82 protein-coding genes and 1 pseudogene are annotated in these 94913 nt (G+C 57.7%); 56 read left to right on the top strand and 27 right to left on the bottom strand.

Translation table 11 applies throughout. From position 1 onward, the window contains the following. The first annotated feature begins 262 nt into the window (after positions 1-262). Positions 263-580: a hypothetical protein gene (locus ACYUCQ_RS14200; RefSeq protein WP_460255208.1), complete on the top strand. Its 318-nt coding sequence runs from the start codon at positions 263-265 to the stop codon at positions 578-580. 44 nt (positions 581-624) lie between these two features. Here ACYUCQ_RS14200 and ACYUCQ_RS14195 read toward each other — a convergent pair whose 3' ends face one another. The 5 genes from ACYUCQ_RS14195 to ACYUCQ_RS14175 form a co-directional block, all read right to left on the bottom strand. Then, positions 625-951, bottom strand: coding sequence for a P-II family nitrogen regulator (locus ACYUCQ_RS14195; protein WP_460255207.1), 327 nt, complete (start codon positions 949-951; stop codon positions 625-627). Then, a complete protein-coding gene (locus tag ACYUCQ_RS14190) occupies positions 948-4073 on the bottom strand; it encodes a DUF2309 domain-containing protein (RefSeq protein WP_460255206.1) in 3126 nt (1041 codons plus the stop codon). Before ACYUCQ_RS14190 ends, ACYUCQ_RS14195 begins: the two co-directional genes overlap by 4 nt. Before the next feature lie 22 nt (positions 4074-4095). Further along, a complete protein-coding gene (locus ACYUCQ_RS14185; protein WP_460255205.1) occupies positions 4096-4836 on the bottom strand; it encodes a hypothetical protein in 741 nt (246 codons plus the stop codon). 1 nt (position 4837) lies between these two features. Beyond that, positions 4838-6511, bottom strand: coding sequence for an NADH-quinone oxidoreductase subunit 5 family protein (locus ACYUCQ_RS14180; protein WP_460255204.1), 1674 nt, complete (start codon positions 6509-6511; stop codon positions 4838-4840). A gap of 160 nt (positions 6512-6671) precedes the next feature. Next, the gene (locus ACYUCQ_RS14175; RefSeq protein ID WP_460255203.1) at positions 6672-7685 is read right to left on the bottom strand and encodes a LysR family transcriptional regulator; all 1014 of its coding nucleotides are present in this window, start codon (positions 7683-7685) and stop codon (positions 6672-6674) included. Between the two features lie 240 nt (positions 7686-7925). Between ACYUCQ_RS14175 and ACYUCQ_RS14170 the strand changes: the two genes are divergently transcribed. The 35 genes from ACYUCQ_RS14170 (at position 7926) to ACYUCQ_RS14000 (ending at position 44369) form a co-directional block, all read left to right on the top strand. Then, positions 7926-9347 (top strand): form I ribulose bisphosphate carboxylase large subunit, encoded by a 1422-nt coding sequence (locus ACYUCQ_RS14170; protein WP_460255202.1) that lies wholly within the window; start codon positions 7926-7928, stop codon positions 9345-9347. 46 nt (positions 9348-9393) lie between these two features. Next, entirely contained in the window at positions 9394-9720 is a 327-nt protein-coding gene (locus tag ACYUCQ_RS14165) for a ribulose bisphosphate carboxylase small subunit (RefSeq protein WP_460255201.1), read from the top strand. Positions 9721-9776: 56 nt separating this feature from the next. Further along, positions 9777-12185 carry a CsoS2 family carboxysome shell protein gene (locus ACYUCQ_RS14160; RefSeq protein ID WP_460255200.1) on the top strand — a complete coding sequence of 803 codons (2409 nt, stop codon included), beginning with the start codon at positions 9777-9779 and terminating at the stop codon, positions 12183-12185. Positions 12186-12192: 7 nt separating this feature from the next. Then, a complete protein-coding gene (locus tag ACYUCQ_RS14155) occupies positions 12193-13755 on the top strand; it encodes a carboxysome shell carbonic anhydrase (protein WP_460255199.1) in 1563 nt (520 codons plus the stop codon). Continuing rightward, positions 13752-14006, top strand: a complete 255-nt coding sequence (locus ACYUCQ_RS14150; protein WP_460255198.1) for a carboxysome peptide A — start codon at positions 13752-13754, stop codon at positions 14004-14006. Before ACYUCQ_RS14155 ends, ACYUCQ_RS14150 begins: the two co-directional genes overlap by 4 nt. Position 14007: 1 nt before the next feature. Next, on the top strand, positions 14008-14253 hold the full coding sequence (locus ACYUCQ_RS14145; protein ID WP_460255197.1) for a carboxysome peptide B: 246 nt from the start codon (positions 14008-14010) through the stop codon (positions 14251-14253). Positions 14254-14367: 114 nt separating this feature from the next. Further along, complete coding sequence (locus ACYUCQ_RS14140) at positions 14368-14664, top strand: BMC domain-containing protein (RefSeq protein ID WP_460255196.1); 297 nt, start codon at positions 14368-14370, stop codon at positions 14662-14664. Between the two features lie 39 nt (positions 14665-14703). Next, a complete protein-coding gene (locus tag ACYUCQ_RS14135; protein WP_460255195.1) occupies positions 14704-15000 on the top strand; it encodes a BMC domain-containing protein in 297 nt (98 codons plus the stop codon). A 39-nt stretch (positions 15001-15039) separates the two neighbouring features. Further along, entirely contained in the window at positions 15040-15378 is a 339-nt protein-coding gene (locus ACYUCQ_RS14130) for a BMC domain-containing protein (RefSeq protein ID WP_460255194.1), read from the top strand. A 12-nt stretch (positions 15379-15390) separates the two neighbouring features. Continuing rightward, positions 15391-15813, top strand: a complete 423-nt coding sequence (locus ACYUCQ_RS14125) for a ferritin-like domain-containing protein (protein ID WP_460255193.1) — start codon at positions 15391-15393, stop codon at positions 15811-15813. Next, on the top strand, positions 15810-16082 hold the full coding sequence (locus tag ACYUCQ_RS14120) for a hypothetical protein (RefSeq protein ID WP_460255192.1): 273 nt from the start codon (positions 15810-15812) through the stop codon (positions 16080-16082). Before ACYUCQ_RS14125 ends, ACYUCQ_RS14120 begins: the two co-directional genes overlap by 4 nt. After that, positions 16082-16717, top strand: a complete 636-nt coding sequence (gene parA, locus ACYUCQ_RS14115) for a ParA family partition ATPase (protein ID WP_460255191.1) — start codon at positions 16082-16084, stop codon at positions 16715-16717. The genes ACYUCQ_RS14120 and parA overlap by 1 nt, the downstream gene beginning before the upstream one ends. Continuing rightward, complete coding sequence (locus tag ACYUCQ_RS14110; RefSeq protein ID WP_460255190.1) at positions 16705-16980, top strand: hypothetical protein; 276 nt, start codon at positions 16705-16707, stop codon at positions 16978-16980. Before parA ends, ACYUCQ_RS14110 begins: the two co-directional genes overlap by 13 nt. Before the next feature lie 53 nt (positions 16981-17033). Next, complete coding sequence (locus ACYUCQ_RS14105; protein ID WP_460255189.1) at positions 17034-17984, top strand: CbbQ/NirQ/NorQ domain-containing protein; 951 nt, start codon at positions 17034-17036, stop codon at positions 17982-17984. 21 nt (positions 17985-18005) lie between these two features. Further along, positions 18006-20363, top strand: coding sequence for a nitric oxide reductase activation protein NorD (locus ACYUCQ_RS14100; protein WP_460255188.1), 2358 nt, complete (start codon positions 18006-18008; stop codon positions 20361-20363). Next, complete coding sequence (locus ACYUCQ_RS14095; RefSeq protein WP_460255187.1) at positions 20363-21016, top strand: BMC domain-containing protein; 654 nt, start codon at positions 20363-20365, stop codon at positions 21014-21016. Before ACYUCQ_RS14100 ends, ACYUCQ_RS14095 begins: the two co-directional genes overlap by 1 nt. Then, positions 21013-21843, top strand: coding sequence for a S1 family peptidase (locus ACYUCQ_RS14090; protein WP_460255186.1), 831 nt, complete (start codon positions 21013-21015; stop codon positions 21841-21843). The genes ACYUCQ_RS14095 and ACYUCQ_RS14090 overlap by 4 nt, the downstream gene beginning before the upstream one ends. A 639-nt stretch (positions 21844-22482) precedes the next feature. Further along, positions 22483-23553, top strand: coding sequence for a class 1 fructose-bisphosphatase (locus ACYUCQ_RS14085; RefSeq protein WP_460255185.1), 1071 nt, complete (start codon positions 22483-22485; stop codon positions 23551-23553). Beyond that, positions 23550-24425: a phosphoribulokinase gene (locus ACYUCQ_RS14080; RefSeq protein ID WP_460255184.1), complete on the top strand. Its 876-nt coding sequence runs from the start codon at positions 23550-23552 to the stop codon at positions 24423-24425. The genes ACYUCQ_RS14085 and ACYUCQ_RS14080 overlap by 4 nt, the downstream gene beginning before the upstream one ends. A 64-nt stretch (positions 24426-24489) precedes the next feature. After that, positions 24490-25569, top strand: a complete 1080-nt coding sequence (gene fba / locus ACYUCQ_RS14075; RefSeq protein WP_460255211.1) for a class II fructose-bisphosphate aldolase — start codon at positions 24490-24492, stop codon at positions 25567-25569. Between the two features lie 274 nt (positions 25570-25843). Then, a complete protein-coding gene (gene rpe, locus ACYUCQ_RS14070) occupies positions 25844-26512 on the top strand; it encodes a ribulose-phosphate 3-epimerase (RefSeq protein ID WP_460255183.1) in 669 nt (222 codons plus the stop codon). Continuing rightward, on the top strand, positions 26509-26916 hold the full coding sequence (locus tag ACYUCQ_RS14065) for an NADH-quinone oxidoreductase subunit A (RefSeq protein ID WP_460255182.1): 408 nt from the start codon (positions 26509-26511) through the stop codon (positions 26914-26916). Before rpe ends, ACYUCQ_RS14065 begins: the two co-directional genes overlap by 4 nt. Then, positions 26916-27509 carry an NADH-quinone oxidoreductase subunit B gene (locus tag ACYUCQ_RS14060; protein ID WP_460255181.1) on the top strand — a complete coding sequence of 198 codons (594 nt, stop codon included), beginning with the start codon at positions 26916-26918 and terminating at the stop codon, positions 27507-27509. Before ACYUCQ_RS14065 ends, ACYUCQ_RS14060 begins: the two co-directional genes overlap by 1 nt. Then, complete coding sequence (gene nuoC / locus ACYUCQ_RS14055) at positions 27509-29251, top strand: NADH-quinone oxidoreductase subunit C/D (protein ID WP_460255180.1); 1743 nt, start codon at positions 27509-27511, stop codon at positions 29249-29251. The genes ACYUCQ_RS14060 and nuoC overlap by 1 nt, the downstream gene beginning before the upstream one ends. Beyond that, positions 29238-29753: an NADH-quinone oxidoreductase subunit NuoE gene (nuoE, locus tag ACYUCQ_RS14050; protein WP_460255179.1), complete on the top strand. Its 516-nt coding sequence runs from the start codon at positions 29238-29240 to the stop codon at positions 29751-29753. The genes nuoC and nuoE overlap by 14 nt, the downstream gene beginning before the upstream one ends. After that, a complete protein-coding gene (nuoF, locus tag ACYUCQ_RS14045) occupies positions 29738-31012 on the top strand; it encodes an NADH-quinone oxidoreductase subunit NuoF (RefSeq protein WP_460255178.1) in 1275 nt (424 codons plus the stop codon). The genes nuoE and nuoF overlap by 16 nt, the downstream gene beginning before the upstream one ends. Further along, positions 30997-33702 carry an NADH-quinone oxidoreductase subunit NuoG gene (gene nuoG, locus ACYUCQ_RS14040; protein ID WP_460255177.1) on the top strand — a complete coding sequence of 902 codons (2706 nt, stop codon included), beginning with the start codon at positions 30997-30999 and terminating at the stop codon, positions 33700-33702. Before nuoF ends, nuoG begins: the two co-directional genes overlap by 16 nt. Continuing rightward, positions 33699-34655, top strand: a complete 957-nt coding sequence (gene nuoH, locus ACYUCQ_RS14035) for an NADH-quinone oxidoreductase subunit NuoH (RefSeq protein WP_460255176.1) — start codon at positions 33699-33701, stop codon at positions 34653-34655. Before nuoG ends, nuoH begins: the two co-directional genes overlap by 4 nt. Positions 34656-34659: 4 nt before the next feature. Next, complete coding sequence (nuoI, locus tag ACYUCQ_RS14030; RefSeq protein ID WP_460255175.1) at positions 34660-35178, top strand: NADH-quinone oxidoreductase subunit NuoI; 519 nt, start codon at positions 34660-34662, stop codon at positions 35176-35178. 8 nt (positions 35179-35186) lie between these two features. Further along, positions 35187-35696, top strand: coding sequence for an NADH-quinone oxidoreductase subunit J family protein (locus ACYUCQ_RS14025; protein ID WP_460255174.1), 510 nt, complete (start codon positions 35187-35189; stop codon positions 35694-35696). After that, the gene (gene nuoK / locus ACYUCQ_RS14020; protein ID WP_460255173.1) at positions 35693-36004 is read left to right on the top strand and encodes an NADH-quinone oxidoreductase subunit NuoK; all 312 of its coding nucleotides are present in this window, start codon (positions 35693-35695) and stop codon (positions 36002-36004) included. The genes ACYUCQ_RS14025 and nuoK overlap by 4 nt, the downstream gene beginning before the upstream one ends. 41 nt (positions 36005-36045) lie before the next feature. Continuing rightward, positions 36046-37920: an NADH-quinone oxidoreductase subunit L gene (nuoL, locus tag ACYUCQ_RS14015; RefSeq protein WP_460255172.1), complete on the top strand. Its 1875-nt coding sequence runs from the start codon at positions 36046-36048 to the stop codon at positions 37918-37920. Next, positions 37917-39407: a complex I subunit 4 family protein gene (locus ACYUCQ_RS14010; RefSeq protein WP_460255171.1), complete on the top strand. Its 1491-nt coding sequence runs from the start codon at positions 37917-37919 to the stop codon at positions 39405-39407. The genes nuoL and ACYUCQ_RS14010 overlap by 4 nt, the downstream gene beginning before the upstream one ends. Next, a complete protein-coding gene (locus tag ACYUCQ_RS14005; protein ID WP_460255170.1) occupies positions 39404-40828 on the top strand; it encodes an NADH-quinone oxidoreductase subunit N in 1425 nt (474 codons plus the stop codon). Before ACYUCQ_RS14010 ends, ACYUCQ_RS14005 begins: the two co-directional genes overlap by 4 nt. 355 nt (positions 40829-41183) lie before the next feature. After that, a complete protein-coding gene (locus tag ACYUCQ_RS14000; protein ID WP_460255169.1) occupies positions 41184-44369 on the top strand; it encodes an AAA family ATPase in 3186 nt (1061 codons plus the stop codon). A 79-nt stretch (positions 44370-44448) separates the two neighbouring features. Here the strand turns inward: ACYUCQ_RS14000 and ACYUCQ_RS13995 are convergent, their stop codons facing one another. From ACYUCQ_RS13995 to ACYUCQ_RS13960, 8 genes are all read right to left on the bottom strand, one after another. Further along, positions 44449-45444, bottom strand: a complete 996-nt coding sequence (locus tag ACYUCQ_RS13995; protein ID WP_460255168.1) for an alcohol dehydrogenase catalytic domain-containing protein — start codon at positions 45442-45444, stop codon at positions 44449-44451. An 8-nt stretch (positions 45445-45452) separates the two neighbouring features. Further along, on the bottom strand, positions 45453-46217 hold the full coding sequence (locus tag ACYUCQ_RS13990; RefSeq protein ID WP_460255167.1) for an SDR family NAD(P)-dependent oxidoreductase: 765 nt from the start codon (positions 46215-46217) through the stop codon (positions 45453-45455). A gap of 3 nt (positions 46218-46220) precedes the next feature. After that, positions 46221-47609 carry a histidinol dehydrogenase gene (gene hisD / locus ACYUCQ_RS13985; RefSeq protein ID WP_460255166.1) on the bottom strand — a complete coding sequence of 463 codons (1389 nt, stop codon included), beginning with the start codon at positions 47607-47609 and terminating at the stop codon, positions 46221-46223. Next, complete coding sequence (locus ACYUCQ_RS13980) at positions 47560-48951, bottom strand: MFS transporter (RefSeq protein WP_460255165.1); 1392 nt, start codon at positions 48949-48951, stop codon at positions 47560-47562. Before ACYUCQ_RS13980 ends, hisD begins: the two co-directional genes overlap by 50 nt. Before the next feature lie 407 nt (positions 48952-49358). Beyond that, positions 49359-50102, bottom strand: coding sequence for a GntR family transcriptional regulator (locus ACYUCQ_RS13975; protein WP_460255164.1), 744 nt, complete (start codon positions 50100-50102; stop codon positions 49359-49361). Positions 50103-50242: 140 nt separating this feature from the next. Then, on the bottom strand, positions 50243-51412 hold the full coding sequence (locus ACYUCQ_RS13970; protein ID WP_460255163.1) for a UxaA family hydrolase: 1170 nt from the start codon (positions 51410-51412) through the stop codon (positions 50243-50245). 16 nt (positions 51413-51428) lie between these two features. After that, positions 51429-51716 carry a UxaA family hydrolase gene (locus tag ACYUCQ_RS13965; RefSeq protein WP_460255210.1) on the bottom strand — a complete coding sequence of 96 codons (288 nt, stop codon included), beginning with the start codon at positions 51714-51716 and terminating at the stop codon, positions 51429-51431. A gap of 129 nt (positions 51717-51845) precedes the next feature. Next, positions 51846-52325, bottom strand: coding sequence for an Lrp/AsnC family transcriptional regulator (locus ACYUCQ_RS13960; RefSeq protein WP_460255162.1), 480 nt, complete (start codon positions 52323-52325; stop codon positions 51846-51848). Positions 52326-52550: 225 nt separating this feature from the next. Here ACYUCQ_RS13960 and putA point away from each other — a divergent pair, with 225 nt between their 5' ends. Next, positions 52551-56156 carry a bifunctional proline dehydrogenase/L-glutamate gamma-semialdehyde dehydrogenase PutA gene (gene putA, locus ACYUCQ_RS13955; protein WP_460255161.1) on the top strand — a complete coding sequence of 1202 codons (3606 nt, stop codon included), beginning with the start codon at positions 52551-52553 and terminating at the stop codon, positions 56154-56156. Positions 56157-56203: 47 nt separating this feature from the next. Here putA and hutU read toward each other — a convergent pair. From hutU to hutI, 4 genes and pseudogenes are all read right to left on the bottom strand, one after another. After that, positions 56204-57874, bottom strand: a pseudogene (gene hutU / locus ACYUCQ_RS13950) (urocanate hydratase). Continuing rightward, on the bottom strand, positions 57871-58707 hold the full coding sequence (gene hutG, locus ACYUCQ_RS13945; RefSeq protein ID WP_460255160.1) for an N-formylglutamate deformylase: 837 nt from the start codon (positions 58705-58707) through the stop codon (positions 57871-57873). Before hutG ends, hutU begins: the two are co-directional and overlap by 4 nt. Beyond that, entirely contained in the window at positions 58700-60247 is a 1548-nt protein-coding gene (gene hutH / locus ACYUCQ_RS13940; RefSeq protein ID WP_460255159.1) for a histidine ammonia-lyase, read from the bottom strand. Before hutH ends, hutG begins: the two co-directional genes overlap by 8 nt. Further along, positions 60229-61386, bottom strand: a complete 1158-nt coding sequence (gene hutI / locus ACYUCQ_RS13935) for an imidazolonepropionase (protein WP_460255209.1) — start codon at positions 61384-61386, stop codon at positions 60229-60231. Before hutI ends, hutH begins: the two co-directional genes overlap by 19 nt. 169 nt (positions 61387-61555) lie before the next feature. Between hutI and ACYUCQ_RS13930 the strand changes: the two genes are divergently transcribed. The 6 genes from ACYUCQ_RS13930 (at position 61556) to ACYUCQ_RS13905 (ending at position 68495) form a co-directional block, all read left to right on the top strand. Beyond that, the gene (locus ACYUCQ_RS13930; RefSeq protein ID WP_460255158.1) at positions 61556-62926 is read left to right on the top strand and encodes a formimidoylglutamate deiminase; all 1371 of its coding nucleotides are present in this window, start codon (positions 61556-61558) and stop codon (positions 62924-62926) included. Continuing rightward, on the top strand, positions 62923-63627 hold the full coding sequence (gene hutC, locus ACYUCQ_RS13925) for a histidine utilization repressor (RefSeq protein WP_460255157.1): 705 nt from the start codon (positions 62923-62925) through the stop codon (positions 63625-63627). Before ACYUCQ_RS13930 ends, hutC begins: the two co-directional genes overlap by 4 nt. Before the next feature lie 216 nt (positions 63628-63843). Beyond that, the gene (gene xsc, locus ACYUCQ_RS13920; RefSeq protein ID WP_460255156.1) at positions 63844-65619 is read left to right on the top strand and encodes a sulfoacetaldehyde acetyltransferase; all 1776 of its coding nucleotides are present in this window, start codon (positions 63844-63846) and stop codon (positions 65617-65619) included. A 173-nt stretch (positions 65620-65792) separates the two neighbouring features. Then, complete coding sequence (locus tag ACYUCQ_RS13915) at positions 65793-66656, top strand: ABC transporter permease (protein WP_460255155.1); 864 nt, start codon at positions 65793-65795, stop codon at positions 66654-66656. A 49-nt stretch (positions 66657-66705) separates the two neighbouring features. Continuing rightward, positions 66706-67746: a taurine ABC transporter substrate-binding protein gene (locus tag ACYUCQ_RS13910; protein ID WP_460255154.1), complete on the top strand. Its 1041-nt coding sequence runs from the start codon at positions 66706-66708 to the stop codon at positions 67744-67746. Positions 67747-67757: 11 nt separating this feature from the next. Then, positions 67758-68495 carry an ABC transporter ATP-binding protein gene (locus tag ACYUCQ_RS13905; protein ID WP_460255153.1) on the top strand — a complete coding sequence of 246 codons (738 nt, stop codon included), beginning with the start codon at positions 67758-67760 and terminating at the stop codon, positions 68493-68495. Here the strand turns inward: ACYUCQ_RS13905 and ACYUCQ_RS13900 are convergent. From ACYUCQ_RS13900 to ACYUCQ_RS13890, 3 genes are read right to left on the bottom strand one after another with little or no spacing between them, the layout of a single operon-like run. Then, entirely contained in the window at positions 68485-69666 is a 1182-nt protein-coding gene (locus tag ACYUCQ_RS13900; protein WP_460255152.1) for an amidase, read from the bottom strand. The two genes, ACYUCQ_RS13905 and ACYUCQ_RS13900, sit on opposite strands and share 11 nt — an antisense overlap. A gap of 58 nt (positions 69667-69724) precedes the next feature. Continuing rightward, a complete protein-coding gene (locus ACYUCQ_RS13895) occupies positions 69725-71374 on the bottom strand; it encodes a GMC family oxidoreductase (protein ID WP_460255151.1) in 1650 nt (549 codons plus the stop codon). Next, on the bottom strand, positions 71371-72693 hold the full coding sequence (locus ACYUCQ_RS13890; RefSeq protein WP_460255150.1) for an MFS transporter: 1323 nt from the start codon (positions 72691-72693) through the stop codon (positions 71371-71373). The genes ACYUCQ_RS13895 and ACYUCQ_RS13890 overlap by 4 nt, the downstream gene beginning before the upstream one ends. 218 nt (positions 72694-72911) lie before the next feature. On the opposite strand from ACYUCQ_RS13890, the gene ACYUCQ_RS13885 reads away from it, so the two are divergent. The 7 genes from ACYUCQ_RS13885 to ACYUCQ_RS13855 all read left to right on the top strand — a co-directional run bounded on the left by ACYUCQ_RS13885 (position 72912) and on the right by ACYUCQ_RS13855 (position 80716). Next, positions 72912-73835 (top strand): IclR family transcriptional regulator, encoded by a 924-nt coding sequence (locus tag ACYUCQ_RS13885; protein ID WP_460255149.1) that lies wholly within the window; start codon positions 72912-72914, stop codon positions 73833-73835. 18 nt (positions 73836-73853) lie between these two features. Then, positions 73854-74852 carry a phosphate acyltransferase gene (locus tag ACYUCQ_RS13880; RefSeq protein WP_460255148.1) on the top strand — a complete coding sequence of 333 codons (999 nt, stop codon included), beginning with the start codon at positions 73854-73856 and terminating at the stop codon, positions 74850-74852. Between the two features lie 39 nt (positions 74853-74891). Then, on the top strand, positions 74892-76316 hold the full coding sequence (gene sauS, locus ACYUCQ_RS13875) for an acylating sulfoacetaldehyde dehydrogenase (RefSeq protein ID WP_460255147.1): 1425 nt from the start codon (positions 74892-74894) through the stop codon (positions 76314-76316). A gap of 10 nt (positions 76317-76326) precedes the next feature. Next, positions 76327-77454 (top strand): succinate--CoA ligase subunit beta, encoded by a 1128-nt coding sequence (locus tag ACYUCQ_RS13870; RefSeq protein WP_460255146.1) that lies wholly within the window; start codon positions 76327-76329, stop codon positions 77452-77454. Next, the gene (locus ACYUCQ_RS13865) at positions 77451-78353 is read left to right on the top strand and encodes a succinate--CoA ligase subunit alpha (RefSeq protein ID WP_460255145.1); all 903 of its coding nucleotides are present in this window, start codon (positions 77451-77453) and stop codon (positions 78351-78353) included. Before ACYUCQ_RS13870 ends, ACYUCQ_RS13865 begins: the two co-directional genes overlap by 4 nt. A gap of 75 nt (positions 78354-78428) precedes the next feature. After that, positions 78429-79880, top strand: a complete 1452-nt coding sequence (locus tag ACYUCQ_RS13860) for an MFS transporter (protein ID WP_460255144.1) — start codon at positions 78429-78431, stop codon at positions 79878-79880. Between the two features lie 98 nt (positions 79881-79978). Continuing rightward, positions 79979-80716 (top strand): TSUP family transporter, encoded by a 738-nt coding sequence (locus tag ACYUCQ_RS13855; protein WP_460255143.1) that lies wholly within the window; start codon positions 79979-79981, stop codon positions 80714-80716. An 11-nt stretch (positions 80717-80727) separates the two neighbouring features. Here the strand turns inward: ACYUCQ_RS13855 and accB are convergent, their stop codons facing one another. Continuing rightward, on the bottom strand, positions 80728-81189 hold the full coding sequence (gene accB / locus ACYUCQ_RS13850) for an acetyl-CoA carboxylase biotin carboxyl carrier protein (protein WP_460255142.1): 462 nt from the start codon (positions 81187-81189) through the stop codon (positions 80728-80730). 109 nt (positions 81190-81298) lie between these two features. On the opposite strand from accB, the gene ACYUCQ_RS13845 reads away from it, so the two are divergent. The 5 genes from ACYUCQ_RS13845 (at position 81299) to mrdA (ending at position 87564) form a co-directional block, all read left to right on the top strand. Then, complete coding sequence (locus ACYUCQ_RS13845) at positions 81299-82639, top strand: acetyl-CoA carboxylase biotin carboxylase subunit (RefSeq protein WP_460255141.1); 1341 nt, start codon at positions 81299-81301, stop codon at positions 82637-82639. Beyond that, positions 82636-84084, top strand: a complete 1449-nt coding sequence (locus ACYUCQ_RS13840) for a pyruvate carboxylase subunit B (protein WP_460255140.1) — start codon at positions 82636-82638, stop codon at positions 84082-84084. The genes ACYUCQ_RS13845 and ACYUCQ_RS13840 overlap by 4 nt, the downstream gene beginning before the upstream one ends. Before the next feature lie 19 nt (positions 84085-84103). Then, complete coding sequence (locus tag ACYUCQ_RS13835) at positions 84104-84934, top strand: beta-keto acid cleavage family enzyme (RefSeq protein WP_460255139.1); 831 nt, start codon at positions 84104-84106, stop codon at positions 84932-84934. Position 84935: 1 nt separating this feature from the next. Further along, entirely contained in the window at positions 84936-85679 is a 744-nt protein-coding gene (locus ACYUCQ_RS13830; protein WP_460255138.1) for an SDR family NAD(P)-dependent oxidoreductase, read from the top strand. A gap of 88 nt (positions 85680-85767) precedes the next feature. Further along, the gene (mrdA, locus tag ACYUCQ_RS13825) at positions 85768-87564 is read left to right on the top strand and encodes a penicillin-binding protein 2 (protein WP_460255137.1); all 1797 of its coding nucleotides are present in this window, start codon (positions 85768-85770) and stop codon (positions 87562-87564) included. A 33-nt stretch (positions 87565-87597) separates the two neighbouring features. Here mrdA and ACYUCQ_RS13820 read toward each other — a convergent pair whose 3' ends face one another. The 4 genes from ACYUCQ_RS13820 to ACYUCQ_RS13805 all read right to left on the bottom strand — a co-directional run bounded on the left by ACYUCQ_RS13820 (position 87598) and on the right by ACYUCQ_RS13805 (position 92967). Continuing rightward, positions 87598-89463, bottom strand: a complete 1866-nt coding sequence (locus tag ACYUCQ_RS13820; RefSeq protein ID WP_460255136.1) for a DUF3857 domain-containing protein — start codon at positions 89461-89463, stop codon at positions 87598-87600. A gap of 2 nt (positions 89464-89465) precedes the next feature. Further along, the gene (locus ACYUCQ_RS13815; protein ID WP_460255135.1) at positions 89466-91424 is read right to left on the bottom strand and encodes a DUF3857 domain-containing protein; all 1959 of its coding nucleotides are present in this window, start codon (positions 91422-91424) and stop codon (positions 89466-89468) included. 204 nt (positions 91425-91628) lie between these two features. Further along, the gene (locus tag ACYUCQ_RS13810; protein ID WP_460255134.1) at positions 91629-92087 is read right to left on the bottom strand and encodes a nuclear transport factor 2 family protein; all 459 of its coding nucleotides are present in this window, start codon (positions 92085-92087) and stop codon (positions 91629-91631) included. A 1-nt stretch (position 92088) separates the two neighbouring features. After that, on the bottom strand, positions 92089-92967 hold the full coding sequence (locus ACYUCQ_RS13805; RefSeq protein WP_460255133.1) for an alpha/beta fold hydrolase: 879 nt from the start codon (positions 92965-92967) through the stop codon (positions 92089-92091). Positions 92968-93075: 108 nt separating this feature from the next. Between ACYUCQ_RS13805 and ACYUCQ_RS13800 the strand changes: the two genes are divergently transcribed. Further along, entirely contained in the window at positions 93076-93327 is a 252-nt protein-coding gene (locus ACYUCQ_RS13800; protein ID WP_460255132.1) for a hypothetical protein, read from the top strand. A 25-nt stretch (positions 93328-93352) separates the two neighbouring features. On the opposite strand, the gene yghU is transcribed toward ACYUCQ_RS13800, so the two are convergent. Both yghU and ACYUCQ_RS13790 read right to left on the bottom strand, forming a co-directional pair. Next, a complete protein-coding gene (gene yghU / locus ACYUCQ_RS13795) occupies positions 93353-94231 on the bottom strand; it encodes a glutathione-dependent disulfide-bond oxidoreductase (RefSeq protein ID WP_460255131.1) in 879 nt (292 codons plus the stop codon). A 133-nt stretch (positions 94232-94364) separates the two neighbouring features. After that, a complete protein-coding gene (locus tag ACYUCQ_RS13790) occupies positions 94365-94694 on the bottom strand; it encodes a hypothetical protein (RefSeq protein ID WP_460255130.1) in 330 nt (109 codons plus the stop codon). Between the last annotated feature and the right edge of the window lie 219 nt (positions 94695-94913).

Here is a 94913-nt window from a genome sequence, read left to right as displayed (position 1 = left end):
TTGCAACGTCAGCTCTTGACCTCACCGGGCCGTCCACACATGGGCCGTCTGGCACCGTATTTCGCTCCTCTCCCGCCGTTTTCGTTCTCTCTCCTGCAATCCCCGCCCCATCCGCGAGGGGAAACCCGGCGCGAAAGCTCAAACCGCGCCCGAACCCGCAGAAGCACCAGCGCCACCCCCTCCAACCGGAGCAAAAAGGCGCGAAATTCCGGGGCAAAAGGGCTGGCTGCTGCAAACCTTCCCCGGCCACCACATCCCCTATGTGCGCGGCCATCTGATCCGCTTCCTCGAAGACCCCGACACACTGTCGCTCCACGGAGAAAATCCCCGAATCGGTCGCGTGCTACGCCCAATCTGCCACATGCTCGCAATCCCGCTCCCCGATTACCTCAAATTGCCGCGCACACCGCGCACACCTCGCCCAAAATCAGCTCCCAAACCGGCGCGGCGGAGCAAAAAACCAGAGCCAACGCTCTACGAGTATTTTCTGCAAAAATACCCGCCCGCTCCGCCACGTCCCACCTTGCCCGGCCACATCTACGCGCCCAGCCCCAGCCCAAAAATCAACTTCGAGCGCTAGGCGGAGAATTGTGCTCTAATCGTTCCGGATCAAAAACAAAAAAATTAATCCGTGAACTTGACCAATCGGCTCACCTGGATATCCGAGACAAAAATAACGCCGGAATGTTGGTTGAAGAACGGCTGGAAACCTTCAACCAGGGGCCGGACCAAGTCTTCGGGAACGGCGGTGATCAGCATCACCAGAACCGAATCTTCATTGAACATCACGTGGCCTTCGTGAAACCCGTGGCTGCCTTTGCCCGAAAGATGGTTCACGATCGTGTAGCCTTTAACATTGGCCCGGTCGAGCAGGTCGGTGGCGAAAGCGAGATGTTCGCCTTCGAGGATGATTTCGAGTTTTTTCAGCGGGCTGAGTTGGAAATTATTCATGCGGTCATCCGTTCCCCGGTTGCGAGAGGTTGCAGGTTTATCGTGTCGAGCGTCTGGTCACGCCATTCGCCACCTTCGAGATAAAGGCTCAGCAAGCGGTCGTCAGTATCAATAATCAGCAAACGAAGCCAGCCATTTTGCACCAGCCGCCGAACCGCGACCACGCCTTCCACCGCCGCGCGGGCATGCGCCAATGGGGCCTCAATCACCGTAATCAGCCGCAACGGCTCATGATAGGGGCGGCCATCGCGCAGCACCGTCTGCGATGGCAAGCCGGTGCGCAGATCGCCAAGATTGCCGCTCATCACGCCAAACCGCCCCGCGACATTATGGTAAACCTTGCTGCCGCTGCCATAGGTTTCGTTATCAACCGCAGAGAAATAATGCTCCATATTGATCCATTGCCCCACCACCAGCGGCCCGGTGATAATCGACTCTAACAAACGTCGCTTCGGGTCAATTCGCCAATCATAGGAATGCAGAAAGGCACGCCCCTCAAGTTCGAGCTTCTGGGTAAGATGCCGCCGGCCGATAACAAAATAACTATTGCGCGACAGGCCCCATTCAGGGCGAACCTGGGACCAGTCAACCGCGTTGCGCAGCGCAATCCGTCGGGCCGCGCCCGTGCTCGGTCGCTTCGCCGTCTCGGGCAACAGGGTGGCGATGCGTTCTTGCGCACATAAACGGCTAGCGGCGATCAGCCCCTTATGGAGCCGATCAAGATAAAGCAAATGCGCAGGCGGGATCAGTTCAGGATCAGTCAGGGTAATATCATCGGTCACCGTGTTGTGTAGAGCGCCGAGAAACACAACGTCTTCGGGAATGTCGATCCCTTGTTCGCGTAACCGGCGGCGCACATCAACCTTGTTCGCCATCTGCGCCAGGACCCGCGCATTATGGCTGCCGCTGGCACCCCCGCAGGCCCCGCAATCAAGAGCCGATTCATAGGGATTATTATCTGACACGCTGGCATGACCCACGAGCAGCACGAACCGCGAAAACCCCTCGGTCAGACCAATCGAGCGCAGCGCCTGGCCAACAAAATGCGCCTGTTCACCGAGCGAGAACCCAATCCTGCCCAGACGTTCAAGTTGGATTCGGCTAAATTGCCGATTGATCCGGTAGGCGCGGCGCAGCCGCTCGATAAAAGCATCAAGCCCGTCGCGGTTCAGCCCGAGGGCCTGCGCCAGGGCCTCACTAGGCTCAAGCCGGCGCAGAGCAACTTCGCGCAGATCGCGCACAATCTCATCAGAAATGCGCTCGGTGGGCAGGCCGCGCTCATGCTGGATCGCCTTGACGATCAATTCGCGCTGCACGGCACGCAAAATCGAATCGGCCTGTTCGCGGCTCAATTTATCAAGCAAGAGCCTTGTCGGCGGCGGGTCGCTGAATAATTTTCCGCGCCAACGCTGATAGGCGATGGGCGCGATGGTCTTGCCGATCAAATCAAAGCCAAACAGCAACCCAATCGCTTCGACCGTGGCGAATGGCGTCAGAATCGAGTTCTTGAGTTCGTGCAGCGCCTCAACCAAGACCCCCGCGACAGTTTCATCCATCGGCGCTGAGACATGCATTTCCAACACCAGATTGCGCGGCGTGACGATGGCCGGGCAGAGATGCGCCTCGTTGCCTTTGCCCAGCTCCAGCAGGCTGATGGGCACCCCAAAAAATCCAGCGATCCCGAAGGTCTGGTAATCGCCGATGGATTCGAAATGGCGGCGAATGCGTTCGGAGCGTGTATCGATGCAGAACAGCGCCTGCGCAAATGGCCGCTTGTCACGCGGCTTTGGCGGCGCGGTGTCGATACCGCGAACGAACAAATCGATGGCATGCGCCTCCATCGCGCGCAGCCAAATCATGCCCTCTTCGGCTTCGAACGCGCGCAAGGCGGTGAGCACGCTCTCGAACGCGGCCTCATCGAGACCCTGAAGAGCTTGGGTGATCCCAGCGGCGTCACCCCAGTCTTTCAGGGCAGCGGCGGATCGCTGCGCCTCATCTGCGGCCACAAACTTGGTGTAGCGATCAAACAAAAGCTGAATGTCAGACGCCCTGCCGCGCAGGATCGTATCATGAATCCGATGCGCCCAGGCGGGCAGCACCTTGCCCGCGTGATAGTGCAAGCGCAGAAACACCTCGTGCGGGCGCTGATCCAGCATCGTCATCAGGTCCGGCACCGACGCCGGCATGCCCGGCTGGTGCTGTTCCTGCAGCAGGGCCAGCACCAGCGCTTCACGCACCGCCAAAAAATCGACCAGATCGGCCGGGTATTGCTGCGCCCAATAATAGTTTTTGGCGTTCTGACGCCAGCGAATGAACCCCGCCCAGCCATGCAGCCGCGCGAGTTCGCGGGTGAAATTACCAACCCAATATTCCTCCGGCACGCCCTGGAGACGCATCGCCCGCGCGATCATGGCTTCGGGCGTTTCGATGCCGTGCAGCACCTTGTCGATCGAAAGGCCGCGGAGGAACATTTTGAAATTATGCCGCACAAGGCGGCTCCAGGCGCGGAAAAACCCCTGCTCGCGGCCCGGCATCGCCATGGTCGACTGGCCTTCATCGAAAAAATCAAGGCAGGTTTTAATCAGCAGATCATCAAGCGTCTCACTAATCTTGGTACCATAGAGCGCATCGATCACGTCGCACAGCGGCGTGTCGCCACCGAGTTGCGCCTGCATCCTTGTGATCAGAATTGTCTCATCAACCCGCATCTCGGTGATCGGTTCACCGCGCAGCGCGGACCGGATGGATGCGGGGGTGCAAATTTCAACCGGCAGGGCGACGGGATCAGCGATGCTCACCAGGAGGTGGTGGAATGCCCGGTCCCAGTCGATTTCAGTCGGCAGATCGTGGCGCGCGATGAAACGGTTAACCCCGGCGCGGAGTTCCGCCTCGTTGATCGTGCCCTCGGCCCGATAGCGCTGATAGTCTTGGCGCTTGAGAAAGCCGCGCGCCCGAAACAAAGTTTCGCCGCGTTTGACAGCATCCTCGAATGCGAGGCCCTCAAGACCGTGTAGCGGATTGTGATGAATGAAATTGCGCATCGGCCAGAAATAGGCGATCGGCTCGCCGGCGACGTAGATCATGGCGCGCAGCTTGAGCGTGTCGGCCAGAGGCAGGGTCATGGTGCGTGTCCCGTATCAGTCATCATCGCCAACTCATCTCCAGCGCCAGCCCGCAGATCATGGCCAGACCAAGCACGATGACGAGACTGGATGTGCGGTCGAGATCGGTGATGCGGCGGGGCAGTTTCCAGCTTTTGGTGATGAACCCTTCAAGGAGCCGCAGCGCGGTCCAGGACCAGAGCAGCCAGACGGCGCAGATACCTGCCGCCATGCCGAGGTCAGCTTGCTGCAGAATACCGAGAATTGCGAAGAATGATGGGAATGGCGGCGTGGCGACGGCCGCGAGAACACTGACCACCAGAAATCCGGCGAGGCGCGGTGCGATGTCGGGCAGGCCGTGGGTCAATCCGGCATAGGCGATTCCAACCCGGCGCTGGAGCAGGGCGCTAATCATTATGGGGGCGAGGAGGCTGATCGAGAAGCCGAGGGCCAGCACACGCAGGCTGGTCAAATCATGGAGCGGACCCCAGCCGATCCACAGGAGCGACCATGAGGAGACCGCAATAAAGGCGATCCATCGGTCGAGTTCCTGCACGCTCAGTGCGCGCCAAGCGTAAAGCAAAGCGGTGAGCAGCGCCCAGATCCGCAAGGCGCGCGATGGCACCGCGACGCTCGCCAGCATCAGGCCAATTTGCGGCCAGATCAGGACCAGCAGGGCGCGCGCGCGGAAATCGTTGATCCGGCAGAATAACAGCACGAACAGCGCGCTGAGCGGGAACAGCGGCAGGAAGATTGCGGTCGGCACATCGGCAATCAACTTCATGTCACACCCACCGCAGCCATAGATTGACCTGCCGGGATGCCGTGATCAGCCCGCGCGACGCGGCGGCGTAGAGGTCTGCGATGTAGAACTCCCGCGAAATCAGGGCGTAATAAATCAGCCAAAAGCGCGTGTCGCGCTCACGCATGGTCTTGTCCTGATGGGTTGCGCGATAGGTGAGAATCCACCCGGCAACGATGACGAGCGTCACCAGAACAACCACAGCATCGAACGCGATGGGGCTGATCGCGGCGGCGCTGAAAATGGCGCGGCGGAATGCGACGTTCGGGTAGAGGAATAGGTTGAATGCGTGGCTGATGACCGTATAGCCGAGCACAATGATAACGAGCGAAACGATGGCGAGGCTGACCATGCGCCATGGATCTTCGGTATCCATCCGGTGGATCGCGAAGAGGAGTTGCGCGCCGGTAATCCAACCAAAGAACAACAGCACAATCGCCCCTTGCTCGACCAGGGTATTGGCGCCGATCAGCCAATGCGCGATGAAAAGGATGATGGCGGGGACACCAAGAGTGACTAGCGCCATCAGTTGCCAGGGCTGGCGGTAGGCGGTGGCGCGGCGCTCGACGACGAAGGTGTAGAGTTCGCTTTTGGGCACGCCATCATCCGCGCGGGCCTGGTTGATGGCGCTGCCGGAGCTGAGAAAAAGTGTTGCTTTGAACAGACCGTGCGCGATGAGGTGGAAGATTGCCAACGAAAAGGCACCAACGCCACACTCCATGATCATAAAGCCCATCTGGCCCATGGTGGAATAGCCGAGTGATTTCTTGATGTCGTTTTGTGCGAGCATCAGCAATGAGCCGGTGACCGCCGTAATCAGCCCGACCACGAACACCCAGTGCAGAACGACATTCGTGGCAACGAACACCGGCGCGAATCGGTTGATAATGAAGGCGCCGGCATTGACGATGCCGGCATGCATCAGCGCCGAGACCGGGGTGGGGCCGTCCATCGTGTAGGGCAGCCAGGTATGGAGCAAAAACTGCGCGGAGCGCGCGAAAGCGGATACGGAGATCAATGTTGCAACCGTTCCGGCGACCGGCCAGCCGCCGGCGAAGGTTATGCCCGGATTTGCCGTGATTTTCGCGAAGACCACGGCCATTGACCATGAACCGCAAAGCCGATGGAGGATCAGGGCGGCGAGCACCAGGGGCAGATCGCCAAAGCGGTAGGTGATGAAGGTCCAGAATCCGTAGCGATAGGCGGAGGGGCTGGCCAGGCGATGGTCAAGTAGCCAGAACAACACAAGGCCGATCAGGTTCCAGGCGATAACCAACGTCAAAAGATCGGCGGCACAGACCATCAGCAACAGGCACGCAGTCATTAGGTCGAGCAGGGCGAAGAACCGCCCGTAGCCCGGCTCCTCGATCATATAGCGACGCGAATAAATATGGACGATGAGGCTGATTCCGGAGATCACTGCCGACAGCAACGCCGCCAGCGGATCAAACTGGACGCTGCCCCATACTGGATTCAATTGCAGCACGCCGTTTGGCGCGCCCCCGAGTTTGGCGGCCAGTAAAGCAATGGCAACGACGAAGATGGCGACATTGAAGCCGATGCTGATCGCAGCCGCACGGCGTCCGAACCGGCCAAAGCCGATCAGGGCGGCTGGAATCAGGGCCAGGATAATCAAGAGAAAGACAAGACGTTCCATAATTATTATTTGCCCGTGACCTTATTGATTTCAGTACAAGCGATTCGTTATATGAGCCTTCTGCCAAGCGGGTTTTGGCGTGCAAGCAAGTGCCAGACTGAAAGCCGCGCAACCTATATGCGAGAAATTAAAAAAACAAAATTAATAATTTTTTGCATTATCATTCAGTGATGTGAATGGACCCGCCATTTTTTGGCTTCGTCTTCGCACCAACCTGGCGGCGTGGCAGGGTCGGCAGCACGACATAAGCGGCTTCGGTCAAAATGAAGTTCTTGAGGGCTTGGGCGGCGACGCTGAACCGTTTGCCTTGCCGGTGGACCAGATACCATTGGCGTTCGAGCGGAAAATCGACCAAATCGATGATCGCGAGACGACCGAGTTTCAGCTCCATCTCCAAGGTATGGAGCGAAACCACGCCGAGCCCTAATCCCGCCATCACCGCGTGCTTGATCGCTTCGTTGCTGCTCATTTCCATGGAATTCTGCAGGCGACCGCCATTTCTATGCAGGAAGCGTTCAAAAGCGTCGCGCGTGCCAGAGCCAGGTTCGCGAATGATGAACCGCTCCTTGACCACGCGCTTGATCGGCACGTTACGCATCGCGCAGAGCGGATGATCGGGGCTTGCTATGACCACCAGAGGGTTGGGCATGAATGACTGAGAGACCAGATTCGCCCCTTCGGGGGGGACGCCCATAATCGCCATGTCCGGCGCGTTGTCCGCCAATTGTTTCAGCACCGCGTCGCGATTGGTCACGTCGAGATTGACGGTGATGCCGGGGTGATGGGCGCAGAACCGCGCGAGCAGGTAGGGCGAGAAATACTCCGCCGTGCTGACCACGGAAACATTGAGCACGCCGTGGTGCAGGCCCTTGATATCATCGAGCATATTTTCGAATTCATCGATCCGCTGCGCGATGTCACGACAGAACGCCGCCAACTCGCGCCCGATTTCGGTGGGCGAAATTCTGCGACCAATATGCTCGAAGAGCGGGCTGCCAATCTGGTCTTCGAGCTGTTTGATTTGGTTGGAGACGGCTGGTTGCGTCAGATGCAATTCTTCGGCGGTGCGCGTGAAGCTGCCGGTGCGGGCGACGGCCTCGAACAGCGCCAGTTGGCGCAGGGTGAAGTTGCGCCGCCGTGGTGCTTTGGGGCGCGGTTTGATTTCAGTATTCATAAACCGTGATCGCTCGCATAAGAATTATATATTTTCCATGATCGTCTTAGCCCTGTATGACGTATCGTGGTTGGTCAAGAGAAAAAAGTCTACCCCACCCAGGTTGAGAGAAAACGGTCCGTTCAGTGTTGATCATCCCTTTGTCTGAAGGCTCGTGCCTGGAACGTTTGCCATGGTCTGCCAACGCCGACAGGATCACTGTCGCGTTTAACAACATTATTGCTGACAAGGACGTATGAGATGAGTGGAAAAAAATATAGTGCCGGGGTCAAGGAATACCGACACACCTACTGGACACCGGATTACACGCCACTCGACACCGATATTTTGGCCTGCTTCAAAATCACGCCGCAGGCCGGGGTTGATCGTGAAGAAGCCGCCGCCGCCGTCGCAGCCGAATCCTCAACCGGCACATGGACCACCGTGTGGACCGACCTGCTGACCGACCTTGATTACTATAAAGGCCGCGCCTACCGAATCGAGGACGTGCCGGGTGATGACACCTGTTTTTATGCCTTCATCGCCTATCCGATCGACCTGTTCGAGGAAGGTTCCGTTGTTAACGTGTTCACATCGTTGGTGGGCAACGTGTTTGGCTTTAAGGCCGTGCGCGCGCTTCGCCTTGAGGATGTGCGTTTCCCCATCGCTTATGTGAAAACCTGCGGCGGCCCGCCTTGCGGCATCCAGGTTGAACGCGACAAACTCAATAAATATGGCCGACCGCTGCTCGGCTGCACGATCAAGCCGAAGCTCGGTCTATCGGCAAAAAACTATGGTCGCGCGGTCTATGAGGCCTTGCGCGGTGGTCTTGATTTCACCAAGGACGATGAAAACGTCAACAGCCAACCTTTCATGCGCTGGCGTGAGCGTTTCGACTTCGTTATGGAAGCGATCCATAAATCCGAAGCCGAAACCGGCGAGCGTAAGGGCCATTATTTGAACGTCACGGCGCCGACGCCTGAGGAGATGTATAAGCGCGCTGAATACGCCAAGGAGATCGGTTCGCCGATCATCATGCACGACTTCATCACTGGCGGCTTCACCGCTAACACCGGCCTTGCTAATTGGTGCCGCAATAATGGCATGATGCTGCATATCCATCGCGCGATGCATGCGGTGATCGACCGCAATCCGCATCACGGGATTCATTTCCGGGTGCTGACCAAGATATTGCGTCTGTCCGGCGGCGATCATCTGCATACTGGCACTGTGGTTGGCAAACTCGAAGGCGATCGGGCTTCGACATTGGGATGGATCGATCTGTTGCGCGAATCTTTTATCCCGGAAGATCGGTCGCGGGGCATTTTCTTTGATCAGGATTGGGGCTCCATGCCAGGGGCATTCGCGGTCGCTTCGGGCGGCATCCATGTTTGGCACATGCCCTCCCTGGTCACGATATTTGGTGATGATTCGGTTCTGCAATTTGGCGGGGGCACTCTTGGCCATCCTTGGGGCAACGCCGGTGGAGCGCATGCGAATCGCGTGGCGGTGGAGGCCTGCGTGCAGGCGCGCAACGAAGGGCGCGACCTCGAACGCGAAGGCAAGGATATTCTCACGGCTGCCGCCGCCCACTCGCCTGAGCTGAAAATCGCCATGGAAACCTGGAAAGAAATTAAATTCGAGTTCGATACGGTGGATAAGCTCGACATCTCCAACCGGTAAGCGGCGCCAGCCCATTCGCTTTTCATGCCCTATAAGGATTATCGCCATGCCCGTCGAAGCCTATAATTCTTCACTGAAATACGAGACTTTTTCGTATCTACCGCCGATGACGCCCGACCAGGTGCGCCGTCAGGTGGCCTACACCATTGCGCAGGGCTGGAACCCGGCGGTTGAACACACCGAACGCGGCACGCCGGCCCATGTGAGTTTCTGGTATATGTGGAAATTGCCGCTGTTCGGCGAGCAATCGGTCGATGCAGTGATGGCCGAAGTCGAAGCCTGCCATCGCGCTTTCCCGGATCATCTGGTCCGCTACGTTGCCTATGATAACTACGCCCAAAGCCAAGGTCTGTCGTTTGTCGTGTATCGCTAATCAGGCGCTGCGCAGACGATTTTGGAATGAGGGCATGAATCTTAGAGGTGTTTGCCATGACCGCCGCCGATAACCCTGCAGCCGCGACCCTTTCGGGACGAGAAATCGCTTTGCTGCGCCGTCAAGCTATGGCGCAGCACGGCAAGGCAGGGGTGGTCAAGGCAAGCCCGACCAAGATCGGCCAGACGGTCTACGGGGCTGCTCGGCAGTCGCCGATCCTGACGAACGCGTCGAGCGGCATTGGGCGGGCGACGGTGCCATCGGCAAACGCATCCCATGATGGCGCGGCTTGCGCGCCCTCCACCGCGCCCAAACGTGCGGCGCTTGAGCGGCGGCAGGCGCTGAGCCAGATGGGCAAGGCCGCACTCTCTGGTGCTGGCGTGCGGTCGTATCGCGCCGCCTCGCCGGACGATAAAACCGCCTGCGCATGCCAGACCGCGCCGGCACGCGCGCCCGATCATCACCCCGATCATCACCCCGGTCATAACACGACATCGGTCATGTCGGTGGCGGCGGATCAGGCGGGGCGCGCGATCCAGCCGGTTGGCAAGGCGCTGGCCCGCGCCCGACGCACGGCCCTGTCGCAGGGCGGCAAATCCGGCATCAAGCGCGCCGAACAGGCGATCCGGATCGCACCCTCCCTGCCCAGCCAGGATGGGCAGACCGCCATCGTCCCGGGGACAGGCGGACGGCAAGCCGCGATGCAGCATCGCAAGGTCCGCGCCTTGATTGGCACGGACACCGCAAACCACGCGGCGACGCGTCCGAGTGCTCACGTGCGCACCCGTCCCGCGCTCACCGAAGCCCCGCCAAAAATTGAGGCCGGTCCTACGCTGGCGGGCAATGCGGTCACCGGAACCATGATCGAACGGAGCCGCAAGGTGACTGGGAGCGAACTAGGCTCCTGCCGTGCGGTGACCGGCACTGAATATCTGCCCGCGAATATGTATGATAAATTCTGTCCAACCCGCCCGGCTGCCGCACCGGCCAAAGTGGTCAGTGAAGCGACGCCGAAAGGCAAGACGATCAGTGGCACCCTCGTTGGCCGCCCGTCGCGGGTCACGGGCGGCGAGATGGGCGCGGATCGGGTGATCACCGGCACCTCGTATAGCCGCCCGTCCGCCGATACCGCGCCGCCCAAGACCGGCGTGACCCACACCTATGGGGCCATGAAGCTCACCGGCACCATGGTCGGGTCGGCGCCGAAGGTGACGGGTGATGAGCCAGGGGCCTGCCGCAGCGTAACCGGCAGCCAATATCTTTCCGCCGAACATTTCAAGGAATTGTGCCGCAGCGAGGTTCCCGCGCCGGTGCGGCGGGTGAGCGTGATGTCCACCCCCGCAGGTCAGACGCTGACGGGCAGTGCGGTCGGGCGATCACGCCAGGTGACGGGGGATGAGGCCGGCGCATGCCGTGCGGTTACCGGCAGCCAGTATTTCAATGCCAAGGATTTTGGTGTTCTGTGCGATGATGGCGGCCCGCGCAAAGTGGCAATGATCGAAACCGGCGGGCGTGCGTCGGTCCCTCAGGACCAACATGTTAGTAAGGTTGGGATCGACCGGACGATCAGCGGCCAGCGTGTGACCGGCAGCGCCTTTGGGCGCTCCAAGCAAGTGACGGGTGATGAGCGCGGTGCCTGCGTGCCGGTGAGTGGTGCGTCTTATATCGGTCAGGATCAGTATCAATCATTTTGCGGCCCTGATGATGTGCAGGCGCAAACGGCGCGGGTGCGGGACCGGGCGAGCATTTCTGCCGCCATGGTCAGTGGCGATCGTCCTGGTGCGGGCGGGATGACCATGACCGGCGATGAGCGCGGCGCCTGCATTGCGGTCACGGGCGTGCCCTATATCGGGTTTGATAATCGGGCGCCCAACTGCCTGATTCAGCCTGAGACCTCCAACCGGTTTTTGCTCCGGCAACGCCCCGCCGCGCCGGATAAGCCGGCGGCCCCTGCCGATTTTAGCATCCGATCGCCCGCGCGCGTCGCCTGGGATGCTGATCGTGAGACCCGTGCGGCCATTGGTGCCGTCACCGGCACGGCGTATGGCGCCGCTGACCGGATTACCGGGCCGGGCAACAAGGCGAGAGGTCTGATCACCGGCACGCCTGAGTTTCGCCATCACGAGTCGGCGTCGGCACAGCCACGCAGCGATGCGCGCGGTGATCGGGCCGCAAACAATGTCGCCACGGTGGCGAAAACCCAGCGCCTCAGCGGTGAAGCCCAGATCCACGAGCGTGTTACCGGCGATGCCTGGCAGGCACAGAGCCGGGTATCCGGCACGGAGGGCCGCTCCAGCACGGTGCGTAACCCCTCCCAGCGCGGCAATGCGCGCGGCGCGCTGATGGATGCGCGCAGGCCATCCGATGTTGAGAAGCCACCGGCAGCGGCGAATTTGGTGACGGGTTCGTCTGGCAATACGGGTCGTGGTCCGCTGGTGACCGTCTCCGGTGGAGCGCGGGCGTGAGAGCGCGATGAACACGCGTCAACGCCGCACGGCCCAGGAGCATACGGCTCAGCAACGCACGCTCCAGCAGCGCCCCATTGAGCGACCCATCGAGCGGCCCGCCTTGCGGATTGCGTCCGCGCTGCCCAACCCGGTCTGCGTGCCGGGCAGCGGGCAGAGTTGCGAGCATGCGTTGGTCGATCAGGCGTTGAACGCGGCGTTATATGATTACGAAAGCCGGATGACTGCCCGGTTCGGCGCGGTCATCGACACGCTCAAGGCGATATCGGCCATTCAATATGCCCCCGATTTCGTGCCGCGCGCGCAGGCTCTGGCGGAGCGGAATTTGGGTTATAAGCTGCCAGAATCACAGCTAACACAGACCTGGATCTCCGGCCTCGATATACGCGGGTTGCATGCTCACTGTATGCTGCATACCTTCAAATTCTGCGTCGATCAGGCGGTTGTTGATAAAGCGCTCTGGCTGGCCGATGAGGCGATTGACGGTGAATTTCTGCGTGATTGCGGCTTTCATACCGTTGATATTACGCCCTGCGCCGATGGCCGACTGCAAGGGCTGGTGCCGTTTGTGTTGCGGATGGCGCCGGGGCCGGAAATCACCGTGAAAGCCTATGCGGGATCATTATTTGATATCGAAGGCGATATTAATGACTGGTCGCATCGCGAAATCCTCCGCCTTAGCGGGGGCCTGCCCGCAGGGTCTGAGAGTGGCAATTATCTCAAGATTGCGGTGTATCATTTCAGCTCGGCGTCGCCCCAGCATCAGGGCTGCGCCGCCCATGGCAGCAACGATGCGCTGGCCTGTGAAGCCGCGCTGGAACGGCTTGATGCGCTGCGCACCGCGATTGAGTCGACCTATGGCCATGGTGCCGCCCCCGACACGTTGCTGATTGGTCTTGATACCGATCTGGATGCGATCCGAATCCATACACCGGATGGTGCGGGACGGATTGATGCGGCTCGGTTCATTGATGCGGGTGCGGTCTATCGCGCGACGATCGGCATTGCCCCGCAGGCTGCGCGCGCGGCCTTGCAGCGCGAGGTCGCGGCGCAGGCTGAGGGCGGCATGTCCGCGGGCATGCGGGCGCTGGTGGAACGGTTGCTTGAGGCCAATCTGTCGCAGATCGAATATGTGATCCAGCATCATGCCGGACGCTACGCGGAACTTGGCCATGACGAGCATTTTATCTGTGCGGGCGAAGCGCCGACGAAAGTGCATATCCGCAACATGTATTATTTCGCTCATCTCGATACGGTTGAGGAAGGTGCCGCTGATCTTGACGTGGGGATCAAGATATTTACCGGCCTGAACCTCGCGCATGGCCTCGCGATCCCGGTGTTGGTGCATTTTAGTCATGATTCGAATGTGCCCGGCGGGCGTGAGCGCGCGGTATTGCGTTGTTGCCGGGTCAAGGCCGCGATCGAGGAGCGTTACGCGGCACTTGCGGCGCATGGCCAGTTGCATTGCCAGATGGCGGTGAGTGACCGCAACGGCACTGAGCTTTGCTGCTTCATCGACGAACCATCGGCCCATGCAGCCCTTGGCCAGAAGGCAGGACATTTTTCATGAGGATCATGCGGGTTGAGAAAACGCTGGTCTCCACCAACCGGCTCGATGCTTTCGGACATCGGCCGCTGCTGGTGGTGCAGGAACGGGTTGGCGGCACGCGGAGCGTCGCGGTGGATGCGGTGGGCTGCATTCCGGGCGATTGGGTGGTGTGTGTTGGCTCCTCCGCCGCGCGCGAAGCGGCAGGCTCGAAGGATTATCCGTCTGATCTGACCATCGTTGGGATTATCGACCATTGGAAAGTGGAGGAGTGAGATGGAGATCATGCGCGTTATTGATGATCTCGTTTGCACCCGTCGGGTTCCGGGGTTGAGTGTCGCATCGCTGCGGGTGCTGGAAAACATGCAGGGTGTCGTTGCTGTCGCGACGGACCCGGTTGGTGTGCCGTTCGGCAAATGGGTTTTCACCACCAGCGGCAGCGCGGCGCGCTTTGCGATGCCGGACATCGCGGTGACGACCGATCTGACGATCTGCGGCATCATCGATGATTGGTCGCCATGAAACCTGCAGGCAACCAATGCGTAGGGCGTCTGACCGACGCTAACACAGGGCTTATCCCGTGCGCCGCCCATCATCGCGCGGATTCTTCGGCACTATTTTTTGAGGAGTGGAAACATGGCTGAATATAACGGGATTGCCCTTGGCATGATCGAAACACGGGGTCTGGTGCCCGCCATCGAGGCGGCGGACGCGATGACCAAGGCGGCGGAAGTGCGGCTGATTGGCCGTGAGTTCGTCGGCGGCGGCTACGTCACCGTGCTGGTGCGCGGCGAAACCGGCGCGGTTAACGCCGCCGTGCGCGCTGGGGCGGATGCCTGCGAGCGGGTTGGTGATGGTTTGGTCGCGGCGCACATCATCGCCCGCGTTCACAACGAGGTTGAGGGCATCCTGCCCAAGGTGCCGACGGCCTGAGCCGGCGTCATGCAACAAAAATTCCAGAGGAGATAACACATGGCTGACTATGTCGGGATTGCACTCGGTATGATCGAAACCCGCGGTTTGGTGCCCGCGATCGAAGCGGCGGACGCGATGACCAAGGCGGCGGAAGTGCGGCTTATTGGTCGTCAGTTCGTCGGCGGCGGTTATGTGACCGTGCTGGTGCGCGGCGAAACCGGCGCGGTGAACGCCGCTGTGCGCGCCGGGGCGGATGCTTGCGAGCGCGTCGGTGATGGTTTGGTCGCGGCGCACATCATCGCCCGCGTGCATAACGAGGTTGAGGGGATCCTGCCCAAGGCCGCGACGAGCTAAACGATCGCGATTTTTTCACGTAAACCAGAGGAACAAGAGATGGCTGACTATACGGGGATTGCCCTTGGCATGATCGAGACGCGCGGTTTGGTGCCCGCGATTGAAGCGGCGGACGCGATGACCAAGGCGGCGGAAGTGCGCCTCATCGGCCGTCAGTTCGTCGGCGGCGGCTATGTGACCGTGCTGGTGCGTGGTGAAACGGGCGCGGTCAATGCCGCTGTGCGCGCCGGGGCGGATGCTTGCGAGCGGGTTGGTGATGGTTTGGTCGCCGCGCACATTATTGCCCGTGTGCATAACGAGGTCGAAGGCATTCTGCCGAAGAAACCGGACGCGACCGGGGGTGGCCGCGACGCTGAGATCGCGACGGTGCGCAGCTGAGGGCATGCCAGGGTGATCCGCCCCGATCCGCGCACCTTGGGCTGGCTGAACCGCGCACTCAACCATGAACTGAGCGCGGCGCAGAATTATATGGCCCAGCGCGTGCTCGCCCGGCTCTGGGGCGATGATGCGTTGGCCGAGCGCCTCGGCGCGGATGCGCTGGAAGAACTCGATCACGCTGAACATCTGATGCAGGCCTTGATCGAGCAGGGGGTTACCCCGTCCGCCGGGGTGCTCAGGCCGCCGCGGCTGGGGCCGGATGCAGCGACGCTGATGATTGCGAACCGGCAAATCGAGGCGGATGCGGTGCAGCTTTACCGCGAGGCGGCAGCCCATGCGCGGCGGGTTAAGGATCAGGCCCATGAAGCCCTGTTTACGGATTTGCTGGAGGCAGAAATGCGACATCTTATCGGCATTGAGGAGCACAGGTCATGACGATGCCGCCTGACGGCTGGGAAGCGCGTGGCCGCCCCGCGAGCTGGTTTCGCCGCTTCACTTTCGCCAAATATGCGGAGACAAGGCAATTCCTTGACGATTTGGCCGCGCTGAGCGCGGAAACCGGTCTGCATCCACAAAACCTGAATTTCGCAACAACCCATGCCAATATCACCCTTGAAGGGGTTGATCAGCAGGAGCCGGGGGAGGCGGAACGCGCGTTTGCGCTGAAAATCAACGCGCTGGCAGCAACCCGCGCGGGGCCGTGATGGGCGCCCGGATCATCGCGGTTATCAACCAGAAGGGCGGTGCCGGGAAAACCACCTTGGCCATGAATGTCGCCGCCGGGTTGGTGCAGCGCGGATCGACCTTGGTTATTGATCTTGATCTGCAAGGCTCGGCGCGGCAATGGGCGAGCCTGGGTAGCAAGCCGTTCCCGGCGCCGGTGAAGCAGATTGTCGGGCCATGGACACCGCGCAGCCTGCAGCAAACCTATCGGGATTGGGAATTCGTGGTGCTCGATTGTCCGCCCGCGCTTGAGAGCCATGCCGCCCAGCAAGCGCTGCGCGTGAGCGAGGTCGCGCTGATCCCCACTTTGCCATCGCCGATTGACCTCTGGGCCAGCCTGCGCCTGCCGCAGGAGATTGCCGAGGCCCGCAAAACCAACCCGAAGCTGCGCGCCTTCGTGGTGCTCAATCAGATCGAGCCCAAAAGCGCATTATCGGCGGCGATGCGCGACGGTCTGGCCGAATTCGGTCTGCCGGTGCTCAAGGCGACCCTGCGGCGGCGCGTTGCGTACAAAACCTGCGCGCTTGAAGGGATCTCGGTTTACCAGATGGGACATCGGGGGCAGGATGCTGCCGCAGAAATCCAGGCGATTATCGAGGAGGTATGGCCATCATGACCAGCGTGAAGTCGAAGCTAAAAACCAGCGTGCAGGCGGCGAAATCGCAGATCGGCACCAAATCCGCGCCGGATGGCGCCCCCGAACCGCAAGCCAAGCCGAAAGCTGCCAACCGCGAGCCGAAACCGCCCGTGGCTGCACCCGCAGCTAAAAACGTCACCAAGCCGAAAGCGGGCCACCGGCTGGACGCCGTTCTGGAGCCGACTGGCGCGCCCGCCGCCAGCGCGGGCGAGCTGTTTCCCGCCCGCGTCTGGCCAGACTAAACCCCGTTATCACGCAGCATGATTATTGCGACACCGATAGGACCAAGCTTGCCATGAGCCCCGATCAATTTTACCGCACCTACGCCCCGCGCCAATCGGCTTCGGCGCGGCATGCCAACCCGCGATCGATGCCGCAGCGCGCTGCTAGCCAGGCGCCTGCCTCTGCGCCCGCACCCACACCCGCACCGACGCTTGATGGATCGAATGACATGCTGTCCGCTTATCGGATCAACGAACAACCTTATTACCGTCCCGTCGCTGACGAGGTCGAACTCTACGAGGCGGCTTATCTCGCCCGCATGCCGATGATGTTGAAGGGCCCGACGGGCTGCGGCAAGACGCGCTTTGTTGAATATATGGCCTGGAAACTTGGCAAGCCGCTGATTACGGTGGCGTGCAATGAGGACATGACTGCCTCTGATCTTGTCGGGCGGTTTCTGCTCGATGCCAATGGCACACGTTGGCAGGACGGGCCGCTCGCGCTCGCGGCGCGGCATGGGGGCATTTGCTATCTCGATGAGATCGTTGAGGCGCGGCAGGATACCACCGTTGTGATCCATCCGCTGACCGATGCGCGGCGGATTCTGCCGCTCGACAAGAAGGGCGAGGTGATCCACGCGCATCCTGATTTCCAGGTCGTGATTTCGTATAACCCCGGCTATCAGTCGTTGATGAAGGACCTTAAGCAATCGACGAAGCAGCGTTTCGGCGGGCTTGATTTCGATTACCCAACGCATGAGGTTGAAGCCGAGATCGTTGCGCATGAATCCGGCATTGGGCGTGATCTCGCCAAAAAACTGGTGCAGATTGCTGAGCGCGCCCGTAATCTGAAAGGCCATGGGCTGGATGAAGGGATTTCCACGCGCATGCTGATCTATGCCGGTTCGCTGATCCAGCGTGGCGTTGACCCGCTCGCTGCGTGCCGGGTGGCGTTGGTTCGCCCGATCACCGACGACCCGGATATGCGCAACGCCCTCGATTCTGCCGTCACCACCTATCTCTGATCACGGACGGACCCTCGCGGCATGGTCATCGCGCTCGACGATTATCAGGAGATCATCGCCGATTTGCCAGAGGCGGCGGCGCACGCTCTGCGGTCCGGCTGGGCTGAGGCCGCGCGGGTTTTTTCATCACGCGGGCTTGAGAGCTATTTGCGCGGTGCCATCGCGCTGCACCAGCTTGGTCGTGGCGAGGCCCTGGTGGTGGCGTATTTGGGGGCCATGCCTTCGATTATCCGCAGCCTGGGTGAGGAGGTGCTGGGCGACATGACCAGCTTTCTGCTCAGCATGGCGTCGAAAACCTCAGGACAAGTTCTCGCTCTGATTTGCGATACCTCATCGCTCGCCGCCGACCGGCTCGCGGATGCCGAGCTGTTTCGCGGCTATCTCGCGGTGCTTGGCGTGGTGCTGGCGCAGGCACCGCGCGGGTTGCGGCCGATGCTGGAAAATCTCGACCGGCTGTTTGGTCAACTCACATTAGGCGGGCTGCGCCGCTGGGTGAATTGGGGCGCGCAGGCCTACAAAGCCGATTTTGAGGGCCAAGTGCGCTATTTCGGACTGAAGAGCCCCGACGCGCTGGCCGTGTTGCAGCAGGAACGCAAAGGCACCCTGTTTGTCGATATTCAGCGGCGGCTCAATATCTATTTGCGCGCCATGTGGGGGCGCGATTTTTTTCTGCGCCCGACCGCGGGCGATTACGAAAATCGCGAGGGGCTGCGCGCCTATATCGAGCGCCACGTGATCCATATCGCCGATGCTTATGACGATCAGCCGATCCTTGAGGCCTCCGGTGATTTGATCGCCACGGTTCCAGCACTTGAGGTCTATCGCGCGGTTGCTAATCATTGTGCTGCGCATCTCGTTTTCACCAAGACGCCCCTATCACGGCAAGAGCTGGCGCCGGTGCATGTGGCGGTGATCGAGATCATTGAGGATGCAAGGATCGAGGAACTCGCCATCAGGCAGTTTCCGAACATGCGCACCACCTGGCTTGCGCTGCACCCGCGCCCGGATGTCAGCACCCCGCCTGCGCGGATGGGCGCGCTGTTCGCGCGACTTGCCTATGCCCTGCTCGATCCTGATTGGCACGATCCGCACCCCTGGGTACAGCAGGGTGTGGCCGAGTTCCGCGCCGCCTCATCGCTTGAGGATAATCAGGTGAGCTGGAATATCGGGGTGTCTCTGGTGCATGGCCTGCTCTCGGTGCCGGTGCCTGAATATGATCCGCGCCGCGACGGCCAAAGCGTGATCTATCGTGATGATAATAGCTTTGTCTGGCGGGGCGAGGCCTATGATACCGACGAGGCGTTGGCTGCAACCTGGGATACGGTGCAGGTCCGCAAGAAATCGTCATTGATGGAGATGATCAACAATCTCGATGTCGAGTTTGCCGGTGATGATGCTCAGGAAATCTGGACGCTACCCACTGAATATATCCTGGATCAGGAAGGCGTCAGCATCAATCAGCTTGAAGGCAAGCCGCCGATTGCCGAGCCGGTTTATTATCCCGAATGGGATTATCAGATCCAACTCGAACGCCCGACCTGGGCTGCGGTGCTGGAGCGTTACCCGCCGACCGGCGATCTCGCGGTGATTGACCGGATCATTGAGGATAACAAGCCGGTGCAAGCGCGGCTGCGCTTTCTGATCGAGGCGATGGCGCCGCAGGGGATGCAGCGCATTCGCCATATCGAGGATGGTGATGAGCTCGACATTAACGCGGCGATCCGGGCGATGATTGATATTCGCACCGGCCATCAGCCCGATCCACGGGTGATGATCAAATCCAAGCGCCATGTTCGCGACCTCGCGGTGACGGTGCTGCTGGATATGTCCGAATCGAGCAACGACAAAGTGCGTGGGCAGGATTACACCGTGCTCGACCTGACCCGCACCGCGACCGTGATGCTGGCTGGCGCGCTTGATCGGATCGGTGATGCTTTCGCCTTGCATGGATTTTGTTCCGATGGCCGGCACGATGTGCATTACTACCGGTTCAAAGATTTTGACCAACCCTATGATGATTTGGTCAAGGCCCGGCTTGCTGGCATGACGGGTGCCTATTCCACCCGCATGGGGGCGGCCTTGCGCCACGCTGGCCATCTGCTCGGCCAGCAGCGGCACGCCAAGAAAATCATCTTCATGATTACCGATGGTGAACCAGCGGATAACGACATGCGCGACCCGCAATATCTGCGGCATGACACCAAGCACGCGGTCGAGGCACTGCGCCGTCAGGGCATTATCACTTACGCGATCTCGCTCGATCCGCATGCCGATCAATATGTCTCGCGGATTTTCGGCGCGAAATATTATACGGTGGTCGATCATATCGAGCGGCTGCCCGAACGGTTGCCCGCGCTCTATATGGGGCTGACGCAATAATGTCTGGGACCAGTAACGCGGAGATTACGCTGCGGGCCTTCGTCTTTATCGACGCGCTGCAACCCCAACTCGCCTCGTATCTCGCGACCTCCTCGCAAGGGTTCCTGCCGGTTCCCGGCGATGCTTGCTTATGGATTGAAGTTGCGCCCGGTATGGCGGTTCACCGTTTGTCGGACATCGCGCTGAAGGCGACCAATGTGCATATGGGCGAACAAGTTGTCGAGCGCGCCTTTGGGTCGATGGAAATTCACTACCGCAATCAGAGCGAAGTGCTCGAAGCCGGGCGTGTGGTGCTGCGTGAATTGCGCACCACCGAAGATGCGCGCATGCCGTGCCGGATTGCCTGGAAAGAGGTGATTTGTGCGATTACGCCCGACCATGCCACGCTGATTAACCGCCAACTGCGCAAAGGTTCGATGCTTCTGCCTGGCAAATCTATGTTCATTATGGAGACCGAGCCGGCGGGCTATATTGTCTATGCCGCCAATGAGGCGGAAAAAGCGGCGAATATCACGCTCGTTGATGTTCGTCCGTTTGGCACGTTCGGGCGCCTGACCATGATGGGCAACGAGGCCGAAGCCTATGCGGCGATGAAGGCGGCTGAGAACGCTGTCGCGGCGATCAACAAAGCCGCCGGCCGTGCTGTTCGATGATGGAGATCGATTCGCAGATCAAGCGGTTGCTGTTCAACACAGTGCGGGTTGATATTGTGCTGGACGACGGCACGAACGGAACGGGCACCGCCTTCATCGTCGATCATCTTCACCGAACCGGCATGCGCCAATTCATCGTTACCAACCGCCATCTGGTCGAGACCGTGCGCCGGGGCGGGTTGGTGTTCACCCAGAAGCGAGACGGCAAACCGCTGATCGGCCAGCGTTTCCAGCTCGATATTGAGGATTTTGCGGCGGCGTGGTTCGTGCATCCTGACCCGGCGGTTGATCTCGCGATCGTGCCGCTCGCGCCGCTGGAAACGGCTGCGCATGCGCAGGGGGTGGAGCTTTATTATCATGGGATTGACTCCCGCCTGATATTGGGGGCGCGGGGTCTGGACCAGTTCGATGCGCTTGAAGACGTGCTATTCATTGGCTACCCAAGCGGTATCTGGGATCATGTGAACCTGATGCCGATCTTGCGCCGGGGCACAACGGCGACGCCGCTTGCCCTTAATTTCGAAGGGCGGGACGAGTTTCTGATCGATGCTGCGGTGTTTCCAGGGTCCAGCGGTAGTCCGGTCTTCGTGGTTGAACATTCAAAGAGCGCTTCGTTGCGGCCAACCAAGCCGAATTATCGGTTTGCCGGCGTGGTTGCCGCCGTTTTTTTCCGCGAGGAAACCAATGAGATTGTGCCCGCGCCGGTTCCCGCCTCGGCAACGGTGGCGACATTCACCGGTGCGGAGATGGTCGATCTCGGCCTTGTTATCAAGGCGAGGGCGGTGCTCGCGATTCTTGACGCGTATTGCGCGCGTTTTGTTGAGTGATTCCTTGGGCGGACGATATGAATGCCATGATCAAGGTCAGAATCTCCGCACCGCTCATATCGCATCGGCGATCAATCCGCAGCAACGCATGATCATCGGCAACGCGCCGAATGGGGGTTCCTTGATTTGAATTGTCGGCGCTGTGTGGGTGATAACGGCATGCGATACGGCATTCAGCTTCGCCGACCGATTTTCGTGGTTTGGCTGCGACTGTGGGCAACCGATCCGATGCCAATAACGATCAGAGATGAGGTCGATTTCTCCGCGTGAATCTGCAATTAAGCCGAGGGCTGAGCGTGGATTTGCAAGCCAAACAACGTCGAGTAACATTAATATTGTTCAATTTTCGTAAAACATAAATTTTGATTATTCCGATCTATTCAAACCAATAGCTGCAGCGACCCTATCCGTTTTGCTATTCGACTAGTCTCAATTCGGTGAGTTCCATCAAAAGGTCATTTTGATCGCTCTTAATACAGGGAGGCTGACCCAACCTACCACACGGCCTCATGCATTATACAGCATGTGAAAGATTTTTCTTTACTTATATTATCAACATCTGTCACAAAGGCGTCAGGCGAGATTTTGCATCGTCTGAACGACGGCACGAGCCAGAAGGTGGTGCACGTAAAGGAGGAAATGTTGCCCGACCATCAGAGACTCGAACTCTATCTTGAGACGATCATCGCCCGGTCACCCCATTTGCGTGACGCCAGTGAGGCGGTGCGAGCGGTTGCCGAGGCGGGTAAGCGCATCGCAAAACTATTGGCCTGTGGGCCGCTTGCTGGAAATCTAGCGGCGATCGTTGGTGATTCGATCGACGGTGATGGTCAAAAAGCATTGGATGTGCTGACGCACGATATTGTTCGCGAGGCGCTTCGTGCTGCGCCGGTCGCGGTGTTTGCCTCCGAGGAAGCGGACCAGCCCGAAATTTTGAACCCGACCGCGCATCTGGCCGTGGCGGTTGACCCGCTGGATGGCTCATCGAACGTGGACACGCTGGCGCCTGTTGGAACGATATTCTCAATTTTGCCGATCACTGATTTTGATCCTGCGGTGCCCGAATTGGCGTTTTATCAACCAGGCAGAAATCAATTGGCTGCCGGCTTTCTGATTTATGGCCCCCATACCGCCCTGGTGCTGACGATTGGCGCGGGCACGACCATCTTCACGCTCGATCCGGCAAGCGGGCAGTTTCTCGCGACGATCAAGGACGTTGCGGTTTCGCCCAAAACCCGTGAATATGCCATCAACGGCTCGAATATGCGCCATTGGGACCCGGAGATCCGCTCTTATATTGTGGATTTGAAAAAGGGTCATAGCGGGCCGCGCGGCGTTGATTTCAATATGCGCTGGCTCGCCTCAATGGTTGCGGAGGCTTATCGAATTTTGCAACGCGGCGGCATATATCTTTATCCGGTCGATCAACGTCCGAACTACCGTGCGGGCCGCTTACGTTTGATCTATGAGGCCAATCCGATTGCGATGATCATGGAGCAGGCAGGTGCTGCTGCGACTGATGGTCACACCGCTATCCTAGATCTCTGTCCTCAAACTCTCCATCAACGGTGCGCATTGGTGTTTGGTTCGGCTGATGAGGTGGCGCGGGTGCGCGAGGCCTATTTGGGCAATGATCCGGCGCCATCGCCGTTATTCAAGTCAAGGTCGTTATTTCGTCAGGCTGGGTCTGATCACGAGTTACTGACGTGAGCCGCAAGCATCCGATTATTTCCGTCACCGGCTCTTCCGGTGCCGGCACCACGTCGGTTCGGCGGGTGTTTGAGCAGATTTTTCGCCGGGAAAAAATCACCGCAGCCTATCTGGAAGGTGATGCGTTTCATCGCTATGACCGGATGGAGATGAAACAGAAAATGGCTGAGGCCGAGGCGGCGGGCAATCGTCATTTCAGCCATTTCAGCCCGGAGACTAATATTCTTGCCGAGTTGCAAGATATTTTCAGAACCTATGCCGAAACGGGCACCGGTCAATGCCGTCATTATATCCATGATGAGCGTGAAGCTGAGGAATATGGCGGCGAGCCTGGCACCTTTACTGATTGGGAGCCGTTACCGAGCAATACGGATATTCTGCTCTATGAAGGTCTGCATGGCGCGCTGAAGCATGGCGATATTGATACTGGCAAGCACGCGGACATCAAAATTGGTGTGGTGCCGGTGATCAATCTTGAATGGATTCAAAAAATCCATCGTGATCGCGCGGCGCGCCGTTATTCTACCGAGGCGGTCACTGATACGATTCTGCGCCGGATGCCCGACTATGTGCATTATATCTGCCCGCAATTTACCGAAACCGATATCAATTTTCAGCGTGTGCCACTGGTTGATACTTCGAACCCGTTCGTCGCGCGTTGGATCCCCACCGCCGACGAATCGATGGTGATCATTCGGTTTCGTGATCCTCATGGCATCGATTTTCCTTATCTGCTATCGATGCTGCATGGGAGTGCCATGTCCCGCGCCAATTCAATCGCCGTTCCGGGCAACAAGTTTGATTTGGCAATGCAACTAATTCTAACGCCGGTGATCATGCAATTGATTGACCGGAAGCGGCGGGCGCAGTGATGGTCGCTCATATGGAAATTCACCGCGCCAGTCTGGCGCTCATGATGTCGAAAGGTGCTGCCTCGTGGCCAAAATAACGTTACGACAATTGCTCGATCATGCGGCTGAACGCGGCTATGGCGTTCCGGCGTTCAACATTAACAGCATGGAGCAGGTTCAAGCGATTATGCAGGCGGCGGCGCATACCGATTCGCCGGTGATTCTGCAGGCGTCTCGTGGTGCCCGCTCTTACGCCGGCGATATCATGCTGGCGAAAATGATCGAAGCGGCTGAGGCGATGTTTCCGGCTATTCCCATTTGCTTGCATCAAGATCATGGCAACGACGAGGGAACGTGTCTCTCTGCGATCCAGCACGGCTATACCAGTGTGATGATGGACGGTTCGTTGCGGGCTGATGCCAAAACGCCTGCTGATTATGCCTATAATGTTGATATTACTGCCCGCGTCACCGACATGGCGCATCGGGTAGGTGTATCCGTTGAAGGCGAGCTTGGTGTGTTGGGCAGTCTTGAAACCGGCACGGGTGAGGCTGAAGATGGCCATGGCGCGGAAGGGGCATTGTCGCATGATCAACTTCTAACCGATCCCGATCAGGCTGTTGATTTCGTAAAGGCAACTAAGGTGGACGCGCTTGCGGTCGCGATGGGAACGTCCCATGGCGCATATAAATTTTCGCGCAAGCCTGACGGCGCCATTCTCGCGATGAATGTCATCCGGGCGATCAATGAACGCATGCCGTCCTTGCATATGGTGATGCATGGTTCGTCGTCTGTGCCACAGGATTTGCAGGAAGAATTTAATCGTTACGGTGGCGAGATGCCGCAAACATGGGGTGTGCCGATCGAGGAAATTTTGGTTGGTATCAAATACGGGGTGCGCAAGGTCAATATCGATACTGATTGCCGCCTCGCGATGGCTGCGGCGATCCGCAAGGTTGCCGTTGAGAAAAAATCCGAGTTTGACCCGCGCAATTTCATGAAACCCGCCATCAAGGCGTTGCGCGAGCTATGTCAGCTTCGTTTCGAGGCGTTTGGCTCAGCCGGACAAGCGTCGAAAATCAAGTGTGAACCGCTTGCCGCCATGAGCCATCGATACGCGACAGGCGCACTTGACCCTGTCTTTTCAACCCGTCGAGCAGCTTGACGCAGGAGTTACGCAATGGATATCGCAGCCCGCGCTTCGAAGAGCGGCTCATTTACTCATCTGAGTGCCGACCGTTCTGCCTTTTTGATCATGATGGCTGCTGGTTTGGTCATTGGCTGCCGTGCCGTGCGCGGTCACGTGAAGCGATTCGCCTGTTGCCCCCTTACCAACCGATAAGCGTGAATATGATTATTCTTTTTGACGATTTTGCTCTGCTCGCCAACAACGTGTTCCACGGCATGCCTGCCTTAACTTCCGGCGCTGAGGGGGCCCGATGACTGATCGACCGCTCTTGATCGCGCCATCAATTTTGGCTGCCGATTTCTCCAAGCTCGGTGAGGAGACGCGCGCAGTCCGCGCCGCGGGGGCCGATTGGATTCATATTGATGTCATGGATGGGCATTTCGTGCCGAATATCAGCTTCGGTGCTGTTGTCATGAAATCAATCCGCAAGCAATGCGATGCGGTTTTTGATGTGCATCTGATGATTTCGCCGGTCGATGCTTATCTCGAAGATTTTGCGGCGGCTGGCGCCAATATTATTTCAGTTCACGCAGAAGCAACAACCCATCTTGATCGGTCGATCCAGGCGATTAAACGGCTTGGTTGCAAAGCCGGTGTTGCGCTGTGCCCGGCAACGCCTGAGCACGTGCTCCGCTATGTGCTTGATGAAATCGATTTGGTTCTGGTGATGACAGTCAATCCGGGATTTGGCGGCCAGCAATTCCTACCAAGTCAACTTCCGAAAATCGCCCGTATTCGCGAGATGATCGGTGATCGGCCCATTCACATCGAAGTGGATGGCGGCGTGACTGCGGCGAATGCCGGCGCCTGCCGTGCTGCCGGTGCTGACGTGCTGGTTGCTGGTTCCTCGGTATTTCGTGGGGATGCATCGACCTACGCAACCAATATCAGGGCGCTGAGAGACGCAGCAGCGCCATGAATCATCACGATCCGGTAAATTACCTCACGTTCGGCATGTATGCCCTCGGTGTTACGGTGATGATGGTCGTTATGGTTGGCCTATCGGCACTATTGGGAACGCGCCGCAAGGGGGCGTCTGATCCGTATCCCTTCGAATCCGGGATTATGCCGGTTCATGATATGAATATCCGGTTTCCAAGTCAGTTTTATATTATCGCGATGCTTTTCGTTATTTTCGATCTTGAGCTTATTTTTGTTTTTGCTTGGGCTGTCGTTGCCAGAGAGGTTGGTTGGCGGGGCTATGGGGCGATTATGTCGTTTCTATTTCTGCTTATTATTGCTCTTGCGTATCTGTGGCGGTCGGGTGCGCTGGTGTGGAGCACGCCCGTTGAGCGTGCGCGCTTGCGGAGGGGGACCCAGTGATGGTTGGTGGCGAACGAGGTTCACCGGAGAATCAGACTTTTTTGTTAGGTAAATTACAGGATTTAGTGTCCTGGGGTCAGAAAAATTCCCTTTGGCCGTTTAACTTCGGCTTGTCTTGCTGTTACGTCGAGATGGCGACCTCTTTCACATCGAAGTTTGATATTGCCCGCTACGGATCGGAAGTGCTTCGGGCCACACCACGACAAGCGGATGTTATTGTGATTGCGGGCACTGTGTTTCTAAAAATGGCGCCAGTGGTCAAGCATCTTTATGACCAGATGCTGGAGCCACGTTGGGTTATTTCGATGGGTTCCTGTGCCAATTCGGGTGGGATGTATGATGTCTATAGTGTGGTGCAGGGGGTTGATTCCATCTTGCCGGTGGATGTGTATGTGCCTGGCTGTCCGCCTCGCCCGGAGGCCTTGTTCGAGGGATTGATGCTGCTGCAGAAATCAATTGGGTCCACAAGACGCCCGTTGAGCTGGATGATCGGCGATAGCGGACCGGTGCCCTATGAGAAGCCTAGCCAGCGCGACTTAAAAAATACAGAACGAATGGCGATGACCACTCTTACACCGCCGGATCGCGTGTAATGAATTACCCGGTTCTGGAGGTCGCATCCAATATTGCTCGCCCTTCGTTTTGCGAAGAGCAGACTGTTGACGGAATCGAGACATTTTGGGTGGACGCATCGAATATCATCGATGAACTGTCCAAGAGTAAGCTTAATGGCCAGAATGGCTATCCAATCTTACTCGATGTAACGGCACTTGATGAGCGGACCAGAGTTGGTCCCCGCCACGGCATGCGGCGCGACTTCACTGTCGTTTATCATCTATTGCGGCCATTGGATGGCGGCCAACGGCGCTACAAAGTTCCTTTATCGATCGATTGTCTGAGTATACCAACAGCGTCAAATCTTTGGCCAAATGCCAATTGGTATGAGCGAGAGATATGGGACATGTTTGGCATTGAATTTTCTGGCCACCCCAATATGACGCGAATATTAATGCCGGAAAGCTGGGTTGGTCACCCGCTCCGGAAAGACCATTATTGTCGAGCAACCGAGAAACCACGCTATACTCTCCCTGAAAGCGTGGCGTTAGAAGAGCAAATTTCGCTGCGCGATCTGCCCACTCGGCGCGCTCTGTTTGACGCGGGCGACTCTGATCCAGAAACGATGGTCATTAACCTGGGCCCAAATCATCCGAGCTTGCATGGGGTGTTGCGGCTTGTTGTTGAGCTGAAGGGCGAGCTGATTGTTGATATCATACCCGAGATTGGGTTTCATCATCGGGGTGCTGAGAAAATCGCAGAACGTCAATCGTGGCATAGTTTTATACCCTATACTGATCGAATTGATTACGTTGCTGGTGTAATGAATAACTTTCCTTATGTCATGGGGGTGGAGCGTTTAGCGGGTATCGTTGTTCCTCAGCGCGCGCAAATTATTCGCATCATGCTCGCGGAGTTTTTCCGAATTATCAGTCATCTCGTGTTTTTCGGCACGATGGTGCAGGATGTGGGCCAATTATCGCCGGTATTTTATGCGTTCATTGACCGGGAAAAGGCGCTCGAAGTCATCGAAGCCATTTGTGGCTTTCGGATGCACCCGGCATGGTTTCGTATCGGTGGCGTCGCGGCCGATCTTCCGACTGGATGGGAAAATTTGGTGCGGGCATTTCTCGAGTACTTACCAAAACGATTAGATGAATACGAACAAATGGTGATGAAGAACCGGATTTTTAAAGCGCGGACGGTTGGCATCGGGGAAGTTTCAGCCATCGAAGCGCAGGACTGGGGTATAACGGGTCCGTGTTTGCGGGCGGCTGGTATTGATTTCGACTATCGGAAATCAGCACCCTACTCCGGGTATGATCAACTGGAGTTTGATGTGCCGATCGCTGATCGCAGTGATTGTTATAATCGGGTGCGGTTAAGACTTGACGAAATACGGGAAAGTCTTCGAATTATTCGTCAATGTGCTGACAACATGCCGGCTGGCTCTGTTCGTGCCGCGCACCCCTTGGCAACACCGATGCCACGGGCGGCGATGTTGCAGGACATCGACAGTTTAATTCCCCATTTTCTTAACGTCTCTTGGGGCGCTGTTGTGCCGGCTGGTGAAGTATCTGTTACAATTGAGGCGACGAAAGGGTTGAATACCTATTACCTCGTTAGTGATGGTGCGACTGTGCCATACCGCACCCGGATTCGAACGCCGTCATTTGCCCATTTACAAACAATACCTTTGATGAGCAGAGGCACTTATCTTGCTGACCTCATCGCGATTATTGGCAGTATTGATTTTGTGATGGCCGATGTCGATCGATAAGAAACACTCACCGCTTGATGAAGCGGAGCAACGAGAGATACGCGCACTCGTCGCTACTTATCCACACCCGAAAGCGGCAGCGCTTGATGCTTTGTTGCTGATGCAGGCGAAACATCGCTACATAAATGATGATGTGTTAGCGGCAGTTGCCGATTTGATTGGCGTTTCAATCGCCGAGCTTGATGAGTTAGCAAGTGTGTATAATCTAATTTACCGTAAACCCGTTGGCCAGAATGTTATTCTGCTTTGTGATAGTATTAGCTGTTGGATCATGGGCCGTGATGCTGTGGAGTGCGCAATTAAACAGCAGCTTCAGATTGATGTCGGCGAAACCGATCAACAGGGGCAATTCACGTTATTGCCCATTGTGTGTCTTGGTCATTGCGATCACGCACCAGCTATGCTGATTAATGAGCAACTATACGGCGATGTCACGCCCGATGCAGTCAAATCATTGATCGAAGCGAAGCAACAGGGAGGGGCAGAATGCAGCACCCTCTGACCATGAATTGTCGGCCTGAACCATCAAATTCGTTGGGGCTGGTTAAGTCCCGTTCGCGGGATTTTGAGATTGCTCGCAATATTATCGGAAAAGTTGATCGGGGCTATCTGCTCGATGTTATCGAACAATCGGGTCTTGCCGGGTGCGGCGGGGGGAGTTTCCCGACGGGACGAAAATGGAAGCTCTATCCATCACAGAGCGAAAGGCCTGGACCGCGCTATTTTATTGTTAACGCAGACGAAATGGAGCCGGGCACGTTCAAAGATCGTTTATTGCTGGAAGAAGAGACGGATTTACTGATCGAAGGTATTATTCTAAGCGCGTATATTTTGGATGCAAATGAATGTTATGTATTTGTGCGCGGGGAGTATCATTTAGCTATTGAGCGTGTGATCGCCGGTATCGAGCAGGCAAAAGAGGCGGGTCTATTAGGGATTGACATTCTAGGCACCGGGTTTTGCTTGGATATTCACGTCCATCGTGGCGCGGGGCGCTATATTTGTGGCGAGGAGACTGCTCTGCTGAACGCATTGGAGGGACGGCGACCGGTGCCGCGGGCAAAGCCACCTTACCCGCAGGTCAGTGGTCTGTGGGGCGCGCCAACCATTGTTAATAATGTCGAGACGGTCGCGAATATTCCGAATATCGTTAAAAAAGGTGCGGAGTGGTATCGTTGTCTGGGACGAAACGGCGGTGTAGGCACGAAAATTTTTGGCGTGAGTGGCAGGGTCATGCGTCCGGGGACATACGAACTGCCAATGGGCACGACAATGCGTGAGCTTATCGAGGAACATGCAGGGGGGATGCAGCCGGGCTACCGATTGCGCGCGGTTTTGCCGGGTGGAGCTTCGACGGCATTTTTGAGTGCCGAGCAGATTGATACACCGATGACGCCAGCAGCCATGATGAAAGCTGGAACGCGCCTTGGAACCGGCACGGCGATTGTGCTCGATGATCGGACCTGTCCCGTTGGGTTTATCGCCAATTTACAGCGTTTCTTCGCGCGTGAATCATGCGGGTTTTGCACACCATGTCGTGATGGGCTTCCATGGGTATCGCAGATTCTGGATCGTATTGAGGCTGGCAAAGGTCGGCATGACGATCTTGACCAGTTATTGGACCTTCAGAATACGCTCTCTGCTGGCAGCACATTTTGCGCATTGGCGCCTGGCGCTATGGCGTCCCTGCAGAGTGGATTGTCACTTTTCCGGGAGGATTTTGTTCGGCATATCGAACAAGGGACATGTCCATGGAAATGAGAAGAGCCCAAATAATCGTTGATGGTGTTCCCGTCGACATCGATGGTTCCAATAATTTGCTCGCGGCTTGTCTGTCCGCTCGATTGGATCTGCCCTATTTCTGCTGGCACCCAGCGCTCGGATCGGTCGGGGCGTGTCGCCAATGTGCGGTGACTGTTTACAAGGATGATCAGGATACGGTTGGGCAGACCGTGATGGCATGTATGACTGCTGCCACGCCGGGCATGATTGTCTCGCTCACGGATAAAAAAAGCCATGCGATTCGCAAATCTGTAATAGAGCTGGCATTAACCAATCATCCCCATGATTGCCCAGTTTGTGAGGTTGGCGGTGATTGCCATCTTCAAGATATGACGGTGATGACTGGGCATAGCGTTCGGCATTATGAGTTCCCGAAGCGGACGCATCTGAATCAGGAGCTTGGTCCGTTCATTAAGCATGAAATGAATCGGTGTATTAGTTGTTATCGGTGCGTGCGCTTCTATCGCGATTATGCTGGTGGAACTGACTTCGGGGTATTCGGCGCGTCACGCAATGTTTATTTTGGACGGCCGGAGGATGGTGCGTTAGAAAGTGAATTTGCCGGCAATTTGGTCGAGGTTTGTCCGACCGGCGTGTTTGTGGATAAACCCTACGCTACGCGGTTCGTGCGTAAATGGGATATGCGGGCGATGCCCTCGGTTTGTCCTCATTGTGCTATCGGCTGCAATGTAACGATCCAGGAACGCGAGGGGGAATTTCGCCGCGCATCGAATCGGTTTAATGCCGCGGTGAATGGCTATTTTCTGTGTGATCGTGGCCGGTTCGGTATCGAATTCGTTAATGGGCCGAAACTCACGAGTGCGGTTCGTCGTGGTGGGCCGTTAGTGGTCACAAATGACATTGAGGCCCGTGCGCATTTGCGAGCTATACTGAAATCCGACATGCTCATTGGCATTGGATCGCCACGGGCGTCGCTTGAGTCGAATTTTATGCTCAGGACGCTAGTGGGGCCTGATCGATTTTATGCTGGCATATCGGAACATCAATGGCAGATCGCGGCGATGGCCGCGAAAATCATCGCGGAGCATGGCGTTCCCACGGCCTCGATTGCTGATGTTGAAGCGTCGGATTGCGTTATGATCATCGGCGATGATCCATCGGACGTGGCGCCTCGGTTGGCTCTCGCCGTGCGGCAGGTCGCCAAGGTGGGCGCAAACGGGAATTCTGCTGTCGTGGACATACCGGACTGGCATGCTGATGCCCGGAAGACGGCGCAGACATTCGATAAGTCGGCATTATTTATCGCGACTTCTCTTCCAACGCGGTTAGATGAATTGGCCTCCGATGTCATGCGTGGCACTGCGGAGCAATTGACTGAGGTGTGTTTGCAGATCGAGAGGTTGCTCGTTGGTGATGGCGATGGTGATTATGCACCGCAATCGTTGAGTGGCAGGGCGGGAGTGGCGTTGCGCGGCGCGCGCAAGCCGGTGATTATTGTGGGCGGGCGAGCGGGTGGCGCAGATCTGTTAGGGTTAGCCGCTAATATTGTCATCGCTTCGCGCGATCGTGGGGCCGACGCTCGACTTGTCATGCTTCTGCCGGAGGTCAACAGCCTTGGGCTCGCATTATTGCGGCCCAGATCGCTCCACGGACTCATTGATCAGTTGGCGAGCGTTCAGCAGCCTGGCTGTATTGCCTTGGAAAATGACTTTTTGCGTCATCTTTCAGAGGAGGCGCTGGGAGACGTTCGCCGATGTGGGGTTAAAATCGCTGTGTTGGATCACGTCGAGACCCGCACGGCGCAGGCAGCCGACGTCACGATTCGTTGTGCGAATTTCATTGAGGCTGGCGGCACGGTTGTTAATGCGGAGGGGCGTGCCCAGCTATGGCATCAAGCGATATTCAGCGACGAGCCCGTTGCGCCAGCATGGGAAATACTCCGCGATTGTGGGGTGGCCGCCGAATTGATCGCATCCTCAGAGTGCGGAAATCGGGAGGCCATTCTTGACCATCTGATCGAAAAGTTTGCTATCTTCCAAAATAGCGCTGATCTGATCACTAAGTTCAATGGTGAGGCGCAACCAACGCCGAGCTTGCCGTTCCGCTACAGCGGGCGAACGGCGGTAAACGCGCATATCGATGTGCGTGAAGCACCGCCACCATCATCGGGCCATCCATCCTGGAGCACCAGCATGGAAGGCGCGCGGTTGCATCCGGACGCGGAGATTGTGCCGCAGTTCTGGGCGCCGGGTTGGAACTCTGGCCAGGCTGTCAACCAATTCCAGACCGGTATTGGTTTGTCTTTGCGGACGGGTGATGAAGGGGCTTTATTGTTTCCGCAGGATTGCAAACCGGGACCGATTGAGCGCTTGTCGGCAAAAGTGAACAGCGATCACACACTAATTTTCTGTGAGATAGCTCCGGTATTCGGCGGTGAGGCATTGAGTGCGCGGTCGGCGCCGATTCGTGAGCGGATGGGCGATGCTGTGGTTTTAATCGGCGTTGGGCTTGCCGATTCACTCGCCATTCAGGACGGTGCTTGGGTTCGATGCGATATTGGCGGGTTGAGCGTTGTCAGAAGGGTGATGATCACGCAATCAATTGCAGAAAACTACTGCGGTATTACCGCAAACGCTTTCGATCAACCGGATTTATTGCTACCTCAGACGGGACGCATCGCTCGGATCTCCGATGAGGGGCAATCATGAGCGTATTATTCGCCTTTCTGCATGCGCTTGTCTTGCTGTTGGCTGTGGTAACGTTGGCGGCCCTGCTGACGTGGGTTGAGCGGCGTGTCCTCGGTTTTTGGCAAGATCGGTTGGGTCCTAATCGCGTCGGCTGGCAAGGTATTTTGCAGGTTGCCGCGGACATGATCAAAATTTTCTTCAAGCAGGACTGGATACCTAGTTTTGCTGATAAACCAACCTTCATTGCGGCGCCAATCATTGTATTAGCATCCGTATTGCTCGCTTTTGCTGTCATCCCATTTGGCAGTGGTGTCGATATTCTCGGCGACTTGAATGTGGGGTTGTTATTTTTCCTGGGAATGACCTCCCTGTCCGTTTACGGGGTGGTGCTCGCCGGATGGTCGTCGCGGAGTAAATTTTCACTCCTTGGTGGTATGCGTGCGGCCGCGCAAATGATCAGCTATGAAGTATTTATGGGCATCGCTGTGATTGGTGTTGTCATGCAGGCGGGTTCATTTAATCTTGATAAGATTGTCGCTGCACAATCGCATGTCTGGTTTATCATTCCACAGTTTTTCGGTTTTTTGGCGTTTTTTATTGCCGGAATTGCGGAGGCGCATCGCCTGCCTTTCGATCTGCCCGAGGGTGAAAATGAGCTCGGCGCGGGCTTTCATACTGAGTATTCAAGTATGAAATTTGGGATGTTCTTTGTTGGTGAATATGCAGGTATTGTTCTGCTGTCGGCATTGACAGTCGCGTTGTATTTTGGTGGGGGACATGGACCAATTTTGCCGCCGATCATTTGGTTTGCGTTGAAAAGTAGCTTCTTTGTTATGTTCCTTATTCTATTGCGTGCAGCATTGCCGCGGCCTCGATATGATCAACTCATGTCCTATGGTTGGAAACTAATGTTTCCACTAGCAATTGGCAACTTAGCGGTGACGGGTGGTGTGATGATCGCCCTTGGACAGTAATCATATGTATATTCTCACATCGCTTCGGTCAGCGTGGTTGACGTTCAAACATTTGTTTCACCCAACAGAAACCGTGCGATATCCCGAGCAGATGCCTTATTTGGCGCCGCGCACACGGGGGCGGATTGTTTTGACCCGTGATCCGGATGGGCACGAGCGTTGCGTTTCCTGCTATTTATGTTCGGCGGTCTGCCCGTGTGATTGCATTAGCTTGCAAAGAACCAGCGTGCCTAATCAGTGGCAGCCGGAGTTTTTTCGGATCAATTTTTCGCGTTGTATTTTCTGCGGGCTTTGCGAAGAAGCATGCCCAACGTCGGCGATTCAATTAATTCCTGATTTCGAAATGAGCGAGTATAATCGTCAAAATTTGGTTTACGAGAAGGAGAACTTGCTCATCGCCGGCACGGGGAAAGTTCCTGACTATAATTATTATCGAGTGGCTGGGATTGATGCATTTGGCAAACACAAAGGGCAGGGGGCAGCAGAACGTCCCCCGGTTGATCCTCGGGGGTTGATGCCATGAGCTATTCAATGTTTGATATCGTGTTCTACGGTGCTGGGGCTTTTTCGGTAATCACTACAACGCTCGCGATCACACGAGAAAGCCCGGTATACGCCTTATTGAACTTCGTTATGTCGATCCTCGGTATTGCGCTTGTCATCTATGTGCTGGGCGCGCCGTTTGCGGCTTCGTTGGAAGTCATTGTTTACGCAGGCGCTGTGGTGGTGTTATTCCTTTTTGTTGTTATGATGCTTAACTTGGAGCATCTGAGAACTGGTTTTGTAAATAATCGGAGTTGGATAGCCAAGTCAGCGGTGCCGGTTGTTCTGGCGATATCAATTATGATCGAAATTGGTGTCGCATTGAGTGGTGGACGTGGTAAAGAAATGCCATACCATATTATCGGACCTGCTGCAGTTGGGCGCCGACTCCTCGTGGTCGATATTATTCCGATCGAATTGGGGTCAATGCTGCTGCTAGCCGCTCTATTGGGAGCCTTTCATCTTGCGCGATCGTCGCCGGAAAAGGTGCGGCAATGATCGATCTGTCATGGCAAGCGCCTGCTTCGCTGGCGATTATTCTCTTTGCTCTGGGTTTAATCGGCTTGATAACGCGCCGAAATCTGATTTTCGTGATTTTGTCTATCGAGGTGATGCTCAATGCCGTCGCGTTGTTGTTTATTGTCGCGGGAATGCGGTGGGGGCATCCTGATGGGCAAGTGATGTTCATTTTTATTCTCAACCTGGCCGGGGGTGAGCTGGCTTTGGGTTTGGTGCTGTTGCTGCGTCTGCGCGCCCGAATCACGACGCTTGATGGTGATTCGGCGAATATTTTGCGAGATTCATGACAATGCTGGAGTTCATCTGGATTGTCCCCGCGGCGCCCCTGATGGGTTCAGTCGTGCTGGGCCTGTTGGGTGCGACTTGGTCGGACCGTTGGAGTGGCTTCATTGGGACGTTGAGTGTCGCAATATCGGCGTTTATATCGATCGTGGTCGCGGTCCATTGGTTCCAAGCCCCTCCGGTCGATGAGCATATGCAGATTATGCTTTGGCGGTGGATCAGTTTGCCCGGTTATTCCAGCCACCTGACATTCTACCTTGATCCTGTGTCGTTGGTCATGATGCTGGTGATTACGGTGATTGGCTTGCTGATCCATATTTTCTCAACGGAATATATGGCTGGGGAGGAGGGATATAGCCGGTTTTTTGCCTATTTGAATTTATTTGTAGCTTCTATGCTGCTGCTGGTTTTGGCCAATGATCTTCTTGTGATGTTTGTCGGATGGGAAGGTGTCGGGGTTTGTAGCTATTTGCTTGTTGGATTCTGGTTCCATAATCCGGCGAACGGTTATGCAGCGCGGAAATCATTTGTGGTAACTCGCATTGCTGACGTCGCGATGTTGGTTGGTATATTGCTGTTGTCCAATGCGCTCGGAACCCTCTCGATCCAACCGATGTTGCTGAAAGCTGTCGCACTCTGGCCTCACGGCGGTGCGATGGCGGCAACGGGGGCGGCATTATTGTTGGTTGGCGGCCTTGGTAAATCAGCCCAATTTCCATTCCAAACTTGGCTTCCGGATGCAATGGCGGGGCCAACACCCGTCAGTGCGCTGATCCACGCCGCCACGATGGTCACTGCGGGGATGTATTTGGTGGTTCGGTTGCATCCTTTATTTGCACTGGTGCCTTCCGTTTTGACGATGATTGCTGTCGGCGCAGTGATAACAATTTTGACGGCGTCATTAACGGCCCTTGTGCAGCGCGATATCAAGCGGGTATTGGCTTATTCAACGGTTGCGCAAATTGGATACATGTTTCTGGCACTTGGTGTTGGTGCATGGTCGGCCGCGATGTTTCATTTTCTGACCCATGCCGTGTTTAAGGCATTATTATTTCTCTCCGCCGGTGCGATTGCGATGCGGCTCCATCATGAGCAGGATATTTTCCGGATGGGGGGCTTGCGCCGAAAATTATCCGTTGTGTTCTGGGCGTTTCTAATTGGCAGTGCGTCGCTTGCGGCATTGCCTGTGGTGAGTGCCGGGGCTTTTAGTAAGGAGATGATCCTAGCATCGCTCTGGGAAGCGCCTGGGTTGGGTCAATGGCTCTGGTTGGCAGCGTTGCTCGGTGCTGTTTTAACGGCGACCTATATTTTCCGCGTGGTATTCTTGGTGTTCTTTGGTGAGGTCAAAACCGAGCCAACAGGGCAGTATGGGGCGCGCATCGTTGTGCCGTTGGTGCTCCTTGCGGTCGCGGCCAGCACGATCGGGTGGCTGGAGATGCCGAAATTTATGGCGTCATCGTCGGTATTTTCAGGTTTTCTGGCGCCTGTGCTCGGGCATCCGGCAACGGAATCGGCTTTGCCGCATTTGGTGACCGCTGCCGGGTATATTGCTCCCCTTTTAGGGGTGATGATTGGATTTGGCTTGTATCGCAACGGTTATTGGGTACGCACGGCGGGGCCGGTCGGGCAGGGGAATGACGGGACGCCGACTGAAACATCAATCGGTGCGGGCGTGAGGCGTTTCTTGCGTGCAGGGTTTGGTTTTGACGTTTTGTATGATCGAGTGTTGGTGCAGCCATTTTTGTGGCTCGTAAAGATCCTGCGCGATGATCCAATTGATACGATATTCATGAGTGCCGCTGGGGCTGCGATGAAATTTCACGCCACGCTCCGCCGCTCGCAAATCGGCCAGTTGCGCCGCTACGCGGGTATGCTTGCCCTCGGCTCGATGGCGGTCATTGTTATCATGGTGTTCGCATGATTTTAGTTTGGATCGCTCTTATCCCGATCATTGGTGGCTTCGTCGCTTGGCCCGCGGCACGGCTGCATTCATCGGCACCCCGGGTGATAAGTTTGGCGGTATTGGTGGCTGATTTATTGTTAACCCTAAAGCTGATCGGGGCAGGCAATTCGAGCACCTGGCTTGCGTCATTCTACGCGCCTTGGGTTCCGAGCCTCGGCATTGGGTTTCAGTTTGATATGGATGGGTTGGGTTGGATTCTTGTTGTGCTGACCCAAATATTAGGTATCATCGCGGTTATTGTCTCATGGACTGACGTCAAGGATAGAGTTGGTTTTTATCATGCCAATTTATTATGGTCGTTGGCCGGTTCGATCGGCGTTTTTATGGCGCTTGATCTATTCTTATTCTTCTTCTTTTGGGAATTGATGCTGGTGCCGATGGTTTTTGTGATTGCAATTTGGGGCAATGAGAACCGCCGGCGCGCCGCGATCAAGTTTTTTCTGTTTACCCAAGGCAGTGGCTTATTGATGCTGGTGGCCATTTTGGCGCTGGTTTTCCTGCATCAGCAGCAGAGTGGCGTTCTGACCTTCAATGATTCGGCACTGCTGACAACCCAACCCACTGGCTTTTTTGGGATTTTGGCGATGCTTGGGTTTTTCGTTGCGTTTATAGTGAAACTGCCCGCCTTTCCTGTGCATAGTTGGCTACCGGAAACGCACACCGAAGCACCCACCGCCGGCTCGGTGATTTTGGCGAGTATTATGCTCAAGACCGCTGGCTATGGCTTACTGCGCTTTGCTGTGCCGTTGTTCCTGGTTGCCGCGCACCATATTGCGCCACTCGCGATGTGGCTCGGTGTTGTCAGTATTTTTTACGGAGCAATCCTCGCGTATGGGCAAGCGGATCTGAAGAAACTGATCGCTTATTCCAGTATCAGCCATATGGGATTTGTGCTCGTTGGTATCTACACGTTCAACGCGATTGCTTGGCAAGGGGTGGTGATCCTGATGGTCGCGCACGGTGTCAGCACCGGCGCGTTGTTCATCGCGGTGGGAGCAATCCAGAAGCGGCTGCATACGCGGGATCTGGCGCGAATGGGCGGCCTATGGACCGATCTGCCGCGTTTATCATCATTCGGCACCTTCTTCGTTCTGGCATCAATGGGTCTGCCCGGCCTCGGAAATTTTGTCGGTGAGTTTTTGATTTTGCGAGGGACCTATCCGGTCGCGCCGCTGGTCGCGGTATTTGCGTCCATCGGGTTAATCCCTGCGGCATTATATTCGCTGATTGCCATTCAACGGGCTTTTCACGGCGAGGCCTCGGCACCCCGGCGTGTTGCAGATTTTGGTACGCGCGATGTTAGTGTGATGATGGCATTGGCGCTGGGGATTATCGTGATTGGCGTGTATCCGCAACCGCTGCTCAATATCGCAGCACCCGCTTTGGCCAATTTGGTTCCAGCCAAGCAGGTTTCGGCTTTGGTGCTGAAGGGGCATGGCCGATGAGCGGTTTGCTGAGTTTGATTCAACCGATCGCCCCGCTGTTTGTGATGACGGTCGCGACGGCGGTGGCGCTGACCGCAATCGCCATTCGCCGTTCCTTTCTGGTCACCTTATTGATCAGTTTCGCTGGGTTGATCGGCGCCTTATTGGTGCTGCCATGGATGGCTCATAGCTCAGCCGCAGCGGCGATGTTTGCTGATGATGCCTTATCGGTCGGCTTTGCCGGGATTATTTTGTTGACGAGTGTTTTGGTTCTGGTTGTGGCGGCGTCGTATTGGCTCGATGTCGCAGCGGAACCGCGAGAGGAATACCCGCTATTGCTCCTGGTGGGCACGATTGGTGCGGTGACTGTCGCGTTGGGGATCAATTTCATCCCGCTGTTTATTGGGTTGGAAACATTAACCCTGGCGATGATTGGGATGATCGCCTATCCCCGTTGGCGGCCGGAAGCCTTGGAAGCGGCGTTGAAATATCTGGTGCTGTCGGGGATGTCCTCGGCCCTGCTGCTGCTCGGCCTTGGCTTGGTCGATCTGGCCACTGGGCATCTCAGCCTTGCGGCGGTCCAAAACGCGTCAGGTGCGGCGATGCTGCTACTCCCGGCCTTGGCCCTGATTATTGTAAGCGCCGGGTTCAAGCTTTCGGTGGTGCCGTTTCATATCTGGGTGCCGGATGTCTATGCGGGCGCTCCGGCGCCGAGTGCCGCCTTTCTCGCGACGGTTCCGAAAATCGCGGTTATTGCCGTGGTGGCTCGCCTGCTATTCGCCGATGCAACCATCCCGCCGACGCTCGGATTGGCGATGACGATCGCAGGCGTGGCCTCGATGCTGATCGGTAATTTGCTGGCGCTGCTGCAACAAAATCTCAAACGCATCTTGGGTTATTCATCGATCGCGCAGCTCGGTTACGTCCTGGTCGCCTTACTGGCCGCCGGAGCATTAGGCCGGTCTGCCTTGTTGTTTTTCGTCGCGATGTATAGCGTTACGGTGATCGGCGCCTTCGGCGTTCTGAGTGCTCTCTCCGTGGCGGAGTCGGAGCGGGACATGGATCGCGTTTCGGATATTCGCGGTCTATTCTGGCGTCATCCGCTGATCGCGGGGATTCTGACGCTCGCTTTGTTGTCGCTCGCGGGTATTCCGCCGGCCTTAGGCTTCATGGCTAAAATGTATGTGATGGCGGCGGGTGTTCATAGCCATTTGCGCATATTGATTGCGACAATGGTGGTCAGCAGCGTGATTGGCTTGTTCTATTATTTGCGGGTGATCATCGCGATGACACAAGCGCCGGATAGCGCGGATGCGCCAGCCGAGGGCAGGCTATCCTTGCCTGTGAACGCGGCAATCGGGCTAATCGGCGCGGTGATCCTCGGGTTCGGCATCATGCCGCAGCCACTTTTGTCACTGCTTAAGGCTGTTTTTCATAGCTGAGCGATAAGTCGCCGGCATGTATTCGAGTGATGGCATATTAATTTACTTTGGTGCCAGCGAAGCGGGCGATGGACAGGCCTGACCTTGCGATAACTCTGAAAAAATGTCGCGAGGTCTGATTTTAGTGCCATTCCGGTGACGATCATTGCGATCTTTACATTGAGAAGAAAAAGTCTTATTTTTCAGACTTGCGTTGTCGTTTTTGGCGATGCCGGGTCTTGATCATCGGCGGATTCGGGACCAGTTCAACTCGTGAATCTGGTTTGAATGCCAGCGCGGTGCAAGTTGTGCTGATCGGGTTGGGTTGAGTGGAGCGCGCGATGGCGCGGATTTAAATCATAACAGCAGGGGACCAATGGGCCTGATCGAGCCAGCAAGAGGACGGGGAGCGGAGCGGCGTCAGTTGACGGTGCTGTTTTGCGATCTGGTCGATTCAACGCGGATCGCAACAACACTAGATCCGGAAGATATGAGCGACTTGCTCGACCGGTTTTTTGCCGCGTGCGCAAAAGAGGTCGAGAATTTTGGCGGCGTTGTGGGTAATTATATGGGCGATGGATTGCTCGCCTATTTTGGTTATCCCATCGCGCATGAGGACGATGCCGAACGCAGCGTTCGGGCCGCACGTTCGATTGTTGAAGCGGTTGGGCGGTTATGCACCCCGGCAGGTGAAGCGCTGCAAGTTCGTATTGGTATCGCGACTGGCCTCGTGTTGATCAACGAGGCGAAGGGTTTGAACCGGCCCGAACGCGGTGTGGTTGGTGAGACCCTTAACCTCGCTTCTCGCTTGCAGGCCGCCGGAGCGCCCGGTGAGATCATTGTGTCTGATGCGACCCGGCGATTGCTCAGTAAGATTTTCGGCGTGCGCGCTTTGGCGGCACAATCGCTGAGAGGTTTTGCCGTGCCGGTGCCGGCCTGGGTGGTCGAAAGCGAGGATATGGCGATGCTCCGCTTCGCATCGCGTCTCCGGCGCCATCGGGTGATGGTTGGTCGTGATGCCGAATTGGTCAGGCTGCAGGCTGATCTCGACGCCGCCTGGCGTGGCGCGGGACGGATGATCCTACTGACCGGCGAGGCCGGGATCGGTAAATCGCGCCTGGGTGCGGCCCTTGCGGATGGCCAGCGGTCGGTCGCGCATCGTCGGCTTTCCTATCAATGCTCATCGTATCATCGAGAGACCGCCCTTTACCCGTTTTTGGCGCAATTCCGCCGGGCGATCCGGTTGAACGGGGATGCGCCGCCCGATGTCCAGCGCCAAGTAATCGAATCTGCGCTGCAGCAATTGATGCCAGGACGCCCGGATATTTTATTATTATTTTCGGCTCTGCTGGGATTGCCGGTCGTGCTCCCAGGCACGCCCGCCGAGCAGCGAGAGCAGGTTTTTAACGCGATCATCGAGACAATCGAATCCGCCGCGCGAAGTGCGCCGCTTTTCATCTTGTTTGAGGACGCGCATTGGGCTGATGATAGCTCACTCGAGTTGATCAACCGGTTGGCGGCAGCAGCCGAAAATCTACCAATGTTGATTTTGGTCACCGCGCGACCGGAATTTGACCCCGGTCGATTGAACATATCCGACGCGCGGCATGTTATACTTGGTCATCTCGACTCCGAAAGCATCGTGGCGATCATCCAAGGGCAAGTCGACGCTGTGACGCAGGCCAATGAAATCGTGCGGGCTGCGCTGTCCGAGCAAATGACCCAGCGCATCGTGCAGAAGGCGGATGGGATTCCGTTGTTTGCCGAGGAAATGACGCAAATGGTGTTGGATACCAACAGCGATCCGGTTTTGTTCGGCAGGGATATTGTTATTCCCGCGACATTGCAAGATTCGCTGATGGCGCGGCTTGACCGGCTAGGGCCGGCCAAATCAGTCGCACAGATCGCGTCGGTGATTGGCCGGGAGTTTCCGCACGATGTGCTGGTGCGCATTGGCAATGATGACCCCACGGCACTGGATGCATCGTTGGCACAGCTCGAAAAAGTGGGTTTGATCTCTCCGGGGATCATCGGCGCGCACCCAGGATATATCTTCAAGCACGCCCTGCTGCGTGACGCGGCATACGAAACTCTACCGCTCGCACGCCGACGCGAGATTCACCGATCCATTGCAGAATCACTGCAGCGCGATTTTCGGGGGCGGGCCGAGGCCGAGCCAGAGATTGTGGCGCGGCATTACGCAGAAGCGAAGCAATATCGCGAGGCGGCTGAATGGTGGCTCAAAGCGGGCGAACTGGGCGTGCGCCAAGTGGCCTATGGTGAGGCGATTCGGCATTTCGAGCGAGCGATCAACCAGGTCGAGCGCCTTGCCGATGATGATGCCGGGCAGATGCTCAGGCTGAAGCTACAAATTGCCTATGGTCAGGCGTTAATGACCCAGACGGGCTATAATGATGCCCGGGCCATGGCGGCATTCGAGCGTGCTGTTACGATCGCGGGAGGCATTGGCGAACCTGCGTTGCGGCATCCAGCACTGCACGGGCTTTGGCTCGGGGCCTATATGCGCCTTGATATTCCCACGCTGGATCACATCACGCCTTTATTCTGGGCCAGCGCTAAGCAGATGCCGGGCAGTTCTGATGCATTACTCGCGGAAACCGACACCGGGATGGTTGCGTTCCTGAAAGGCGATTTCGCCGAGGCAACGCGGATCTTCGAGCGTAACTGGGCGAATTGTCCAGTGAACCCCGATCTGGCCGGCGGATTGCGGTTCGGCATGGAACCGGGGGTCAATGCGCTGGCCTATCTCGGCTTGTGCGCCTGGATGCGCTGTGACATGGCGGCGTCGGATCGGTATTTTAATCTCGCGACGGCGCGGGCTGAAGCGTCCGGGTTCCCGCCGGCGCTGCCTTATGCGCAATTATATCGTGCGCATGTGGCCCTTGCGGTCGGGCGAATTGCGCTCGCTGAGTCCATCGCCGCTCAAATGATCGAACTGACCAAGGCGCAAGGGCTTGAGTTTTATCATGCTTGGGCGCGGGTGCTTTGTGGCGTCGCTCGGACATTCCTCGGTGAGCCGTCGGGTCTGTTGATGGCCGATCCCGCGCGGCGATATTTTGCGAGCAGCGGTGTTGCCATCGCGCAGATGAATAATGATGGGTTCTATGCGATGGCGTTGGCGGCCAGCGATCCATCGGCCGCCCGTGCGATCAGCGAGGCGACGCTGGATTTGGCTGAGACCGCTGGCTGCGGCATGGCTCAGGCTGGTGCCTATTGGGTGCATGGCGAGATTTTGCAGCGTCTTGACAATCCGGACCCGGATTTGGCCGAGCGGATATGGCGCACTGGCCTCAAACGGGCGCGCCATCAATCAGCGCGATTTTTTGAGGTCTGCCTAGCGTTGTCGCTCGCTTCCCTGCTGCACGGCCAAGGGCGCGGCGCCGAAGCGATACCCATTATCGATGCCGCGCTGGCTGATCTTGGTGCCGGGGCCGCCGACTTGCCTCAGATCGTCGCCCTGCGCAATTTTCGACTGGCCTTGCCAGCCGAGAACTCTCCGCCGCTCAATGACGACAATAAACGGCTCAATCGCGGAGTATAGTCCCAAGCGGCAGCGTGAAATCGGGAAATCTATCTTGAGATAATCGAATAGAGTAAGTTTAATTAGAAATATTTGACGATCAGGGCTCGAGGATAATTTTCGCTGCGGCTAAATCACCATCATCGATCATTTGAAAAGCTTGGCCCCCTGAACTCAAGGCCATGCGTTGAACCCAGCCGAGCTTTCCGAAGCCTTGCTTTGCCAATGTATCGACAACATCATGAAAGTCGGTCTCTGTGTAGCAGTAACTACCGCGCACTGTAATTTCTTGCAGCGTAATCCGACGAATATCAAATCCATCATCGCCGGGTAAAAGCCCGATATGGATAATTTGTCCCCCGGGCGCAACGAGGCGGCTCGATGCCTTGCGCGTGGCGGCCGCGCCAACGGCATCAATCACAAGGTCAACCGATGCGGCTGGTGGCTCCTCAGAGGTGCCGGGCTTATAAACATGGATAAACGCCTCGGCGTTCGCGGTTTGGCGGCGTTGCGGATTTGGTTCGCCAAGCCAGATGTCACGGGCACCAAAATTCCGCAAAACTAACGCTGCACCCAGCCCGATGGCGCCGCCACCCAGAACGCAGCACCGCGCCAAGGGCAGGGGGCGTTGCAATCCCTCAATCCCGATACGAACCGCATGCCATGACACGGCTAGCGGCTCGGCCAACGCGGCGACGGTAAAATCCATATCATCAGGGATATCAATCAAATTGCTCTCTGGGACGGCAACATATTCAGCAAATGCCCCAGGGCGTGGCGGCATTGATAGGATTTGGCGTTCGCCACACAGATGGCTGCGGCCCGCCCTGCAATAAGCACAATGCCCGCAGGTGACGAGCGGATTGATGGTGACGCGCTGACCTTGGCGCGGCCCGTTTGCGATGATGCCAGCCGCTTCATGCCCTAACACCAGCGGTGCCGGTCGGCGTTCGTCATGGCCGTGATAGGCATGCATGTCGGACCCGCAGATGCCAACGGCGACGACGTTGATTAATGCGTCACCACAGCCCAATGAGGGCATCGCCACGTCGCGATAGGCAAGCTCATGCGGTGCAAGATAGACTAACGCCTTCATCAATCATCCTATTTCGCGGTGTATCCGCCGTCAACGAATAAAGTTTGGCCGGTGATATAGGCTGACGCATCAGAAGCCAGAAATATCGCGGCGCCAAATAAGTCCGGCATTGTGCCATTACGTCCGATTGCGGTGCGGCGCGCATTCTCAGTGCGCAATGCATCGTCGCGAAATACCGCCTCAGTCAGTGCGGTTCGAAAAAATCCTGGCGAGATCGCGTTGCAGGTAATGCCCTCCGGTGACCAGCGCTCGGCAATGGCGCGCGTTAGTTGCACCACGCCGCCTTTGGCTGCACCATAGGGCGCTGAATTTGGAAACGCCCTGACGGTTTGCAACGAACCAAGCATGATCACCCGCCCGAATCTTCGGCTTGCCATCGCTGGTGCCAAGCGTTGCACCAGCCGAAATGGCGCCCGCAGATGAACCGCCATATGCATATCGAACGCCTCAAGCGAGACGGCTTCAAAAGGCTGACGGAGATTGATCCCTGCCGCATTGACCAAAATATCAACTGGATCGTCTAGCCTATCGACAATGTCGTCCGGCCCCTCTCTGGTCGCGAGATCACCGTCAACAATGTGCGCGGCAATCCCTTGATCCGTCAAACTTTGCGCGGCCTGCTCCAGTTCGGTGCGGCGGCGCGCCAAGAGGATGACCCGCGCGCCTTGCCGCCCTAACGCCTCGGCGATGGCAAGCCCGATACCGGAATTACCGCCGGTGATCAGCGCGGTTCGCCCGTCGAGGGCAAAAAGATGATCCAATCGATGGGTCATGGCTCAATTTGTCACCGGCATACCAAGATCAAGCTCGAGTGTCGGCGCGTATTTACGAATCCGACAATCCGCTGTGCGCGCATGGGCTTCCATGCCCTCGAGCCTTGAGATCCGTGCCGTGATCTCACCCACCGCCACACTGGCGGACCGATCCATGCGTTGCCAGGTTAGGGGCTTGAGAAATTTATGCACCGAAAGCCCTGCTGAATAGCGCGCTGCAAATTTTGTGGGCAGGACATGATTGGGCCCCGATGCCTTATCCCCATACGCAACGGTGGCTTCTTCGCCGAGGAATAGTGAGCCATAGTTCGAGAGAGTCTGTTGCCACCAGTCAAGATCCCGACAATGAATTTCGAGATGCTCGCTCGCATAGCGGTCCGACAGAGCGGCCATCTCTTCGCGTGTGGAGCATAATACCACCTCACCATAATCACGCCATGCAGCGCCGGCTGCCTCGCGTGCGGTGGGCGGTAACGTCTTGATGAGGGCGGGAACACGCGTCAGTATCGCGTCGGCGAGCGGGCGTGATGTGGTAAATAACCATGCTGGGCTTTCGTGTCCATGCTCGGCTTGGCCGACTAAATCCGCCGCGACGATTTCAGCATCGGCGGTATCATCTGCGATAATCGCAATTTCAGAGGGACCGGCAAAAACATCGATCCCTACTTTGCCAAACAACATACGCTTGGCCTCGGCAACGAATTTATTACCAGGGCCAACCACGATATCCGCGGGCTGGCCGGTGAACAAGCCAAAAGCCATCGTGGCGATGGCTTGAACGCCGCCCAATGTCATCACGATATCGGCGCCAGCCGCTTGCATAGCGTAGAGCACGCATGGATGCACAGGCTCGCCATGAAACGGGGCAGAACAGGCGATGACGGTCTTGACTCCCGCTGCCTTTGCTGTCGCGATTGACATATAGGCGGAAGCAATATGCGCATATCGGCCGGTTGGTACATAACAGCCTGCGACGTTACACGGCACCATTTTTTGCCCCGCAGTGAGGCCGGGTCTGAGTTCGAGACTAAAATCATGCACTGACTTGCGCTGCGCCTCAGCGAAGCGTCGAACATTGGCCACGGCCTGGTCGATGTCCGCGCGCGTGGACGGGTCGACCATGGCTACACGCTCGCCAATGGCATCGGCAGTCATGATAATCGGGCCATCCCAATGGTCGAGTTCACGGGCATATCTGCGCACCTCAGCTTCGCCGCCAGCCTCGATCGCAGCGAGCATAGTTGCGGTGATTTGCCGCGCGGCACCCGCTTCGGTTTCGGGAGTTTTGGTTGCTCGTTTCAGATAATGATTTGCCATGCGCGTTATCTCCGTGCTTGCCCTATTAGCCGGTGCTGAGTGAGAGCTCGTCCGATATATCGGGGTCTTGGCCAATCGGTTCCCAACGGATGAGTATCGCCGCAAGCAATCCAAACAAGGGAACCAGGGCCAATAGCAGCATCATGGTGCGAAAACCAATCGCGGCCACCAGCAGAGGAAAAAAATAAAACCCACAGATACTGCCAACCCGCACCATGCTTTGGCCCCAACCGGTGCCAACGCCGCGAATCGCCGTCGGGTAAGATAGTGTTGCCATCGTCATGCCTTGTGCGCCCGGCCCAAATGAATGGCCAAAAATAAACATGCCAATCAGTAAGCCCGCGATGCTCGTCGGCAGATCGGGCCCGCCGAGATATAAGAGCAGCAGTGATGCAATCACAATGGCATAGCCGAGAATCGCGATCCGCCTGACGCCGAGCTGGTGGGTCACCTTAACCGCGACCCCCGCGCCGCCAATCCCAAACAAATTGAACCCGATGGCACCAAGTATCGCGTATATAAAATTGGTGCCAAACAAGCGCGTTGAAATCGTGGGAAGATTAAATCCAACCGCAAAATATTCGGCACTTTGCGTCGCGCAAATAATGGATACCAATATCGTGCGCATCCGATATTCTGGTGCGAATATCGTGGCAAAATTGAGCCCCGGTTTTTTTGCGGGCCTTAGGCTTGCGGGCGGTGCCTCAACGGTGACCCGCACCCCATAGGTCCGTTCGAGAATCCGTCCGGCCTCGGCAAGGCTGACATAGCGCGCGGCCCATGGTGCGCTCTCATTCATAAACCGCAGCCGTAAAAGAAGAATGATCAGCGCGGGCACGGCACCGAAACCGACGGCAACGCGCCAAAGATCACCACCGACGCCCGCGAGATAAAACGGCAAGACAACCAGGCCGGTGCAGGATGCGGCAATATACCACATCATCTGCCAGAGATTGACATTGCTGCCCTTACGGCGTTCTGCAACGAACTCGGCGATGAAGCTCAGCGCAACGGGAAAATCAAGCCCGACGCCAACCCCCATCAGGAACCGGAATGCCAGCAGCATCAACAGGTTCACCGAAACTGCAGCCCCGATTGCAGCCGCCACCAGAAACAACAAGTCAAGCAGAAACATTTTAAGGCGTCCGACCTTGTCGGTAAAATATCCCCCCCAAAGCGCACCAAGAAAGGCACCGAATGCCATCGTCGCGGTGACGCTGCCCAATTCAAATGGCGTCAGATGAAAACTATTTTTGAGCTGCACAACGCCGATACCAAGACTGGTAAAATCGTAGGCATCAACAAAGACGCCGCCAAGAGCGATGAAGACGATCATTAAGGACGTTCGGCTCGCGGGATGCTCATCGATGAAACGACTGACGTCGCGGGCGCTGCGTATCACGATTTCGGCGTTCATGGTCCCTCGCATGTTTTATGGTTGGCAGCCATTTGACAAGTGCCTCAATTCTATGAGGTCAACCGCGACAAAAGCTATATCTTATATAAGAATTAGCGTCAACGCTTATGATCGCAGAGGAACGCAATATTGGTCGTCTATCGCCTGATCCGAGCATTTTGACTGCATCGCTCGCGGCAAAGTTGAAAATCAAATGTTTGGCGTGGGTGAAATCAAGTGTTTAGCTCAAATCGGGAATGGTTTAATCATAGTCCTGCCTAGCGGGCCAATCGTGAGAGTCAACCGGCAGTCAGGCCAATCGGATTGTCGATCAGGTCCAAAACACAAAAATTTGCCGGTAATGACTCGAATTCATCAGATTATTCTTATTGGTAACAGCCCATGTCTATGCGATGCCATCAAACAGATCAATTCAACTCGGCGGCGTAGCGGAACAGATCGCTCCGGCAGCGCGAAATTCGCAGTTCAATTGCCGCCTTGCTGACATCCCGTGCGACACGGATAATTTCCAGCAATGGCGCGCCGGGATCGATTTGCAAAATCCGCGCATCTTCGGTCGTTGCGATAACCGCGCCAACCCGTTCGCTGGCATGCGCAATCGTAATGCCGTAGCGTTCCTGATAGATCACATACATTTCATCGATCATCTCTGTGCCAATCTGAAGTCGCAGATCGGGCATCAACGATGCTGGCGTATAAATACTCTCAAAAATCGCTGGCACAGCCTTCAGGCGCCGCATGCGCGTAACATAATGCAGGGGCGTGCCGGGTTCCACTTCGAGGAGCTTGGCCAATTTGCGCGTGGCACTCACCGTCTTTTGGCTGAGGGCCACGCTCCACGGTTCGGGCCGTTCGCCGTTGAGGTCTACAATATGAAAAAAATGGAACAAAGCCCGTTCACGGGTATGGCGCGCGACATAGGTGCCAAGCCCCTGGCGGCGCACGATCAGCCGCTCCGCCTCAATCGCAATCAGCGCCTTGCGGACCGTTCCTTGACTTACTTTGAATTGCGCTGCCAATTGAAATTCGTTGGGGATCAGCGATCCGGGCTTCCATTCGCCCGAGGCAATGCGCCGGGTAATCATTGATTTCACCCGTGCATAAAGCGGTTGGTAGCCAGCCGTCGAATGATCGTCCTGTTCGTTGTCCATGAGGCTCTGGGTCCAGATTGTGCTGCCTTTAAATGACAACAGAATCCCGTCACGTCAAAATCAGCCACTTTGGTGTCGGCGCGACCCTCATGACCGCAGCAGAAGGCTGCCGCTCGGTTACCCGAATGCCGCCATTCAATTCAGGCGCTGCGATATAGTTTGGTCATGACGAATTCGCGATGGCCGAGGGCTTCTGCGGCGGTGAGGCGTCCATTGGCGGTGCGCGCGATCATCGCGATCAGTGCATCGCCCGCTTGATCGGTGGTCATCTCGCGGCGCAAAATGCCCGAGACGTCAAGATCGACATGCTCACTCATCGTGCGCACAGTGCGCGGATTGCCGGTGAGTTTGATAACGGGCACAATCGGATTGCCGATCACATTGCCTTGGCCGGTTGGAAATGTATGAATCACATAGCCCGCCGCCGCCATCAGCGTGACGCATTCTGCGGCTGCCGATGAGGTGTCCATGTAATAGAGGCCCGGTCCCTTCGCCGGCGCTTCCGCGGGCGCCAGCGCGTCGAGAAACTTGCTGTTATGCCCAATTTTCTCAAGGTTCCCGAGCGCCTTTTCCTCGATCGTGGTCAGGCCACCCTCGATATTGCCCTTGGTCGGCTGGCTATCGGATAGATCATCGGTCTTGTGCGCCTCAATCACATCGTCTTGATAGGCTTTCCACATCCGATACCATTTATCGGCAATCTCTGGTGTTGCGGCACGCGCCTTGCAAAGATGCTCGCCGCCGGTGATTTCGGAGGTTTCACCGAACACGCCGTATATGCCCTGCGGGATCCATTTATCATACATATTGCCAACCGTTGGGCATGATGCCAGCCCGGTTGTAGTATCGCTCTCACCGCATTTGGTGGACACCCATAAATCGCTGATTTTAATCGGCTCACGCGGCAATTCCGAAGCCCATTGCACCAACTCCTTCGCCTTGCGCGAGGCGGACGCGATGGTGTTGATATCACCGTGCTGCTCAATCCAAAATCCTTCGACGGGCTTGCCGGTTTTGCGAATACCCTCGACGACCCGCCCGGTCCATTGCGGCTCGATGCCAATCACAATCACCGCCGCGACATTCGGGTTGCTGCCGGTGCCAATCAAGGTTCGAAAGTGCAACTCCAAATCGGCGCCGAATTGCAAGCGCCCATAAGCGTGCGGGATGGCGAGCGCGCCCTTCACATTATGGGCCACAGCCTCGCACGCCGCATTCGACAAATCATCCAGCGGTAGAATAACAACTTGGTTGCGCACGCCTACCCGGCCGTTCTCACGACGCCAACCGGTCATCTTCGGGTCTGCCATTGACTTTGCTCCTCGTCTACCAGCGCTTGGTTTTGAGATTATGGGTATGCACGTGATCGCCTTTGCGCGCGGCTGCGACGATTTTGCCAATATCTTCGCCGTATTTGATGGCGGTATCACCTGGCGCGAGATCCCTCAGCGCCACTTTGTGTCCGATGGGAATGTCGGCATTGGCGACCAGCTCAAAATCGGCATTGGTTTCCGTGATTACACAAAACATCTCGGTGCCGGCTTTCAAGCCTTCGACAACCACAACGCCAACGTTGTCCTTCGGGTTGTGGACCAGCAGATGAGGGATACGCATCAAGCTCTCTCCTTCAGCACGAATAAATGCCTTTAATAAGATAATTTATATAAGAATGATTCTCTGTCAAGTGATTGAAGGGGCCTTCAGCACGCCCCCGACAGCATGCCCATCAGTGCACAAAAACGATTAAATATTTTGCGAGCGGCCTACCTCTTTAATCGGCTCCATCACAACATTGGTCGACGTGCTGGCAACATTGGGAATGCTCGATATGCATTCGCCTAAAATTCGTCGGTAACTCATAATGTCTGTTGTTCGCACTTTCACCAAATAATCATAGCGTCCGGCAATCATATGGCATTCTTCAACTTCTTTTATCGTTTTTATGTCATCGTTAAAGCGCTGCAGCGCTTGTTCATTGGTGCTGCTTAACTTCACCTCAACAAACGCGATGTGGCTGAGCCCAAGTTTTGCCGGATTTAAAATCGCCCGAAATCCCTCAATAAACCCATCCACGACCAGCTGCCGGAAGCGCGCTTGGCATGGTGTTTTCGACAATCCAACCCGCTCAGCAAGATCGGTCAGCGTAATGCGGCCATCCTCAGCGACGATCTCCAAAATTTTACGATCATACCGGTCAAGTGTGCTAAATTTGTTGTCGTTCATAGCCTATTTCTCCAAAATACCGGCAACAATAGGTCTATTCGCACAATTTTATCCAGAAGAAAAGTCTAATTGACCTTGAGAAATTTAGCCATTTTGGGTATCTACAAATGGTATTCGGTCGGCGCGTTGCGCAAATTTCGTGTGTTCTAATCGGCTCGCGTTTGATGCGCGCGCCGGACGTTTGATCGTTCCATGGTCTTCGTTTCTTTGGGCAAAGATGACAACATGAACCACCCGTCGGTTACAGATTTCGCCTCCTTCGATCTATCGCGTGATCAATCGCCCCGTCGTGCCGCTATTCGCGCGGCCTATCGCCGTGCCGAGCCGGACTGCCTGCCACCATTGCTTGAGGCCGCGTCGCTCCCCGCCGAACAAGCCGCGCGGGTGCAGGCCTTGGCGCAGCAGCTCGTCACGGTGCTGCGCGACAAAGGCGAGCACGGTTTGGTTGAAACCTTGTTGCAGGAATATGCGCTCTCCACGCAGGAAGGGGTCGCGCTCATGTGCTTGGCGGAGGCGCTCTTGCGCATTCCGGATGCCGCGACTCGTGATGCTCTGATCCGTGATAAAATTGGCCGGGGCGATTGGCGCAAACATTTGGGCGCTAGCCGTTCGCCCTTTGTCAACGCGGCGACTTGGGGTTTGCTGGTCACCGGCAAATTGACCGCGACCGCAAGCGAATCGGGCCTTTCTGCGGCCTTGACTCGATTAATTGCCAAAGGCGGTGAGCCGTTGATCCGCCAAGGCGTGCATGTCGCCATGCGGCTGATGGGTGAACAATTTGTCGTTGGTCAAACTATCGAGGCGGCATTGACCAATAGCCGCAAGCCGCAAGCGCGTGGCTTTCGCTATTCCTATGACATGCTCGGCGAGGCAGCTTTGACGGCGGCTGATGCCGCGCGGTATTATCAAGATTACGCTCATGCCATCAACGCCATCGGCCATTCAAGCCAGCATCAAAATCTGCTCGAAGGCCCCGGTATTTCAATCAAACTTTCAGCGCTGCATCCCCGCTACAGCCGTGCTCAGAAGGACCGGGTGATGGGTGAATTGCTGCCCCGTCTGCTGGCCTTGGTCGAGCAGGCGCGGACCTATAATATCGGCATCAATATCGATGCCGAAGAAGCCGATCGGTTGGATATTTCGCTCGATTTGCTGGAACAATTATGCGCAGCGCCAAGCCTCAAAGGCTGGGATGGTATTGGCTTTGTGGTGCAGGCCTACCAGAAACGCGCCCCTTTCGTCATCGACTGGCTGATTGATCTGGCGCAGCGCCATCAGCGGCGCTTGATGGTGCGCTTGGTCAAAGGGGCTTACTGGGACAGTGAAATCAAGCGCGCCCAACTTGATGGGCTGAGCGATTTCCCCGTCTTCACCCGCAAAGCGCATACGGATGTGTCCTACCTCGCTTGTGCTCGACGGATGTTAGCGGCCCCGCAAGCCATCTTTCCGCAATTCGCAACCCATAATGCGCAAACTCTCGCCGCCATTTACCATATGGCAGGCCCCAGTTTCCGCCCTGGCGATTACGAATTTCAGTGCCTACACGGCATGGCCGATGCGCTGTATCAAGAAGTTGTCGGCGGAAACAAGCTGAACCGCCCGTGCCGAATTTACGCGCCCGTTGGCACCCATGAAACGTTGCTGGCTTATTTGGTGCGTCGCCTGTTGGAGAATGGTGCGAACAGCTCATTCATTAATCAAATCGCCGATCCAACCATCGATTTGACCAAGCTCACAGCTGATCCCGTGCAAACCGTCCGTGCGATGGCCCCTCTGGGCGCGCCGCATCCACAAATCGCGCGTTCTGACGCTATTTTCGGCCTCGCACGCCGGAATTCGCCGGGGCTTGATTTGTCCGATGATGCCATATTGGCGCTACTGCAGGCGCAGCTCCACACGGCGTTAGGCCGTACGATCACCGCAGCGCCGATCCTCGCGCGGGCCGATCACGATGCGGGTGAGGCGCGCATCGTGTGGAACCCGGCGAACCCACAAGATCAAGTGGGTATGTGCGCCGATGCGACGCCAGCGGACATCGCAGCCGCATTCGCAGGCGCTTCTGCTGAGACAACGCCCAGCGTCCATGCGCCGGCCTTGCGCCGCGCCGCTGAGATGTTGATCGAGCAAACGCCGCTTTTCGTGAGCCTATTGGTTCGCGAGGCGGGCAAAACACTTGCCGCAGCCGTGGGTGAAGTGCGTGAGGCGGTGGATTTTATCCGCTATTATGCTCATGAAGCCCAGCGTCTCGATTGTGCGGCCCCTGCGCCGGGGCAGATCATCGTCGCGATCAGTCCTTGGAACTTTCCGCTTGCAATTTTCACCGGCCAGATTGTCGCGGCCCTGGCTGCGGGCCATGCGGTGTTGGCCAAACCGGCTGAGGAAACCCCCCTCATCGCGGCCGAAATGGTCCGCTTGCTGCACCAAAGCGGCATCACCCCGGCAGCCCTGCAATTACTGCCCGGCGATGGAGCAGTGGGCGCAGCGTTAGTGGCCGATTCCCGGGTCTCCGGCGTGTTATTCACCGGCTCAACCGAGGCCGCACGCTCAATTCAACGCAGCCTCGCCAACCGATTAGATCCAGCGGGGCGGCCTGTGCGATTAGTCGCAGAAACGGGCGGGCAGAACGCGATGGTCGTTGACAGTTCGGCCCTGCTGGAACAAGCCGTGGCAGACCTCATCGTCTCCGCCTTCGACTCTGCCGGCCAACGCTGTTCTGCAGCACGGATTGTGCTGGTGCAGACCGATATTGCAGATCGCTTCATCACCATGCTGAAAGGGGCGATGCAGGAACTGCGCGTGGGCAGGCCGGATGCGCTAACAACCGATATTGGGCCGGTCATCAACGTTGCCGCTGCATCGCGCATCACAACCCATATCGAGGCAATGCGGGCGAGCGGCTACCCGGTTTTTGCACCTTCCCTACCCGAAGCCCTCCCAGGCGCTAATTTCATTGCTCCCACCCTGATCGAAATTCCGGCGATCAGCGTTCTCGGTCGGGAAATATTCGGCCCTGTGCTGCATTTGCTGCGCTTTGAGCGCGAGGAACTTGGCGCGCAGATCGATCAGATCAATACGCTTGGCTATGGCCTCACCTTTGGCGTTCATAGCCGTATTGATGAGACAATCGAATTGGTCACACGCCGCATCCGGGCCGGTAATCTTTACGTCAACCGCACCATGATCGGCGCTGTCGTCGGCGTGCAGCCATTTGGCGGTCATGGCCTGTCCGGCACCGGCCCGAAAGCGGGCGGCCCGCTTTATCTGCCCAATCTGAACGCGGCCTTGGCCGATCCAACGATCATGAAATATCCGCTGCCACGCTCTGCCGAGGCATTCCGGAATTTCCTACACCATCACGGTATCCTCTTGCCGCCCGCGCAAACCTGCTTGGGGCTTGATATCGATTTGCCAGGCCCGGTCGGCGAGCGAAATCGTTATTGGCTCGAACCGCGAGGTTCGATCTTATGCATCGCAGAAACCACCGCGCAAGTGTGGCCACAAATTTTCGCGGCCCTCGCCACCGGCAATCGCGCCATCGTCGCGTGCGCACCAGCCAATGCATTGCTCGCGCAATTCACCGGTGCTGACGCTGGCTTTGTGCAAATCGGTACCGATGCCAATGATTTGGCGCTGGCATTGCATGCCGGCAGCGCCGAGACATTGCACGCGCTCATGATCCAGTTAGCGGAACGGCCAGGTCCGATTATTTCGGTTCTAACGGCGCAACCAGGCGATACGCCCTATGACCTGACCCGTCTTTGTGCCGAGCGTAGCTTGAGCGTGAACACAGCCGCGGCTGGTGGCAATGCCAGCTTAATGACCTTGGCCTGATTCATCACGAGTTCCGCGCAACTGACCTCTCAATCAGGATTGGTGGTTTACGCACCAAGAATTCCCGGAAGATCAAGCCTATGGTCCTGTGCGCACGCGAGCGCCGCCGGATAGCCAGCATCGGCGTGCCGCATCACCCCGGTAGCAGGGTCGTTCCACAGCACGCGACCAAGCCGCTCGGCCGCCTGCTGGGTGCCATCCGCCACAATCACCATGCCGGCATGTTGGCTAAAGCCCATGCCCACGCCACCACCATGATGCAGCGAGACCCAGGTTGCGCCGGAGGCGCAGTTCAAGAGCGCGTTGAGCAAAGGCCAGTCTGATACAGCATCGGATCCATCACGCATGGCTTCGGTTTCCCGGTTTGGCGAAGCCACTGAACCAGAATCCAAATGGTCACGGCCGATCACAATGGGTGCCTTCAACGTGCCGTTTGCCACCATGCTATTGAAGGCGAGCCCAAGCCGGTGCCGATCCCCTAAGCCCACCCAGCAAATCCGTGCGGGCAAACCCTAGAACTTGATCCGGGTGCGGGCCATATCCAGCCAGTGATGGAGATGATGATTATCCGGCAATATTTCCTTGACCATTTCATCCGTGCGATAAATATCTTCAGGGTCGCCGGACAATGCCGCCCAACGAAATGGTCCAATACCGCGGCAGAAGAGCGGGCGGATATAAGCTGGCACAAAGCCAGGGAAATCAAACGCATCGGCCACGCCCTCTTCAAGCGCAACCTGCCTGATATTATTACCATAATCGACAACGGGAATGCCGCGCCGCCAAAATGCTAACATGGCGCGCACATGCTCGGCCATTGAGCGCTTAGCCGCAATAGCGACGGCGCTTGGATCGGTCTCACGCTTGGCCCGCCACGCCTCAAGGCTCCAACCCGCGGGCAAATATCCATTGATAGGGTCGTGCGCGGAGGTTTGATCGGTCACACAATCGGGGCGGATATCTCGCCGCACCATTTCGGGAAGAATCTCAGCGGCGTTGCCGAGCAGTGCCACCGAGACCGGCTTTCGATCAGCGCATGAGCGCTCGATAATGGCCAACGCGTCATCCAGGCTTGTTGCTTGAACATCAACATAGCCGGTGTGCAGACGCATCTCGATGCGGCTTGGCTCGCACTCAATAGCGAGGCATGATGCCCCAGCCATGGTAGCGGCGAGTGTCTGCGCGCCACCCATACCCCCTAATCCTGCTGTTAGTATCCAGCGCCCGGCGAGGTCGCCGTTATAATGCCGTCGGCCCATCTCCACAAAAGTCTCGTAGGTGCCCTGCACAATCCCTTGCGAGCCAATATAGATCCAAGAGCCAGCCGTCATCTGGCCATACATCATCAGCCCAAGCCGATCGAGATGATGAAAATGATCCCAGGTTGCCCAGTGCGGCACCAGGTTCGAATTCGCGAGCAATACACGCGGTGCATCTACATGGGTGGTAAACACCCCAACCGGCTTGCCCGATTGGATGAGCAAGGTTTGATCCGCCTCCAGCTTGCGCAAGGTGGCAACGATCTGATCAAAGCACACCCAATTCCGCGCGGCGCGCCCAATGCCACCATAAACAACCAGTTCACTCGGATTTTCGGCAACCTCGGGGTCCAAATTATTCATCAGCATCCGCAAGGGCGCCTCGGTTAGCCAAGATTTCGCGGTCAACTGCGAACCGCGCGGCGCACGGATCACGCGGCTATTGGTCAAATTGGTCATGATGCGGCTCCTTTGGCCTGGGCAAAATTCACGCATAATTGCAGTATTTTTGACAAGATTTGCTGAGTCGATGCCGCAAATCCCGGATCATAGGGCGGCGGCCATGTTGCCTCGGTGACCGGTCCCAAAGGTTCGCGCAGATAGGCTCGGCAGGCCAACTCCATTTGCACGCCATGAATGCCTTGCGCCGGGTTTGCGTAATGCCGGGTCGTCCAGCCGCCCTTGAACCGGCCATTCACGATGGCGGACCGCCCGGCCTCTTCGCACAAGGAAACGATGCCCGCCGTCAGTTCCGGTGCGCAGGTGACGCCATCATTCGAGCCGATATTAAACTCGGGCAAAGTCCCAGAAAATAAGCGCGGGATGATCGAGCGGATCGAATGGCCGTCATAGAGCACCACCGCACCATGGAGCTGACGCAGGCGGGCCAGCTCGCCTTTGAGCGCCGCGTGGTAAGGTGCAAAATAGGTCTTCGTTCGATGCGCGATCATGGTGGCATCAGGTTCGCGCCCTGCCTGGTAGAGCGGTTCGCCGTCAAAACTGGTCAACGGGCAAAGCTCGGTTGTGGCTTGTCCCGGATAGAGCGATGCCCCGGTTGGATCGCGATTCACATCGATAATGCTGCGTGAAATCGAGGTGCGAAGAATGCTCGCATTGATCGGCGGGCTGCTGGCGATTTCATACAACAAATCGATCCACCAATCAGCGTCTTTGCGCGTCAGCCAAGGCGATCGAAAATCTTCCGCATACTCATCAGGTATAGACGTTCCCGTGTGCGGCAGGGCCAGGAGCAACGGCGCGGTTCCGCGCGTGAGTGAGAGCCATTCAACCATGCGCAGGCTCTAATATCGACGGTAATGGCACATCACCAACCGCGTGGATCATGGCACCGCTACGCACCAAGGCGGTCGCCTCGGTCAGATCAGCATGGAGATACCGATCAACATCGAGGAAAGGAACCCGTGCGCGCAGCGCGGTGCGCACCCTCTCCAGCGCAGCGCTTGAGGTCAACGGACGGTGAAAATCACAGCCCTGCGCTGCAGCGAGCAATTCAATCCCAATAACGCCCATGGCATTCTCCGCCATCGCCAGCAATCGGCGTGCCCCATGCGCGGCCATCGAGACATGATCTTCCTGATTGGCTGAGGTTGGAATCGAATCAACGCTAGCCGGGTAGGCTCGTTGCTTGTTCTCCGAGACCAAGGCGGCTGCGGTGACTTGTGGGATCATGAAGCCGGAATTCAGGCCGGGTTGCGGGGTCAAAAAGGCGGGTAAGCCCGACAGAGCCGGATCAATCAACATCGCCACCCGCCGCTCCGCGATCGATCCGATCTCACAAAGCGCGATGGCGATCATATCAGCCGCGAACGCAACCGGTTCGGCGTGAAAATTCCCGCCGGAAAGAGCCGTTTGGTCTTCGGAAAAAATCAACGGATTGTCGGTAACGCCATTGGCTTCGATGGATAATGTTGTTGCCGCATGGCGTAACAAATCAAGCACCGCCCCCATCACCTGCGGCTGACAGCGCAGGCAATACGGGTCTTGGACCCGTTGATCACCAACCAGATGCGAAGCCCGAATGGCCGAACCCGCCATTAAGGTGCGGAGCGCGGCAGCCGTTTCGATTTGTCCCCGATGGCGCCTGAGCGCATGGATGCGCGGATCAAACGGCGTATCAGAACCGCGCGCGGCCTCGGTCGCCAAGGCCCCGGTGATCAACGCAGTTGCAAACAAAGTTTCCGCTTCAAACAACCCGGCGAGCGCGCATGATGTCGAGAATTGCGTGCCATTCAGCAGCGCCAAACCCTCCTTCGGGCCGAGCGTGAGGGGCGCAAGCCCAGCACGCGCCAAAGCGTCACGAGCCGGCATGATCGCGCCGTCCACCATCATCGAGCCTGTGCCGATCATCGCGGCAGCCATATGCGCGAGCGGCGCGAGATCGCCGGAAGCCCCAACCGATCCTTGTGCGGGGACAATCGGCGTCAGGCCACGGGTGAGCAAGGCCTCTAACATCTCAATCGTCTGCGGTCGCACACCGGAGGCACCTTGGGCAAGGCTGGCAAGCTTGAGCGCAAGCATCAAGCGCGCCACCGGCACCGGCATTTTCTCGCCTATCCCGGCGGCATGCGATAACACGATATTGCGTTGCAAGGCCGCAAGGTCACCGGCCTCAATGCGCATCGTCGCCAGCTTGCCGAACCCGGTATTGATACCATAAACCACCTCGCCTTTCGCCATAATCGCGGCAACCGTGGCGGCACTTTGCGCAATGGCTGGACGACACGCCGGATCAAGGATGGCCCCAGCCCCCTGATAGATCTCACGCCATTGGTGGAGCGAGATGCCGCCCGGTGTTAGAGTGATATTTCGCATTGTCCCCTCCATATGCGGGCATGAAGCGGATTAAACCCCATGCGATAGACCAGTTCAGCCGGGCGTTGGACATTCCAGATCGCCAAATCACAATATTTTCCGGCTTCGATGGTGCCGATCTCATCGAGCCTGCCGAGCGCGCGTGCCGCCTCGCGGGTAACGCCGGCCAAGCACTCGGGCACCGTCAAGCCAAACAAGGTTGCAGCCAAATTCATTGTGAGCAGCAAGGATGTCAGCGGCGATGATCCCGGATTGCAATCGGTTGCCAGCGCCATCTTGGTTCCATAGCGGCGAAACGCGGCAATCGGCGGGCGCTGCGTCTCACGCGTGCAATAAAACGCCCCCGGCAACAACACAGCGACCGTCCCAGCCTGCGCTAGTGCGCGAGCGCCCTCATCGTCGGTATATTCCAAATGATCGGCTGATAACGCGCCAAAGCGAGCGGCCAGGGCCGCGCCACCCAGATTGGAAAATTGGTCTGCATGCAGTTTCACTGGCAGGTGATAATGCCGCGCCGCCGCGAATAATCGTGTTATCGATGAAGTTGAGAATGCAATCGCTTCACAAAACCCATCGACCGCATCAGCCAGTCCGGCCTGCATCATGGCCGGCAACATCGTCTCGCACACGGCGGTGATATACGCGTCATGATCGCCGCAAGCCTCGACCGGGAGTGCGTGCGCCGCGAGATAAGTCGTCGTTACAGTCACCGACCGGTGCTGCATGAGGGCGCGCGCGGCGCGCAATTGCCGCATTTCAACGTCAAGCACCAGCCCATAGCCGGATTTGATCTCGATGGTGGTGACGCCTTCAGCTAACAATGCATCCAGGCGCGGCAAAGCCGCCGCAACCAGCCGTTGCTCATCAGCAGCGCGCGTTGCCGCGACGGTCGCCAAAATACCGCCACCCGCCCGCGCAATGTCTTGATACGACACACCCTCGAGCCTTTGCTCAAACTCGTCAGCGCGGTCACCGCCATAAACAAGGTGCGTATGGCAGTCGATCAATCCCGGCGTGATCAGCCTTCCTTCACAATCAATGATCTCAGGGGCGTCCAAGTGCGGTGCCGCCGCGGCGGGACCGGCATAGACAATGCGGCCCCCGCGCTCCGCGATCAGTCCAAATTCAACCAAGCCCACCCCGGCTTGGTCGGGAGCCAGCGTGGCAAGGGTCGCATGTCGCCAAATTCGGTCACAGCGCATTCTGGTCCGTTCCGTCTTTTTATCCAGCGTTGAACTAATATGTCTATACATAATAGAACAAATCGCGTATGTCTAGTCCATATTTAATGGCAGCGAGGCGAGCAGCATGAGAGCGGAAACCGGGTCGCTATGGTTCGAAACAGCGTTGTTGCCGCAAGGCTGGGCGCAGCATGTGCGCATCATGCTGGCCAAGGGTTTAATCACGCAGATCGAAACCGGCGTGCCCCCAGTGGCAAACGAATCCCGATATTTCGCGGCGATCCCAGGGCTCGCCAATGTCCATAGCCACGCTTTTCAGCGTGGTATGGCTGGCTTGGCTGAGCGGCGCGGCGCATCGGACGATAATTTCTGGAGCTGGCGCGACATCATGTATCGCTTTCTCGATCGCATCACGCCTGAGGATTGCGCCGCCCTCGCAGCCCAGGCCTATATCGAAATGTTAGAATCCGGCTTCACCCGCGTTGCTGAATTTCATTATCTGCACCATGATCCGACGGGGAAACCTTATGAAAATCTGGCCGAAATGGCAGAGCGAATTGCGCAAGCCGCAACAATGAGCGGAATTGGCCTAACTTTACTGCCGGTATTTTACGCCCATGCCAATTTCGATTGTTCCGCGCCGCATCACGGCCAACGACGATTTATTACCAATCTCGATCAGTTCGGCGCCTTGGTTGCGGCCAGCCATCGCGCCATCAAATCATTAGAGGGCGCTGTGCTCGGCGTTGCGCCGCATAGCTTACGCGCCGCAACACCTGATGAGATTGCAGCGATTATACCGCTCGCCGAAAGTGGTCCAATCCATATTCACGCCGCCGAACAGACCAAGGAAGTCGCAGATTGCAAGGCTTGGCATGGGCGTCGGCCGGTCGAGTTACTGTTAGAACGAGCGGAGGTTGACGCCCAATGGTGCCTGATTCATGCAACTCATATGACCGATATCGAGGTGCAACAGCTCGCAGCGAGCGGCGCTGTGGCAGGATTATGCCCCATCACCGAAGCGAATTTGGGCGATGGCGTGTTCCCAACGCTTGATTTTATCAAGGCCGGTGGGGCAATCGGGATGGGTTCAGATTCAAACATCGTGATCAGTGCCACTGAGGAGTTGCGGCAGCTCGAATATGCGCAGCGCTTGACGATGCGCGCTCGCAATATTTTAGCCAATGGCGCGGGGGTCTCGACCGGGCGTAGCCTGTTTGACGCAGCACGCCAAGGCGGTGCGCAAGCCGTCGGCATCGAACAGCCCGCCCTGAGCGCGGGCTCGGTTGCCGATATTATCGCGCTCGATCAAAATGCCGTATGTTTTGTCGGGCGCACAGGCGATGCATTGTTGGATAGTTGGATCTTTGCTGGCCACGGGCAAGCGATTGCCCATGTCTGGCGCGCGGGCGTGCCGGTCGTTACCGATGGTCGGCATCGGGCGCGCGAGCAGATTGAAGCGCAGTATCGCGCCGCCATGAAGCGTATTCTGGCATGACCGATAATGCCGCCGCCATGCCGCTGCACCAACAAATCGTCACGGATTTGGAGGGCAAGATACTCTCTGGCGCATGGCCGCCTGGCCATCGCATCCCATTCGAGCATGAATTGACCACCCAATATCGTTGCGCGCGCATGACTGTGAATAAGGCGCTATCGGCCCTGGCCGCCGCTGGGCTGATCACGCGGCGGCGGCGCGCTGGCTCGTTCGTCGCCCAGCCGCCGACCCAATCGGCCATGCTGCATATCCCCGATCTGGCAACCGAAATCCGCGATCAAGGCGCGACCTATGGTTACCGGTTGATCAAACGGCGCATCGCCGGCGTGGAGGCGGCACCCCACGGCCTGATTGGCGCTGCTTGGCTCATTCTGGATGCGGTACATTTTGCCAATGATCGGCCCTTCGCCGCCGAAGCCCGTTGGATCAATCTTGACGCCGTGCCGGACGCTGCAAACGTCGATTTCGCACAAACGCCGCCCGGCTCCTGGTTGCTTGCGCAAGTGCCCTGGACCCGCGCCGCGCACGAAATTCGGGCACTCAATGCGAACACGGCGCTGGCAAAGACCCTCGCCGTCGCAAGAGATGCAGCATGCCTGATGGTAGAACGCCGCACCTGGCGAATCGATGACGCCATCACCTATGTGCGCCAGATTTTTCCCGGTGATTCCTATCGTTTAACGGCACATTTTTCTCCCTAAATCCTGATGCATCGTGGGGTGTGTCGCGCGCCGCGTCACGCAAGCAACGGGTCGATGTTCCCCTAAATTTCCAGTGAATGAGATATTTTGACCGTTTGAATGAGACATATTGATTTCGCTGGCCGGGCATGCAACACTCAACGGAATAGTAAGCGAAACGCATCGTGATGCGCACGAGCCAGCAGTGAGGCCAGCAGTGAGGAAGGACCCTTTAAGATGAAAATGACCACCGAAGAAGCCTTCGTGAAGGTGTTGCAGATGCACGGCATCGAACACGCTTTCGGCATTATCGGCTCGGCCTTTATGCCGATCTCCGATTTATTTCCGCAGGCGGGCATCACCTTCTGGGACGTTGCACATGAAACCAATGGTGGCATGATCTGCGACGGCTACACCCGTTCAACCGGCAAAATGGGCATGGCAATCGCCCAGAACGGCCCGGGCGTGACGGGTTTCGTCACCGCGATCAAAACGGCCTATTGGAATCATACGCCGATGCTGCTGGTAACCCCGCAGGCGGCAAACCGCACGATCGGGCAGGGTGGCTTCCAAGAAGTTGAGCAAATGGCGCTGTTTCGCGACATGGTTTGCTATCAAGAAGAAGTCCGCGATCCTTCACGCGTGCCCGAAGTGCTGAACCGAGTCATCACCAAAGCAAGGCGTCTTTCGGCTCCGGCCCAAATCAACATCCCGCGCGATTACTGGACACAAGTGATCGACGTGCCATTGCCCGCCATCATCGAGTTTGAGCGCCCAGCCGGCGGTGCCAACGCCATCGCCGATGCCGCTGCGCTGCTCTCGGAAGCAAAGTTTCCCGTTATTCTTTCGGGTGCCGGCGTGGTGCTGGCCAATGCCATCCCCGCTTGCGCCGCCTTAGCGGAGCGGCTGGATGCGCCGGTTTGCAACAATTACCAGCATAATGACAGTTTCCACGGCAGCCATCGTCTCGCCGTCGGCCCGCTCGGCTATAATGGCTCGAAGGCCGCGATGGAGCTGATCGCCAAGGCCGATGTTGTGCTCGCACTCGGCACCCGCCTCAACCCGTTCTCCACCCTGCCGGGCTATGGCATCGATTACTGGCCGAAAACCGCCAAAGTCATCCAAGTTGACATTAATGCTGATCGTATCGGCCTCACCAAGCCCATCGCCGTCGGCATTTGCGGCGACGCCAAGCTGGTTGCCGAAGCGATCTTGGCGCAATTGGCACCGCATGCTGGCGATCACCAGCGTGAAGCCCGCAAAGCGCTGATCCATCAGACCAAATCAGCCTGGTTGCAAACCCTGTCCAGTCTGGACCATGAGGATGATGATCCCGGCACAACATGGAATAACGATGCGCGCACCCGCGACCCTAACCGGATGTCACCGCGCCAGGCGTGGCGCGCCATCCAAGCCGGCTTGCCGCGCGATGCGATTATCTCCAGTGATATCGGCAATAATTGCGCAATCGGTAACGCTTACCCCACCTTCGAGCAGGGGCGCAAATATCTCGCACCCGGGCTGTTCGGCCCCTGCGGTTATGGGTTTCCATCCATCATCGGGGCCAAAATCGGCAATCCCAACACGCCCTGCGTCGGCTTTGCCGGTGATGGCGCCTTCGGTATTTCGATGAATGAAATGAGCTCGATTGGCCGGCGCGAATGGCCGGCTGTCACGATGGTGATTTTCCGTAATTACCAATGGGGCGCTGAGAAGCGCAATACCACCCTCTGGTACGACAATAATTTTATCGGCACCGAGCTGGACCCAGAGCTGAGCTACGCCAAAGTCGCGGAGGGTTGCGGCCTTAAAGGCGTTACCGTCAGCACCCAGAGCGAATTGACCGAGGCACTCCGCACCGCGTGCGAGGCACAGGCCCAAGGGGTCACCACCTTCATCGAAGTCATCCTCAATCAGGAATTGGGCGAACCGTTCCGCCGCGACGCCATGAAAAAGCCAGTCCGGGTCGCGGGCATCAGCCGTGAGGATATGCGGCCCCAAATCGTCTCGTAACGAAAATCGCCAACGGATCGGGTGCAATGCCCGATCCGTTCGCGCCACCCCGAATAATCCGCACCATCAAAGAGTCTTGAGTGGTGGCGCAGATGTTGATATCAATTCAATTGTCGTCCCATCGGAGAGCGCGTCTGATCGATCAGAAATCGATTTAGTTCAAGGGATCAACAATGACTGGATCGACTGCGAACGAGGTAAGCACCGAGATCCCAGCGATCCAGGCTGATGAAAACTTGCTCGCGGACCCTGCGATCACCCCAAGCCCATGGCGCCATGTTTCGCGTCTGACCACATTGCTGGTGATGCTGGGAACCCTGATCATTTGGCAAATCGTCAGCGATTTTCATGTTTTTCCACCCATTGCTCTCCCATCGCCGGTTCAGGTCTGGCGGGCTTTTCTCCGGTTGCTGCTCGCGGGCTATGGCGGGCACTCTTTGTTGGGTGATATCTGGGTCAGTTCAGTGCGGATCGGTATCGGATTCGCGGGGGCCGTCATCATCGGCGTGCCGGTTGGTCTGATGATGGCGCGGATAAAATTTGTTTTCCGCATGATCGATCCCTTCTTACAATTCGTCCGCCCGGTTCCGCCGTTGGCCTATATCCCGCTCCTGGTGGTCTGGTTTGGCATCGGCGAATTACCAAAAATCCTGCTCATCCTCATCGGCACGATCCCGGTCATCATCATTGGCACCATGTCCGGCGTGAAAGCGACGCCGCCACTGCGCATTTCCGTGGCAAAAACATTAGGCGCCAGCGAAAGCCAGATTTTCCGCCACGTCATTCTGCCCTCCGCCCTGCCAGAAATTTTTACAGCGATGCGCGTGGGCATTGGCGTGGCATGGACCTGTCTGGTCGCCGCCGAACTCATTGCCGCCAGCGAAGGGCTCGGTTGGTTAGTGCAATTCGCCGGACAGGCCCTGCAAGTGGCCATTGTCATCGTTGGCATCATCATGATCGGAATTCTAGGCTATGCCATGGAATTATTGATCCGCCTGGTCGAACGCTGGGCTGTCCCATGGCATGGCAAAGGATGATGTCACGCAATCAATAGAAGTTCGAATCGTAACAAGAAAGGAAAAGTCCATGTCAACCAAATCAGGGCAAACAGCCAAAAAATTCGCAAATGTCATCGGCGCCTCGTTATTCACGCTGGCCACCCTGACCACGCTGAGTAACACGGCCTGGGCCGGACAACCGAGTGTGACGATTGGCTATGAGAATAACGGGGCCGACCCTTACATGGTCACCCAAGCGCGGGGCGAATTTCAGAAAATGATCCCCGGTCATGTTCACCTCAAATTTTTCGCCTCTGGCCCCGCAGCGATGAGTGCGCTGGCCTCCAATAGCCTGCAATTCATGTGTGGTCTTGGCGTGCCGCCGTTCGTGGAAGCCATTTCCCACGGCTTGCCGCTCACCATCATTTACAATCAAGAGCGCTACTCAACCGGCGCAGGCATCGTCGTGCGTCCTGGTTCTGGTATCAAAACAATTGCCGATCTCAAAGGCAAGAAAATTGCCATTGTAGTCGGATCGCAATCCTCCTTCGAATTGGCAACCTTCCTCGCCGCCGCGCACGTGCCCTATTCGAGTGTCAAGCAAGTGAATATGTCGCCCCAAGACATGCTCATCGCTTGGCGCACCAAGGATATCGATGCGGCAATCGTCTGGGACCCGGTGTTGAATTCACTGCAAGCCCTCGGTGCGCGCGTGCTCAAAACCGATGCTGATCTCCCCGCGACAGCAACATCCTATAATATTTGTGTGGCCGACACGCATTGGGTCAACGCCCATCCGCAAATCGCGACCGATTTCGTGAGAGCCCTGAATGCAGGCGTGGCGTATACCAAGGCCCATCCGCACAAGGCGCTGGCCTTGATGGCAAAAGCATCCGGCGTGACGTTGCCGATCGCGAAAACAGAGCTTTCAGGCTACACCATTTTCGGCGGCAAAGCCCAATTGACGCCGGACGTGCTGGGCACCAAGCCATCCGCAACGCCATCGGCCACGGAACAAACCGTGGTCAATACCGCAAAAGTGCTGCTCAAATCGGGGCAAATCGATACGATGCCGCACGATCCCGCCGCTTCGGTCGATCCTCAGTTTGCCGCAGCCGCCGCAAAATAGGATCAGGCTGCATGCCAATCGCGATTGATCACGTCAGCAAGGATTTCGGCGCATTCAAAGCGATCGATGATGTCTCGCTCACCATCGATGATGGAACCTTCGTGACAATCCTGGGTTCCTCGGGTTGCGGCAAATCAACCTTGCTCAACATGATTGCGGGCCTCTCGTTCCCAACGCGTGGCCGCTTGATGCTCGATGGCCGCAACGTGACGGAGCCAGGCCCGGATCGGGTGGTGGTGTTCCAGCAGCCCGGCCTATACCCGTGGCTCTCGTTACGCGATAACATTGCGTTTGGCCTCCGCATGCAATCCTCCGCCCGCACGATCAACTGGCAGCGGGTCGATGAACTGATCGAGATCATCGGCCTGCGCGGCTTTGAGCAGCATCGCCCTTATGAATTGTCAGGTGGCATGCAACAGCGCGTGGCGATTGCGCGCGCCTTGGTGATGGCACCACGGGTCTTGCTGATGGATGAACCGTTCGGCGCGCTCGATGCTCAAACCCGCCACATCATGCAGCAATTCCTGCTTGATCTATGGGACCGTATCAAGGCAACAATCGTCTTCATCACTCATGATATTGATGAGGCCATTCTGCTGGCCGACCGTCTGGTGGTCATGAGCGCTCGCCCAGGCCGGATTGCACTGGAGACCAATGTTCCGCTTGAACGGCCACGGCATTGGGACATGTCGCTTGAGCCAGCCTTCCTCGCTCTGAAGCGGCAAGCGATGGATATTCTCAGCGCCTGATCGTGCCATCATCAACAAGCCGGCGCGCCATGGCGAGTAATGCCTGATCGCGGCCCGGTGCTGCAATCAGCGATAAACCAATCGGGCAGCCTTCGCTGATCCCGGCCGGAATGCTCAACTCCGGCAACCCGGCCAGCCCGGCAATTGCCGTAACTTTCAGTGTCTGTTGCCTAATCGCATCGAGTGTTGCGCGCTCAGCGTCGCGGCGCGGGGCAATGCACGGGCTGCTTGGCAAGGCCAACACCGCACCATCGGCAAGCAATGCCAGCACATGGGCGCGAAACGCTTCGCGGTTGCGCCGCGCGCCACGCACTTCGGCCAGGGTGATTTTCGAAGCCCCATGCAGCCGGTTCGCCGTAATCTCGGCCATCGCCGGTTTATGCGCCTCGATCCAAGGGCCCAGCGATTGCCATGCCTCCCGGCCATGGATCAGTGATTGGGTAACCAGCAAATCATCAAGCCCCTGCGGCCAAATGTTGATATCGCGCCTGGCATGCCCAGCCGCCTCAATCCGGTCACACACCGCGCCAATCACGGCAGCGACATCAGGATTGGCATTGTCAAACGACTCGCGCACCATAATCACATCGCCAGTCAGCTTGAGGCTGGCGGGCAGCAACACGTCGCCCACACGCTGCATGGTCGCAACATCCCGTGCAAACCAACCGGCCACATCAAGGCTCGGCACATAACGCGCGGCCCCCGCAAGGCTGAGCAACCCATAGCTTGGCCGCAGTCCGAATAGGCCACAATAGCTCGCCGGAATTCGCACCGAACCACCGGTATCCGATCCGATGCCGATCGCAGCAAGCCCCGATGCCACCGCACTGGCCGATCCGGACGATGATCCACCCGGCAGCCGGTCAGGCGCCGCCGGATTGAGCGGCGTGCCATACCATTGATTTTGACCTTCAAGCCCAAAAGTGAACTCAACCGTGATGGTCTTGCCGATAATCCGCGCACCCGCCTCGCGCAGTCGGCCGACAATCGGCGCATCAACCAGCGCCGGCGCATGCAGCCGCGCCCATGTTGCGTTGCCAAAGCTGGTAACGGTTCCGGCAATGTCGAAAACATCCTTCACCGCCACATCAAGTCCTGCCAACGGCCCATCCGGCGCGCCGGCAAGATCGAGGGTAGTCATCATGCCGTCATTGGCGTCTTGCGGGTTCATGCAGTTTGTCCTGTTGGGCTAGAGACTGATGGTCGCGAGGATGAGTCACGGGTGCGACTCATTGCAGCGTCACGTGAGCGCTTGCAGTTGAGCGATCAGCAAGGATCATATCGGCGGCCTTTTCAGCAATCATAATGGTCGGTGCATTGGTATTCCCCGAGATCAATGTTGGCATCACCGAAGCATCAACCACCCGCAGCCCCGCAACCCCATGAACGCGCAAGCGCGGATCGGTCACGGCCATCTGGTCATGACCCATTTTGCAGGTGCCGACCGGATGATAAATCGTCGTCGCGGTGCGCCGTGCCGCATCAAGCAGCGCGTCATCGGTCACAATATCCGGACCAGGGCTGAGTTCACCCTGAACAAAGCCCGCGAGCGGCTGGGTGGCGGCAAGGCGGCGGGCAAGCCGCATACCCGCAATAATCGTTGCACAATCAGTTTCCGTCGCCAGATAATTGGGATAGATCGCCGGATTGGTGAACGGGTCCGGGCATGTGGTTTCCAAATGCCCCCGGCTTTCTGGACGAAGTTGACAAACCGAGGCGGTAAAAGCGGAATATCGATGCAGCCCCTCGCCGGGTGAATCTGAAGAGAGCGGCTGGATGTGAAACTGAATATCCGGCAAATCAAGCCCCGGCCCAGAGCGCGCAAAAATGCAAACCTGGCTGGCCCCCATGGTCATCGGCCCGCGCCGAAACAACAAATATTCAAGCCCAATTTTCATCTTGAGCCACGGATTATTGACCTCATCATTCAAGGTCGGTCGCGTCGAGGCGTAAATTAGCCTCGCTTGCAAATGATCTTGCAAATTCTCGCCCACACCGGGCAAATCATGATACACCGAAATCCCCGCCTTGGTGAGCAAACGGCCAGGCCCAATGCCAGAAAGCATCAACAGATGCGGCGAATGAATGGCCCCCGCAGCCAGCAAAATCTCCGCCCGCGCTCGCGCCAACCGCCGCCCCGTAGCCCCGCGATAAACCAAGCCCGTTGCGCGCCGCTCAGTCATCACCAGTCGCTCAGCCTGCACGCCGGTAAAAACCACCAAATTGCGCCGGTGCCGCACGGGCTTCAAATAGGCCACAGCCGTGCTGCATCGGCGGCCATTGCGCGCAGTCAGTTGAAAATATCCGGCCCCCTCCTGCCGCGCGCCGTTAAAATCGTCATTGCGCGGGATGCCAATGGCTTCTGCGGCGTCGATGAATGCGTCCGACACGTCCCGCCGCACCCGCATATCGGATACATAAAGCGGCCCATCACCGCCATGAAACGCATCCGCCCCGCGCTCATTATGCTCGGCACGGCGGAAATACGGCAGCACATCCTGATAGCTCCAGCCCTCGCAGCCAAGCTGGCGCCATTGATCGTAATCAGCAGATTGTCCCCGAATATAGAGCAATCCGTTGATCGAACTCGAACCGCCCAACACCCGCCCCCGCGGCCAAGCCAGCCTGCGCCCGGCAAGGCCCGGATCAGGCTCGGTCTGCAAACACCAATCGGTGCGCGGATTATGCATCGTCTTGAAATAACCAACCGGGATATGGATCCACGGATAGCGATCCGGTGGCCCCGCCTCAAGCAGCAACACACGGATCGCGGGATCGCTGGACAGCCGATTCGCTAACACACAACCGGCAGACCCGGCACCGACAATGATATAGTCAAACACATCACCATCGTCGGTGCTGGGTATTTCTCCGTTCATCGCAAGCGAGCCGCAATCATCGGCTCCACCGCTGTCGGCACGTTGAACCGCATCGCCATCACCGATCCAAAACTGATCAACCCAACCACAATCATATAAATCACCACATACCACGGCGCGCCATGATCATAGGTCAGCAACGCCGAGGCAATCAACGGGGTCAAACCGCTCGCATAAATCCCCGAGACTTGGTAGGCAAACGATACCCCCGTATAGCGCACCTTGGCGTCAAATTGGCTGGCAAACAGCGAAGACTCCGTGCCATATACCAACGGGTAGAACAATGAGAATGGCACAATAATGGCAACCAGCACCAACCAATGATGGGTCCGCCCATAAGCCTGCATCAACGCGAATGAGGCCACCGAACTCGCCGCAATCAATAGCGCTCCGGTTGCAAACACTTTGCGCATCCCGAAGCGATCAGCCAGCCGCCCAGCGATCAAAATGAAAGGCACCATGAACGCCGAAGACAGCACAACAGCGAGCAAAGCAAAGCCGCGCGTCAAATGCAGGCTATTGACCACATACGCGATAATGAAAACGCCAAAAATGTTGAAACACGCACCTTCAACATAGCGCGCTCCCAGCGTGAGTAACACCGCTCGTGGCGCCGTGCGGATCATTTCTACAACCGGCACGGCAACGATTTTATCCTCCGCCTGCACCGCCAAGAAATCCGGTGTTTCCATAATGCGCAGCCGAACGAAAATGCCAATCACCACCAGCAAGGCGCTGAGCATAAACGCCACGCGCCAACCCCAGAGCAGAAACGCACTATTCGGCAAATAATTCAGCAACGCCACAACCCCCGCGCTTGACATCAGCCCAAGCGGCACCCCAAGTTGTGGCCAGCTGCCAAAAAAGCTCCGCTGTTCTGGCGGCGCATGCTCAATGGCCATCAGCACAGCACCACCCCACTCGCCGCCGATGCCAATACCCTGCAAGATTCTCAAAAATAGTAATAATAACGGTGCGGCAGCCCCAATCGTCGCCGCTCCTGGCAGTAAACCAATCAAAAACGTCGCACCGCCCATGATCAACAAGGTCATGACCAAGATTGTTTTGCGGCCGATTCTATCACCAAAATGGCCAAAAATAATCCCGCCGATGGGGCGGGAAACAAAGCCAACCGCAAAGGTGGTGTAAGCCGCAATCGTGCCAAGTGCAGGCGAGAGATTTGGAAAAAATACATGATTTAAAACAATGGGCGTCAGCACGCCGTAGAGGAAAAAATCATACCATTCAATCGTCGTGCCCAGCGTGCTCGCAAATACAATCAGAGCAAGGCTACGCGTTCCCTGTGGCGATGTCGGCATTCGCTCCCCTCCTGTTATATCCGCATGGCGGTGGATGGAGAGCCATCGCCCGACCAGCAGAGTTTGTACCAATGCTTCGGTAATTTCTTGACATTTATCACGATGGGTATCACCATACAATACGAAAATTGTCGCTGAGCAGAAATCGGCGGGCGTGAAAGTCACTTTGTCGATCAACCGGATCAGCCGACAGATCACTGGTCATTCCTGAGGTGCGTATGAAATCAAGCGAAAAATCAAACCCCCGCAGCACAGCCCGCAGCGCCCCAACGCGCGCCAAAAAGCCCAATAGGACCGAACGACCGGATCAGGATGTCGACGCCGAAACCCCCGATAGCATGATCGCAGCGCCAGGGGCTGACGCGCTTGGCAAAGGCGGCACCAGCGTGTTCGCGCGCTCCTTCGGCGTCCTCGAATATGTCGTGCGGATCGGCCGGCCAGTGCTGCCCGCAGAAATCGCCGATCACCTCGATCTTCCCAAACCAACCGTCTATCGTATGATCGAACAATTCGAGGCTTTGGGCTTTCTCTATCGACCATTTTCCTCCCGACGAATCTCCGTTGGCCCGCGCCTGAACGATCTGGCTTTCGATATTTTGCGCTACTCGGTGCAATACGCGCCCCGTCGGCAAATCCTGCAAGGCCTGGTCGATGAAGTCGGCGAGACCTGCAATATCGGCACCCTCGAAGGTGGCCAAATCGTCTATTTTGATCGCGTCGAAGCCACGCGTTGGCCGTTGCGACTAAATTTTCACATCGGCTCCCGCGTGCCTTTGCATTGCACCGCCATCGGCAAGCTCTTTCTCGCCTTCTTGCCGGACGCCAAACGCACAGCATTGCTAAAACGCCTCGATTTCGTCCCCTACACCGCGCATACGCTGACCACGCCTGCGGCTTTGGACGATGAACTGGTGCGAATCCGTCATGAACGCCTCTCGGTTGACCGGGAGGAATATCTCGCAGGCGTCGTCTGTGTCGCAGCACCAGTTTTCAACGTGCGCGGCGAAATCACCGCCGGTGTGGCGATTCAAGCCCCTGCCGCGCGCATGCCGGTCACCGATGCGTATCGACATCGCGTGGCCCTGATCGCCGCCGCTCGCTCGCTCACCGATAGTTTCGTCACCACACCTCAATCCGATTGAGCAGGTAGGGTTCAGTCGGTGCAGACCCATGCCCGCCCAACCGCGACTCCCCACGCGCCGCAGCACGGCACGCGCGGATATTACGCCTGTCCGCCCAACCTACTGCTCCGTGCCGCCGCGCGCGGTCGCCAACCAATGGTGGTCGCTGCAGCGGGTGCTCTGGATGTGTTGCAGGCCGTGCATTGGGCCGCCGCGTTTGGCCTCATCACCCCAATTCTGGTCGGTGATCAAACCGATATTCGCGCAGCCCTCGCCGGTCTCGGCGAAACTGATGCACCCTACAAAATTGTTCCAGCCATCGGTGAAGACCAAGCCGCCGAAATCGCCGCCGATCTGGTCGCGGCGGGCGAAGCGCGGATCTTGATGAAAGGTCATTTGCACACCGATACATTGATCCGCGCCGTGCTCGATGGGTCCCGTGGCCTGCGCCGTGCCGGTCGGCTCTCGCATGTCTTCGCCATGCATATGCAGGGCGCTGCACGCGAATTACTGATTACCGATGCTGCCCTCAACATTGCCCCGGATGCGCGAACCATGACATTCATCGTGCGTCACGCCATCGAGGTAGCGGCGGCGCTGCGCATTGATCATCCGCGGATCGCGATGCTCTCGGCCACCGAAGTGATCAACCGGGCCATGCCCTCATCAATGGCGGCGGACGCGTTCGCCAAATCGTTCCGAGACGAAGCCGAAAGCAAAAACTGCAGCATTTCTGGTCCATTAGCACTCGATGTCGCTCTATCGTCAGCATCGGCAGCGCTCAAAGGTCTCACGAACGATGCCGTCGCCGGGCAGGCGGACATTCTCGTCGTGCCCAACATTGAGACCGGCAACGCGTTGTTCAAAATTCTGGTCCATCTGCTTCACGCCACAGCAATCGGCGTCGTGCTGGGCGCAGCGGTGCCCATCGTGCTGACATCGCGCGCCGATCCGGTTGAAGCCAAGCTCGCCTCAATCGCCCTCGCGTGCCTGTTATCATCGCCAGCCCCGCTCGAGGACTCTGCCAATCCAGGGTGATCGTTATCGTTGCAAACGTCCAAGGAGAAAAAATCTAAAATGGATCAAATCGTCAACCGAGCCGACAATGATGCGGCGACTGCCATGGTCAGAACTATGGTCGCGCGCGCCCGCAGTGCCATGGCCCTGATCGCGAATGCCGATCAGGCCCGTACCGATGATCTGGTGCGCGCCCTCGCCTGGTCGCTCTACCGCCCAGACCGCGCCGAGCGCTTAGCGACGCTCGCGGTTCGAGATACGGGCCTTGGTAACGTAGCCGATAAAATCATCAAGAATCAGCGCAAAACCTTTGGCACCCTGCGTGATTTACTCCGTGCAAAAACGGTCGGCGTCATCGAAGAAATCCCGGCACGCGGCTTGGTCAAATTCGCGAAACCCATCGGTGTGGTCGCCGCAGTCACGCCTTCGACCAACCCATCCGCCACCGCCGTCAACAAAGCAATGATGGCGATCAAGGGTCGCAACGCCATCATCATCGCACCATCCCCGTCCGGCATGCACACCACCACCGAAACCGTGGCCGAAATGCGCCGCGAATTGGCACGCATCGGCGCGCCTGAGGATTTGGTCCAAATCTTGCCGCCTCCCGCGACCAAACAAACGACAGATGCTTTGATGGCCGCGGCCGATCTGGTGGTCGTCACTGGCTCACAAGATAATGTCCGGCGCGCCTATCGGTCCGGCACGCCCGCCATTGGCGTTGGTGCTGGCAATGTGCCGGTTATCATCGACGAAACCGCTGATCTTGATGATGCAGCTCGAAAAATAACCGCGTCAAAAACCTTCGATAATTCCACGTCGTGCTCATCAGAAAACGCTGTGGTCATCGTTGATGAGGCCTATCCAAACGCCATCGCCGCCCTGGAGCGCGCAGGGGGATATCTTTGCACGGCGGAAGAGGCCAAACGCGTAGAATCGTTGCTTTGGCAAGGCGGCAAGCTGAGCCGCACCTTGATCGCCCGTGACCCAGCAATCCTTGCTGAGGCATTTTCGTTGCCGGACGCCGCCCGCAAGGCCAAGTTCTTCATGGTCGAAGAAACCGGTATCGGTCCGGCGCATCCCTTCTCAGGTGAAAAATTATCGCTGGTTTTGGCGGTTTATCGGGCCCCCAATTTTGCAGCCGCAACCGAAATCGTGCGCGATATCCTCGATCATCAGGGGCGCGGCCATTCCTGTGGCCTGCATACAACGCGTCCCGAGCGCGCACGTCAGCTTGCCGAAACGCTCGATGTGGTCCGCGTCTTGGTCAATTTTGCCCACACATTCGGCAATGGGGGTGGTTTCGATAGCGGATTGGAATTTACCTTGAGTATGGGGTGTGGTAGTTGGCAAAAGAACTCGATCAGCGAAAATCTAAACTATCGGCATTTCATCAATATAACCCATCTGGTGGTGCCAATCGCCGAAGATCGCCCAAGCGAAGACGAATTATTTGGTTCCTATTGGTCAAAATTCGGCAAGTGAGGATCGAAGCATGAATCTCATGGAATATGATGCCAAGCGCCTCGTGCTCGCACCGGCCAATATCCGCTTACTCGATGGTGCGCTGTGCCACACGCTGGCTGAAGTCACCGCCGCCGCCGAACGGATTGGGCCCTGCGTGGTAAAAGCCCAGGTGCCAACGGGTAAACGCGGTAAAGCGGGCGGCATCCGCCTCGCGGCAACACCAACAGAGGCGCGCGACGCAGCCGAGTGCATTCTTGGCATGAGCATCGCAGGTCATCGCGTCGAAACCGTGATGATCGAAGCACAAGCAAAAATTACGCACGAATATTATGCGGCTGTCCTTCACGCGCCGCGCGAACGCTGCTCTCTTGTGCTGTTCTCCACCGAAGGTGGCATGGATATCGAAGAAATCGCTGAATCACGACCAGAAATGCTGCGCAAACATTGGGTGCGCACCGCGGATCAGTTTGATGAAATCGATGCAAATACCATGCTCTCGGGCTTGGCGTTAGGCACCGCGCAATCGGACATCGCGCGTATTTTGGTGGCGCTGTATCGGCGCTATCGCGAGACCGATGCGGAATTGATCGAAATCAACCCGCTGGTGCAGCTCGCCGATGGCACAATTGCAGCGTTGGACTGCAAATTTATTCTCGATGACAGCGCCGCCTATCGCCAAGCAGCACTCGCCGCCGCTGCCGCGCCAGACCCATCGACCGCCCTTGAACGGAAGGCCAGCGACGTCGGACTCAAATTTATCGAGTTGGATGGTCCCGTCGGTATCCTCGCCAACGGCGCTGGCCTCACCATGACCACGATGGATGTGGTGAGCGTGTTGGGTGGCAAACCCGCCAATTTTCTCGAAATCGGCGGTGATGCCTACACCAAAGCCGAGCCGGCGCTCGAGCTTTTGCTCTCGAAACCAGAAATTCGCGCATTGGTCGTGAATTTCTGCGGCGCCTTCGCCCGCACGGATGTGATGGCGCGGGGTGTCATCGAGGCTTGGCAGCGGCTGGAGCCCAACTTGCCGGTATTTTTCTCGGTCCACGGCACCGGGTCTGACGAGGCAGTGGCCCTGGTGCGCGATGCGTTCGGCGCCGAGCCGTTTGATTTAATGGAAGACGCCGTGCGCGCGGCGATTGAGGCAGCACAATGAGCACATTCCCCATTATCCGCCGTTCGGACCGCGTCGTGGTGATCGGCATGACCGGTGGTCAAGGCACGTTCTGGACCGAGCGGATGCGCGAGGTTGGCACCCAAATCGTCGCCGGGGTCAACCCGAAGCGCGCGGGTGAAACCCATCTCGGCTTGCCCGTGTTCGCCTCAGTCAACGCGGTCATGCGTTCAATGCGGGCCGATGTCGCGGTCATGTTCGTGCCCCCTGCCGGCGTGCGCGATGCGGCACTTGATGTTATCGAGTCAGGTGTTGGCGGATTGGTCATGTTGACCGAACATGTCCCCGCTCATGACATGCTCGATGTATTTTCAGCATCGGATGCGCGCGGCTGCTGCATCGTGGGGCCAAATACCGCCGGGCTCGTCACCCCTGGTGAAGCCTTTGTCGGCATTATGCCCGGTCATAATAACAAAGTTTTCAGTCCAGGGCGGGTCGGTGTGATTTCGCGTAGTGGTAGCCTCGGCACATTGATCTGCCTTAATCTAACACGTGGCGGCTTTGGTCAATCGAGCTTCATCGGTATTGGAGGTGATCCAATGATTGGCACGACCAGCCTTGATGCGCTCAAAGCCCTTGATCGCGACGACCGGACCGACGCTGTGGTTCTGGTCGGCGAAATCGGCGGCACGATGGAGGAAGAGGCCGCAGAATATGCCCGCACCATGCACAAGCCCGTCGTTGCATTCATCGCCGGGCGCGCCGCCCCGCCGGGTCGTAAAATGGGCCATGCTGGCGCCATCGTCGCGGGTTTCGGTGGCAGCTATCCCAGCAAACGTGCCGCGTTGGAAGCGGCTTCGGTAACCGTGGTTGATACACCCAATCAAATTGTTGGCGCGCTGGCAGCGTTATCGCCAGCGTTGGTAACAATGTCGGCGTAACTCGCTAATAAAACAATAAGCGTATGAGCACGTCGATGCGAAAATGAAACGTCCAAGACAAAAGGGAGAAACGAAATGGCTACGATCAGCGAAAAAGATCTCATCGTTCAGGAAAATCTTCTCGCCAGGCTTGATAGAATCCCCATCAACAAAACCGTGCTCGGCTTGATCGCCCTGCTCGGTTTGGTTTGGATTCTTGAAGCGTTTGATATCGGTATCATCGCCCCCGTTTTGTTTTTGCTCAAAAAAACCTGGCATCTCGCCCCCAAACAAGTCGGCCTGATCGCGAGTGCCGGCACGCTCGGCATCGTGGTGGGTTTATTGCCAGCAGGGCGCATTGCCGATCGGTTTGGTAGAAAAACAACCTTACTCGGCGGTATCGTCGTATTCAGCGTCTTCACTTTCCTGGCGAGCTTCTCGCAGTCAATCAGCGAACTCGTTGCCTGCCGCTTTCTGGCAGGTCTTGGGCAAGGTGCGGTATTCCCGGTGCCGTATTTGTTGCTCTCCGAATTTGTCAATAAGGGTGCGCGTGGCACCGCCGTCGGACTTTCCAATTCACTGCTCGGCTTCGCCTATGGTCTAAACACTTTGGCCGGCGCGCTCATTGTCGGTCATATACCAGACTCAGAAGCGTGGCGGGTATTGCTTATGTTAGGCGGCGCAACCATCCTGGTCATGCCGGTCGTGATCATTTTTCTACCCGAGTCGCCACGATTTTTGCTTAAAGTTGGCCAGGTTGATCGCGTTCGCAGCTTCGTCGAACATTTAGAAAATGTCAGCAACTTGCCGCACGATGAATCATTGATCGATCGTTCATCGTTGCGGGTATTGGAAGTCACCGCCGCACGGCGAGTGTCGCTTCTGGATTTCGCCAAACCGCCCTATCTTATCCGTTGTTTCGTATCCTATTTCGCGCTGCTCTCACCCTTCATCGTATTCTACGTGATCACGCTCTACGGACCCAGCATTCTGAGTCGCATGGGCGCGGGTAAAACCGATGCGCTCTATTATACATCGGGCCTGCTATTCCTAACGGTCATCTCAAACGCCGTCGCGGGCCTGATGGGTGATCGGATCAGCCGTCGTTGGGGTCTCGTCGTCGTCATGACGATCGCCGCCCTCTCTACCATTGCTCTCGGCCAGCCTTTGCCACGCTGGGGCGTCATCATCGCCGCGATGTTCACTTGGGCATTCGTCTATGCCGGGTTCCCTCTTGCAAAACTTTACATGGCGGAACAATTCCCAACCCGGCTGCGTGCTTCAGGATCAATGATTGGCGAAAGTATCACGCGCTTTCTCGGCGGTGTCGTGCTGGTCTATATGTTTCCGATACTGGCTAGCGAGATGACGGCACCGTCACTCTACACCTTATTGGCATCGCTGACCTTCGTGAGTATTATCCCGATCATGTTGCTTGGCTTTCAAACCTCCGGTCGTAGCGTCGAAGAAACCGGCACCGATTTGTCAATCTATCGTGGGGTGGTCGTTGGTGGGTTGGATGGTGCCGGAATGAAGCTTGATCGGTAATCTGCCCAGCGCCGGACAGGAATGCGCCGTGCCGAACTCGGTCCATCAATGGCACCGCGTTCGCGCATGGCGGCTTGTTTATCCCATTGGCTGTCGCGATGTCTGATTGGCTCATGCTCAGCGCAGGCCTCGCCGCTTTTCTCGGCGGGATGGTCACCGGCTTTGCCGGGTTTGGTTTTGGGTTGGTCTTTGCACCGGTTTTCGCGATCTTGTCGGGAAGTCCTCGGCAAGTGGTATTTCAAACCATGGTCTTGGGGGCCTTGGTTAGCATCGTGGTGCTGGCCGGGGCGCGCCGAATGGTGCCCCAGCGCGCTGCAGTGACCATCGGCGTTGCGGCGCTGATCGGCACACCGGCTGGCCTGCTCGTGCTCGGCATCCTTGAGGCGCGGACCGTCAAATTAATGATAGCGATCCTCGCGATCAGTGTCGCCATGCTCCGCGCTGCGCGCTTGCCGTTGCGCCTGCCTGATGGCGTTCTCCCCTTGGCCATCGCCGGGCTGATTGGTGGCGTGTTGAATGGATGCACCGGCATGGGTGGCCCGATACCCGCATTGACCGTTGCCCTGCAGCGCCGAGAAGTGCATCATAGCCGGACCCTGCTATTGATTTTCAATCTCGCCAGTTTTCTGGTGGCCATTATCGTCGCGATCCTATCGGGCCTCGCGCGCACCGCATGGCTAACAACCACGATCGGCTTGGTCCCCTGCGTTGGTGTCGGCATGGTGATCGGGATCAAAGCGGTTCACTATGTCTCCGCTGAAGCGTTCAACGGATTTCTGCTAACGCTGATGGCCGCATCGGGTGTGCTTGGCTTGCTATCAGTCTTGCTCGGCTAGCCGTTCAAACACTACCCCGCCTCAATGACGAACAGCGCCTGGCCATACTCCACCAATTCGCCATCCTGCGCACAAATCTCACGGATAATTCCCGCGATCGGCGCAAAAATCGTCGTATACAGCTTCATCACTTCAATCAAGCAAAGCTTGTCGCCCGCCGCGACTTGGCTGCCCGGCTGAACGAATGGAGGCTGGCCGGGTGCTGGTGCAGCATAAAACGTACCAATCATCGGCGCCTCAACCGTCTGATGTCCAGTCAGCATCGGTGCGGTCGCATTCTGTGTCGGCGCAATCATCGGTGCTGCGCGCGGTGCTGCGGTCGGCGCACTGGGTGTTGGCACAGAGGCGATTGGACCAACGGTGCCGTGACGGCGCAGAGTCAACTTCAACTCTGCAGTATCGAGCACGAATTCGGCGCAGGATGAGCTATCGATAATACGAACCAGTTCAGCGACGTCTTCGTATCGCAACATGGGTCAGTCTCCTCCTTTTGTCTTACAGTTATCAGACAACAATATGAATCATCTTGCAAGATGATTTTTTTCAGAATAGCCTAGGAGCAAGACTAAAGGAGCGAACGCCTTGATCAGAGTCTTCATCGCCAACCGTGGCGAGATCGCGCTGCGCGCGGTGCGCGTGTGCCGGGCACTCGGTCTGGAGACGGTGGCGGGGTACACACCGCCAGATGCGGCGCTGCCCCATGTCTGGGCTGCGGACCATTCGGTGTGTATCGGCCCGCCCTCTGCGACACTGAGCTATCTGAACGGCCCCGGCCTGATCACCGCCGCGTGTGCCACGGGCTGTGACGCGATTTATCCAGGGTATGGGTTTCTCTCAGAAAATGCCGAATTTGCTGAGCAATGTCGCAGTGCGGGACTAACATTTGTCGGCCCACCGCCCGAGATCATCGCCTTGATGGGGGACAAGGCCCAAGCCCGTCGCACCGCCGCGAGTCTCGGCATGGCAATCGTCCCTGGCTCCGAGCATGGTTTCGTCACGGTGGAGGACGCGCAGGCCGCTGCTCATCAAATTGGATTTCCCATCCTACTGAAAGCCAGCGCCGGCGGTGGTGGCCGCGGCATGCGGATTGCCGAGGATATCGGCAACTTCGCCACCTGTTTTATGCAAGCCTCTGCTGAGGCCAAGGCCGCCTTCGGGAATGCCGAAATTTATCTGGAGCGGTTCTTTCGCCACGTCCGCCATGTCGAGGTGCAAATTTTCGCTGATCGGCACGGTCATGTTGTGCATTTATGGGAGCGTGATTGCAGTGTGCAGCGGCGCCATCAAAAACTAATCGAAGAAGCGCCATCGCCCATCCTGCCAGCCGCGCGTCGCCACGAGATAACCCAAGCCGCCGAAGCCCTCGCGCGCAGTTTGGGGTATGAAGGAGCGGGCACGGTCGAATTCATCTATGACCCTGAGTCGGACCGGGCCTATTTTATCGAAATGAACACCCGCATTCAAGTTGAGCATCCCGTTACCGAAATGCTGACCGGGACCGACTTGGTGGCCGAACAATTCCGCGTTGCCGCTGGCGCGCCGCTTTCGATCAGTCAGCCTGGCGAACCGCACGGTGTCGCCATCGAGTTTCGCATCAATGCGGAAGATGCCGATGACGGGTTTCGTCCCGTGCCGGGCCTAATCTCAGCCTGGAAACCACCGCGCGGCGCGGGGATCAGGGTGGATAGTCACGTCTATCCCGGCTGGCATGTCTCGCCTTATTACGATTCGCTGTTAGGCAAGCTGATCATTCATCAACCAACCCGCGCCGCCGCCATCGCGGCTGCCCAGCAGGCCATTGCGCGCTTTGACGTTCGCGGCGTCCCAACAACATTGCCATTTCATGCCAAGTTACTGACGACCGAAGCATTTCGCACCGCCGCGATCCATACACGCTGGATCGAACAGGAACAAACTCGATGACAACCACTCCGCGCCGCACTGTTCGTTTGTTCGATGTCACACTGCGCGATGGCCATCAATGCCTATGGGCTACCCGTATGACCACCGGCATGATGCACGAAATCGCGCCGCTGCTCGACCGAGCCGGGTTCGAGGCGATTGATCTGGTGGGCGGTGCGGTGTTTGATGTTTGCGTGCGCTATTTGCGCGAAAATCCGTGGGAGCGGATGCGGATTCTCAGCGAATGGGTCACCGAAACACCCCTCGCGGTGATGACGCGCGGGCAGAGCCTGTTCACCTTTGAATTTTTCCCCGATGACATTGTTGCCCTCACCGCCGAACGCATTCGTGCCCAGGGTATGCGCTATCATACGCCGTATGACGCGCTGAACGATATCCGCAATCTCGAAGTGCCGGTTCGCGCCGCCCGCCAAGTCGGACTCTATATCGCCGCAGGGATCGTCTATACGCTCAGTCCGGTTCATACAGATGCTTATTATGCCAGAAAAGTCCGCGAATTGGTCGCCCTCGGTGTTGACGCGATTTATCTGAAAGACCCAAGTGGATTGCTCACGCCCGAACGGGTCGCCACCCTAATCCCGATCATTCGCACGGCGTGCGGCACGCTGCCTTTGCATTTGCACAGCCATTGCCTAACCGGCTTGGCACCAGCGACCGCCATGCGCGCCGTCGCTCTCGGCGTTGATGTTGTGCACACCGCCACATCGCCGCTGGCCAACGGTGCCTCGCACCCCGCGACCGAATCTGTCGCGCGTAATCTTACCCGCCTTGGCTATGAGCCCGGCATCGATCTGGCATTGGTTGAAGCGGCTGCCGAGCGGCTTGCCTATATCGCGGCCCGTGAAGACAAACCAATTGGTGCGATCGCCGAGTATGATGAATTTCACTACGCCCACCAGATGCCCGGTGGCATGATTTCCAACCTACGTTCGCAGCTGAAAACCATTGGTATCGAGCATCGCCTGGGCGAAATTCTGGAAGAAGCGGGCCGCGTCCGCTGCGACCTGGGCTATCCGATTATTGTTAGTCCTTTTGCGCAATTCGTTGTCACCCAATCCGTGCTCAACGTGATGGGACGCGAGCGCTACGCGACCATCCCCGATGAAGTGCGCAAATACGTTCTGGGGTATTATGGCGAGGTCGTCGGCCCGATCGATCAGAATCTGCTTGATCGGGTGGCTCGGGGCGCCGCGCCGATCTCGGAGCGTCCAGGTGCGATGTTGGAACCGGGACTGCCCGCCGTGCGTGCCGCCCATGGACCGTTCGAATCGGATGATGATTTATTGCTCGCCGCCTTTTACGCAGCGCCGGAAGTCAACGCGTTGCGAGCCGCAGGGCCGATCAACACCGATTATCCGCTGGCGGCGACGCCGCTCCTAACATTGGTGCGTGAAATCGCCCGTCGGCCGGACATCACGTCCTTTCACTTCATCGAAAAGCACTGACCCCGCGAGGAGCGCACCCATGACTGAGCCCGTCATCATCACCGTCGCGATTAACGGCGCGGTCGCCCACAAGGCGGATAATCCGGCCGTGCCGATTACACCGCCCGAGCAAATCGAATCCATCCATCAAGCTTTTGAGGCCGGCGCAACACTTGCTCATATCCATGCGCGCAATCCTGACGAATCCCCCGGCTCAGACCCAGCCTTGTTTGCGGCTGTGCAGGAGGGGGTGCGTCGGCATTGCCCCGGCATGATCGTGCAATTTTCCACGGGCGGTCGGGGCCGTTCGTTAGAAGAGCGAGCTGCCTGTATTCCGCTTCGCCCAGACATGGCCTCCTTGGCCACCGGCTCGACCAATTTTCCAGCGCAGGTCTATGACAATCCACCCGATTTCGTCACCGGCCTCGCGCAATCGATGCTGACGAATGGCGTCAAACCCGAAATCGAGGTGTTCGATTTGGCGATGCTCTACAATGCCAAAACTCTGGCCGATCAAGGGCTGCTGGCCCCGCATCCGCACGTGCAATTCGTGCTCGGCGTCCGCAACGCGTTGCCGGCGCGCCGAGAAATATTTGACTTTTTGCTAGCCGAATTGCGCAGCCTGATGCCCAATGCCACCTGGAAGGCGGCGGGCATTGGCCGGTTTCAGGTCGAGGTAGCGCGCTGGTGCCTCGCCGAAGGCGGCCATGTCCGCACTGGGCTTGAAGATAATGTGCGGTTTGATGGAACCCGGCTTGCAACCAGCAATGCCGAATTGGTGACACAAATGGTCGAGATCGCGGCCCAATATGGTCGGCGTCCCGCAACCGCGCAGGAGGCTCGTCGGATTCTCGGCCTCGCGGCAGGTTGATATGCAATTGGGGTTGGCAGGACGCGTTGCTCTCGTCACCGGCGCAGGATCGGGGATTGGCCGCGCGATCGCGCAGGCGCTGGCCGCCGAAGGGGTCATGGTCTATTGCGCGGATCGCGCGTCCGAAGCCGCCGCCGCAACGGTGGCCGGTCATCACGCCATGCAGGCCCTCACCATGGATGTCACCGATCCGGGTTCCGTTGAGGCTGGCATACAGGGGATTCTCGCAAAAGGTGATTTAGATATTTTAATTACCAGCGCTGGTATTCTCAAAACCGGACCTGTTTCCGCAGCGCAGCCCGAGGATTGGGATGCGGTCGAGCGGGTCAATCTACGCGGCGTTTTGCATTGTGTGCGGGCGGCGATCCGCCCGATGGTGGCGCGCGGATACGGGCGGATTATCAATATCGCATCGGTATCGGCTTTTCGCGGCGGCGGGGCGTTGGGCAATGTGCTCTATGGCGTCACCAAAGCCGGCGTGGCCGCGCTCACCATGGGGCTTGCCCGCGAGCTTGGCCCCGCCGGCATCACGGTCAATGCCATCGCCCCGGCGGTGACCGCCACCGCCATGACCGCCGCACAGCTCGATCCCAGCGTGCAGGCCGCCATTCTCCGGCGTATTCCCATCGGGCGGCTTGCCGTCCCGGATGATACGGCGGCCCTCGCTGTATTTCTAGCGTCTGATCGTGCAGCCTTCATCACCGGCACGATTATCCCGGTCGATGGTGGATTTCTCACCACCTGATCGGCACCGAAGCGCGCGGGTGATCGCTGAAAATTGATTTGGGTTTTGCGCCGGATCATCCCACCAAGCGGCGATGATGCGAGATCGGATGCAACGTGGCGTGTTCACCCGGCGTGCGGTGCTGCTGGGCGGCGCGCAATTGGCGGTGTTCGCCGCACTGGTGGGCCGGCTTTATGATGTGCAGGTGCTGGAGCATCGTCATTATCGCAAGCGCGCCCAAGCCAACGCGATTGCGCAGCGGCCCCTGGCGGCGCAGCGCGGTTTGATCGTTGATCGTGCGGGCACGCTGCTCGCGGGCAATCATCAGCAATGGCGCGCTTTGTTCTTGATGACCGATGTGCATGATCCACAAGCGGTGCTCGCGCGGTTTGCTCGGCTGGTGCCGCTATCGGCGCTGGAGCGGGCCAGGGTGGTGCGCGCCTTGGCGGGGCCGGTGCGCTATGTTCCCTTGCTGCTCAAGCATGATTTGGATTGGCATGCGATGGCCCGGCTCGAGGTGCATCGGCCACAATTACCGGGCGTGATTATCGATCGGGGATTTTCGAGGTTTTACCCGTTGGGACGGCAGGCCGCGCATTTGGTGGGCACTGTGGTGCGGCCCCGGCCCGCTCAGGTTAAGCGCGACCCGGTGCTCGCATTGCCCGGCGCGCGGGTGGGTGGCGCTGGGATCGAGCAGGCTTATGATCATGTCTTGCAGGGCGAACCAGGGGTGATCGAAAGCGAGGTCGATGAGCTTGGCTCGGTGGTGCGCGTGCTTGACGATGATGCCGGGCATCCCGGAGCCACCGTGCAATTGACGCTCGACGCTGATTTGCAGAGAGCGAGCGTCGCTTCCATGCGCGGGCGGCCTGGCGCGACCGTGCTGCTCGATATTGCGAGCGGCGGGGTGCTGGCGATGGCGAGTGCGCCCTCCTTCGATCCGGCTTGGTTCGAGCAGGGTGTGCCGGACGCGGTTTGGTCGCGTTGGATGCATGACCCTGAACGACCATTAATCAATCGGGCCACACAGGGTTTATATGCGCCGGGGTCTTCGTTCAAACCAACAGTGGCCTTGGCGGCGCTGCGTTGCGGGGCGATTACTGCAACAACACGGTTTTACTGTCCCGGCCATTTGAAAATTGGCAACCGGATGTTTTATTGCTGGTTGCGCTCCGGGCATGGTTGGCTCGATGCGGCGGGGGCGCTGCAGCAAAGCTGCGATGTATTCTATTATCACGTCGCGATGCGGATTGGGATTGACCGGATGGCCTCAATGGGGCGTCAATTGGGCCTGACCGGGGCGGCGCCGATTGATTTTCCTGATGTGGCAGCCGGATTTTTGCCCGATCATGCCTGGGCGCGCGCCCGGCGGATTACCTGGACGCGTGGCGACACCGCAGTGCAGGGGATTGGTCAGGGTTATACGGTGTTCACACCGTTGAATTTAGTGACGATGATTGCGCGGGTCGGATCGGGGCGGATGATCGAGCCGCATTTGGTGCGCGCGATTGGTGGCAAGCCCGTCCGACGGCCTGAGCCGGTGCCGTTGGATCTGTCTGATCGGCATCTGGCCGTGGTGCGTCAAGGGTTGGATGAGGTGGTCAATACACCACTCGGCACTTCGTGGGGCGGGCGGCTGATTATGCAGGGTGGCCTTCGCATGGCCGGCAAGACCGGCACCGCGCAGGTGATCAACGAAAACGCCGCGATGGAAGCGGCCAATTATAACGATGCGAAATTACCGTGGAAATATCGGCCCAATGCTCTTTTTGTCGGGTATGCGCCGTTGGATCAGCCGCGCTTTGCCATTGCGGTGGTGATTGAACATGGCACGCTGCTCGGCCCGGTCAAGGTCGCGCGCGATGTGCTGCATGCCGCGTTACTGCAAAATTTGGCGGTGGGATAACAAGGCGGCGTGTGATGGCCGCCCCGCCAATCCTTATGACGAGAGCTTGGCTTTTTTCAGCAACAAGACTTGGTGGCTGTTCTGCAACGCCTTGATCGCGAGTGTGTGCAGATAATGATAATCGGCGGGGTTAACCACAAAGGATTTGAGGGCCAGTGATTTTTGCACGGTCAGCACATGGTTTTTGATGGTGTAGGTCACCGCGTAATCGCCAATCGGGGTAGAAACCGTCTCGCCCGGTGGCATGAATTCTGGGCTCATGCTCAGCGGTAATTGCAAATGCAGCGTATATTGGATGCGCTGGGGCTTGGTGATTGTTGGCACCGCACGTTTTGCTTGGTCCACAAACGGGGCGAGCGCACCGGCAATCAAATGATCCGAGGGGATCAGCATCGCCCCCTTGCTACCACCATCCAGCACACCGTATTTCTTGAAATCATAGGTGACAGCAATTGGCTTATTGACGTCGTCACGATTTTCGATTTGAAAATGGCTGATCGTGCCGAAATTACCTTGCTGGTAGAAGCTGGCCTCGACCGCGTTGTTCAAGCGCCGACCGACCTTGTCGCCGAGCACGGCGCGCTTTTCAGCAGCACGCCAGCCTTGCGCGATCTGGCGCGAATGGCCGGATAATTCGCCTGACCGCGCCAGCTTCATTGTGTCCGTCATGGCATATTGCACGGTGTGCAAATCGGGGCCGGGCGTTGTTGTCAATTTGGCGTCAGCGCCGGTGAGCAAGACGGGCCGGCCTGAATCCATGATCGGGATGCTATCGGCGGCGGCGTGCCGATAATGCGAATCCAAATAAAGCCCGTAGGCCGGGACATAAACGATGAAATGGCTGAAGGCGAACGGATCGACCCCCGGATAGGGAACAAAGCGCGGGCTTTGTGAAATCAAGGCAGGCACGGCCTTGATGTTTTCGGCCCGAAGCAACGCGCAGAGCAAGGTTGCGCTCGCGTTGCTGTCCCCGAGTTTTTTGGCCAATGTTTCGCTGGCTGCTGGGGGCACGAAGCCGGCACTTTGATAATTGACCGAGATGGTCTGGATGTTTTGCTGCATCCAGCGATAGATATTCTGCACGGCTTCAAGCCCGGTCGCGCCTTGTGCGGCCTCATGCGCGACGGTTTTGAGTGTGGGCGTGAGCGTTGTCGCGGGTTGTGCGGCCTTGCTGTAAGCATCCGCAAGGGCTTTCCAATCTGCGCTGGTGGTGACAACGGCCATCGGCGCGTATTGGGTGATCGCGGCGCTGCCGAGCGGCGGGAAAATTGCACCCTGATAGGAGCCGGTGACGGTTACGGTTTGGCCGGATTTTTTCACCGTCCACGGACCCCGGGTTTTGGCATAAACCTGCATGCCTGGTGGCACGCTGAGTTCCAGGGTGGCTTGCTTGATCGGGATCGATGGGCTGAGCACCAAAGCAGCGGCATAAATGCCCGGCAGATATGGATGGGCGAAGGTGAGTTGGTATTTAATATGTAGCACGTCGCCCGGATGCACGGCTGGGAAAATTAGGCTTTGAATTTTGCCATCGCTCAGAAAGGGCGCGGTGAGCGCGCTATGGGCTGATTGATCGAAAATTGCGGATGGCACCACGTTCAGCTTTTTGCCTGATTTGGTCTCGGTATAGGCATACAGCACTTTTGCTGTCGCGAAATTGGCCGGATAGGCCACCGCAATTTGTGAGCTAGACTGCACGCCCTCAGTGGTGAGCGGCTGGACGATGCGCGTGACGGTTTTGGTGTAGCTGCCGTTTTTATGCACCTGGATGACCGTGCGATCGCGCAGAATTTGGTAGTTCACCACCGGCGCTGGTTTGCCCGCCGCGTGACCGATTGCAGAGGTGGCAAACAGCGCGGCACCGGTAAGGGCGCCGATACGGACCTTTGATTGGGTCATGGTTAGCTCCGCTTCTTGGCGGCTGATGTTTGGGTCAACACGAACGGGGTGCGTTGCGATTTGAGGTCCGCCAGCAATAATTGATGCAGAGCCGGATATGATTTCTGCCCATAGACAATTTTATTGAGCTTGAGCGTATAGTTGGTGACGATGCTGTTATTCGCCGTCGTCACATGATAGCTGAAGCTGCCCGCCGGGTTGGCTACCGTTACATCAGGCGGCAGGTAGCTCGGCGTGTACCCTGCAGGAAAATCGAGCGTTGTTGTCCAATCAACTTGCCCGAGATACGTCACCACCGAATGCGCGCGATGGCTGGCACCCGCTGCCGAGGCCAGCGCGTTGATCGGGTTGGGGGTGCCGGACATTGAGGGCACCAAATACGGGCCGGGCGGCATCGCGAAGCTGATATTTTTGCCCGGTGCGGTGAAATGCGGGTTGGCCCAATGCGCACCGACGACAAAGGGTTTGTCGAGCACGGTGGGCACGCCCGGTGTGAACGTGCCGCTGCCACCACCACTCGGCGTGAGCAGCAAATTCATTACATGGCCATAGGCGGCGGGCGGCACTGAGGCAAAGATTTCTCGATACATCCAGGCCCACCAACCATGGGTGGTCATTTGCGCGGTGCCGGTGATGCCGCCATCGGCGGTTAAATGGAGCGTGGCGTTATAGACCAAACGATTATGCGCAGGCTCGGCACCCGGCGTGTAGAGTAGGCGTGGATGCGGTCCTGCAATAACGGTTGGTTTGGCGCGTTCGCCGATGGCCAATTGCCCCGGCGTCTCATATTCGCCAGTGCTGTCCAGGAATACATGATATTTTGGCAAATAATCGATCGCGTGATTGAACCAGAACGGTGTGGGCAAAGGTGGTTTGCTGAAAGCGTTGCTCCAATTGATGATCACCGGATAGGCGGTGATGCCTTTCGCCGCGAGCAACGCTTCGAGCAGGGTGGAATGGGCTTTGCAATCGCCATAGCCGGTTTCAAGTGTTTTGGTTGCCGAGATCGGCACGAAACCGCCGACCCCGAGTTCAAGCCCGACATAACGCACTTGCGCCGAATCCCAGGCATAGAGCGCTTTGACCGCGTCCCAGCCCTTGAGCTTGCCCGCCACGCGGTCAGCGACCGCTTGCACCACCGGGGTGACCGCGGCCTGTTGCTGTGCGCGCGACCAATAGGCGGCACCGACCGAGGCCCAACTGGGGAAGCTGGTGACTTCGAATAACGGGCTGTAATCACGCGCGGAGACGGTGGAGGGGCCGGCATAATAGGCGTGATGGGTGGTGAACCGCGCAGCGAGAACCACCATGTTGCCGGATTGTTTTTTGCTGACCACCCAGCCGCCGCGTTGGGCATCCTGCAAATGCATCGAGGCGGGCGCGGTGACGGTGATCATTTCATCGCGGGCGGATTGCGATTGCGGGATCATCCAGTAATTCGAATATTGGTTTTTGAAATAGGGCGCGAATTGATGTTTTTCGGTGATCAAATGCAGCTCATCACCCACGGCGAAATTGGGAATAACGATACTGAGCACTTTCGAGCGGCTATACATCGGCGCGCCCTGTGCGGCGGGAACCGGGCGGACGTAAATATCGGATTTCGGGATCTCGGTGACAGCCCCTTGCGGGGTGGTCACCCAGGCTTTGACCACTTTCAGTGTGGAGAGCGAGGAGGAAAAGGTTTCCTGAAACGGATTGGTTTCTTTCAGACCGGAGCGGCTCAGCACTTTGATCACTTGACTGACCTTGCTGGTATATTCGCCGTTCGGCTGGACCAGCACCGATTGATGAAAGCTGATTTGCCGCGTGCGCGCGCCGCTGACGCCCGCATCAACGCTGGCGGGCACCCGGCTCGGCGCATTGGTCGGCGCCGGCGCAGGCGTGGGCGCCGCGTAAGCGAGAGGAATGCTGAGGCAGGTGGTTACGGCGAGGCTGGATAACAGACGCGTATTGGTCATAAGCGGCATCTTGCTGTCACCTTTGAGGGCTGAAAGAATATTGCAGGGAACGACGTTAATACAGATCAAGGCAGGTGAGCAATATGAGCGTCTTGCTCCTCGCGAGAGATTGAGCAACCAGGCGGCTTTTTGATCGATTCTTATGCGAGCGGATCGAGATTGGATGTTTTATCACGGTGTGAGGGGGTTGCGCGTGGCGATTGATTACAATCCGAGGGCCGAGAGGCCGGGGTGATCATCGGGCCGGCGACCGAGGGGCCAGTGGAATTTGCGGTCATCGGCAGTGATCGGCACATCATTGATACTCGCGATGCGGCGCTGCATCAGGCCGGAGGGGGCAAACTCCCAATTCTCATTGCCGTAGGAGCGGAACCATTGGCCGGTTGCATCGTGCCATTCATAGGCGAAGCGAACGGCGATGCGGTGATCAGCGCAGGCCCATAATTCTTTGATCAGGCGGTAATCGCGCTCATGCGTCCATTTGCGGGTGAGGAAGGCGATGATCTCGGCGCGACCGGAGATGAATTCGTGGCGATTGCGCCATTGGCAATCGGGTGTGTAGGCGAGGGCTACTTTATCGGGCGTGCGGCTGTTCCAGCCATCTTCGGCGAGGCGGATTTTTTGCGCGGCGGTTTCGGGGGTGAAAGGCGGTGTTAGGGTCATGTTAGGCGCCGACTAAGGTATCGAGGATATGGCTGCGATAGCGTGTGACCAGCGAGATATGGCCATGGCCGGGGACCATGTGCAGTTGGGCAGTTTTGATGTGGGCAGCGAGCCAGGTTGCGTGCTGGTGGGGGACCATCAGATCAAGATCGCCCTGCCAGATGCTGGTGGGGATGGTGATGCTCGCGAGGTCAAAGCCCCAGGGGCGGATGAAGGCGAGGTCATCATCGATCCAGCCATCGAAGCCGCCGGAGAGGGCGCGGCGCATTTCGGCAGCCATGGCATCGGCGTAGGGGCCGCTGAGTTCGGCTTGATCGATCGGCGGGACGAGGCCACCGAAGGCGGCGGCGAGTTCGGGGCCGGTGACGGTGCGGAAGCTTTGGACATTGGCTTCCTTCCAGGCACGCAAGGCTGCTTCGCCTTGCAGGCTCGCGTTGAACTCCTCGATATTTTCCGGACCCATGCCGGCGAGGAAATCAAGATCGGGCTCGCCATAGGGGCCGACGCCGGCGAGGATGGCGGCACCTTGGCAGCGATGGGGGAGCAGGGCGGCGCAGGCGAGGGCGTGGGGGCCGCCGCCGGACCAGCCGGCGGTGAGGAAATCGGTGTGGCCGAGCTGATCGAGCAATTCGGCGGTGAGGTGCGCCATGTCCGCGACGCTGCGGCCTGCCATGCGCGGGGTGGCGGCGTAGCCGGGGCGGCTCATGCAGATCAGGCGGAGATGGCGGGCGGCGCAATCATCGTGCCAGTCGGCAAAGGTGGTGGAATCAGACGGGGTGCCGTGATGCATGACCAGGGGCCGACCGTTTGGGTCGCCGCCGAGAAATAGATCGACCGTGCGGTCATGGCTGAGGGTGATGGTTTGGGTGGAAGCGGTCATGCGGGGCCTGTGGGTTAAGTGACACGATTAGTTACGCTCGGTGCCAGATCTGCGCCATAATTGAGCGCGATGCTGCGCACCATCGATAGCAGCAGATGGAGTGAAAAAATGAAAATCAAGGTGAAATCGACCGGGCTGACCGTGGCGGCGCTGATGCTGGGGGCGGTGATTGGGGGCTGCGCGGTGGCGGCTTATCCGCAGCCGCATATGTTCGCGGCGCGGCATGCGTTGCTCTCGGCACGCTATCAGCTTTCGATTGCGGCGCATAATAAAGGCGGGCACCGGATTGCCGCGCTGAATGCGGTGAATGCTGCTTTGGTGCAGGTCAATCAAGGGATTCGCGTGGGCGCATATCGTTAATCCGGTGCCGGCCGGTTGGTGAGGGTTACGGCGCGGCTTTTTCGAGTTTGTCTTGGGTTTTGGTTTCGAAATCGCCCGCGTCGTGACGTTCGCGTAATTGGCCGGCGGGATCGCCGGTGACGCGGTTGACCATGCGGCCACGGCGGACGGCGGGGCGGTTGCCGATTTGATCGGCCCAGCGGACGACGTTTTTATACTCGTGAACTTGCAGGAATTTGGCTGAATCGTAGAGCCAGCCTTTGGCGAGGCCGCCATACCAGGGCCAGATTGCGATGTCGGCGATGGTGTAGTTTTTGCCGGCGATATAGTCGTGATCGGCGAGGTGCCGATCCAGCACGTCGAGCTGGCGTTTGACTTCCATGGCGAAACGATCGATCGCATATTCGATTTTGAATGGGGCGTAGGCGTAGAAATGGCCGAAGCCGCCGCCGAGATAGGGGGCGCTGCCCATTTGCCAGAATAGCCAGGAGAGGCATTCGGCGCGGGCATCAGGCTCGGTGGGCAGAAATTCGCCGAATTTTTCCGCGAGATACATCAGGATGGCGCCGGACTCGAACACGCGGCGGGGTCTGGCGCCGCTGTGATCGACCAAGGCAGGGATTTTGGAGTTGGGGTTGGCGGCGACGAAGCCGCTGGAGAATTGATCGCCCTCGTTGATGCGAATCAGCCAGGCGTCATATTCCGCGCCGGTATGGCCACGGGCGAGTAGTTCTTCGAGCATGATGGTGATTTTGACGCCGTTGGGGGTGGCGAGGGAGTAGAGTTGCAGCGGATGACGCCCGACAGGTAGCTCCCGATCATGGGTGGGGCCGGCGATGGGGCGGTTGATATTGGCGAAACGACCACCGTTTTCGCGCTCCCAGGTCCAGATTTCGGGGGGGATGTAGTCGGGTTGGGTGGTCATTCAATGCGCTCCTGTCGGCGGTGATTTTTTGGTCCGCAGCGGAGATTGGATGTTTGGTGCGCAATAGCAAGGCTTGGGCGCGTTTTTGTGCTAATTATTGCAATATCGTAATGAAATGGGCGCGATGAGGCGCCTAGCGTTCGAAGTTGATTTTTGGGCTGGACGCGGGTGCGTAAATATCGCCGGGGAGTGTGGGGCGTGGCGGAGCGGGAGGGTATTTTGCCAGCATATAGTCGTAAAATGATGGCTCCGGTTTTTCGCTCCGCCGCGCTGGCTTGGACTCTGGTTTTTGCTCTGATTTGGGGCGGGGTGAGCGCGGTTTGCGCGGCAATTTGAGGTAAGTTGGCAGCGGGATTGCGAGCATGTGGCAGATCGGGCGCAGCACGCGGCCCGCGCGAGGATTGTTGCGGAGGAGCAAAAACAGGTCGGGGTCTTCGAGGAAGCGGATCAGATGACCGCGCACATAGGGAATGTGATGGCCGGGGACTGTTTGCAGCAGCCAGCCATTTTGCCTCGGTAATTCGCTCCTTTTGGGCGTGGGTACGGATGTGGATTTGGTGCCGGGTTTGCGGTGGCGGCGCGGGCGTGGGTTCAGGGCGAGCGAGCGGAAACGGAGCGCAAGAGCGGAAATACGGTGCCAGATGGCCCATGTGTGGACGGCCCGGTGAGGTCAAGAGCTGAC

The organism is Acidiphilium sp. MT5 (genome assembly GCF_054767495.1).
This window is presented reverse-complemented; position numbering and strand designations above follow the sequence as displayed.

Coding starts and splice junctions, on each gene's coding strand:
- ACYUCQ_RS14195 (WP_460255207.1), bottom strand. CDS start 951: ATGAATAATTTCCAACTCAGCCCGCTGAAAAAACTCGAAATCATCCTC.
- ACYUCQ_RS14190 (WP_460255206.1), bottom strand. CDS start 4,073: ATGACCCTGCCTCTGGCCGACACGCTCAAGCTGCGCGCCATGATCTAC.
- ACYUCQ_RS14185 (WP_460255205.1), bottom strand. CDS start 4,836: ATGAAGTTGATTGCCGATGTGCCGACCGCAATCTTCCTGCCGCTGTTC.
- ACYUCQ_RS14180 (WP_460255204.1), bottom strand. CDS start 6,511: ATGGAACGTCTTGTCTTTCTCTTGATTATCCTGGCCCTGATTCCAGCC.
- ACYUCQ_RS14175 (WP_460255203.1), bottom strand. CDS start 7,685: ATGAATACTGAAATCAAACCGCGCCCCAAAGCACCACGGCGGCGCAAC.
- ACYUCQ_RS14170 (WP_460255202.1), top strand. CDS start 7,926: ATGAGTGGAAAAAAATATAGTGCCGGGGTCAAGGAATACCGACACACC.
- ACYUCQ_RS14165 (WP_460255201.1), top strand. CDS start 9,394: ATGCCCGTCGAAGCCTATAATTCTTCACTGAAATACGAGACTTTTTCG.
- ACYUCQ_RS14160 (WP_460255200.1), top strand. CDS start 9,777: ATGACCGCCGCCGATAACCCTGCAGCCGCGACCCTTTCGGGACGAGAA.
- ACYUCQ_RS14155 (WP_460255199.1), top strand. CDS start 12,193: ATGAACACGCGTCAACGCCGCACGGCCCAGGAGCATACGGCTCAGCAA.
- ACYUCQ_RS14150 (WP_460255198.1), top strand. CDS start 13,752: ATGAGGATCATGCGGGTTGAGAAAACGCTGGTCTCCACCAACCGGCTC.
- ACYUCQ_RS14145 (WP_460255197.1), top strand. CDS start 14,008: ATGGAGATCATGCGCGTTATTGATGATCTCGTTTGCACCCGTCGGGTT.
- ACYUCQ_RS14140 (WP_460255196.1), top strand. CDS start 14,368: ATGGCTGAATATAACGGGATTGCCCTTGGCATGATCGAAACACGGGGT.
- ACYUCQ_RS14135 (WP_460255195.1), top strand. CDS start 14,704: ATGGCTGACTATGTCGGGATTGCACTCGGTATGATCGAAACCCGCGGT.
- ACYUCQ_RS14130 (WP_460255194.1), top strand. CDS start 15,040: ATGGCTGACTATACGGGGATTGCCCTTGGCATGATCGAGACGCGCGGT.
- ACYUCQ_RS14120 (WP_460255192.1), top strand. CDS start 15,810: ATGACGATGCCGCCTGACGGCTGGGAAGCGCGTGGCCGCCCCGCGAGC.
- parA (WP_460255191.1), top strand. CDS start 16,082: ATGGGCGCCCGGATCATCGCGGTTATCAACCAGAAGGGCGGTGCCGGG.
- ACYUCQ_RS14110 (WP_460255190.1), top strand. CDS start 16,705: ATGGCCATCATGACCAGCGTGAAGTCGAAGCTAAAAACCAGCGTGCAG.
- ACYUCQ_RS14105 (WP_460255189.1), top strand. CDS start 17,034: ATGAGCCCCGATCAATTTTACCGCACCTACGCCCCGCGCCAATCGGCT.
- ACYUCQ_RS14100 (WP_460255188.1), top strand. CDS start 18,006: ATGGTCATCGCGCTCGACGATTATCAGGAGATCATCGCCGATTTGCCA.
- ACYUCQ_RS14095 (WP_460255187.1), top strand. CDS start 20,363: ATGTCTGGGACCAGTAACGCGGAGATTACGCTGCGGGCCTTCGTCTTT.
- ACYUCQ_RS14090 (WP_460255186.1), top strand. CDS start 21,013: ATGATGGAGATCGATTCGCAGATCAAGCGGTTGCTGTTCAACACAGTG.
- ACYUCQ_RS14085 (WP_460255185.1), top strand. CDS start 22,483: ATGTTGCCCGACCATCAGAGACTCGAACTCTATCTTGAGACGATCATC.
- rpe (WP_460255183.1), top strand. CDS start 25,844: ATGACTGATCGACCGCTCTTGATCGCGCCATCAATTTTGGCTGCCGAT.
- ACYUCQ_RS14065 (WP_460255182.1), top strand. CDS start 26,509: ATGAATCATCACGATCCGGTAAATTACCTCACGTTCGGCATGTATGCC.
- ACYUCQ_RS14060 (WP_460255181.1), top strand. CDS start 26,916: ATGGTTGGTGGCGAACGAGGTTCACCGGAGAATCAGACTTTTTTGTTA.
- nuoC (WP_460255180.1), top strand. CDS start 27,509: ATGAATTACCCGGTTCTGGAGGTCGCATCCAATATTGCTCGCCCTTCG.
- nuoE (WP_460255179.1), top strand. CDS start 29,238: ATGTCGATCGATAAGAAACACTCACCGCTTGATGAAGCGGAGCAACGA.
- nuoF (WP_460255178.1), top strand. CDS start 29,738: ATGCAGCACCCTCTGACCATGAATTGTCGGCCTGAACCATCAAATTCG.
- nuoG (WP_460255177.1), top strand. CDS start 30,997: ATGTCCATGGAAATGAGAAGAGCCCAAATAATCGTTGATGGTGTTCCC.
- nuoH (WP_460255176.1), top strand. CDS start 33,699: ATGAGCGTATTATTCGCCTTTCTGCATGCGCTTGTCTTGCTGTTGGCT.
- nuoI (WP_460255175.1), top strand. CDS start 34,660: ATGTATATTCTCACATCGCTTCGGTCAGCGTGGTTGACGTTCAAACAT.
- ACYUCQ_RS14025 (WP_460255174.1), top strand. CDS start 35,187: ATGTTTGATATCGTGTTCTACGGTGCTGGGGCTTTTTCGGTAATCACT.
- nuoK (WP_460255173.1), top strand. CDS start 35,693: ATGATCGATCTGTCATGGCAAGCGCCTGCTTCGCTGGCGATTATTCTC.
- nuoL (WP_460255172.1), top strand. CDS start 36,046: ATGGGTTCAGTCGTGCTGGGCCTGTTGGGTGCGACTTGGTCGGACCGT.
- ACYUCQ_RS14010 (WP_460255171.1), top strand. CDS start 37,917: ATGATTTTAGTTTGGATCGCTCTTATCCCGATCATTGGTGGCTTCGTC.
- ACYUCQ_RS14005 (WP_460255170.1), top strand. CDS start 39,404: ATGAGCGGTTTGCTGAGTTTGATTCAACCGATCGCCCCGCTGTTTGTG.
- ACYUCQ_RS14000 (WP_460255169.1), top strand. CDS start 41,184: ATGGGCCTGATCGAGCCAGCAAGAGGACGGGGAGCGGAGCGGCGTCAG.
- ACYUCQ_RS13995 (WP_460255168.1), bottom strand. CDS start 45,444: ATGAAGGCGTTAGTCTATCTTGCACCGCATGAGCTTGCCTATCGCGAC.
- ACYUCQ_RS13990 (WP_460255167.1), bottom strand. CDS start 46,217: ATGACCCATCGATTGGATCATCTTTTTGCCCTCGACGGGCGAACCGCG.
- ACYUCQ_RS13980 (WP_460255165.1), bottom strand. CDS start 48,951: ATGAACGCCGAAATCGTGATACGCAGCGCCCGCGACGTCAGTCGTTTC.
- ACYUCQ_RS13975 (WP_460255164.1), bottom strand. CDS start 50,102: ATGGACAACGAACAGGACGATCATTCGACGGCTGGCTACCAACCGCTT.
- ACYUCQ_RS13970 (WP_460255163.1), bottom strand. CDS start 51,412: ATGGCAGACCCGAAGATGACCGGTTGGCGTCGTGAGAACGGCCGGGTA.
- ACYUCQ_RS13965 (WP_460255210.1), bottom strand. CDS start 51,716: ATGCGTATCCCTCATCTGCTGGTCCACAACCCGAAGGACAACGTTGGC.
- ACYUCQ_RS13960 (WP_460255162.1), bottom strand. CDS start 52,325: ATGAACGACAACAAATTTAGCACACTTGACCGGTATGATCGTAAAATT.
- putA (WP_460255161.1), top strand. CDS start 52,551: ATGAACCACCCGTCGGTTACAGATTTCGCCTCCTTCGATCTATCGCGT.
- hutG (WP_460255160.1), bottom strand. CDS start 58,707: ATGGTTGAATGGCTCTCACTCACGCGCGGAACCGCGCCGTTGCTCCTG.
- hutH (WP_460255159.1), bottom strand. CDS start 60,247: ATGCGAAATATCACTCTAACACCGGGCGGCATCTCGCTCCACCAATGG.
- ACYUCQ_RS13930 (WP_460255158.1), top strand. CDS start 61,556: ATGAGAGCGGAAACCGGGTCGCTATGGTTCGAAACAGCGTTGTTGCCG.
- hutC (WP_460255157.1), top strand. CDS start 62,923: ATGACCGATAATGCCGCCGCCATGCCGCTGCACCAACAAATCGTCACG.
- xsc (WP_460255156.1), top strand. CDS start 63,844: ATGAAAATGACCACCGAAGAAGCCTTCGTGAAGGTGTTGCAGATGCAC.
- ACYUCQ_RS13915 (WP_460255155.1), top strand. CDS start 65,793: ATGACTGGATCGACTGCGAACGAGGTAAGCACCGAGATCCCAGCGATC.
- ACYUCQ_RS13910 (WP_460255154.1), top strand. CDS start 66,706: ATGTCAACCAAATCAGGGCAAACAGCCAAAAAATTCGCAAATGTCATC.
- ACYUCQ_RS13905 (WP_460255153.1), top strand. CDS start 67,758: ATGCCAATCGCGATTGATCACGTCAGCAAGGATTTCGGCGCATTCAAA.
- ACYUCQ_RS13900 (WP_460255152.1), bottom strand. CDS start 69,666: ATGAACCCGCAAGACGCCAATGACGGCATGATGACTACCCTCGATCTT.
- ACYUCQ_RS13895 (WP_460255151.1), bottom strand. CDS start 71,374: ATGAACGGAGAAATACCCAGCACCGACGATGGTGATGTGTTTGACTAT.
- ACYUCQ_RS13890 (WP_460255150.1), bottom strand. CDS start 72,693: ATGCCGACATCGCCACAGGGAACGCGTAGCCTTGCTCTGATTGTATTT.
- ACYUCQ_RS13885 (WP_460255149.1), top strand. CDS start 72,912: ATGAAATCAAGCGAAAAATCAAACCCCCGCAGCACAGCCCGCAGCGCC.
- sauS (WP_460255147.1), top strand. CDS start 74,892: ATGGATCAAATCGTCAACCGAGCCGACAATGATGCGGCGACTGCCATG.
- ACYUCQ_RS13870 (WP_460255146.1), top strand. CDS start 76,327: ATGAATCTCATGGAATATGATGCCAAGCGCCTCGTGCTCGCACCGGCC.
- ACYUCQ_RS13865 (WP_460255145.1), top strand. CDS start 77,451: ATGAGCACATTCCCCATTATCCGCCGTTCGGACCGCGTCGTGGTGATC.
- ACYUCQ_RS13860 (WP_460255144.1), top strand. CDS start 78,429: ATGGCTACGATCAGCGAAAAAGATCTCATCGTTCAGGAAAATCTTCTC.
- ACYUCQ_RS13855 (WP_460255143.1), top strand. CDS start 79,979: ATGTCTGATTGGCTCATGCTCAGCGCAGGCCTCGCCGCTTTTCTCGGC.
- accB (WP_460255142.1), bottom strand. CDS start 81,189: ATGTTGCGATACGAAGACGTCGCTGAACTGGTTCGTATTATCGATAGC.
- ACYUCQ_RS13840 (WP_460255140.1), top strand. CDS start 82,636: ATGACAACCACTCCGCGCCGCACTGTTCGTTTGTTCGATGTCACACTG.
- ACYUCQ_RS13835 (WP_460255139.1), top strand. CDS start 84,104: ATGACTGAGCCCGTCATCATCACCGTCGCGATTAACGGCGCGGTCGCC.
- ACYUCQ_RS13830 (WP_460255138.1), top strand. CDS start 84,936: ATGCAATTGGGGTTGGCAGGACGCGTTGCTCTCGTCACCGGCGCAGGA.
- mrdA (WP_460255137.1), top strand. CDS start 85,768: ATGCAACGTGGCGTGTTCACCCGGCGTGCGGTGCTGCTGGGCGGCGCG.
- ACYUCQ_RS13820 (WP_460255136.1), bottom strand. CDS start 89,463: ATGACCCAATCAAAGGTCCGTATCGGCGCCCTTACCGGTGCCGCGCTG.
- ACYUCQ_RS13815 (WP_460255135.1), bottom strand. CDS start 91,424: ATGACCAATACGCGTCTGTTATCCAGCCTCGCCGTAACCACCTGCCTC.
- ACYUCQ_RS13810 (WP_460255134.1), bottom strand. CDS start 92,087: ATGACCCTAACACCGCCTTTCACCCCCGAAACCGCCGCGCAAAAAATC.
- ACYUCQ_RS13805 (WP_460255133.1), bottom strand. CDS start 92,967: ATGACCGCTTCCACCCAAACCATCACCCTCAGCCATGACCGCACGGTC.
- ACYUCQ_RS13800 (WP_460255132.1), top strand. CDS start 93,076: ATGAAAATCAAGGTGAAATCGACCGGGCTGACCGTGGCGGCGCTGATG.
- yghU (WP_460255131.1), bottom strand. CDS start 94,231: ATGACCACCCAACCCGACTACATCCCCCCCGAAATCTGGACCTGGGAG.